Source organism: Paraburkholderia phytofirmans OLGA172, assembly GCF_001634365.1.
GTDB lineage: Bacteria > Pseudomonadota > Gammaproteobacteria > Burkholderiales > Burkholderiaceae > Paraburkholderia.
Genome location: NZ_CP014578.1, coordinates 1 through 115343, shown reverse-complemented (window position 1 = coordinate 115343; position 115343 = coordinate 1). Strand labels below are relative to the sequence as shown.

Sequence of the window (115343 nt, the reverse complement as noted above, 5' to 3'; positions counted from 1 at the left end):
TCAAATCGTTCGTCTACCGCAGTGACCGCCCGTTCGATCCGAACAAACTCGAGGACTTCCTTGGCGGCATTTTGCAGATCTATGGCGAGCGCCTGTTGCGCTATAAGGGCGTGCTGTATATGAAGGGCGTCGACCGCAAGGTGGTGTTCCAGGGCGTCCACCAGATGATGGGCAGCGACCTCGCCGCGAAATGGCAGCCGATCGAGAAGAAGACCAACAAGATGGTGTTCATCGGCATCGAACTGCCGCAAGACCTGATCACCGACGGCCTGGACGCCTGCCTGGCGTAAACGTCACACGTGTCGTGCCGCGCCGGTGGTGCGGCACGCGGCGTGCCAGCGCACCGGAGCGCCCCAGCGATGAGCGTACGCCCCGCAGGCGCCGGGTCAATCGTCTGCAGAATACGCAGGGGAGCGGCTGAAAGCCCGCTGAAATGTCGGTCGTGTGAAAAACACGTGAAAACCCTGCTGTATTCAACCGTGCACGACCATCGCTTTTTGATCGTGCGCGCGTTATATTTTCGGGATATCAATGCGCCGCCGGGGGATTTTCACTAGTTGCGGTGCTGGATTGTGATTCAGTTACAATACGTGCCCACTGGAGAATGATAACGAATTGCCCGGTCAGTGCGTATTCCGCGCCGGGCCTGAAACGGCGCCGGAAAATCTTATCCGGAAATCACGCCGACAATGCCGGCTGGCACAGCGCACAAGGCATGCTGCCGGCAAGCAATGCCTCAGGAACAATTGAGAATCGGTTTCCAGAGGAGTTCGGCCCCGCAATGGCGTAGGCGCGCCCGGCGCGTGGGCGCAAGGCGCTTCGGCGTCACCGACAGCCCATCGTCCGTGCCTGCTAGCGCTCAGCGTCCTCGTGGCGTCTTTGCGGGCAATACGAAATTGCGGGCACTATGTAAGAGTTTTGCCTCACATTGAAGAAGCAAGCCAGATGACGACGAAACGACTCTTGACTGAAGCCGAAATCCTGAAGATGAGCGACAAGGATTACATGAATGAGGATCAGCTCGCTTTCTTCAAGAACAAGCTCGAACAGCTGCAGGCGGACATTCTCCGCAACGCCGGCCAGACGACCGAGAACCTGCGCGAAACGGTAATCGTGCCGGATCCCGCCGACCGTGCAACGATCGAAGAAGAGCACGCGCTCGAACTGCGCACGCGCGACCGCGAGCGCAAGCTGCTGAAGAAGGTGCAGCAATCGATCGCGCGCATCGATTCGGGCGATTACGGCTGGTGTGAAGAAACCGGCGAGCCGATCGGCATTCCGCGTCTGCTCGCGCGGCCCACGGCCACCCTGTCGCTCGAAGCACAGGAACGCCGCGAACTGCGCCAGAAGCTGTTCGGCGACTGAACGCCTGCGGCGCGGCTTCGGCTCCGCGCCCTTTTTAGCTGCTTCGTCAGAGGCGCACGGTGATCTGTGCGCCTTTTTTCTTTTGTGCGCCCTTCCGCACAGTCCTCCGCTCTGAATCCCGTGTTTTTGTCTTATGCCATTTGCCGGCTCTTGATATGACCGCGCACGCCCTAAAATAAGTCGAACATGCGTTGTACGAGCGCACGCCAACCGGTTGATCGTTGCAGCGTTGCGCGCCGTCCGCTTTCAGGATTCATGCGGTGGTGCTGCACCACCGTGTCCTACCCGTTTTGCAAAGAGGAACGCATATGGAGCAATTTCACGGCACGACGATCGTTTCCGTGCGCCGCGGCGACAAGGTCGCGCTTGGCGGCGACGGTCAGGTGACGCTGGGCAACATCGTCATGAAAGGCGGTGCGAAGAAAGTCCGGCGCATCTATAACGGCAAGGTGATGGTCGGCTTTGCCGGCGGCACGGCCGACGCCTTCTCGCTGCTCGACCGCTTCGAAGCGAAGCTGGAAAAACATCAGGGTAATCTGACCCGCGCCGCCGTCGAACTCGCCAAAGACTGGCGCACCGACCGCATGCTGCGCCGCCTCGAAGCGATGCTGATCGCCGCGGATGCCACCACCACCCTCGTCATTACCGGTAACGGCGACGTGCTGGATCCGGAAGGCGGTATCTGCGCGATCGGTTCAGGCGGCGCATACGCGCAAGCCGCCGCGAAGGCGCTCGTTGACAATACCGAGCTGTCGCCGCGCGAGATCGTGGAGAAGTCGCTGGAGATTGCCGGCGACATGTGCATCTATACGAACCATAACCGCGTCATCGAGACGATCGAGTAAGGACCCACGATGAGCACCATGACCCCTGCCGAGATCGTCTCGGAACTCGACAAACACATCATCGGCCAAGGCCGCGCGAAGAAAGCGGTTGCCGTGGCGCTGCGCAACCGTTGGCGCCGTCAGCAGGTTGAAGACCCGCTGCGTCAGGAAATCACGCCGAAGAACATTTTGATGATCGGACCGACCGGCGTCGGCAAAACCGAAATCGCGCGGCGTCTGGCGAAACTGGCCGACGCGCCGTTCATCAAGATCGAAGCCACCAAATTCACCGAAGTCGGCTACGTCGGCCGCGACGTCGACAGCATTGTGCGCGATCTGATGGAGATCTCAATCAAGCAGACGCGCGAAACGGAAATGCGCAAAGTACGGACCAAGGCGGAAGATCAGGCCGAAGACCGTATCCTCGACATCCTGCTGCCGAGCGCCCGGCCGGTTGGTTTCGGCGCGAGTTCGAACGCCGTCGACACGGCGGACGAAGGGAGCACCACGCGTCAGACTTTCCGCAAGCGTCTGCGCGAAGGCCTGCTCGACGACAAGGAAATCGAACTTGACGTCGAACAGCCGCAAGTGGGCATGGACATCATGGGACCGCCGGGCATGGAAGACATGACTGAGCAGATCCGTTCGATGTTCGCGAACATCGGCGGCGGCAAGAAAACACGCCGCAAGCTGAAGGTGAAGGAAGCGCTCAAGGTCCTCACCGACGAAGAAGCCGGCAAGATGCTCAACGACGAAGAGGTGAAAGCCAAGGCGGTGCAGAACGTCGAGCAGAACGGTATTGTTTTCCTCGACGAAATCGACAAGATCGCGTCGCGTAGTGAAGCAGGCGGTGGTGAAGTGTCGCGTCAGGGCGTGCAGCGCGATCTGCTGCCGCTCGTCGAAGGCACCACGATCAACACCAAGTACGGCATGGTGAAGACCGACCACATTCTGTTCATCGCAAGTGGCGCGTTTCATCTGGCCAAGCCGAGCGATCTGATTCCGGAACTGCAAGGCCGCTTCCCGATTCGGGTCGAACTGGATTCGCTGTCGGTGGGCGATTTCGAATCGATCCTGGTGTCGACCGACGCGAGCCTCGTCAAGCAATACCAGGCACTGCTGGCTACTGAGGACGTGCACCTGGAATTCGCCGACGACGGCATTCGCCGTATGGCTGAAATCGCGTACTCGGTCAACGAGAAGACTGAAAACATCGGCGCGCGCCGTCTGTACACAGTGATCGAAAAACTGCTCGAAGACGTTTCGTTCGCAGCCGGCAATCACTCGGGCAAGACGGTGCAGATCGACGCGGCGTATGTCGATCGCGCGCTGAACGACGTGGCGGAAGACGAAGATCTGTCGCGTTACGTGCTGTGATGCCGGCGCCGACGCTGATATCGCCTTAAAGCCGCGCGCCTCGCATGCAGCCAATCATGCGTGAGGCGTAAAAAAACGGGCCGTCTTGTGAAAGACGGCCCGTTTTGCTTGACGGCTCACAAGCGCGCGCAAGCCCCAGCGCTTACTGCTTGACCGGCCGCTTCGCCAGCTTGCGTTGCAGCGTTCGACGATGCATGTTCAACGCGCGCGCAGTGGCCGAAATATTGCCGCCGTGCTCCGCGAGCACGCGTTGAATATGCTCCCACTCCAGACGCGCAACCGACAACGGCATGGGATGCTCAATCGCCTCTTCAGCTTGCAGCGAACTCGCTTCGCTTTGCAGCGCCGACAAAATCGTCTCGACATTGGCGGGCTTCGCCAGGTAGTTATCGGCGCCGTCTTTCACCGCCTGCACCGCCGTGGCGATGCTGGCATAACCGGTCAACACCAGCATGCGCGCGTCAGGCTGCAAATCACGCAAGGGGGCCACGAGCGTAAGACCGGAATCGTTGCCGAGATGCAGGTCCACCGTGATCTGGTTGAACTTCTGCTGGTTCGCCAACTTGATCGCCTCATCCGCATTGTGCGCTTCGGCCACCGTATAACCGCGCCGCGTCAAACCACGGGCGAGGATGCCGGAGAACACTTCATCGTCGTCGATCACCAGAAAATTCATATCGCTCATGCCTGTTTCTCCGTGTTGGATGGCGTAGTGCCTTGACGGCCCGCACCTGATGATTTGCGCGCTGCAAGCGGCAGCCTCAACACTGCACGCGTGCCACGCGGCTTGATCTCGCTGACATCGGCCAGCTCGATCGATCCCTTCAGACGTGCCGCCGCTGAAAATGCCAGATACAGTCCCACGCCGTGCCCCCCCTGTGTGCTGTCGACCGGCATCGCGCCGAGCGACCCGCGCAACGCGGCAGGAATGCCAGGGCCCGCGTCAGATACCTCGAATACGATCTGGTCGCCGCGGGCGGTGAGCGTGCACGACAGCGTGACGTGATCGCGGCTCGCACGCGCGGCGTTGTCGAGCAGAATCGTCAGAATCTGACTGACGGCAACCGTATCGTCAAGACTGACGCCTGCGGGCGGCACACCGATCCGCTCGAACTTCACATGCGGATGACGCAAGCGCCATTGCTCGCCAAACGACCCGAGCCATTCGCTGACCGTTTGCCGGTTGGTCGCGGTCGTTGCACGGCTGCGCAACCGCGCAAGCGCCGAAGTACACAGCGTCATTTGCCGTTCGAGCAGTTCCAGATCGGCGCTGTACGGCGCGAGCCCCTTATCGGTTCGCGCGGCGTCGCGCAATTCTTCGGACAACATTGCAATTGTAGACAGCGGCGTGCCGATTTCGTGCGCGACAGTGGCGGCCTGCACGCCGAGCGCGACGGCGCGTTCGTCGTGAAGCAAGCGCTGCTGCGCGTCTCCGAGCGCTGCGTCACGTAGTCGCAGAGCGCGTGACATGCGCGCGACGAACCACGCAATCAGGCCGACGCTGACCATGAAGTTCACCCACATGCCGGCGCGAAAGTAGTCGAACAGGTTCGCCGGGTTGTCGAGATTGAGCGGTACGGAATCGAAGCCGAGCACGGCGTAGCAGGCCACGGCGAAAGCGGCGAGCCACGCCATCAGATGCCATGGCAACACGGCGGCGGCAATCGCGAGCGATGGCAGGTACAGCGAAACGAATGGGTTGGTGGTGCCGCCGGAGAGGAACAGCAGCGCCGACAACGCGCCGAGATCAACCCAGATCTGGCCGAACAGCTCCAGATTGGACTCGGGCCGCTGCTGCGAGACACGCCACCACGTGAGTCCGTTGAAGATCACTTCGAGCGCGATCACGAGCAACATGGCGGGCAACGGCAGATGCACGCCGAAGAAGGTCTGCACGAACGCGATCGTCACCAGCTGGCCGATGATGGCGAGGCTGCGCAGCCAGAACAGATGACCGAGGTTGACCCGGCCGGTGTTGGTTATACGATGCATGACTTAAGTTTACCTGTTCGGACTAGTCCGACTGACCTCGCTAACTCGCGCCGGTAACATGGAATTTTTGCGATAGCGCGTTGCCTAGGCCGATCACGCATCACCGGTTCTTGCGCCGCCCAAAACCATCCATGCTGCCTATCTCTGATAGCGAGACGCTCGCCTCGTCAGCTTTCCTGACTTTTCTGCGGCATGCCGCCGCGCAACACCACCCACTCGACGACGAGTCGATCGAATCGCTCTTTGCCACGCTGCTCGAGCAACATCGTCACAACGACGCGATCGAACTCGCCGCCATTATTGCCCAACTCGATCCCCGTCGCGCTCTTGCACACTTCCGTGTCGGCTACGCGCTGCAGATGGCAAACCGGCATGGCGAGGCAATCGCACCCTATCGCCGCGCTCTCGCCATCGATCCGGCCTTGCCGCAGTTGCGCAACAATCTCGCTGGCGCCCTCACACTCACTGGCGGCGATCTCAACGAGCAACTCGCTCTACTGGAAAGTGCAGTTCACGACGAACCCCGCAACGGCGACGCATGGACCAATCTCACTCAAGCAAGCCGCGTCAATTTAGATCTGCCGCGCGCGCTCGAAGCCGGTGCAAGCGCTGTGCAATGCGCGCCGGATAGTCCGCTGGCGCATAACAACTATGCGCTGGCGCTGCGTGAAGCGCAACGCTGGGACGAAGCCGAGCACACCGCAAGAACTGCCTGTGCATTAGCACCCAACGACGCAACCATGCGCTCCAATCTCAGCATGCTGCAGCTCATGCATGGCGATTACGCGCACGGCTGGCAAACCCATGAAGCGCGCTGGGACGGCTCGTTTGAATTGGGCGGCAACCGCCCCGCCATGCCCGCGCCGACCTGGCAAGGCGAATCGCTCGCCGGCAAAACGCTGCTGGTGTGGGGGGAACAGGGCATGGGCGATGTCTTGCAGTTCAGCCGCTATGTCCCTCTGCTGGCCGCGCGTGTTCATCGCGAGGGCGGCCGACTCGTCTGGAATTCATTTCCGCAAATGGGCGCGCTGCTCGCGCGCAGCCTCAGCGATCATGTGGACGGCTATTCAGCCGGTGGCGGCGTCGAATCTTTGCCGCCGTTTGATTACGAAATTCCGTTACTCAGCCTGCCTTTGATATTCGACACGCGCGAAGAGACCATCCCCGCTGCGATTCCGTACCTGCATGCGGACGCCACAGCCAGCAAGTCGTGGCGAAAGAGGCTTAGCGGAGAAACGAGGCTCAAAGTGGGACTGACATGGACCGGCAGCCTGGGCCATCAGCGCAATCCATTCCGGCGGGTCGGTTGGGAGCGCTACGCGGAACATTTCGGCGGCATGCACGACATGGCGTTCTATTCGCTGCAACCCGGTGCGGAAGCGGACGTCGCTGCCGCCCGAGCGGCGGGTCTGCCGATGTCGGACTACACCGCCGAATTCGCCAATTTCGACGACACGGCGGCGTTTGTCAGCGCGCTCGATCTCGTCATCACTGTTTGCACGTCCGTGGCGCATCTGAGCGGCGCACTCGGCCGGCGCACATGGGTGCTGCTCGACGTCAATCCGCATTGGGTCTGGCTGCTCGACCGGCCCGACAGCCCATGGTATCCGAGCGCGACGCTCTACCGGCAGCCACAGTTCGGTCAATGGGATCCAGCACTGGAGGCCGTTGCCCGCGATCTGGGTATGCTTGCGGCCCGGCACCACGCGGCGTAGGCCGGCAAGGCGGCCGCCAGAGCCGCACCGCACCGCGCCGCGTTCAAGGCGAACCGGCTCCCTGCGCCGATTGCACGGCTCGCGCGATCTCTGCTGCGAGACATTCAGGACACAGACAGCGGCCCGATGGATCAAGCCTGTCTGCCGCCAAGGCCGGCATCTCGCGGCACCAGCAGTCGAACGGCACCCGGTGCATGGCGCAATCGAACGCCTGACCGCAGCGCGGACAAAGCGCGCTGCTTGCGGAGCGGGAAGTTGACGATTTCATGACGGGCCGGTGGTTTCACTTCAGCCTGGATCAGGAAATGATGCCACGACTGGCGCGCCGCCGTCGGTCGGCAATCGGCCGTTCGGCCAATTCTCGGGCAGTTCTGAACGGCGATAGGCTTGCTTGCCGGCCGTCGCTGCGAAAAGCCGCCCATTGCGCAGTGCGCAAAGCCGGCGCCGCCCGCCACCGGCGCCGCTATGGAAAACCCTGTTGCAGCGCGCCAGTCCTGTACAATTCGCCCTGTTTTAACTGTTCCGTGCCTGAGCCTGCCGCCATGTCCGAGATCCCTGACCTTTCGCAGATCGCGCCCACCCTGAAGGCTGAAATTCTGGCCGAGGCGCTGCCCTACATTCGCCAGTATCACGGTAAGACCGTGGTCATCAAATACGGCGGCAACGCCATGACCGAAGAGCGGCTGAAGCAAGGCTTCGCGCGCGACGTGATCCTGCTGAAGCTGGTCGGTATCAATCCGGTTATCGTGCACGGCGGCGGTCCGCAAATCGACCAGGCGCTGAAGAAAATCGGCAAGCAGGGCACATTCATTCAGGGCATGCGCGTCACCGACGAAGAGACGATGGAAGTCGTCGAATGGGTGCTCGGCGGCGAAGTGCAGCAGGACATCGTCACGCTGATCAACCATTTCGGCGGCCACGCGGTCGGTCTGACCGGCAAGGACGGCGGCCTGATCCACGCGCGCAAGATGCAGATGCCGGATCGCGACAATCCCGGCCAATACGTCGATATCGGTCAGGTGGGCGAAGTCGAGGCGATCAATCCCGCGGTCGTGAAAGCGCTGCAGGACGACGCGTTCATTCCGGTGATCTCGCCGATCGGCTTCGGCGAAGACGGCCTGTCGTACAACATTAACGCGGATCTGGTCGCGGGCAAACTGGCGGTCGTGCTGAACGCCGAAAAGCTCGTGATCATGACCAACATCCCGGGCGTGATGGATAAGGAAGGCAATCTTCTGACCGATCTGTCGGCACGCGAAATCGACGGCCTGTTCGCGGACGGCACGATCTCCGGCGGCATGCTGCCGAAAATCTCGTCGGCGCTGGATGCAGCGAAGAGCGGCGTGCGTTCGGTGCACATCATCGACGGCCGTATCGAGCACTCGGTGCTGCTCGAGATTCTCACCGAACAGCCGTTCGGCACGATGATCCGCTCGCATTGATTCCTGCCTCAAACCCGGCCCACGGGGTACGCCAGTACAGGCGTGCCAGGTGGGCCGTGCAGTTGCGCCGCCGCGGCGCTCAGTGGTACACAGCGTGCCGCGCTCCGGCGCGACAATACGCTCTCCTCTTCTACCGCCTTGCGCATCGCGAAGCGTCGTCAGCGTTCGCTGTGTGTAGCGGCTGCATGCGCCTGAACGGCGCCCTCCATCATGCGCACCCCCACTTCCCGACGCCGTCGTCCGCACATCGCAGGCGGCAGTCCGGTCTGGCTGTTCGATCTCGACAACACGCTGCACCACGCCTCGCACGCGATCTTCCCCGCGATCAATCAGGGCATGACGCAGTACATCATCGACGCATTGCAAGTCGACGTCGACGAAGCCAACCGTCTGCGCGCCGGCTACACGCAACGTTACGGCGCGGCGCTGCTCGGTCTGACCCGCCACCATCCGCTCGACCCGAACGACTTCCTGAAAGTCGTCCACACGTTCCCCGATCTCGGTTCGATGATCCGTCACGAACGCGGTGTCGCGCGGCTCGTCGCGTCGCTGCCCGGCCGCAAGATCGTGCTGACCAATGCACCCGAGGTCTATGCGCGCGCGGTGCTCGCGGAGTTGCGCATCGAGCGCCTGTTCGAACAGGTGATTGCCATCGAACATATGCGCGATCGCCGCACCTGGCGCGCCAAACCTGACCATTCGATGCTGCGCCGGGCGATGCGCGACGCACACGTCTCGCTCAAAGACGTGATCCTCGTAGAAGATACGCGTTCGCATCTGAAGCACTACCGGCGGCTCGGTATCCGCACCGTGTGGATCACCGGCCATCTGCCGCGCAAACCGCACGCGGACGGCGTACCGACGCGTCTGCCGGGCACCGGCCGGCCGCACTATGTGGATCGAAGCATTCGTTCGTTAAAATCGCTACGACTGGGCAGCCGCTCGGTTCGATTGAAGGGACAGCAGACGGGACGACAGCCATGCAGCCGATCGACAAGCCTGACGAAGCCGTAGCCGAACACGAACCCACCCCGTCGGCCGCCCCGCGTGCGCCGCGCCTGAAGCCGGGCGAGCGCCGCGTGCACATCCTGCAGACGCTTGCCGCGATGCTGGAGGCGCCGAAGAGCGAAAAGATCACCACAGCGGCACTCGCCGCCCGGCTCGGCGTCTCGGAAGCCGCGCTGTACCGCCATTTCGCCAGCAAGGCGCAAATGTTCGAAGGGCTCATCGAGTTCATCGAGCAGACCATCTTTGGCTTGATCAACCAGATCGCCGACAAAGAAAGCAACGGGGTGCTGCAAGCCCGCGCGATTGCGCTGATGCTGCTCAACTTCCCCGCGAAGAATCCCGGCATGACACGCGTGCTGACCTGCGAGGCGCTGGTCGGCGAGCATGAGCGGCTGACCGAGCGCGTCAATCAGATGCTGGAGCGAGTCGAAGCGTCGTTGAAGCAGTGTTTGCGGCTGGCTCAGATGGAGGCAAACGCAAGCGCGGGCGCGGGCGAAACCACAGGTCCGAGCGCAAATGCACACGCCGCCCCGCTGCCCGCCGGCTACGATCCCGCGATCCGCGCGAGCCTGCTGCTGAGCTACATCATCGGCCGCTGGCATCGGTATGTGCGCAGCGGCTTTGCGCGGCCGCCAGCCGAACACGCCGATGCGCAACTGCTGCTGATTCTTCAGTAGTCCGCGCCGCCCGCGCAACGGCAAGGCAGCGCCCACGACGCTGCCGCATGAAATTTTCCGCTATACTTTGCGCCTGACTTCGGCACCTCGATACTCCTGAGACCGCTGTCCAGAACACGCTGAACACCATCACGCGCCGATTTGCTGACTCGATTGCGGGCGCGCGAACTACCGGGAACATCCGATCCCGCAGTTCACTATAAATGCGGCTAAAGAGGTCGTCAGCCGCGCACACCGCTTCTCCTCCGTGCCTCGCCGACGCCAATCTAGCCGCCCTGTATTTGTTAAATGGCGGAATGAATGGAATCGATCGGTATCGTCGCTCCCCAAAAAATGCATTTCACCGAGCCGCTGCTCATGCAGAACGGCAGCTCGCTGGCCGGTTACGACCTGATGGTCGAGACCTACGGCACGCTCAACGCCACGCGCAGCAATGCCGTGCTGGTGTGCCACGCGCTCAACGCATCGCACCATGTGGCGGGCGTGTACGCCGACAATCCGAAGGACATCGGCTGGTGGGACAACATGGTCGGCCCGGGCAAGCCGCTCGACACCAACAAGTTCTTCGTGATCGGCGTGAACAACCTGGGTTCGTGCTTCGGCTCGACCGGGCCGATGAGCATCGATCCGGCGACCGGCAATCCGTACGGCGCGACCTTTCCAGTCGTCACGGTTGAAGATTGGGTGAACGCGCAGGCGCGCGTCGCCGACGAGTTCGGCATCACGCGCTTCGCGGCGGTGATGGGCGGCAGCCTCGGCGGCATGCAGGCGCTCGCGTGGAGCGTGATGTATCCGGAGCGCGTGGGCCATTGCATCGTCGTGGCGTCCACGCCGAAGCTGTCCGCGCAGAACATCGCGTTCAACGAAGTCGCGCGCTCGGCGATCCTGTCGGACCCGGATTTTCACGGCGGCAACTACTACGCGCACAACGTGAAGCCGAAGCGCGGCTTGCGCGTCGCGCGCATGATCGGCCACATCACGTACCTGTCGGACGACGACATGGCCGAGAAATTCGGCCGTTCGTTGCGCCGCGCGGAAGGCGCGGTGGACGCGTACAACTTCAACTTCGACGTGGAATTCGAAGTGGAGTCGTATCTGCGCTACCAGGGCGACAAATTCGCCGACTACTTCGACGCGAACACGTACCTGCTGATCACCCGCGCGCTCGACTATTTCGACCCAGCCAAAGCCTTCGACGGCGACCTGACCGCCGCCGTCGCGCACACCACGGCGAAATACCTGATCGCCAGCTTCTCGACCGACTGGCGCTTCGCACCGGCCCGCTCGCGCGAACTGGTGAAGGCGCTGCTCGACCACAAGCGCACGGTAACCTACGCGGAAATCGACGCGCCGCACGGCCACGACGCCTTCCTGCTCGACGACGCGCGCTATCACAACCTGATGCGCGCCTATTACGAACGTATTGCGAACGAGGTGAACGCATGAACCAGCGAGCACTCGATTATCTGGCGCTGCGCCCGGACTTCCGCGCGATTGCCCGCTGGGTCGAACCGCGCGCCACCGTGCTCGATCTGGGTTGCGGCGACGGCTCGTTGCTGTCGCTGTTGAAGGAAGAACTGGACGTGCAGGGCTACGGCATCGAAATCAACGACGCCGGGGTATTGGCGTCGACGCAGAACGGCGTCAACGTGATCCAGCAGAATCTGGAAGACGGTCTGCGTCTGTTCGAAGACAGCAGCTTCGATTTCGCGGTTTTGTCGCAGACGCTGCAAACCATCCATCAAACGGCCGCGATCCTGCGCGAGACGGTGCGGGTGGGCAAGGAATGCATCGTCTCGTTCCCGAATTTCGGCTACTGGGCGCACCGGCTTTCCGTGCTGCAAGGCCGCATGCCAGTGTCGAAATCGCTGCCTTATCAGTGGCACAACACGCCGAACGTGCGGGTGCTGACGATCAAGGATTTCGAGGCGCTGGCGCCGGAAGTCGGCATCGAGATTCTCGACCGCGTGGTGCTGCACGACGGCCAGGTGGTGCGATGGGGGGTGAACTGGCGTGGTAGTCTTGCGGTCTATCGCGTCAAGAAAAGCTAACGCCACTTATCCACATGTCGAACCCGCCGCACGAGGCGCCTGCACTTACCGCTCACGAAGAACATCCCGGCTGGCGCGCGTTCCTGAATACGCGCATGCTGATTTGCGTCTTTCTCGGCTTTACGTCGGGACTGCCGCTGTTCACGCTCGTCTATCTGGTGCAGGCCTGGCTACGCTCCGAAGGCGTCAATCTGAAGGAAATCGGCCTTTTCGCGCTGATTCAGTTCCCCTACACCTGGAAATTCGTCTGGGCGCCGCTGATGGACCGCTACGTGCCGCGTTTGCCGGGCTGGCGGCCGGGCAGACGGCGCGGCTGGATGCTGGTCACGCAGATTCTGGTCGCGGGCGCGATTGCCACGCTCGGTTTCGTGTCACCGAAGGATGCGATCTGGACGGTCGCGGCGTTAACGGCGCTGGTCGCCTTCTTCGGCGCGAGCCAGGACATCTCAATCGATGCATACCGGCGTGAGCTGCTAAGCGACACGCAGCAGGGCCTCGGCAATGCGGTGCACGTGAACGCTTACAAGATCGCCGCGCTGGTGCCGGGTTCGCTGGCGTTGATTCTGTCCGACCATTTGCCGTGGACCACCGTTTTCATCGCCACCGCCGCATTCATGCTGCCTGGCATGGTCATGACGCTGGTGGTGCGCGAACCCGAAGTGCACGGCACACCGCCGAAAAATTTGCGCGAAGCGATCGTCCAGCCGTTCAGTGAGTTCATTCAACGCGACGGCTGGCGCGGCGCGCTCTTCGTGCTCGGCTTCATCTTTCTTTACAAGCTCGGCGACACGATGGCGACTACGCTGTCCACGTCGTTCTTTCTCGACATCGGCTTTTCGCGCACGCAGATCGGCGTGATCGCCAAGACCACCGCGTTCGGCGCGAGTCTGGCGGGCGGGATCGTGGGCGGGATCTGGATGATGAAGGTCGGCATCGGCCGCGGGCTCTGGATCTTCGGCGTGCTGCAGATGGTGTCGACGCTCGGCTTCGCGTGGCTTGCGCATCTTGGCCCAACATCGCCTGGCCTTGCCGTGATTTATGACATCGCCGTCTGGCTGAGCCAGGGCACCTCGGAACTGCTCGCACTAGTCGGCGTCGACTGGGCGGTGCAGCTCGATCCGCGCTCAGTCGCGCTGGCCCTGGTCTACGGCCTGGAAACTTTCGCGACCGGTCTGACGATGGCGGCCTTCACCGCTTACATCGCCAGCACCACCGATCCGCGTTACACCGCGACGCAGTTCGCGCTCTTCACGAGCCTGGCTTCGGTGCCGCGCACGTTGGCGTCGGCGGCAAGCGGCTATGTGGTCGCGCAGATCGGCTGGTTCGACTACTTCATTGTGTGTACCGCGCTGGCGCTGCCCGGCATGCTGCTTCTGCTGCGCATCGCGCCCTGGAGAATCCGGTCGTGACGGTGCTTCAGCCAAAGCGCGTGGTGCGCCTGGAATCGGATGCCGCCAGGACTCCTTCGCCCAAGACCAGCCGTGCGGCGGTGCGTGCGGCGTTGGCGCTCGGTTGCGCAAGCCTGACGTTGACCGTGCCGCTGAGCGCCTACGCGACCGCTATGCCCGCGGTCAGCACCAGTCCAGCAGCGCCGGCCACCGGCACCACGCCGATGCCGGTGCCGGCGCCGGCGGCAAAGTCGGTGCCGAATACGGCGAACCCGGAAAACGCGACATCGGCGGCGGCTGGCGCAACCAGCGCGACGAACGCCGGCAGCGCGCCTGCGGCCGCCACGCCGCCCGCTTCAACACAGCCGCCACCAGTAACGGCCAAAACGCCCGCCGCTACCTCGGCGCCGGCAGCGGCCGCAAAAGCGCCTGCCGCAAATTCAGCGCCCGCTGCAGCCGCCAACACCCCCACACCCCCGACTTACAGTGCTCCGAACACACAGCTGCGCTATGGTGGCTACCTCGTGTTTCGCAACCTGATCCCATCGCCCATGCTCGAGGCACAGGCCGCCGAAGAGTTCAACCAGATCACGTACGGCGCAGAGCACGCGAACCGCCTGTACGGCGACACTGACGCTCATGTCACACGAGTTCGTTCGATCGTCGACAAGCTGATTCCTTACTCGCTGAAGTGGAACGAGCGCGCGAAGGGCTGGAAGTGGGACGTGGCGGTGGTGCGCTCGCCCGATATCCGCATGTACTGCCTGCCGGGCGGCAAGATCGTCGTCTATGGCGGCCTGCTCGATCGCGTACGTCTGAACGACAACGAACTCGGCATGCTGATCGGTCACGAGATCGCACATGCGTTGCGCGAGCATGCGCGCGAGCGGCTCGGCGAACTGCAGGCCAGTCAGCTCGACTCATCCGGCACGATCCCGCAGCTATTCGGGCTCGCCGATCTAGGCGCCGCGCCGCTCGGCATCGGTTCGCGGCTGCTGGAGATGAAGTACGAGAGCACCGACGAAACCGAGGCCGACGTGATCGGCAGCGATATCGCCTCGCGCGCCGGCTTCGATCCGCGTGCGGCAGTCACGCTATGGGACAAGCTCGCCACGGCGACGCGCAGCAATCGCGATCAGGGCTATATCTACGTGCACCCGTACACGCCGGCGCGGCGCAAGGACATCATCAAGCGTTTGCCGGATATGCTGCCGCTCTATGCGAAGGCAATCGGCAAGAGCGTCGATGCGCTGCCGGACTATGCCGGCATGGGTCGCCCGCGCCGCGCCGCCTTACGGGATTGATTCACAATAGCTGGCTTGGTCGCGAGTCCGCCCTGGATTCTGGCGCGCCCCCCCTCATCGCTATCCCGCATTCGCTATCAAGCTGACGTGGTTCAGCTTAATAAGATAGCCGATATTAAAACCGGCTTAAATTCCTGTCGACAAAGGTAGCGCGAAGAGCCCTCTCTCTTTGCGCACAGCGGATCCTTGCTGCCTGCACGGTTGCCACACCAGGCAAACGTATGGCGGACGTCCGCTTCGACTACAACAGGAACAGGCGGTATGAAACCCATCTCTCTCCGTTTGACAAGCCTCGCTGCGTGCACGCTGGTCACGCTCTCGGCATGTGCCGGGGCCTCCCACCTGCCGGATGATCCGTTTGCTTCCCGCGGAACCGCCATGGCGATGGTGCCCATCAATCATACGGACCGCTATGCATTTGATGTATTTGTCGACAAATACTGGGCGGGCGATGCGCCGCCACAGAACGATGGCGCAGCCGCAGCTTGCTGCCACCCTGGCCTCGCGGATTGGCACAAACCCACAACCGTCCGATGGAAGTGGGCTGAAGAAGATCCGAAAGGCGACACGCCAGCGCTGAACAGGGAAACGCGCTCAATGATGGTCCGCTTCCCCGGAGGCGGCCCGCACAGCGACCCCGATCCGAACAAGGACGACGCCTACGTCTGCGTGATCCTGCGCGACCTCAACACGGCCGAACTGGCGTTTTCTCCTTCCAGATCGGGTTGTGCCGATAGATAACTCACTCCCAGAGGACAACTGATGACTGTTCGCCAGGCCAGTGCGCCAACCACCGACAAAGAAATGGACAGGGCCGCCCTTCAGGGCGGAGAAAAGCGCCTCCGTGAGCTGTTTTCCTCGTCCAACAAGGATGGGCCGTACACGTCCATGGACGCCAAATGCCGCCTGTATCCCAAGCTGTCGTTCTTCTTTGATGGTACCAACAACAATCTGGAACGCGACCTACCGCTCAACAGACATTCGAATATTGCCAAGCTCTACCGTGCTGCCATCATTAACCGGCGAAGACTTGGGTCTTCACCAACCTACATCCCCGGCGTCGGCACGCCCTTCCTGATTCCCAAGGTAGCCGGTTATACCGACATGCTCGAAGACGAACCAGGAGGCGTGCGAGGGCTCGGACTGGGCGCAGGCGGCGACATGCGCATCAAGTTCGCGCTGGCCGAGTTTTCGCGCATTCTCGAACGCGAATGGGGCTCTGCTGCGTGGAAGTGCATGCAGTTCATCAACGTCGCCATCTTCGGCTTCTCGCGCGGCGCGACAGAAGCGCGAGCCTTCGTGCGCCGGTTGATCGACATGAAGAGCGAACGTACCGACAGCGGCCTGATTTGGCTCGCCCCGAACGGTGAACGCGTGCCACTACGCATCAATTTCATGGGTTTGTTCGATACGGTCGCTTCGGTCGGCGGCCCCACCCTGCATCTCGACTGGGCATCAGAACTGGCGATTCCGCCCGAAGTGGAGCGGTGCGTGCATTACGTTTCAGCGCACGAAGTACGTCAGGCATTCCCGCTCGATTCGGTGCGGGTAGGCCGCACGTACCCCGCCAACTGCGAGGAGGTGGTGTACCCGGGCGTGCATTCGGACGTTGGCGGTGGCTATGCGCCCGACGAACAGGGCCGCAGTAGCGACCTTGCGCGCATTCCGTTGCGTCATATGCTGGCCGATGCTCTGCGTGCCGGTGCGCCAATGCGGCTGCCACGGCAGTTACCAAAGCCGCTTCAAGAGGATTACACGCTTCCCGATGACAACCCGGTGTTTAGCCTATACCAAGACTACATGACCGCCTTGCCCGAAGCGACCGGCAACGATCTCGAAGCCTTGATTCACGCCCACCGCCGCCTGAATTTCCGCTGGCGCGGCATGCTTGCACGGCAGCGTTCCGATTTGCGCGTGCTTGGCCAGCTTTACGGAAAAGTCAGCCGGACCGTCTGCGCAAGCGTGCCGCCTGCTACGGATCAGGACCACCCGCCCTGCAAGCCCAACACGTGGGTCTACGACGTGCCTGCCAAACCCGAAGCGCAAGCAAAACAGTTGCTGGGTGAACAACGGCGACTCGTGCAGCGGATCGCATTTCTGCGCAATCCTGTCGAAGCTCGCAACGCCGATCGCGATTGGCCGCCACCGCCGCCACGCCAGTTGACCGATTACGAGAAACTGATCCTCTCGTCGTGGGACGATTCGAGCGCAATTCCTCCCGCAGCCGATAGTCTGCTGGCCGAGTACGTACACGACTCGGTCGCCACCTTCACCGCCTGGCCATGCGCACTGTACGACCCACGCGGCGTGTACTGCGATGGCGAGAAATATTATGCACACTCGCGGGACATTGATAGCGACACCCCCGAGATCGTGTAAAAGCCGGGGCGCGGAGACCATCGTCGGGGAAAGGCCACTATCGAGGTGTCACACGAACGCGGCATCGTATGCGAACGCCTGGCCGGTGAGACAAACCGATTTACAGCAAACTCACTTCGCCACCTTGTGGTCGTAATCAACCGTCAGCGGCGCATGGTCGCTGAACTTGATATCGCGGAATACGTCGGTGCGTTTCGCCTTGCCGGCAATGCCCTGCGTCGCGATCTGATAATCGATCCGCCACCCCACGTTCTTCGCATACGCCTGACCGCGATTACTCCACCACGTGTACTGTTCCGGGCGTTGATCCAAAGTGCGAAAGACGTCGACATAACCCACTTCGTCAAACAGCTTGGTGAGCCATTCGCGCTCTTCCGGCAGGCAGCCTGAATTCTTCTGGTTGCTCTTCCAGTTCTTGATGTCGATCTCTTTGTGGACAATGTTCACGTCGCCGCACACGATCACTTCCCGCTCCGCGGCCAGTTCCGCGAGATGCGGCATGAACTCGTCCATGAACCTGAACTTGGCCTGCTGGCGATCCTCACCGCTCGATCCCGACGGCACGTACACCGAGATCACCGACAGTTTGCCGAAGCGCAATTCGACATAGCGCCCTTCCGGATCGAATTCCTCGCTGCCGAACCCGATCACCACTTCATCGGGCTCATGTCGCGTGTACACGCCCGCGCCGCTATAGCCCTTCTTCACCGCATGCTGGAAATAGCCGGTGAAACCGTGCGGCGACATGAATTCCGGCGTCAGATCGTCCTGTGAGCATTTGATTTCCTGCACGCACAGCACGTCGGCCTTCTGTTCGCCGAACCAGTCAAAAAAACCCTTCTTCGCCGCTGAGCGGATGCCGTTCAGGTTGGCGGTAATCACACGCAACATGTCGTTCCTTTTATGTTCGATTCGTTGTTAGAGCAAAGGGCAAAAAGCATACGGTCACTCGATCTTGAGGCCCTTCAGCGATTCTTTGGCAGGCGGATATTCGAGCTTTAACGCTTCGAACGTGCGCAGCAGCAATTCGGCGACCATCACATTGCGATGCGTCTTCGAATCGGCCGGAACCATATACCACGGCGCGTAGTCGGTCGAAGTCGCGGCCAGCGCGTCGCGGTACGCCGCCTGATATTTGTCCCACTGCTTGCGGGCTTCGAGATCGGAAACGTCGAATTTCCAGTGCTTGCTCGGATCGTCAACGCGTGCCTGGAGACGCACACGCTGCTCATCTTTCGAAATGTGCAACATGCACTTGATGATGGTCGTACCGCTGTCGGCCAGCAGCTTTTCGAACTGGCGAATGTGGCAGCAGCGTCGTTCGAACGCTTCGGCATCCAGATTGCCGAGCACGGTCGGCACCAGCACATCTTCGTAGTGACTGCGATTGAAGATCGTCAGTTCGCCGGCAGCGGGCGCCTGCGCATGCACGCGCCATAGAAAATCGTGCGCCAGTTCAACGGGCGTCGGCGCCTTGAACGGCACGATGCGCAAACCGAGCGGATCGACTTCATGAAACACCGCGCGGATCGTGCCGTCCTTGCCGCTCGTGTCCATGCCCTGCAGCACGAGCAACACGCGACGCTTCTGCTGCGCGTGCAGGCGCTCCTGCAGTGTGTCGAGCTTCGCGCCGATCTCCGACAAACGCGCCCGGTCGGCATCTTTCGAACCGGTCGAAAAGGGCTTCGCGGCCGGGTCGAAAGCGTCGAGCGAGAATTTGCCGCTCTTCTTCCCGTCTTCGAAATACGGCACGCGGAAATCGTCGAGTTCGGGTTGCTTCGCCATTCACACACTCCAGGATCTGCGTTTAAACGGGCTCGCAAAATGAAACGGGCCGTTGCCCCACTTTCGTTTCCGGCAACAGCCCGCGGTGGCCAAAGCTCGCGCTTCAGCCGCTTTGTTTCAACTGAGCTTCAACCGAAGTTCAATTCGGCTTCAACTCAGGACAGCTTCTTCTTCAGCAGTTCGTTCACCTGTGCCGGATTGGCCTTGCCCTTGGTGGCTTTCATCGCTTGGCCGATCAGTGCGTTGAACGCCTTTTCCTTGCCGGCGCGGAATTCCTCAACCGACTTCTGGTTCGCGGCGAGCACTTCGTCGATGATCGCTTCCAGCGCGCCGGTGTCCGAAATCTGCTTCAAACCCTTGGCTTCGATGATGCGATCGGCAGCGGCTTCGTCGGTGGCCTGCTCTTCCCAGATCGCGAGGAAAATTTCCTTGGCGATCTTGTTCGAGATCGTGCCGTCGGCAATACGTTGCAGCAGTAGCGCGAGTTGCGCCGACGAAACCGGGCTCTCCGCGATGTCCAGGCCTTCACGGTTCAGTTGCGACGACACTTCGCCCATCAACCAGTTAGCCGCTACCTTGGCCTGAGCCGGACCGACCTTCACGACCACCGCTTCGTAATATGCGGCCATGGCCTTGCTCGACGTCAGCACGTTCGCGTCGTACGGCGTGAGACCATATTGCGACACGAAACGCTGCTGAATCGCGACCGGCAGTTCCGGCATTTCGCTTTTCACGCGCTCGACCCACGCCGCGTCGATCACCAGCGGCATCAGATCGGGATCGGGGAAATAACGGTAGTCGTGCGCGTCTTCCTTGCTGCGCATGGAGCGGGTTTCGCGCTTGTCGGGATCGTACAGACGCGTTTCCTGCACCACCGTGCCGCCGTCTTCGATCAATTCGATCTGGCGGCGCACTTCGTACTGGATCGCTTCTTCGAGGAAGCGGAACGAGTTCAGGTTCTTGATCTCGGCACGCGTGCCGAATTCCGCTTGACCGACCGGGCGCACCGACACGTTCGCGTCGCAACGGAACGAGCCTTCCTGCATGTTGCCGTCGCAGATGCCGAGCCAGGTGACCAGCGTGTGCAGCGTCTTCGCATATGCAACGGCTTCCGCCGCGCTGCGCATTTCCGGCTCGGTGACGATTTCCAGCAGCGGCGTGCCGGCGCGATTCAGGTCGATGCCGGTCATGCCCGCGAAGTCTTCGTGCAGCGACTTGCCCGCGTCTTCTTCGAGGTGAGCGCGCGTCAGGTTGACGACCTTCTCGTACGCTGGATTGCCCGCCTTTTCGTTAGCCGGGACCTGAATCGTCACCTGGCCGCCCTGCACGACGGGGATTTCGTACTGGCTGATCTGATAGCCCTTCGGCAGATCGGGGTAGAAATAATTCTTGCGCGCGAAGATGCTGCGCGGCGCGATCGTCGAGCCGATGGCGAGACCGAATTGAATCGCCCGCTCCACGGCGCCGCGGTTCATCACCGGCAGCGAGCCCGGCAAGGCCAGATCGACGGGGCAGGCCTGCGTGTTCGGCGCAGCGCCGAATTGCGTGGCGGCGCCCGAGAAAATCTTCGATTGGGTCGACAGTTGCGCGTGGGTCTCCAGACCGATCACGACTTCCCATTGCTTGGCCATGGTGCTCACACTCCTGCCGGTGCTTGACGGTGCCAGTCGGTCGCGCGCTGGAACGCGTCGGCCACTTGCAGCATCCGGGCTTCATTGAAATAGTTGCCGATGATCTGCAGACCCACCGGACGCTGCGCATTCGCACCCGCGCCAAAGCCGCACGGTACGCTCATGCCCGGCAAACCGGCGAGGCTCACTGACAACGTATAGATGTCGGCCAGATACATCTGCACCGGATCGTCGCCCTTCGCGCCGAGGTCCCACGCCACCGACGGCGCGACCGGCCCCATGATCACGTCGCACTGCTTGAACGCTTCCTGGAAGTCCTGCGCGATGATGCGGCGAATTTTTTGCGCCTGCAGGTAGTACGCGTCGTAATAGCCATGCGACAGCACGTACGCGCCCACCAGAATACGGCGCTTCACTTCCGGACCGAAGCCTTCGGCACGCGACTTCTTGTACATGTCGAGCAGATCGCGGTATTCCGCCGCGCGATGGCCGAAGCGCACGCCGTCGAAACGCGACAGGTTCGACGAGGCTTCCGCCGGTGCGATCACGTAGTACACCGGAATCGACAGCTCGGTTTTCGGCAGCGAGACTTCCACCAGCGTGGCGCCTAACGCTTCGTATTGCTTCAAGGCGGCGTCGATCGAGGTGCGCACGTCGTCGGCGAGGCCTGCGCCGAAATATTCTTTCGGCAGGCCGATGCGCAGGCCCGCGAGCGGTTTGTCCGCGCCGTCTTCCTTCCACGTCTTGCCGATGTAGCGCGTGAAGTCTTCGTCTTCGCGCGTGAGGCTGGTCGAATCGCGCTCGTCGAAACCGGCCATGGCGTTGAGCAGCGTGGCGCAATCCGCGGCGGTTTGGGCCATCGGACCGCCCTGATCCAGCGACGATGCGAACGCGATCATCCCGTAACGCGACACGCGGCCGTACGTCGGCTTGATGCCGGTGATGCCGGAGAACGACGCCGGCTGACGGATCGAGCCGCCCGTATCGGTGCCGGTGGCAGCGGGCGCGAGGCGCGCCGCGACCGCAGCCGCCGAGCCGCCCGATGAACCACCCGGCACAGCCTGACGATCCCACGGATTCTGCACGGGGCCAAAGTACGAATTCTCGTTGGACGAGCCCATCGCGAACTCGTCCATATTGGTCTTGCCCACGCACACCATGCCGGCGTTCTGTAGACGTGCGACCACCGTTGCGTCGAACGGACTTTCGTAGTTCGACAGCATCTTCGAGCCGGCCGTGGAGCGCCAGCCCTTGGTGACGAACACGTCCTTGTGGGCGATCGGCAGGCCGACTAGCGGGCCGGCGTGGCCGGTGTGAAGCAGCGCGTCGGCCGCTTTCGCCTGCGCCAGCGTCAGATCGGGGTCGACCTGAATGAAGGCGTTCAGGCTGTTGGCCGCGTCGATCCGCTTCAGATAGAGCTGCGCCAGTTCGACTGCGGAGCATTCCTTGGCCGCCAGTGCGGCGCGCAGTTCGGTCAAGCTTTTTTCATGCATTGCGTTTTATCCTGGGCTTGATTCGCGAGTCTTGGTCGATCACTTACTCGATCACTTTCGGCACGAGGTACAGGCCGTCTTGCACGGCCGGCGCCGGGCGCTGGAAAGCTTCACGGTCGACCGTTTCGGTCACCGCGTCGTCACGCAGACGCAGCGCGACGTCTTCGATCTGCTCGATCGGATGGGCAAGCGGGGCGATGCCGGTGGTATCGACCGCCTGCATTTGCTCGACTAAGCCGAAGAAATCGTTGAGCTGGGCAAGCGTGTGCTCAGCGTCGGCGTCAGCCAGTTCGAGCCGCGCGAGGTGCGCGATGCGTTTAACATCGGTCAGGGTCAGAGCCATGCAGTCACCGGAAAATGTGGTGGACCGCCGCAGCGCGGGAAAAACGGTGCTGCGACAGCGGGTTACGACACTGGAGGAAGACCTCGAAAAAGGGGCCAGCGGCGGCGAAAAGTGCCGTCCGTTTCCTTCAAAACATCCAAAATTATAAGGTATCATTACGCGTTCGACCCAAACCCGGACCGACTTACCAAGGCCTTTCTGAACAATTCCCAAAGATCGTTCGGATTTTTCTGACCTGGCCTTGCACCGGCCTCCGGTAGACTCCCTCGCAGCTTCAAGATCCTGTGGCGCCGCATCCGCCCGGTTGAAGCTGTTATTTTTTCCGCTGCCGCCCTGCGCATACGTTGCGAAGGGCTGGCCCCAAGCGAGACAGGATTTTGAATGTTCGGTTTTCTGCGCAGTTACTTCTCCAACGACCTGGCGATTGACCTTGGCACTGCCAACACGCTCATCTATATGCGTGGCAAAGGTATCGTTCTTGATGAACCGTCGGTGGTCTCGATTCGCCAGGAAGGCGGTCCCAACGGTAAGAAAACCATCCAGGCGGTCGGCAAGGAAGCCAAGCAGATGCTTGGCAAGGTGCCGGGCAACATCGAGGCGATCCGCCCAATGAAAGACGGCGTGATCGCCGACTTCACCGTCACCGAACAGATGATCAAGCAGTTCATCAAAACTGCTCACGAATCACGCATGTTCTCGCCGTCGCCGCGCATCATCATCTGCGTGCCGTGCGGTTCGACCCAGGTCGAGCGTCGCGCCATTAAAGAAGCCGCACACGGTGCGGGCGCTTCGCAGGTCTACCTCATCGAAGAACCCATGGCAGCGGCAATCGGCGCAGGCCTGCCGGTGTCGGAAGCCACCGGCTCGATGGTCGTCGACATCGGCGGCGGCACGACCGAAGTCGGCGTGATCTCGCTCGGCGGCATCGTGTACAAGGGTTCGGTGCGCGTAGGCGGCGACAAGTTCGACGAAGCTATCGTCAACTACATCCGTCGCAACTACGGCATGCTGATCGGCGAACAAACCGCCGAAGCCATCAAGAAAGAAATCGGCTCCGCGTTCCCGGGTTCCGAAGTCAAGGAAATGGAAGTGAAGGGCCGCAATCTGTCGGAAGGCATTCCGCGCAGCTTCACGATCTCCAGCAACGAAATCCTCGAAGCCCTCACCGATCCGCTGAACCAGATCGTGTCGTCGGTGAAGATCGCACTCGAACAAACGCCGCCGGAACTGGGCGCCGACATCGCCGAGCGCGGCATGATGCTCACGGGCGGCGGCGCACTGCTGCGCGATCTGGATCGCCTGCTCGCCGAAGAAACCGGCCTGCCGGTGCTCGTCGCCGAAGACCCGCTGACCTGTGTTGTGCGCGGCTCGGGCATGGCGCTCGAACGCATGGACAAGCTGGGCAGCATCTTCTCGTACGAGTAAGCGAGCCCCACCTCCATGTCAGTAGCGCGGATCAGGCAAACGGCCCCTTGCGGGCCGGTTTGCCGTTGGCTGGGCCTGCCAGCCTCCGCGCGCTGAACGCGCGTCCCTCGCGCGCCGCCGTCTCACCCAACCGCTCACGCCCCCGGCGCCGACCATGGAATACAGTCCGCCGCCCCTGTTCAAGCAAGGCCCGTCCGCCCTCGCACGGCTGGCGTTTTTCGTCGTGCTGGCGCTCGCCCTGCTGATCTCCGATGCACGCTTCAAAACGCTCGAAATCGTTCGTGGCGTGCTCGGCGCGGGTCTTTATCCGTTGCAACGCGCAGCCCTCGTGCCGCGCGACATCTTCATGGGCGCGGCCGACCTGGCCGTGACCAGCGCCACGCTGCGCCAGGAGAACGACAAGCTGCGCACCAAAGATCTTCAGCTCTCGCAGCAAGCCAATACAGCCGCCGAACTGGCGGCCGAAAACGCCCATTTGCGCGCGCTGCTGCAACTCTCGCAGCGCTCGACCACACAATCGCTGCCCGCTGAAATCCAGTACGACACGCGCGATCCGTTCACGCAGAAAGTCGTGATCGGCCGCGGTGCGCAGCAAGGCGTCCAGGACGGTTCGCCGGTCGTCAACGAAGACGGCGTGATCGGGCAGGTGACGCGGGTGTTCCCGCTGCAAGCCGAAGTGACGCTGCTCACCGACAAGGACCAGGCGGTGCCGGTGCAGATCGTGCGCACCGGCTTGCGCAGCGTGATTTACGGCACGCCGAAAGGCGATACGCTCGATCTGCGCTTCGTGCCGATCAGCGCCGACGTGCAAACCGGTGACGAACTCGTCACCAGCGGACTCGACGGCGTTTATCCGCCGGGGCTGCCGGTCGCCAAGGTCGTGCGGGTCGACAAACAGGCCGATACGGCCTTTGCACGCGTGATCTGCTTGCCGGTTGCGCCCGTGCGCGGCGCGCGTCAGTTGCTGGTGCTGCACTATCTGAACAATGTGCCGCCGCGTCCGGCGGAAGAGCCCGATGCGGTCGCGACTGCCAAGGACGCGAAAGCGAAGAAGGGCGGCAAGCCCGCGGACAGCAAAGCTGCGGCGGATAAATCCGCTGCGAAGCCTGCTGAAAAGCCGGCCGCTGCTGCCAAGCCCGCTGAAAAACCGCCGGCCAAAGCCACTGCCCCGGAGAAGAAGGCCGCTAGCGAGAAGAAACCGGCCGCTGACAAGAGCGCGAAGCCGCAAGCCACACCTGGGGCCCAGCCATGAACCGTCCGCAATACATCCTGCAGCCGGTCAATCCGTACTTCATCGCGTTCAGCCTCGCCGCAGCGTTCTTGCTGAACCTGATGCCGTGGGGGCGCCTCGCCGGCGTGCCGGATTTCGTGGCGCTCGTGCTGCTGTTCTGGAATGTGCACCAGCCGCGCAAGGTCGGCATGGGCATCGCGTTCTTTCTCGGCTTGCTGATGGACGTGCACAACGCCAGCCTGCTCGGCGAGCACGCGCTGGCGTATACGTTGTTGTCGTATGGCGCGATTACGATCCATCGCCGGGTGCTGTGGATGTCGCTCGGCGTGCAGACCTTCGCGGTGATGCCGCTGCTGGTCGTCGCGCAACTGGTGCCGTTCGTGATCCGTCTGCTGACAGGCGCGGCGTTTCCGGGCTGGGGCTACCTGATCGACGGCTTCGTCGAAGCCGCGCTGTGGCCGGTCGCCAGCGTGCTGCTGCTGATGCCGCAGCGCCGCCCGGCCGATCCGGACGATACGCGGCCGATTTAATCAAGCATCGAGCACGCCGGCCGCTCCGCTGGAACCCGGGTAGCCGGCCCGCTCGACGCGCATCGCTGTTCATGCCTCCCGGTTCCGGCCGGTTTGGGCGCACACTCATGATGGCTGTCACACGGCCTTTTGCAGAATCGCATGACCGAATTCAAGGACACTCAGCAACAGCTCTCGAAGTTCCGCCTGCGCGTCGCGGCGGCGGGCGTGTTCGTGTTCGTCTGCTTCGGGCTGATCGGTTTCCGTTTCCTGGTCCTGCAGGTCTGGCACTACAGCAAGTACTCGCTGCAAGCCGACGAAAACCGCATCTCGGTCGCACCGATCGTGCCGAACCGAGGCATCATCACCGACCGTAACGGCGTGGTGCTGGCCAAGAACTACTCGGCATATACGCTCGAAATCACGCCGTCGAAGCTGAACGACACGCTCGAAAACGTGATCGACAACTTGGCCAGCGTGGTCTCGATCGACGCACGCGACCGGCGCCGCTTCAAGAAGCTGCAGGAAGACTCGAAGAATTTCGAGAGCCTGCCGATCCGCACCCGCCTCACCGACGACGAAGTCGCGCGCTTCACCGCGCAACGCTTCCGCTTTCCGGGCGTGGAAGTGCGCGCGCGCCTGTTCCGCCAATATCCGCTCGGACCGACCGCGGCACACGTGATCGGCTACATCGGCCGGATTTCGCAGCGCGATCAGGACCGCATCGACGACGCCAGCGATCAGAACGACAGCGATCCGGATCACTACGATCCGCGCCTCGACGCGAACAACTACAAGGGCACCGACTACATCGGCAAGATCGGCGTCGAGCAGAGCTACGAGACGGAGCTGCACGGCCAGACCGGTTTTGAGGAAGTCGAAGTAACCGCCGGTGGCCGGCCCGTGCGCACGCTGTCGCGCACCCAGGCAACGCCCGGCAATAACCTCGAACTGTCGATCGATATCGGCCTGCAGCAGGTCGCCGAGCAGGCGTTTGCCGGCCGCCGCGGGGCGCTGGTCGCGATCGAGCCGGCAACCGGCGACGTGCTCGCGTTCGTGTCGGCGCCGAGCTTCGATCCGAATTCGTTTGTCGACGGCATCGATCAGCAGACCTGGGACGAGCTCAACAACTCGCCCGACCATCCGCTCCTGAACCGCCCGCTGCACGGCACCTACCCGCCAGGCTCGACCTACAAGCCGTTCATGGCGCTCGCCGCGCTGACGCTGCATAAGCGCACGCCAGGCTGGGGCTTTCAGGATCCGGGCTCGTACACGTTCGGCGGCCATACGTTCCGCAACGACGTGCGCTCCGGCCAGGGCTGGGTCGACATGAACCGCGCGATCGTGGTGTCGAACGACACGTATTTCTACATGCTCGCGCACGATCTCGGCGTCAACAACATTGCCAACTTCATGAAGCCGTGGGGCTTTGGCCAGATCACCGGGATCGACATTTCGGGCGAAGCGCGCGGCATCCTGCCGTCGACGGAATGGAAGCGCAAAGCGTACCGCAAGCCCGAACAGCAGCGCTGGTATGAAGGCGAAACGATCAGTCTCGGCATCGGCCAGGGCTATAACTCGTTCACCATCCTGCAACTTGCGCACGCCACGGCCACGCTCGCGAATAACGGCGTCGTGATGAAGCCGCACCTCGTGCGCGACATCGAAAATCCGATCACGAAGGAAACGCGCCCGGTCGTGCGCGATCCGAGCGACAAGATCGCCGTGAAGCAATCGGACATCGACATCATCAAGCGCGCAATGGAAGGCGTCGTGACCAACGGCACGGCGTCGAAGCTGTTCATCGGCGCACCGTATCAGGCGGCCGGCAAGACCGGTACGGCGCAGGTCTACTCGCTGCAAGGTGCGAACTACAAGGGCCACGCGATCGCCGAACATCTGCGCGACCACGCGCTCTTCATCGCCTTCGCACCTGCCGAGCAACCGAAGATCGCGCTCGCGCTGATCGTCGAAAACGGCGGCTGGGGCGCGGAAGCAGCGGGTCCGATCGCGCGCCGTGTGCTCGATTACTACCTGGTCGGCAAGGACAAGCCCGGCGCTCAAGCGGCGGCTGTCGCGGCAGCGGCCTCGGCGACCCAGGATGCCTCCGCGCCCGAGGTGGGTGACGCACCGGCGCCGCAGGACGCGCCGCAGCCCGTCAAGGTCGCCGCGGGCTTCACGGCACTGCCGATCCCGGGCGCCGCTTCGGCCGCGGCGGCTGCTTCCGCTGCGGCAGCTGCATCGACTTCGGCAGTTGCATCGACTTCGGCGGCTGCATCGACTTCGGCGGCTGCATCGACTTCGGCGGCTGCATCGACTTCGGCGGCTGCATCGGCGCCTGCGGCTGTGACATCGACGGCTGCGGCTGCTGCTGCTTCCGCATCCGGCGCTTCGGCGGCCGTCGCCGCATCCGCGTCCGCTGCCGCAAAGATCCCGGCGCCGCGTAAATCCGGCGTCCCGCACAAACCCCGCCCGAGCAGCGAGGCGGTGCCGACCGCCGCCGCTCCGCCGCGGGATGACAGCATTCAGCCTACGTCGCCACGCCAGCCGGTTTCCGGCGGCATCGACGAGTAAGGAGAAAGGCATGCAATTCGACAAGCGCGCCTGGCTCGACCGCATCAAGCGGATGTTCGTGGGCTTCGACCGGCCGCTCGCCCTGATCGTGTTTCTGCTGCTGTGCGTCGGCATCGTCACGCTATACAGCGCGACGCTGGACATGCCCGGCCGGGTGGAAGACCAACTGCGCAACATCATGCTGACGTTCGTGCTGATGTGGGCGCTGGCCAATGTGCCACCCACCACGCTGATGCGCTTCGCGGTCCCGCTCTATACGTTCGGGATCGCGTTACTGGTTGCGGTGGCGATGTTCGGCCTCACGCGCAAGGGTGCGAAGCGCTGGATCAACGTCGGCGTGGTGATCCAGCCGTCGGAGATTCTGAAGATCGCCACACCGCTGATGCTCGCCTGGTACTACCAGCGCCGCGAAGGCGTGATGCGCTGGTACGACTTTCTGGTCGGCTTCCTGATTCTGATTGTGCCGGTCGGTTTGATCGCCAAGCAGCCTGACCTTGGTACTGCCGTGCTGGTCTTTGCGGCCGGCCTCTTCGTGATTTACTTCGCGGGGCTGAGTTTCAAGCTGATCGTGCCGGTGCTGATTGCCGGTGTGATCGCGGTCGGCTCGATCGCCGCGTTCCAGGACAAGATCTGTCAGCCGGAAGTGCAGTGGCCGCTGATGCACGATTATCAGAAGCACCGTATCTGTACGCTGCTCGATCCGACGTCCGATCCGCTCGGCAAAGGTTTCCACACCATTCAGGCGGTGATTGCAATCGGCTCGGGCGGCCCGCTCGGCAAAGGCTGGCTCAAGGGTACCCAGGCGCATCTGGAGTTCATCCCCGAGAAGCACACCGACTTCATCTTCGCGGTGTTTTCCGAGGAGTTCGGGCTCGCGGGCGGGATCGTGCTGCTCACGCTTTATATGCTGCTGATCGCGCGCGGTTTGTATATCGCGGCCAATGGGGCGACGCTGTTTGGGCGGCTGCTGGCCGGATCGCTGACGATGGCGTTCTTCACTTACGCGTTCGTCAACATCGGCATGGTGAGCGGGATCTTGCCGGTGGTGGGCGTGCCGTTGCCGTTCATGAGTTACGGCGGCACCGCGCTGACCACGCTGGGGGTCGCGATCGGCCTCATCATGAACGTCGCGCGACAGAAGCGGTTGATGCAGAGTTAGAGCAGGGCGGAGTTCAGGGCGCAGGGCACAAGGCGCAGACCGCGGAGCCAAAGGCAGCAGAAGCGAACGATGCAAAGCCGAATGACACAAAGTCGAAGCAGACCACAACTGGCCCGATAAACAAAAGGGGCGCACCGTCAGGAGCGCCCCTTTTTCATTTACTGCGGTTTCATTTACTGCGGTTTCACTTCCTTCTGATCCCGCAATTGCGCGCTCAGTTGCTGATACTTGAGTTTCGCCGCCGGATCGCCCTGTGCCGCCGCTGCCGCGTAATACGCACGCGCTACGTTCAGGTTCTTGTCCACGCCGTCGCCACCGCGCTCGTAGAACGAGCCGGTCACGTACTGCGCAGTCATGTCGCCACCTTGCGCGGCCTTCTTGTACCAGATGAACGCCTGCTGGTTATCGCGAGCCGTGCCACGGCCATCGAGGAACTGGTTGGCCAGCGCGAGTTCCGCCTGCACGTGCCCCTGCTGCGCGGCCTTCAGAAACCAACGATGTGCCTCGACCGGATCACGCCCGACGAACTCGCCGTCGTCGTACATCTTGCCGTACACGTATTGCGCGTGCGACATGTTGGCGTCGGCGGCTTTGCGCAGCCACTTCTTGCCTTCGTCGACATTGGCGATGGTGCCTTCGCCGTTGAGCAGCATCATCGCGTAGTTGAACTCGGCAAGCCGGTTGCCGCGCTCCGCCGCTTTGCGGAATTCGGCAAGCGCCGCGCCCAGATTGCCGGCGTTGTAATCGGCGACCGCATTTTGCGTCTCCGGATCGTTCGACTTCGCGACGCGGTTGTCCTGCGCATACGCCGTCAAACTCGCCATCAATGCCGCTGTGACCGCCAAACGCACCGCGACGCACTGCACCTTCCCCATCATGTCCTCACCTCCTGCAACGCCTGGCGGGTCGCGCGCAACATCCACATGACGTCGGCGGCCAGAGCGATAAAACGAAAACCTGCATCGCGATGCTGCTTTGCGCTCGCGACATCCATGGCAAAAATTCCGGAGGCGATACCGGCCTTATCGGCGGCGCCGACAATGCGCGCCATTGCCGCCTGCACGTCGGCATGCTTCGAATCGCCGAGGTGGCCGAGGCTCGCGGCGAGATCAGCCGGTCCGACGAACAGGCAATCGACGCCGGGCGTCGCCGCGATCTTCTCAACTTCCTGCAAGCCGCGCGCCGACTCGATCTGCACGATGGTCGCGATCTGCGCGTTGGCGGTCTGCACGTAGTCGCGCCGCATGCCGTACGAAGCCGCCCGCACCGCGCCGGCGACGCCGCGCTGACCGTCGAGCGCCTCGGCGGTCGGATACTGCGTCAGACGCACTGCCCGTGCCGCCTCGTCCGCGCTTTCGATGTTTGGGAACATCAACGTCCGTGCGCCAGCGTCGAGTACGCGCTTGACGAGCCACGCCTCGCTGGCGGGCACGCGCACGACAGGCTCGCTTGGCAGATGCGCGGCGGCGATCGCGCGCAATTGCGACGTGACGTCGCCGCTATCGTTCGGCGCATGCTCCATGTCGATCAGCAGCCAGTCGAAACCGGCATGCGCAAGCGCCTCGGCTGCAGAATCGCTGCCGAGCGAAAGCCACAGGCCGAACAGCGGATCGGCTTCTTTCAGACGTTGCTTGAGGGGATTCGTGAAGGTGCTCATTGCCGCGCTCCCTGGCGACGGGATATATCGCCTGAAACACGGGTGAGGATTCTGGCGTGGCGGAATTGACCCGCGCCTGGGCTGTTCCGGCCTGAATGCCTGCTGAAACGTAATGCGGTGACCGGCATGTCTCGCTCCGTGTGGTTATCGGAGCGATCATACCGTGACAATAACGCGGAGGTTGAGCCGCGAGGTTGAGCCGCGCGGCCCCGGGTTTAATCGCGGACCACGTCGGCCCAGCAGTTCGGCGTCTCGAACAGACGCACCTTATGCAAACGCAGATTCACACCGTAATGCGCATCGTAGACATTCGCGAGAATATCGAACGCGACGGCCGCGAGATTTTCAACGGTGGGAATGCGATCGAGTACGACCGTCTTGTGCCCCGCCATGGTTTCCAGAAAACCGCGCACCTGCGTGTCGCCTTCGTAGACGAGGAACGCATGGTCCCACTTGTCGACCAGATGTTCGACCGCGAGCGACTTCACGTCGGCGAAGTCCATCACCATGCCGCGATCCGGCGCGCCTTCAGTGTCGACCAGGTCGCCTTGCAGCGTGATTTCGAGCACATAGCGATGGCCGTGCAGATTACGGCACTGGCTGCGGTGATCGGGGATGCGGTGACCCGCGTCGAATTCGAGTTTTCGTGTAATCGTCAGCACGGCAAATCAGGGAATGTTCAGATACTTGTGGGTCTGCATCGACAGGCGCCATTGCGGATGGCGTTTGCACCAGTCGATCGCGAGCTTGGTGTTGAGCTCGCGCGACGGGCCGTCCATCGGCTGGACGAGGAAATACTCGAAGTCGAGCTTCGCATACTCGGACAAACGCTGGTTGTCCTGCGGAATCACGACCTTCAGTTCGTTGCCCTTGGTGACGACCAGTGGTGCGTCGGCCTTCGGGCTCACGCAGATCCAGTCGATCGTCTCGAGCACCGGCAGCGAGCCGTTGGTTTCAATGGCGATTTCGAAGCCGGCGGCATGCAGCGCATCGACAAACGGCTGATCGATCTGCAACATCGGTTCACCGCCCGTGCAAACCACAAAGCGCTCGCCCTCGCCTTCCGGCCATTGCGACGCGATCATCTGCACCAGCTCTTCGGGCGTACGATACTTGCCGCCGTTCTCGCCGTCAGTCCCGACAAAGTCGGTATCGCAGAACTGGCAGACAGCTTCCGCGCGATCTTCTTCGCGGCCCGACCACAGATTGCAGCCGGCGAACCGGCAGAACACGGCCGGACGCCCGGCATTCGCGCCCTCGCCCTGCAATGTGTAGAAGATTTCCTTGACCGCGTAAGTCATGCTGCTTTCTGCCTTGTGTTCCTGAAGATAATTGCCTGTGCTGCGCCCGTTCGCACGGTGCCCCTGCGTAAAACTGTCGTGAGACCGTCAGACCGGCTCGGTCACCTTCTCGCCGGCCAGATACGCTTCATAACCCCGCTTGCGCAAGCGGCACGCCGGACATTCGCCGCAGCCGAAGCCCCATGCGTGCAGCTCGGCACGCTCGCCAACATAGCAAGTATGCGTCTCGACGCGCACCAGTTCCACGAGTTCGTCGCCGCCCAGCTCGTGCGCGAGACGCCATGTGTCAGCCTTGTCGAGCCACATCAGCGGCGTTTCGAGCAGGAAGCGCGTGTCCATGCCGAGGTTCAGCGCGACCTGCAATGCCTTCATCGTGTCATCGCGACAATCGGGGTAGCCCGAGAAGTCCGTCTCGCACATCCCGCCCACCAGCACCTGCAAACCACGCCGGTACGCGATGGCCGCAGCGATCGTCATGAACATCAGATTGCGGCCCGGCACGAACGTATTCGGCAAACCGTTCGCGGTGGCGTGAATCTCGATTTCGCGCGTCATCGCGGTATCGCTAATCGAGCCGAGCACCGACAAATCGATCATGTGATCTTCGCCGAGGCGGTCGGCCCAGGCAGGAAACGCCCGCGTCACCGCGTTACGAAACCCTTCGCGGCATTCGAGTTCGACTCGGTGCCGCTGGCCATAATCGAAGCCCAGCGTCTCGACCGTTTCATAACGTTCGAGCGCCCAGGCGAGGCATGTGGCGGAATCCTGGCCGCCGGAAAACAGCACCAGAGCGCTACGTTTAGCGTCTTTGCGGATCACCGTGAAACTCCGTGAATGATGAGTGCCACGTCGCGCTGCGCGAGGTGCGCCATGCAAGCAACGCGACGCGACGCGTGCCGGCACTGCTGCCGGCCCAAACCAGTATAGGCCGCGCCTTCCGCATGCAGAGTCGCTGGGCGCTTATACCGTTAATCGTCGGGCGAAGGGTTCGGCACCTGTCGCGGCCTTGCCGTGTTGCGGCAGAGTGCGCAAAAGGCCCAGCTTCAGGATGCGAAAAGACGTGTTTGGTGCGGTAGTGCGCCAATGGCGCGCTCGCATGCAAGTCCTTGAACTGGCGCGATTTTATCACGTGATGCCCAATGCCGCCGAGCACGCCCCACAGCAGCGGCAAGCAAGCCACGCCGCCACGGATGCCCGCCGGAAACGAGGCAAAAAAGGAAAAGCCCCAGGAATCTTGCGATTTCCTGGGGCTGAATCCTGGTGGCCTGGGACGGAATCGAACCATCGACACGCGGATTTTCAATCCGCTGCTCTACCAACTGAGCTACCGGGCCAACGAAGAACGAAATGATATCAAAGGGTCAGCAGCACGGCAAGCCCCTTCTCGAAAAAATCTGCCGGGCCCGAACCTGCACGCGTTGCACTGCCGTTCACTCTCCTTTGTTTTTACCGAGATCGACACCGAGCTGCTTGAGCTTGCGATACAAGTGTGTGCGCTCGAGGCCAGTCTTTTCCGCGACGCGCGTCATGCTGCCATTCTCGCGCGCAAGGTGATATTCGAAGTAAGCGCGCTCGAATGCATCGCGCGCGTCGCGTAACGGGATGTCGAACGAGATCGACGCCGTTTGCGCGGCCAGCGCGCCGCTGCCCATGCCATCCGACGACAGCATCGGCAACGCAGCCGCCGATGCCACCGCCGAAGCGCTGACCGGCAGCGCCGGCTTGGCGACCGCGCCGCCCGGCGCACCTGCCGCATTGCCGCGGGCAAGCCCTTGCTCGACCGCCTTCAGCAGCTTCTGCAACGCAATCGGCTTCTCGAGGAAATTGAGCGCGCCGATCTTGGTCGCTTCAACCGCCGTATCGATGGTTGCGTGACCGGACATCATGATCACCGGCATGGTCAACTGCCCTTGCGCGGCCCATTCCTTCAGCAAGGTCACACCGTCGGTATCGGGCATCCAGATGTCGAGCAGCACCAGGTCCGGCGCCTGGCGCAAGCGGAAATCGCGCGCTTCCTGCGCATTTTCCGCCGCCTCCACGACATGCCCCTCGTCGCTCAGGATCTCCGAGAGCAATTCCCGGATGCCCATTTCATCATCTACCACCAGGATGGTTGCCATTTACGCTGCCCTTGTCTGCACTGCTGCTTTTGTCATTCCCTGCGACGCATTGCCATGCGCCGGTCGCGGCCCTGTTCCAGGTGCCGTGGCATCGTCTGCCAGTTGGAGGAAGAGGATCGAAATCTGCGCACCTTCGATCACATCGCCCGCTTTCATGCGGTTGCGAATGTCGATGCGCGCACCGTGTTCGTCGACGATCTTCTTGACCATCGCAAGACCGAGACCCGTACCTTTGGCCTTGGTCGTCACGTAAGGTTCGAAGGCACGTGTGAGGATACGCGCGGGGAAGCCCGCTCCGTTATCCGACACTGTCAAACGCACCGCGACGTGTACCTTGCCTTCCGCGTCGGGGTCTCCGTATTCTACTGTCCTCGTCTCGAGCAACACACGCGGTTGTTCGACGTCGGCCACGGCATCCTGCGCATTCTGCAGCAGGTTGTGAATCACCTGTCGCAATTGTGTCGCGTCGCCGCGAATCGCCGGCAAATCCGCGAGCTCTACCTGAATCGCACCCTTGCCTTCTTCGATACCGTACAGCGTCAGCACTTCGCTGACCAGTTCGTTCAGTTGCAGATGCGCGAGCACCGCCGGCGGTGTGCGCGCATAGTCGCGGAAATTGTCGACCATCCGCTTCATCGCCGCGACCTGGTTGACGATCGTGGTTGCGCCGCGCTTCAGCACATCGGCGTCCGATGGCGAGAGCTTGTCGGCGAGCTTCATCTGCAAACGCTCGGCGGAGAGCTGGATCGGCGTGAGCGGATTCTTGATCTCGTGCGCGAGACGCCGCGCCACTTCGCCCCAGGCGATCGAACGCTGCGCGGAGATCACATCCGAAATATCGTCGAACACGACCACGTAGCCGGAGGTCTGCATGTCTTCCGCGTCGCGGTCAGTGGCGGACACAAGGCGCGCGCCGCGCACGAGCAAGGTGAGCGGCTCGGTTTCGCCCGCCACCTGCACCGAAAATTGCTGTTGCCAGTGGCCGCGGTCGTCGTGACCGTCGCCGCTCGCAGCTTCGCGATCGGCAAACGCCTTGCGCACCATCCCGCCGAATTCGCTCAACACGCCGATCTGCTCGAGCGCCGAACCCAGCACTTCCTGGAACTGCTGACGGAAAATCCGCTCAGCGCCGCGGTTCGCCGTGGTGAGGCGGAACTGCCGGTCGAACACGAACACGCCCGCGGTCAGGTTCGCGAGAATACTTTCCAGATAGGCCTTGGAATGCTCGAGCGCGATGCGGTTGTTCTCGACCGCCGCGCGCGCTTCGGACAGCTGCCGCGTCATCGCGTTGAACGACTGCGTGAGAAAGCCCAGTTCGTCGCGTGATTTGATTTCGCGCTTCGGCGTGTAATCGCCCTCGGTCACTTCCTTGGTGCCCTGTGCGAGCAGGAACAACGGCCGCGCAAGCTGATTGCCGAGTGCGAGCGCCAGCATCATTGCGATGAAGGTGGCGAGGAACAGCGCGAGCGTCAGCGTGCCGATGTACATCTTGCGCAAGCCGGTGCGGCCCAGCGCCTTTTCCTGATACTCGCGATAGGCGCGCTGCACCGCGTCGGCATTACGCGCGAGCGTCGGCGACACCGGCTGCGTGAGTTGCAGGAAGCGTTCGGTGGGCTGCAGCAACGATGCGTTCGCATCGGGAATGCGCTGCACGATGCGCAGTCGCAGCGCACCCTTGCTGCCATGCGCGTGCGGATCGCCGTCGAGTTCGCCTTCGATTGCTGCGTAACCGCGGCCGCGCGCCTGATCGATCATCAGCGGCGTGGGCAAGTCGTTCGGCAGGAGCGTCGCGTAATTGCCGGACGCCTGCGCGACCACGTGCATATCCGGCGTCGCGCCCGACATGCTGCGTGTCGGTTCGACGATCGTCGCGTCCTGCACGCCGAACTGGTCGCGCAAGCGCAGAAGCGTGAGCGTCGTGCCGGCGGCATCCGCGCTTGCGATCTGCTCGGACATCAAGCGGCCCTTGGTCTGCAGATCGGACAGCGAGGCGTCGAGCATGCCGCGGCCCAAATTCAGGCCCGAGGTCAACGCGGTTTCGACGTTCACGTCGAACCACGATTCGATACTGCGCGACACGAACTGGTACGAGACGACGTAAATGATGCCGCCCGGCACCACGCCGACCAGCGCCATGAAGAACGCGAGTTTCGCTAGCAGCCGCGTGCCGAACTTACCTTTTTTCAGCCGCGCGATGATGATGATGACGAGCGTCGCCACCACCAGCAAAAAGATCATCGCGACCACGAGGTTGGCCGCATACAGCCACTGGTAATAGCGGTCGAAGAATTCGGTATTCGCGCTCGCGGCTGCAAGCAGCACGAGCAGCAACACGGCCGTGACGGCGACCGTGGACACCAGCACGCGCACGACGATGCTGCTGACGCTGGTGGCGCGGCGCACTCTATTTAGCACGTTCGGTCACCGTGAAGGTAAAGCGCTTCCACTCTGACGATAGGCTCCAGTCGCGGTTGTTCACCGCATCGATCTGAAACGGCTTGGGCATCAGCGCGATGTCGAGTTGCATGCGCACCGACGCGTTGTACGTCTCCCCGGCATGCACCTGATTGCGATCGATCACATGCCACGACGTGATGTGCTTGATCACCGCGAGTGCTTCCTTCAGCGTCGTGCAGCCGAGCTGCAAGCCACCCGACGACACGCTCGACACACGGTACTCACGCGTGAGCGGCTGGAACGACAGGCGAATGCTCTGCGACACGCTGACCGGCTGCTCATCGAACCAGTACCAGCGTGGCCGGCTCAGTTCGAAGTCGGTCGTGAAGTACAGCGGAATGCCCTTGTTGACGGCATCTTCGAGATTGCTATTCAGGTCGAAGTCGAAACGCGCGTCGAGGTTCCAGCCGGTGTTGTCCGATTGCAGCGAGGCGCGCTGCACCGCGATCGAATCGGCGTGCGCCGCGCCCGGTACGGCGAGCCATACGGCCAGCACGATCCAGAGCACGGCAGCGAGCCGAAGCGGGAAAAAACGTTTGATGGTCACCGTTTCTGAAAGCGCGCGTAGAAAAATCCGTCGTGGTCTGAGTTCGAGCCGGTGCTATCTTCAGCGGCATGTCCGGCATGGGAACCGGCCGATGTGTCGGCGGGCGCGCGGGCAACTGAGGGTAAAAGTTGCCCCGGCGCGTCCAATCGTACCGCATCCTGATACTTGTTTCCAAACCACTGCGCTTGCAACTCGCCTTCTTCGGGGAAGATCGAACACGTAACGTAGAGCAACTCGCCGCCGGGCTTCACGAGCGGCCATAGCGCGTCGAGAATGCGGCGCTGCTCGGCGACCAGGGCGGGAATATCCGACGCGCGACGCAACCAGCGAATATCCGGATGACGCCGCACGATGCCCGAGGCCGAACACGGCACGTCCGCCAGAATGCGGTCGAACGGCTGGTCGATGTCGTCATGCCATTTTGCGGGCGCACCCGCGTCGCCAATACGCACTTCCGCTTCGAGCTTGAGGCGCTGCAGGTTTTCACCGATGCGGCGCGCGCGCGACGCGTCGCTTTCGAGCGCCACGAGCTGCAGGTTGGCGAGTTCGAGCAGGTGGCCGGTTTTGCCGCCAGGCGCCGCGCACGCGTCGAGCACGCGCATGCCGTCGCGCACGCCGAGCAGTTGCGCGGCGAGCTGCGCGCCGGCGTCCTGTACGGACACCACGCCGTCGTCGAAGCCGGGGATCCGGTCGACCGGCATCGGCGTGACGAGTTTGACGGCGTACTCGCCGGCTCGGCTCGCGGGGATGTGACGGTCTTGTAGCACCTGCAGATAGGCATCGACCGTCGAGCGGCGTGCGTTCACTCGCAGCGTCAGCGGACCTTGCGTATTGCCGGACGCGAGCACCGCTTGCCATGCGTCGGGCCACGCGCCTTTGACCGCATCGATCCACCACGCCGGGTAGTTCCAACGCGCGACTTCGTCGGCTTGCGCGGCGCTCAGCAGGGCCTCACGCTCGCGCAGGAAATTGCGCAGGACGGCATTGACGAGACCCTTTGCAAACGCGAATTCACGGCGCGCTGCGATTGCGCTCACCGCCTGATCGACGACCGTGAACGGCGCATAAGCGGCGTTCGCTTCGTCGTCGATGAGCAAGGCGAGCGCGCAGGCGAGCACATGACCGACGTGCGGCGGCGGGGCCTTCTTCACCAGCCTGGCGATCAGCCACTCGGCGGTCGCCAGACGCCGCATGGTGCGATACGCGATGTCCTGCACGGCACCGCGCGCAGCGGCGGCGCCGCCTTCAGGCGCGGATACGAATACGGATTGCAGCGCGGCCGGCAAGGCCGCACCGAGGCGCACGGCGCCGACGGCCTGGCCCGCGCAGTCGAGCGCAAAGCCGAGCGATTCGGGCGCGAGATGCAGCATCGACAGACGGGACTCGCGCGGACGCGCCGATGGAGTAGCAGAACGCGAAGAAGGCTTTGGAGTCATGAAAGAGGCAAAAGCAGGCCGCGCGGTGCGCGCGACGCAAACAGCACACATTGTAGCGTGGCGCGGGGCGAGAGCCGCCGAGGGCGGACCGGCGGTGGTGCTCGAACAAAAAAGGCGAGTCCGCAAACTCGCCTCTCGTCACGCTGGCTCAGTGCACCGCTACTCGAAGCGCCCCGTGCGCGCCATCTCCATCAAACGCGCAATGCGCTCCTCGGTGGCCGGGTGCGTCGAGAACAGATTCGCGATGCCGCCGCCCGACAGCGGATTCATCATCATCATCTGCGCGGTGGCCGGATGCTGCTCGGCGGCAGGGAACGGAATACCGCTCGCGTAGCGATGGATCTTGTCGAGCGCCGCGGCGAGCGCCTGCGGATCGCCGGAAATCTGCGCGCCGCCACGATCGGCTTCGAATTCACGGGCACGCGAGATCGCCATCTGAATCAGCGCACCGGCAATCGGCGCGAGCAACGCAACAGCGATGCCCGCGATCGGGTTCGTGGGACGGCCGTTTTCGTCGCGGCTGCCGAAGAACATCGCGAAGTTCGCCAGTGCGGAAATGGCGCCCGCCATGGTCGCCGAAACCGTGGAGATCAGGATGTCGCGGTGCTTCACGTGCGCCAGTTCGTGCGCCATCACGCCGCGCATTTCGCGCTCGGACAGCACGCGCAAGATGCCGGTGGTGGCGGCGACGGCCGCATGCTCCGGATTGCGGCCGGTAGCGAACGCGTTCGGCGCGTCTTCGTTGATCAGGTAGACGCGCGGCATCGGCAGATTGGCGCGGGTGGCGAGTTCGCGCACCATGCGGTAGAACTGCGGCGCACTGTTTTCGTCGACTTCCTGCGCGTTGTACATGCGCAGGACCATCTTGTCCGAGAACCAGTACGAAAAGAAATTCATCCCAAGCGCGATCACGAGCGCGATCGTCATGCCGCGCGACCCGCCGATCATCCCGCCGATCACGATGAAAAGGGCCGTGATCGCGGCCATCAACATCGCGGTTTTGACCCAATTGAACATGTCTGCAACTCCTTGCCCTAACGCGGGTTCATATCTGCGCCGCACGATCGCGGCGGCCGATTGTAAGCGAAATGTTAGATATGGGCGCGTGAGGAAAATTCAATCATCTTGATGCGGTGGCGAGCTTGATGCCCAAGCCGACAAACGCGCTGCCGACGCCGCGGTCCAGCCACTTCTTCACCGACGGCTTGCCGGAGAAACGGCGGGTCACGCTGCCGGCAATCCACGCGACAAAACTGTTCCAGATCATGCTCATCACGACGAACACCACGCCGAGCGTAAGGAACGCCAGCGCCTTATGGTCACTGCCCGTTGTGACGAATTGCGGAAAGAACGACACGAAGAACAGCACGACCTTGGGGTTCAGCACATTGGTCCAGAAGCCTTGCAGGAACAACTGACGCAACGATTTCGGCGCGCCGGCCGCGCGCGCTTCGCCCACCGCCTGGTCTACCTCCGGCTTGGCGAAAATCAGGCGCACGCCGAGATAGATCAGATAAATGGCGCCGACGAACTTGATGACCGTGAACGCAGCGGCCGAAGCGGCCAGCAGCGCCGTCAAGCCGAACGCGCAAGCAAGCGAATGAACGCAGCAACCGGCGGAGATGCCGAGCGCGGACATCAGGCCTGCGCCCCGGCCCTGAGCGACGCTGCGCCCGACGATGTAAGCCGTGTCGGGACCGGGCGTCACGTTCAGCAGAAAGACCGCGACGACAAAAAACTCGAAATGGGTGATGCCAAACATGGGGATCCTCTAAACGCGGGCCGTTGCATGGAGGATTCTAACGCGCCGCAGGCTTGCGGCGGGGCCCTTGAACACCGTCCGAACGGACGATGTTCAGGGTTGCGCAAGGCGGTTATTTGGCTTCGGGAAGCTGGAAACGCTGACCCGCGGCCAGCGCCGCGCCGGCCAGGAATTCGCGCACCGGCAAGCGCTTGCCGCCGGGTTTTTGCAGTTGAGTGAGACGCAAAGCGCCGTCACCACAGGCAACCACGACGCCTTCGGGGGAGACGTCGGCGACCGTGCCGGGCGTGCTGCTGCCTTGCGCCTCGACCGGGACCGCCGCCCAGATTTTGATCGACGTGCCGTCTTCCAGCGTGCCCACGCCACCGGGGAACGGGTCGAACGCGCGCACCTGGCGCGCCAGAACTGCGGCCGGCTTGCGCCAGTCAAGCGCAGCCTCGTGCTTGCCGATCTTTTCCGCGTAAGTCACGCCATCCGCCGGTTGCGGCGTTGCCGCCAGCTTGCCGCTGCGCTCGAGTTCGATCAGCGCTTCGACGATCAGCCTCGCACCGTCTAGTGCGAGACGGTCGTGGAGGGTGGCCGTGGTGTCGTCGGCGGAAATCGGTGTGCGTGCTTCGGAGATCATCGCGCCGGTGTCGAGGCCGACGTCCATCTGCATCAACGTGATGCCGGTTTCAGCGTCGCCCGCCTCGATCGCGCGGTGGATCGGCGCGGCGCCGCGCCAGCGCGGCAACAACGATGCGTGAATGTTGATGCAGCCCAGCCGCGGAATATCGAGCACCTCCTGCGGCAGGATCAGGCCGTAGGCAGCCACCACCATCACGTCGTGGGGCGTGGCGCGCAACTGGTCGATCGCAGCTACGGCTTCAGCAGGATATTTGCCGGTGCGGCGCAGCGAAGGCGGCTGCGCCACGGCAAGCTCATGCTCCTGTGCGTAGCGCTTTACCGGACTTGCCTGCAGTTTCATCCCGCGTCCCGCAGGCCGGTCGGGCTGGGTCAGCACGAGCGGCACCGGAAAACCGGCACTGTGGATCGCGGCCAGCGCGGCCGCGGCGAACTCCGGCGTACCGGCGAAGATGACGCGCAACGAATGACTCATGAAGGGGGGCGGTAGGCGAGGTGGACGCGCATTACATCGCGTGGGCGAGCTTCTTCATCTTGCTCTTGATGCGCGTCTGCTTCAGCGACGACAGGTACTCGACGAACACGCGGCCCATCAGGTGATCCATTTCGTGCTGAATGCACACGGCCAGCAACCCTTCGCAATCCAGCTCGAAGGTTTCGCCCTTCTCGTTCAGCGCCCGCACGCGCACTTTCTCGGCGCGCTCGACATTGTCGTAAATGCCCGGCACCGAGAGGCAGCCCTCTTCCGACACCTCCTTCTCGTCGCTCGACCAGATGATTTCCGGGTTGATGAAAGCGAGCAGTTCGTCGTGCGTTTCCGACACGTCGATCACGACCACGCGTTCATGCACGTCCACCTGGGTCGCCGCGAGGCCGACGCCGGGCGCGGCATACATCGTTTCGGCCATGTCGGCGACGAGCCGGCGGATACGGTCGTTGACCACTTCGACCGGCTTCGCAATCTTGTGCAGCCGCTTGTCCGGGTAATTGAGAATGTTCAGTAAAGCCATGATCTTGAGTGTGTTTTGTAGGCGCCGCTGACCGGTGGAAGGCTAGCGTTGGCCATTCGGCCAGGTTGTGGGCGCATCGCGTTACGCAGACGATAGAGGGTGTCGAACCGGTTCGATTCGACGCGCCACGTGCGCTAAACGACGAGCCCGCGCGGGTGGGCGCGGCGCTGTGGTTATTTCGGATGATGAAAATTTTAGCATGGCGCCCGCTTGCCCGCTGGCTCTATAGGAGGATCGACTTTCAATGCGTACCTTGCCCGCAACCGATATTGAACTCGCCGCATGGCTGCGGCTTTCGCTCGCGCCGGGGCTGAAACCCGCTGCGCTGCGTTTACTGCTGAGCGCTTTTGGACTGCCGGAAGCGATTTTCAATCAATCACCCGAGGCACTTGCCGAGATCGCGGGCGAGACTACGGCGCGCGCTGTGCTGGCACCGCCCAGCCCGGAATTCGACACGCAACTCGAGGCGGTAATCGCATGGCGCGAGCTGCCCGGCAACCACGTGGCGACACTCGACGACCCGGCCTACCCACCCGCGCTCCTGACCATGCCCGATCCGCCGCCGCTGCTATATATAAAGGGCCGGCTGGATCGACTGCACACGAGGGCGGTCGCCCTGGTGGGCAGCCGCAGCGCGACACCGCAAGGCGTTGAAGACACGGAGCGCTTCGCGCGCGAGCTTTCGCAGGCCGGCGTCACGATCGTGTCGGGGCTGGCGCTGGGTATCGACGGTGCCGCGCATCGGGGCGGGCTGGAAGGTGTCGGTGGCACGGTGGCGGTGATCGGCACCGGCGCGGACCTCGTGTATCCGGCCGCCCATCACGCGCTGGCGCGGCAAATTGCGGCGCAAGGTGCAATCCTTTCGGAATGGCCGCTGGGCACGCCGGCGCGCGCCGCCAATTTTCCGCAGCGTAACCGCTTGATCGCAGGCCTCGTCAGCGGAGTTGTGATCGTCGAGGCCGCCATGCGCTCGGGCTCGCTGATCACAGCTCGGCTCGCCAATGAAATGGGGCGCGATATCTTCGCATTGCCCGGCTCGATCCACGCGCCTCTGTCGCGCGGTTGTCATCGAATCATCAAGCAGGGCGCCAAGCTGGTGGAAACGCCCGATGAGGTGCTGGAGGAACTGGGCTTCGCCAAGCCGGCGGTAGCACCGCCTACTTCGCCCACAGCACCGCCGGCCATGAGCGCCGAAGCGCTGCAACTCCTCGACGCACTCGGCCATGCCCCCGCCACGCTTGAAATTCTTGCCACCCGTACCGAGATGGGGGGCGCGGCATTGCAAAACACGCTGCTGCAACTCGAACTCGCCGGCCAGGTGACCGCGCTGCCCGGCGGCCGCTTCACGCGAACGACCCACAGCTGACCCCGCATTGACCAGGGTTGATCACGATTCGGGATCGGCCATGCTACATTCGCGCCAAAGCACCTGACAAAAGTACGTAAGGAACCATCATGCCCGCGCTGAATCTCGACACCGACCACGACCGGATTGCCGAGCGCGTCAACGAACCCGACACGCTGTTCGTTGCCTGCCTGTGCGCGGAGTGGTGCGGGACCTGCCGTGAGTATCGGGATGCCTTCGACCGGCTGGCGGATAAGCATCCGGAGATCTGTTTCGCATGGATCGACATCGAAACCCATGCGGACCGCTTCGACGATCTGGATGTCGAAAATTTCCCGACCATCCTGATCGAAGACTCGGGAACGACACGTTTTTTTGGCACGGTTTTGCCGCAGGCGGCGATTGTGGAGCGGATGTTGTCCGATCTGACGGCCGTGCCCGGCGTCAGCGGCGCGCCCAAATTGCGGCCTGCGCTGGCCGCCGCGTGAACGTGGCCACCGGCCGCCGAACCTTGCGGAACGGGCGTTGCAAGCGGTACACGCCGCGTTTTCCGCAGCTTGCCCAGTTACTGAGCACGCAATTATCATGGCGCGCTTTTTATGGCACTTGACACGCCGCTCTCGCGCCGTGTGCTATAAAGCGGTCGTTATTGGGTCGCAAAGGTCGCAAACGAGGGTCGCGCTAATTAAGCGCACTCAAGGCCATCAACCCGCATCTACCAACCTCACATCGAGTCATGTCCAAAGCACTGATCATCGCCGAAAAGCCTTCCGTCGCGAACGACATCGCGCGCGCTTTGGGCGGTTTTACCAAGCATGACGAATACTACGAAAGCGACGACTACGTCCTTTCCTCGGCAGTCGGCCACTTGCTGGAAATCGCCGCGCCCGAAGACTATGAAGTCAAACGCGGCAAGTGGAGTTTCGCCAACTTGCCCGTCATTCCGCCGCATTTCGATCTGAATCCGATCGCCAAGAGCGAGTCGCGCCTGAAGGTGCTGACCAAGCTGCTCAAGCGTAAAGACATCGACCGCCTGATTAACGCATGTGACGCGGGGCGCGAGGGCGAGCTGATTTTCCGCCTGATCGCGCAGCACGCGAAAGCCAAGCAGCCAGTACAGCGCCTGTGGCTTCAGTCGATGACAGCCGGCTCGATCCGCGACGGCTTTGCCCGTCTGCGTAGCGACGAGGAAATGCAGCCGCTCGCCGATGCAGCGCGCTGCCGCTCGGAAGCGGACTGGCTGGTCGGCATCAACGGCACGCGAGCCATGACCGCGTTCAACAGCAAGGGCGGCGGCTTCTTCCTGACCACGGTCGGCCGGGTGCAGACGCCGACGCTGTCGATCGTCGTCGAGCGCGAAGAAAAGATTCGCCGCTTCGTGCCGCGCGATTATTGGGAAGTGAAGGCGGAGTTCGTCTGTGCGGCCGGTTTCTACGAGGGCCGCTGGTTCGATCCGAAATTTAAGCGCGACGAGTTCGATCCGGAAAAACGCGATTCGCGGCTGTGGGCGCTGCCCGCGGCTGAGACGATCGTCGCGGCCTGCCGTGGCCAGATCGGCACGGTGACCGAAGAATCGAAGCCGTCCACGCAACTGTCGCCGGCGCTGTTCGACCTGACCAGCTTGCAGCGTGAAGCCAACGGCCGCTTCGGCTTTTCGGCCAAGAACACACTCGGCCTCGCTCAGGCGCTGTACGAAAAGCACAAGGTGCTGACCTATCCCCGGACCGACGCACGCGCGTTGCCGGAAGACTATATGGATACGGTCAAGGAAACGCTGGGCATGCTCAAGGAGAGCAACAACTATCTCCCGTTTGCCAAGCAGGTATTGGACAAGGGCTGGGTGAAGCCGAACAAGCGCATCTTCGACAACTCGAAGATCAGCGACCACTTCGCAATCATCCCCACGCTGCAGGCGCCGAAGAATCTGTCCGAACCGGAACAGAAGCTCTACGACCTGGTGGTGAAGCGCTTCCTGTCGGTATTCTTCCCGGCCGCCGAATTTCGTGTGACGACGCGGATCACGGAAGTGGTCGGCCATCACTTCAAGACCGAAGGCAAGGTACTGGTCGAACCGGGCTGGTTGCAGATCTACGGCCGCGAAATCGGCGGTGAAGACGCGAACCTCGTGCCGGTGCAAAAAGACGAGAAGGTCAAGACGGACAAGATCGCCGCCCAGCAACTGGTGACGAAACCGCCCGCACGTTACAACGAAGCGACCTTGCTGTCGGCAATGGAAGGCGCAGGCAAGCTCGTCGAAGACGACGAATTGCGCGAAGCCATGGCTGCCAAGGGTCTCGGCACGCCGGCCACGCGCGCCGCCATTATCGAAGGGCTGCTCGGTGAAAAGTATCTGATCCGCGAAGGCCGCGATCTGATTCCGACCGCCAAGGCGTTCCAGTTGATGACACTGCTGCGCGGCCTCGGCGTCAAGGAATTGACCGCACCGGAATTGACCGGCGAGTGGGAATACAAGCTCTCGCAGATGGAACGTGGCAACCTGCCGCGCGACGCGTTCATGCAGGAAATCGCCCGCATGACGCAGACCATCGTCAAGCGCGCGAAAGAGTACGATTCCGACACGATCCCGGGCGATTACGCGACGTTGCAGACGCCGTGTCCGAATTGCGGCGGTCAGGTAAAGGAAAATTACCGACGCTTCGCGTGCTCGAAGTGCGAGTTCTCGATCTCCAAGATTCCGGGCGGACGTCAGTTCGAAATTCCGGAAGTTGAAGAGCTCCTGCAGAACAAGACGATCGGACCGCTGTCGGGTTTCCGCAGCAAGATGGGCCGCCCGTTCTCGGCGATCTTGAAGCTCTCGCTCGACGACGAGATCAAGAACTACAAGCTCGAATTCGACTTCGGTCAGGACTCGGGCGGCGAAGATGGCGAACCGCCTGACTTCTCCGACCAGCAGGCGGTCGGCGCGTGCCCGAAGTGCAAGGGCCGCGTGTTCGAACACGGCATGAGCTATGTCTGCGAGAACTCGGTTGCAAACCCGAAAACTTGCGACTTCCGCTCGGGCAAGGTGATTCTGCAGCAGGAAATCGCGCGTGAGCAGATGGCGAAATTGCTCGAGGAAGGGCGCACCGACCTGCTGACGAACTTCAAGTCGTCACGTACCGGCCGCAACTTCAAGGCGTTCCTCGTCAAGCAGAACGACGGCAAGATCGGCTTCGAATTCGAGAAGAAAGAGCCGTCAGCCAAGACGGCGGCCAAGACCGCGGCGGCTAAGGCGGCGGCCAAGGCAGCGCCGGAGTCGGATGACGAAGATGCACCGGTCGCCGTGAAGGCGGTGCCCGCCAAGAAGGTCGCGGCCAAGAAAGCACCCGCTACGAAGACTGCGGCTGCGAAGAAGACCGCTGCCGCCAAGAAGGCGCCGGCCAAGAAAACGGTCGCGCGCAAGACGGGCTCGTAAATCGGGCGCATGGGCCGGATGGGTATTCAGCTTCCGGCCAGCTTCGAACTTGCCTGAAAAAAGGCGCAGTCACTTTCGTGACTGCGCCTTTTTATTTGTCGGCCAGACTGCGCTGACCTCAAGCGCTGCCGGCACCCTCGCCCGGGTCGTTACAGCGGCGACAGCGCGGCGGGCCGTGGACGATTCGTCTTTGCCAAAGTCTTAGGCACCGGCGATAACTCGCTATCCAGCAGCCGTGACAGCGGCTCAGCGCCATCGAACGCTTCCGGTGGCATGGGATCCGCCGAATCGAGCGCCGTGGGCGTAGCAGGCCTGCCAAGGCCGTCCTTGATCCACTGCTCGCCGAGCAGACTATTCGGCGTCTGGCTGAAATGCTCGACCAGATGATCGATAAACGTACGCACCTTTGCCGGCAAGTGACGGCGGCTCGGATACGCGATGTTGATCTCGACCTGCGGCAAACGGAAATCGCCAAGCAAACGCACGAGCCTGCCGCGCGTCATGTCGCGGCCGATCAGATAGCTCGGCAAAATCGCGATGCCCATGCCGAGCAACGCGAACTGCCGCAGCATTTCCGTGTTGTTAGCCACGATCACGTTGGATGGACGCACGCGGACTTCGCCTTCCGAACCCGTGAACACACGCTCGTCGCCCCAATACTCGGACGGCAAGCTCAGGCACGGGTGCCTGAGCAAATGCTCGGGCCGCGTGGGCGTGCCGTGTTTTTCCAGATACGCGGGCGTCGCACACACCGTCATGCAACCGGTGGTCAACCGCCGCGTGACAATGCTCGCGCTGCGCATCTGCCGCGTGACCACCACGCCCACGTCGAAACCTTCTTCGACCAGATCGACTTGACGGTCGACCAGCGTGACATCGGGAATGACTTTCGGATAGCGCTCCGCGTACGTTTGCAGCACGGGCGCGAGATTATGCAACCCGAATACGACCGGTGCGACTATGCGCAACGTGCCGACGGGTTCGTGATTGCGCGCGACCACCATCTGCTCGACGTCTTCCAGTTCGTCGAGAATCTGGCGCGCACGCTCGAGATAAACCTGACCGGATTCGGTCAGGGACAAGCTGCGGGTTGTGCGATTGAGCAGCCGCGTACCAAGACGGCCTTCGAGATCGGCAACGTGACGGGTGGCGACTGCGTTGGAAATATCCATCGCGCTTGCAGCGCGGGCAAAACTGCCGAGATCCGCCACTTTGACGAAAACTCGCATCGACTGCAAATGATCCATAAGACAACTCCTGCCGTGTTACTGCTTCCTGACAATTAGTGAAAACCAGTGAAGCGAACTTCGAATTCTCCTACGACTCGCGAAATCGTGCAGAAGTTGCCCTCAAAAGCGGAAATATTGTCGATATTTGTGCCAGTGTGCTCCACAGTGTAGGGCGGGAGCCTCGATTGTTCCCACAAGAGTAACAATCTAGTGCGCCGCAGCTTGCACTGTCTTTTTTGTTCGAACAGATGCAACGGTCGCTTCAGCATTGCGAAATCAGAAAAGATCGCAATGCGGGGTCGGACCGGAAACGAAAAGCCGCCCGAAGGCGGCTTTCATGCGAAGTGAATACTCACCTAATCAGGCAGCGAGTTTCCCCTCAAGCGCGCGTTTTGCCTCAGTCAAAGCCGGCGGCAGGCCTTGCTGCAATGTGTCAAACAGCGCGGCGTGCAGCTTGAGTTCGTCGCGCCAGGCTGCGTCGTCGACAGAAATCACCTGCTGGAATTGCTCGCGGCTGAAATCGAGGCCGCTCCAGTCGATGTCTTCATAGTGCGGCGACACGCCGAACGCGTGTTCTTCACCTTGCGCGTTGCCCTCAATGCGCCCGACCATCCAGCCCAGCACACGCATGTTCTCGCCGAAGCCCGGCCAGACGAACTTGCCGTCCGCGCCCTTGCGGAACCAGTTGACGCAGAAGATTTTCGGCAGCTTCGCGCTCAGCTTCTCGAGACGCTCGCCGGTTTTCAGCCAGTGCCCGAAGTAGTCGCTCATGTTGTAACCGCAGAACGGCAGCATCGCGAACGGGTCGCGGCGCACCACGCCTTGCTGCCCCGCCGCCGCCGCGGTTGTTTCCGAGCCCATGGTCGCCGCCATGTAGACACCTTCGACCCAGTTGCGCGCTTCGGTGACGAGGGGCACGGTGGTGGAACGACGACCGCCAAAAATGAACGCGTCGATCGCGACGCCCGCCGGGTTCTCCCAGTCGGCGTCGATCGACGGACATTGCGAAGCCGGCGCCGTGAAACGCGCATTCGGATGCGCTGCCTTGCGGCCGCTCTCTTTCGCGCTTGCCGGCGTCCAATCTTTGCCCTGCCAATCGATCAGGTGAGCGGGCGGCTCGTCGGTCATGCCTTCCCACCAGACGTCGCCGTCGTCGGTCAGCGCGACGTTCGTGAAGATGACGTTTTCCTTCAGCGTGGCCATCGCGTTGAAGTTGGTCTTTTCGCTCGTGCCCGGTGCCACGCCGAAATAGCCCGCCTCCGGGTTGATCGCGTACAGACGGCCGTCCTTACCCGGCTTGATCCAGGCAATATCGTCGCCGATCGTGGAGATTTTCCAGCCGTTCAGGCCTGCCGGCGGAATCAGCATGGCGAAATTGGTCTTGCCGCAAGCCGACGGAAACGCCGCCGCGACATGATGTTTGTGCCCTTGCGGCGACGTCACGCCAAGAATCAGCATGTGTTCGGCGAGCCAGCCTTCGTCGCGGCCCATCGTCGACGCAATGCGCAGCGCGAAGCACTTCTTGCCAAGCAGCGCATTGCCGCCGTAGCCCGAGCCGTAGCTCCAGATTTCGCGCGATTCGGGGAAATGGACAATGTATTTGGTGTCGTTGCACGGCCACGATACGTCTTTCGCGCCCGCCGCGAGTGGCGCACCGACCGAATGCACGCACGGCACGAACTCGCCGTCTTCGCCCAGCACCTCGTACACCTTGCGGCCCATGCGCGTCATGATGCGCATGTTGGTGGCCACATAGGGGCTGTCGCTCAACTCGACGCCGATGTGCGCGATCGGCGAACCGAGCGGCCCCATCGAGAACGGCACCACGTACATGGTGCGGCCGCGCATGGCGCCGTCGAACAGACCGTCGAGCGTCGAGCGCATCTCAGCCGGTTCGATCCAGTTGTTGGTTGGCCCGGCATCTTCACGGCGCTTGGAGCAGATGAACGTGCGGTCTTCGACGCGCGCTACGTCCGACGGATCCGACCATGCGAGATAGGAATTGGGACGTTTGGCGGGATTGAGCTTCTTGAGGGTGCCAGCTTCGACCATCAGGGCACACAGGCGGTCGTACTCTTCCTGCGAACCGTCGCACCAGACAATTCGATCGGGTTTGGTCTTGGCGGCAACGCGCTGGACCCAGTCAATCAGTTTTCGGTGTTTGACCCACTCGGGTGCCCCTGCGGACGCCTCGATAGTGGGCTGTCCTTCGAATGAGGGATGATTCATCGACCTGTCTCCGTTTTGAAAGCCAATAGAAAAACGGTACAAGCCCAGCGACGCTGCATGCGAGAGGCGTTCAATTCATCGCGCCGGCATTTCTACATGCCGACGCGCAATTGTGCAGGTCATCATGGGCCACCCAGCATGTTGCGCGGAGGTGTCCGCCGACGGTCGTCTGCAACCGTCTGTAAAGCGACTTGCCTCAACACGCAACAAACTGTTAAAAACGATGTCAATCGGCCTTGCCGTGGGGCTGCCGTTCTTCGCGGCAGCTTCTACGTTAAGGTATCCAGCCAGACCGGCATGTGACCTAGGTCACATGGTGGGACAGTCAGCATAACACTCCGTTCCGCACCGCTACGGTGCGCTGCAAGACACATACCATGAAGATTGCCATCCTCGACGATTACCAGGACGCCGTCCGCAAGCTCGACTGCTTTCAACTGCTGGCCGACCATGAGGTCAAGGTCTTCAACAACACCGTCCGCGGTCTCGGCCAACTGGCGAGCCGTCTTTCCGAAGTCGACGCCTTGGTCCTGATTCGCGAACGCACCCGCATCAGCTCGCAACTACTCGACAAGTTGCCGCGTTTGCGCATGATCAGTCAGACTGGCAAAGTTTCCAGCCATATCGACCTGGCAGCCTGTACCGAGCGTGGCATTGCCGTGCTGGAAGGCAGCGGCTCGCCGATCGCGCCGGCCGAACTGACCTGGGCCCTCATCATGGCCGCTCAGCGGCGGATTCCGCAATACGTAGCAAACCTTAAGCAAGGGGCCTGGCAGCAATCCGGTTTGAAGACATCGGCGCTGCCGCCGAACTTCGGTTTGGGCCAGGTGTTACGCGGTCAGACCCTGGGGATTTGGGGTTACGGCAAAGTCGGCCGGTTGGTTGCCGGATACGGCAAGGCCTTCGGCATGAACGTGCTGATCTGGGGCCGCGAGCATTCGCGCGAAGCGGCGCGCGCGGACGGGTATGACGTGGCCGAGAGTCGTGAGGCGCTGTTCGAGCAGAGCGATGTGCTGTCATTGCACCTGCGTCTGCATGACGACACGCGCGGCATCGTCAAGCAGGAAGACCTGATGCGGATGAAGCCGACCGCGTTGCTCGTGAACACGAGCCGAGCCGAACTGCTCGACGAAAACGCGCTGGTGAACGCGCTGTCGCACAACCGACCGGGGATGGTCGCGATCGATGTCTACGAAAGCGAGCCGATTCTGCAGGGCTACAGCCTGTTGCGCATGGAAAATGTGATCTGCACGCCGCACATCGGCTACGTGGAACGCGAGAGCTACGAGTTGTATTTCACCGCGGCATTCCAGAACATTCTGGCTTTCGACGCCGGCGATACGGTCAGCGTGGCGAATCCGGAAGCGTTGCAGGGCGGGCGCCGACGTTAAGCGTCTGCGCTAGACTCCGACTGCAATTTTCGGTAAAGCACCCGCGCTGACCACTCGCGATTGCGTCAGGCTTCGATCTGCGCGCCACTTCCTTTGGCGCGAGGCCGCGAGCCACGCAACGCTTTTAGAAACCACGCCGCTGCCGCTCAACTCAGCGCGCTTCGTGCGCACCGGCTTCAAGCAGATCAGGCATGCGTTCCAGAAAGGCCTCGCCGTCGACGCGGCCGAGGTTATACGCGTGCACCATCTGCGACGGGCTGGTGTAATCCCAACTCGAAATTGGCACCTTGCGCGACGGCTGCACGTAGAGCCGTTGCTGCACGCCGTGCGGCACGACGAACATCTGCGGCCGTGGGTAAAGACGCGTGACCATCACCAGCACGTTGCCGGGCGCCTCGGCGTCGAGCGCGCCGACCGGCACGTTGTCGACCATCCCGCCATCCAGCACCGGTCTGCCGTTGCGCCGCAAAACCGGCGTGAACGGCGGCGTACTCGATGATTGCAGAATCAGATCGGCGAGATCCTCGACCGTCGCGCAATCCTGCGCGCGCACGAATTCCGGATGAAAGCCGAGCGTCTGACCCAGCGTCGGATGCAGCGTTTTGCGCACGTATTTCTCGATGTTGTACGCGATCAGGCCTGCGGCGACCGCGCTTCGCGCGCCAAGCCAGCGTGGCAGGTGCGACACTCCGATGCGGATTTCGGGCGCGTCGGCGAGCGTGGAGAATTTGTCGCTGTAGATGTCGAGCAGCGCCTGCCGGTAGATCCGGTAATGCGGAAAAACCGATTCGCCACGCAGCAGATTGCCCCAGTACGCATTGCGGGTGTTGTGGCGCAGCGCGTCCTGGTAATAGCGCATGACCCAGTCGGAATCGCGCGTGTAGAGCATGCACGCGGTGGCGGCGCCGGCCGAAATGCCAGCGATGACGCGCGGACGGATATCCAGCTCCGGCTGCACCACGTCCCAGAATCCCGCCTGCCACCAGCAGCGATTGCCGCCGCCGGCGAATACGACCTGATCGAACATCTTGGCTTTTTCCTCTAATGCAGCTTGCGGGCCTGTTTCGGGCCTCAGTCGAGCAGCGCGTAGGTGGTGGTGGCGTGGACGGCCATGTTGCCGGCATCGTCGAATAACTCGACTTCGCCGAACACGAGATTGCGGCCCATGCGCAGCACGCGCGCGGTAATCAACACATCGCCGTTGCGGACCGCGCGCATGAAACTGATGTTGAGCGAGACGGTGCTCATCGGCTTGAAACCGCCCAGCGCGGCAGCAATCGCGACGATCATGGCCGTGTCGGCGGCCGCCATGAAGACCTGGCCGCAGATCACGCCGCCCGAATGGCGCAGCCCGCCGGAAAACGGCAGGCGCAAAGTCGCACTTTCTTCGTCGACCTTGACCGGGGTCAGCGTGAGCGAGCGGACCCACGGGGCGAGAATGCGGTCGAGCAGCGCGGTAATCTCTTTGTCATCCATGGCGGTCCCCGGTCGAAAGCCGCGCGACGGTTCGTGCGGCAGATATCCGCGACATGATACCGGGACGATGAAGCGCGCGCCTTCCCTGTGCGGGGCCGCTAGCAGCGCTGATGCCGGGTCGTGGTCCTCAGATTTTTTAAGAAATCTGCTAAAGGGGCTTGGCAAGTTCGGAAAGTTACTGCATAATTTCGCTTCTGTTGGGGGCGTTAGCTCAGTTGGTAGAGCAGCGGACTCTTAATCCGTAGGTCGAGTGTTCGAGTCACTCACGCCCCACCACCGAATTTAGCAGTAGGAAATCAAGCACTTACGAGCGATCGTGGTGCTTTTTTTTCGCCTGTAGCCGGCGCGTGCAGGCGTCAAAAACTGGCCTTTGCCGGAAAACTGCCGGAACGGAAGAATCCAGACCAAGCGATCTAAATCCTTTCGCATGGGAGTCTGGAAATGGCATACATCAGTCAGCGCGGCGCGTACTGGCGCGCCGAGGTCCGCCGACGCGGTTACGAACCCGTCTATCGGTCGTTCGATACGAAGCAGCAAGCGCAGCAATGGGCGAGGCGGGTGGAGTCGGAAATGGACAGCGGGGCGTACGTCGATCGTACGGAAGCTGAGCGAACCACGCTCCGCCAGGCGTTGGAGCGGTACCGCCACCCTGGCTGATCGCAAATCCACCGCCCGTGCTCTCCTGATGCGCCGCGCTCGACATCGTGTCCTGCACGCTCGCGATGTTCAGAACACACGCACCCGACACGCCCGCCGTTGTCGATGCACGTTCACGCGCATCTGTTCCGGTCCGAGGTTCTTCTGCCAGCCACGGATACGCCATACGCGCTCCCCAAACGTGAACAGCAGTTCACCGCCTTCCGTCTGTTTCACGTCAAGCGCTTCCGCCGTCGCGATCGGAGCAGCCTCCTGCACACGGCAACGACTCAGCAGACGGAAATGAATGACACCTATAACAGCAAACCCGGCTGCGGCCGGGTTTGCTGTTATTCGCCTTTGTTCTTCTTTAGCTCACGCAACTCCTTGATGAGCTGATACGTGACGCCTCCAAACAGAATAAAAAACAGCGGCATCAGTATCAGAAGAGGCTTCAGGCCTGCACCGTGCCCAATCGAAATAGCAAGCGCAAAGACTACAATCCCTACCGCACCCGAGTAGGCTATTAAAGCTCGTTTCATGAGCGCGCGAAGCTTGGCTTGCGCATCTTTAGACCGTGTCATTTATGTTGCGTAATAGCATTCTGGAATGGGCCGCTTAAACCTTGGATCACGTTATTGAGTAAGTTACCCAGAGTGCCAGGGAACAGAACCTTCGTCGCCCCGCCCGCAGCAGCAGAACCAGCAGCAAATCCACCAGATGCATCGGGGCTAGCTTGGTGAGTAACCGCTGCCGAACCAAACGCACCAGTTCCTGCCACGATGGCATTGTAGCCATTGGCCGCAACCTTTCCGGCAGTTCCCATGCCGGCAATCGCCGTGTCTGCAATGGCAAATGGATAAAGAGCCCCATTTATCACGCCCGTAGTGTATGACTTCGTAAAGTCCGGCTTGTCTCTCGACAGGCCCATTGCGTAACTGACAGCATCGCCCCAATAATCAAATCCACCGGCCAGTGCAGCAGCCGCCACCGCTTGCGGTCCGATCAACGCCAGCACACCAACTGGTGCACCATACGCCGCCGCCGTCTGCATGTTCGCCGAGGCCGCATCTGCATTCGCACTCTGCGCCTGAATCGCGACCTGAATCACCGCCTCACTACACTGCGCGCCCGCACCGCACGCCTGCGACACCAGATCGATTCTGAACGCATCGGCTGTATCGCTCCGTTTGCCGATCGCATTGCTGTCATCGCAGTGAGCGCCGTTGCACGAAGTACTACGGTTGTACAGATCCTCGTTCGCCCCCGCAAATGCACCGGAATTTCCGCCTACGAGTGCGCCCGCGCTTCCGGCTAGCGCATTGGCCAGGATGTTGCCCAGCATGCGATTCGCGTCGGCGTCGCCAGTTGGGTTTGCATCGTGAACCGCATTGCTGATGCCGTTCAGGTTCCCCGCCAGTACCGCCGACGTCGCCGCACCCGCGGCGCCGCCCAACGCATTGCCGCCGCCGAGTCCGGCCACCAGCGCACCGCCTGCCGTGTGCATCGCCACGCGCGCGCTGCCACCCTCAGACCACGCCGCAATGCCCGCCTGATCGCCCGCATCCCGAGCCTCCTGCAGACGCCGGTCCGCATAGTTGCCGATCTGCGTCGCCACTGCCTGACCGGCCGCGCTCGCCGCACTCATCATGTCGGCCTGCCGCTCCAGCAGGTTGTTCAGGTCCGGCGCTTTCGCGACCGTGGCGTTCGTGTCCGACGTGTCGCGGTTCAGGCTCGCCACGTCCTGCGTCTGATGGTCAGTGTCCGTGATATTGATCGCACCGGTGCTCACGCCGCTACGTGTCGTCGCGCTGTCACTGCCGCTGTCGTGCTGGCCAAGAGACGGCGTGATACCGCCCGAGTCTGGCACCGAGGCCGGTCCAACCGCCTTGTCCGGCAAACCCATTGAAGCGCCGGCCGAGAATCCGCTGCTTTTCGCATCGTAGTTCGAACTGTTTTGCATGTCCGAGAAGGACAGTGTGCCAGTGCTGAGCGTGTTCCTCTCCGGCGTGGCGTCACTGGCTATGGTAGCGCCCTTGAGATCGGTGTTGCCGTGGACATCAATATCAAACCCACCCGTACCCGCGTGAATCCCGGCCTGCTCATTGACACCTGCATAGCTGCCGTTCGCGTTCGCATTCGTCTGGCTGAAGCTCGCGCTGCCGCCGCCCTGGCCGATTGCAAATCCACCGCCCGTGCTCTCCTGATGCGCCGCGCTCGGCATCGTGTCCTGCACGCTCGCGATGTTCAGGTTGCCGCCGACATCGGCGTTCACCTGGCGACCGTTGACGTTCGACCCGACGATGTTGGTGTCGCCACCCGAAATGATCGTCGCGGTGTTGGCCGCCGTCACATGCGTGTTGTTCTGCATGGCGGCATCGCTGTTGCCATTGCCGTGCGCCTTCGACATCGACGCATCGACACCGAAGCCCTGCCTGCCATAGGAGATACCCACGCTCGCGCTGCTGGACTCGTTGCTGCTGCGCGTCGAGTCGGTATCGGTCGTGTTCACGAGATTGACCTGGTTTCTTGCCCCCAGGATCACGTCATTCGCGTTCACGTTCGCACCTGCAATCGTCAGGTTGCCGCTTCCCGGCGTGCCGTCGCCGGTCGCAACGAACGCGGCTGTGCCGCCCGCCGTGACACTTGACCCGCGATTGGTCGTGCTGTCCTCGGTGTAGGTGCTCTTGCTGTGGCTGCTGCCGTAGCTGAGTTCAACCTTCGCTTCCGGCTTCTGGTTCTTGGCGAGCGCGCCCAATGCAGCGCCAGCCGCACCCACCGAATCGATTGCGCCACTCGCCGCCGCCATGCCGTGCAGTGCTGCCGCGCGATCATCCTGGCTATGGCTCGCCGCATGCGCCTGGTCTACCGTGTTGGACACCGCGTCAATCACCGGGGCCCTGATCGCGAGCGTAAAGCCGCTCTGTTTGACCTTGTGCGTCTCGTCGTGGTGCATCGTATCGACGGCAGAGTCGATCGTGACGTTCGCACCGGTGCCCGTGAGATTCTGCGCCGCAACCAGATCGCTACCCGTTACGTGCAAGTCCTTGCCTGCGGTGATGTTCAGACTGCCATCAAGCGAGCCGACCGTGCTGCCGGTGTTCGTTACCTGCGTGGTACTGGCCGTGTCGGTCTGCGTCTTGCTGCCCACCGAAATGCCGATCCCACCGCCTGTGCCGATGCCGGACTCGTGCTTCTGGTAGTAGCTCGATGTGCTCTGTGTGTCCTGCGAGGTCGTGATGTTCACGTTGCCTGCTGCCGCCAGATTCACGTCATTCGTGCCCGCGATGGTCGAGCCTTTGACGTTCAGGTCGCGGCCAGCGCTAACCGTTACCATATCGCCCGACACGGTACTGCCAACGCCGATGTTCGCCTGCGTGTTCTGCATCGTGTCAGTGGTCGAGCCATGCACAAAGCTGCCACGCTTTGATTCGGTCGCCGAGTACGAATCGTGTTCCTCACGGCCTTCATTGATGTTTACGTCGCCCGTGGCCGCAATGGTTGCCGCGCCACGGCCTGCTGCCAGCGACGAACCGGTGAGCGTGACGTTGCCCTTTGTCGGATCGGCGCTCAGGGCCGCGAGCGTCGCATTGCCGCCAGCAGAAATGGTCGAGCCCACTGCCTGTTCGTCGTAGCTGCGGTCTGCCTGCTTGCGCGTCCTGTCGTCGGTTGCGACATTGTTGGAGTTCGCGGTGTTGGTAACGGTCGTTGCCGTCAGGTTGCCGCCCGCGACAACCGCCATGTCGCTGCCCGCGGTGACCGTCGCCCCCTTGAGCGTCGTATCGTTGCCGCTTTGCATCGCGAGACTGCCGCCTGCCGTGATTGCACCGGTCTGGTTGATCGTGCTGGACGCTTCCCAATGATGGTCCGCATTCTTCGTGACCGACTGCGACGTGTCCGACTGCACCGTATCCACGGTAATGTCGTGCCCTGCCGCGATCTGCGCGTTGCCGCCCGCCGCGATGCTCGCACCATGAACCGTCAGGTCATTACCTGCCACCACAAGCAGATCACCCGTCGATGCAATCGTGCCCTGTGCGCCGAGCAGGCTCTGGCTGACCTTGCTGTTGCCGACCGCCGAACTGACACCAACGGTATCCACCAGCGTCGTGTTCACGATGTCACGACCCGCGAGCACGGCAACCCGGTTGCCGGTGATGCGTCCCGATGCATTGACCACATCATTCGTCGCCGAAACAACCGTCGTGCCGTTGTCCGTGCTGCTGCCCGAACCGCTACCGATGGAGCCGCCCCGGTTCAGGATATTGGTCGCAGCAACAACGGTCTGCGTACCGCCCTTGATGACGCCCGAGTTGGTCGCGCTGCCGGTGGCGTGAATCTCCACATCATCGGCGGCAATCAGTGCACCGGTCGGCTGCAGGTCGTTCGCGTGGGCGTGGGCCAGATACACGACCGGCGTCAGCACCGTTTGCGTCGTGCCGTCCGGCAGCGTGACAGTCTGGTTCACCAGCCACACGATATCGCTGGTGAGCGCATCCATCTGCGCGGCAGTCAGCGCCAGCCCCGGTTCGAGGTTGAATTCCTTCGCGACGTTCACACCGTTGCTCATCAGCGCGCGGTACTCGTCCTCTTTGCTCGTGTAGCCCTGCAGATAGACGCGGCCCGTGAGCTGCGTGATCTGGTTGCGCACCATCTGTTCCTCGTACACGCCATCGCCCAGCCGCTTGATGGTCTTCGACGGATCAAGGCCGAGTGCCCCCAGCATGTAGTCGCTCGAAATGAAACTCGTGTAGCTGGTCAGGCGCCGATCGGTGACGACCAGATAGGACGCGCCGGGTGCGGTGTTGAACGTATACAGGCCGCTCGACGGCAGCGTGATACCGAGCGCGCCACCCGGTCCGGCGATGGACTGTGGTGCGTTGATGGTCTGTGTCTGGCCGGTTGCCAGGTTGACCGTCTGCGCACCCGTGCCGGTAATGCCGCCCACCGTGCCATTCGCCCCGAGCGTGCCGCCTGTCGCGCCGGTCGCGGAGTTCGCCGCCGAAACGTTCGTGTTGTTGATGTCGGTCGCGCTGATCTGCACCGGGTTGTTCGCGATGATCGTTCCGCCCGTTCCGCCGATGGCAACGGGTGACAGGATAATCGACGGCTCGACCACCGTCCCCACATCGCGCGAAATGTTCTCGTTCCACGCGTAGGTCGAAACGATGTCCTGCTTCTGATACTGGTATAGCGTCTGGCCGATGTTGTTGACGAGGGTGCCCCCGTAGTTGCCGCTTGCCACATCGCCGTCTGCCTGTGCGCTGCCGATCTGGATGGATCCGCCCGCGCCGATCGCACTGTATTCATTGTTCAGCGTGCCGACGTTCGCAAGTAGCATGTTGCCGGCCGCCATGATCTGCGCCTGTTGGGCCTGCTGCCCGGTGACCTGGTCCTGCTGCGTCGTGGTCGTCGTGTCGCGTGCGATCTCGACCCGCTGATACCCCTTGTGGGCGTCGTTGCGCGATGCGTATTCGGTGCCGGGATCGTAGTTGACGTTCGGATCGTAGTCGTCCCAGTAAGTGGCGGTGATCGAGCCGTCAGCGTTGGTCGTCAGCGTGTTGTAGTAGATCGTCTGCGGCTGGCCGTTGACGTTCACTACCAGCACCTTGTCAGTCGCATTGGGGCCAGTGTTCTGTGACATGACATCCGCCCCTGACCACGTGGCGGTGATTGGCACGATATAGCCATCGTCCCACATGGCCTGCGTACAGTACCCCTTGTCGGCGTTTCCGGTCGTGCAGGCCATGTACCTGCTGCGCTTGGTCTGGTGAACCGTATCGACATCGGTGGTCACCGTCTCGACGGTGGGGGCGGGGCGTGTGTTGGTCAGCGTCTGCGTGGCGACCTCGACGTTGCCCTGCGCCTCGATGGTGGACTGGTCATTGGTGACGGAGTTGCTGCGGTTGGCGAGCAGTCCGTTCACATCGCGCGTGCCATCTGCAGCGATGTTGATGTCACCGAGACTGAAGATGTTCGCACCGCCCGTATTGGAGATGTCGCCCGATGCATACAGGTTGACCGCCGACGCCGCGGCAATGGCCGCAGCCGCGCCCATGTTGGCAATGGAACCGGCGTTCAGCGTGACCGTGTTGCCGACAATCGTTGCGGTGTTGGTCAGCGACGCGCTGTGCGTCGTCACCGAATCGCCTTCGATGCGGCCTGCGTTGGTGATGGCATTCGCCGCATTGACCGTCGTGTCTGACGAGTTGAGGTTCGCGCCGGTCTGGTTGTCCACGTTCGCCGCGTTCACAGTCAGTACGTTCACCGCGCCGAGCGTGCCCTGGTTCGTGAAGGTGCCTGCTGTCGTAAACGTCAGGTTGTGGTTGGCCTGAATCCGGTTGGTGCCGGTGAGCGTGTAATCGCTGTTGACCGTCACTGCACCGTCGTTCCCGGCAATGATCCTGCCGTCACCCGTAAGCTGGTTCGTCGTGATGCTCAGGTTCTGATCGCTGCCAATCACGCCGTTCTGGTTCGCCAGCGTGCCGGCACTGACGGATACCGAGCCGCCTCTGCCCGCACGCCCCGAAGGAAGTCCCCCTGGGGGATCGTTGCCGATCCGGCCCGACGTGTTGTCGAGCGAAGCCGCGTTCAGCGCAATCGCACCGTTGCCGTGGATCGACCCACCCGCATTGATGACACTTGCATTGGGGCCGTTCAGCGTGACGTTGCCTGCACCCGAAAGCGTTGCGTTCGTGTTGTCCGCGAGCTGCGTAATGTCCAGCATCAGGTCGTAGCCCGACACGAGCTGCGCGCCGTTCGTGTTCGACAGCGTGTCTGCGTTCACGGTCACGTCACCATTGCCGCCAATGGTGCCTGCGCCAGCGACGCCGCCCGTATTGCTGTTCGTGATGGTGGCAGCACTCACAGTCGTCGCACCCGATCCGGTGTTCGCGATGCGACCGTTCGCGTTGTCGAGCGATGCGCCCGTGACGACCAGCGTTGCCGCAGGCTTGTCTACCGTCGCATCCGCCTCGATCTGGCCGCCCGTATTGTCGATTGCGCCCTGCGCCGACGCCATCAGGTTGCCGCTACCCTGGATCAGCCCTGCACGGTTGTCGAGCACGCTGCCGGACTGCACCGCGGCCGCGCCGCCCGCTGTGACCGTGCCACCCGCATTGCCGATGCTGCCACCCGATACCGACACGTCGCCATTGCCACCAATCAGGCCGTCGGCCGTGTTCGTGACCACACCGCTGGCGACAACCGTCGTCTTACCGGTGCCGCCGTTCGCGATGGAACCGCCATCGTTGGCAACCGACTGCGCCGAGACGGAGAGCGTGTCGTCCGCCTGGATCGTGCCGCCTGCGTTGTTGAACGCGCCTGTGTCCGACACCGAAACGGTCTGAGCGCCGACATAGCCGCCCGCGCTGTTGTCCAGTGAGGCAACGTGGAGCGTCGCACCCGTCTGCGCGGCCAGCGTGCCGCCCCGGTTTGAAGCCACACCCGAGCGGACATCGAGTGCGCCATTCGTCGCAATCGTGCCGCCGTTGTTCGACAGTGTTCCGGTATCGACCGACAGCGTGCCGGTGCCGGAACTGGCAATCGTGCCGCCGTCGTTGATGAGCGCAGCGGGGCCGAGCGCCAGGCCGTCACTGTTGGTCTGCAGCGTGCCGCCCGAATTGTCGAGCGTGCCGGTTACATCGACGGTCATCGCGCCTGTGCCGGTCTGCGTGATGCTGCCGCCGTGGTTAACGAGGTTCGCCGCATGCAGCGCGAGCTGGTCCGCACCGAGGTTGCCGTGGCTGTTGTCGAATGTCGCCGCCGTCAGTGTTGCAAGATGACCCGCCGCGATGGTGTTCGCGTTCGTCAGCGTCGAACCTGCGGACAGCGTGACGTTGCCATTCGCCGCCAGCGTGCCACTGTTGAACAGCGTCTGCACGGCGCTGGCAATCAGTGACTGCACCGCCGTGATCGAACCCGCGTTTGCGATCTGTCCGGCCTGCACGGTTACGTTGCCATTGCCGCCGATGGTGCCGCCCACGCCATTGTTCAGCACGCCGACCGTCGCCAGCGTGAGGCTGTCCGCGCCCAGCGCCGCAACATGACCTCCCGTGTTGTCGAGCGAAGCGGCATTGACGGAAAGTACGCCTGACGACTGCAGCGTGCCGCCCTGGTTCGACAAGTCACTTGTTGCCGCGACGTTGAGCGTACTGCCCGAGACAATCTGCCCATTGCGGTTGGACAGTGCGCCCGCCGTGACGGTCTGCGGACCGCCTGACGACAGTACACCGCCGTCGTTCACCAGCGTCCCGGAGGCGCGCGTGTCCAGCGCGCCGCCCGCCGTCACCGTTGCGCCCGACAGGTTCAGGTCGCCGCTGCTGGCCGTGAGTGCCAGCGCACCGTTGGCCGAGGTACTGCTTCCGGCGAGATTGACCGCCGCGCCGTTCAGCGCCGCATTACCGCCGGCCGCGTTGCGACCGGTCGCGCTTAGTGTGCCGCCAGCCGTCACGGACAGGTCGCCGGACTGCGCAAGGCTGCCGTCGCCGTTCACACCCGCACCGAGCGTACCCGTCGATGCCACGCTGCCCGCATTGACGGTCGTGCTCTGCTGCGCCGCCACCACACCGCTATTCGTGAGCCCGCCCGACGTGCTCGCTGTGACATTCTGCTGCGCGTAGGTTGTCCCGCTGTTGTCGATGCCATCCCGTGCGGACAGCGCTAGGTTTCCGCTTGCATTGGTCTGTCCGGCGAGCGTCAACAGGCCATTGGTGCTCAGTACCAGATCGCCCGACTGCGCAGCCAGCACACCTTTGGTGGACACACCCACGCCCTGTTCAGTGCCGACCAGAACGATCCTGTTCGCGTACATGCCGCCAAGCTGGCTCACGTCGATGGAGACACCCGGCGCCGGACCATCGCCCGCGACAGGCGTTGCAGCGAGTCTGTCATGACTGATACTGTTCGCACCGGTCACGACGTTCAGGTTCTTCGCATAGATTGCGGCGTTTGCCTGGACGGCGCGGGAAAGCAGGTCAACCTGGTCGGTATCGCCTGCATTCAGCCCCGCGCCCTGGATGCTGATGTTGCCCCCGGTCACGTTAAAGCCCGAGAGTGAACCGTCCGGCGCAAAGTTCGGCGTGCCCGTGGTCAGGATGGCCCTGGACGTATTGATAAAACCGCCACCATTGACCGAAATACCAGAGCCGTTCGCGATGACAACTTCCGCGCGCTGGCCCGCGACTTCAAGATGTCCATTGATCTGGCTGGCCGCGCTGCTGTTAACCTGGTTGACGATGACACGCGCCGACTGGCCTGGTCCGAAATTCGGATTGCCGTTAATCATGCCCGCCTGCTGCGTCTGCACGATGGTGGGCGAATTGTTCAGGATCGCGCCTTTCGGCTGCACGTCGAACCGGCCATAGGTATTCATCGAGACGCCCGTGCCCGAGGGCCGGTTGATGTTCACCTGATCCAGGCCGTTCTGGGTCTGGACGACGGATGGGGCGTGCGCGCCGCCCGGAAAGATCTGTGCGCCCGACAGCGACGGCAGCGCGCCAATAAGTGCGAGTGCGGCGAACGCGATCTGCCGCAGTGTAAATAGCGCTGTGCGAACTGCCGGATTACCGCGACTGTGCACCGTGGTCTGTCTGTTCTCCTTTCCCGTTGCCGTGGCGGTTTCCTCGACGGCGACGAGCATCCCTCGCACCCGGCTGAATACCAGCCGGTAATTGTTCTTATTCATTTTGCCGGTTCGTTATACGAAACAATCAAGGTTCGTAAACTAGCGGCTGTTCACATTTAGCTTGTGCAAGTTGAGGTTACAAATTGTCATAACGTGCGCTGGCGCAACGAATACGACACATTCGGAGTTTTCTTATTGTCACGGTCCGATTTCATCCGACCTCTTGTGAACGAAAAAAACTGCGCGAGGCTGACAAAAATGGTTCGACCAATAATTTGTAAATGTGCAACTATGCGGACCGGCATAAGACCTTGCGCGGTCACGTCGGCACTGCGGGTTCTACGCGTTACTCATCGTGCTGCGGGTACCTGAATTGCCAAGCGCGCTCGCAACTTCCAGCGTCGATCGCACATCAGCCAACACATCATCGAACAGACCGAAAATAGAGACTTGAACAAACATTGAAAGACCCGTGAACTGCTCCGCTACTTCGTCAAGACTCAACGGCCCCGTCAATGCGCGCAATTGGTCAACACGGATGACGGCAGTACCGCGCCGCCGATCCGTGCAAGAAGGCGCGAACTCGCGACTGCCTCCGCGGCCGCCACGACCCCTGTCCTTGCGGCAGCGGCAAGAAATTCAAGAAGTGCTGCGGCGCTGCAGCGATGCTTCACTGAAAGCGATCTCCTTCGATACACCCGGCCCCGCTGCCTGACACCGTTGAGCGTCGCAAGTCCTGCGCACTCACGTATCGAGGCATCAGATGACCGTCTTACTCTTCGCGTTGGCCTCGTCGATTTCTCCCGGGCCGGTCCAACGTCGTCGCGCTCAGCGCCGGCGCACAATCGGCACGCGGCACGCGCCGCGCAAGGGCCGTAACACGGTCAATAAGTTACTTCGGCGAGATGTCGATATTGCCGAGATACTTCGCCGCCAGCGTCTTCACCGTACCGTCTGCCTGCACCTTCGCAATCGCCGCGTTCAGCTGATCACGCAGCGCGGTGTCGCCTTTGCGAATCCCATATGCGATGCCGCTGCCGAGGATCTTGTCATCGCGCACCGGTTGACCGACGAACGCGTAGTCCTTGCCGTCAGGCTTCGACAGAAAACCCGTCTGGCCGGCCGGCGCGAGAACGAGCGTCGCATCGAGTCGCCCCGCCACCAGATCCGCATACACCTGGTTCTGATCCTGATACGGCACGACGGTCACGCCAGCCGGTTCCCAATGTGTCTTCGCGAAGGTTTCCTGAATCGACGCCTGCAACACGCCGACGCGTTTGCCCTTCAACGATGCCAGCGTCGGCAGCAGACCGCTGTCGCGCTTCGCGATCAGTTGAGTCGGTACGCGATACACGACGGTGGTGAAATCGATCGCCTGACGGCGCTGCTCGGTAGCGTTCATCGCCGAATTGATCGCGTCGAACTTCCGGCCTTGCAGCGCGGGAATCAAACCGTCGAACGAGGTTTCGACCCATTTGCACGTCATATGCGCAGCGACGCAGACAGCATTGCCGACATCGATGTCGAGACCTTGCAGTTCACCGTTCGGCCCTTTCGATTCGAACGGCGGATACTGTGCCTCGAGTCCGAAACGCAGCGTCGATGTGTCGGCGGCGAGCGCGGCAGACGATGCGGCAATCGACGCGAATGCGCAGGCCAGCGCCAATAGAGGCTTGAGTGATTTCATATCCGGTCCCTTTCCCTTTGTTTCGTTGTAACAGCAACCGCGCGACGATCATACTGCGGCCAAAATGCCGCTGTCTCGTGCAGCCGGTCAATCAGATTTCGCACAAACGCCGCGCGCCTTCAATCAAGGTCGCGTCGTCCTTCGAGAAGCTCAAGCGGATCAAGCCGGAATCCGTGCCGTCGGTATAAAACGCCGACAGCGGAATCGTCGCGACACGCGCATCGCGAATCAGACGCAGCACGAAATCGCTATCGCTTTCCTCGGAGAAACCGCGAAAGCGCGCGAGCATGAAGAAGCTGCCCTCACTCGGCAACAACTCGAAGCGCGATTCGCGCAGCGCATGGGCGAGCAGATCGCGCTTCTTCTGATAGAACGCGGACAGGCCGAGATAGCTCTCGCGATTGGCCAGCGCATCGGCAAACGCGTACTGCATCGGTGTATCGGCAGAAAACACCATGAACTGATGGACTTTGCGAATCTCGTCCATCAACGCGGCAGGCGCGAAGCAATAGCCGACGCGCCAACCGGTCACGTGATACGACTTGCCGAACGACGACACGATCACGCTGCGCTCCGCGAGTTCGGTGTCGCAAGCCATGCTCTGATGTTTGGCGCCGTCGAACACCACGTGTTCGTAGACTTCGTCGGAAAGAATCACGATATCGGTATTGCGCGTCACGGCCTTCAGACGCGCGATGTCGGCCTCGCTGAACACGGTCGCAGTCGGGTTGTGCGGCGTGTTGATGATGATCATCCGCGTCTTCGGCGTAATCGCGGCGGCAACTTCGTCCCAGTTCACGCGAAAATCGGCGAGCGACAGTTTGATCGGGATCGGCGTCGCGCCTTGCAGGCGCACGATCGGGCCGTAACTATCGAATGACGGCTCGAAGTAAATCACTTCGTCGCCGGGATGCACCAACGCGCTGATCGTCGAATACAGGCCTTCGCTGGCGCTGGCAATCACGGTGACTTCGCTCGACGGGTCGTAGCGCACGCCATACAGCGTCTCGACCTTGTTGGCGAGCGCTTCGCGCAGAGCGGCGATGCCGGCCATCGGCGCGTACTGGTTATGACCGGCGCGCATGGCTTGCGCGACACCGTCGATCAGTTTCGCGTCGGGTGCGAAATTCGGCGCACCTTGCGACAGGTTCAGCGCATCGTGTTGTGCGGCCAGTTGGCCGATCACGGTAAAAATCGTCGTACCTACGTCAGGCAGTTTCGAGCGAGCTTGCATGGCGCTCTGCATAAGGCTTTCTCCCTTTCTTCATCCGGCAGCGGATTCGCGGACGCCGGCTGCGCGGCGGTCCCATCCGGTTTCATGAATTAGGCATCAGCCAAAGAACCGTCACAATCGAAACTTTGTCATGCGCGGCATGCGTTTACGTCATGGCTCGCGCAATGCCGCGCCGGGGCAGGCTAAGGCAATGAAATCGGGGGTTTAGCGGGAGAAATGGAGCCGCACGGGAAGCGCACAAAACAGCCGAGGTATGACGTAATGTGATGCAGGGCGGTGATGCGGAGTTGTAATGCGAAGCGGTGATGCAGGCCAACTCGGCTGCGACCAGGCGGTCGCAGCCGTCAAAAGTAAGCTAGCCGACGATCAGGCGTCGTCCATCATCCGGACTTTGACCTTCTTGCCCTTCACCTTGCCGGCGCTAAGCTTGCGCAACGCCTCACGCGCGACGCTGCGCTCCACGGCCACGTAGGTCGACATTTCGGTCACGTTGATCTTGCCGATCTGCGAACCGGCGAAACCCGCTTCGCCGGTCAGCGCGCCGAGCACATCGCCGGGACGGATCTTTTCCTTGCGGCCGCCAAGAATCTGCAGCGTTTCCATCGGCGGCAGCAGCCGCTCGTTGCTCGCGGGCTTGAGATCGGCCAGTTTGTGCCACTCGACTTCACGCTTCTGCGCCTGTTCCAGACTGCCCACGCGGCCCATCTCGTTCATGCTGGCGAGACTGAGCGCCCAGCCTTCCTGATCGGCGCGGCCCGTGCGGCCGATGCGGTGCACGTGCACTTCCGGATCCGGCGTCACATCGACGTTGATCACCGCTTCGAGCTCCGCGATGTCCAGACCGCGCGAGGCAACATCGGTGGCGACCAGCACCGAGCAACTGCGGTTCGCGAACTGGATCAGCACCTGATCGCGTTCACGCTGATCGAGCTCGCCGTGCAGCGCGAGCGCATGAAAACCCTGCGCGCGCAGCACGTCGAGCAGATCGCGGCATTGCTGCTTGGTGTTGCAGAACGCCAGCGTGCTCACCGGACGATAGTGGTTCAGCAGCAGACCGACAGCATGCAGACGCTGGTCTTCGGTCACTTCATAGAAACGCTGACGAATCTTGGTGTTGTCGTGCCGCTCGGCGAGCTTGACTTCCTTCGGATTACGCAGGAATTGCTGACTGAGCTTGACGATGCCTTCCGGGTACGTCGCGGAAAACAGCAGCGTTTGCCGCTCTTTCGGGCATTGCTTTACGACGGTCGCGATATCGTCGAAGAAACCCATGTCGAGCATGCGGTCGGCTTCGTCGAGCACCAGCGTGTTGAGCGACTGCAATGGCAGGCTGCCGCGCTCGAGGTGATCCATGATCCGCCCCGGCGTGCCGACCACGATGTGCGCACCGCGTTCGAGGCTGGCCGTTTGCGGCCGCATCGGCGTGCCGCCGCACAGCGTCAGCACTTTGATGTTTTCTTCGGCGCGCGCCAGACGGCGGATTTCCTGCGTGACCTGATCGGCAAGTTCGCGCGTCGGGCACAGCACCATCGCCTGTACGGCGAAGTTGCGCACGTCGAGGCGGTTGAGCAGCGCCAGCGAAAATGCCGCGGTCTTGCCGCTGCCGGTTTTCGCCTGGGCGATCAGATCGTTGCCAGCCAATGCGATCGGCAGGCTCGCGGCTTGAATCGGCGTCATCTCGAGATAGCCGAGCTGCGTCAGATTGGCGAGCGTCGCGGGCGGTAGCGGTAGCTGGCTAAACGGCGCGCCGGCTTGGGTGGGAGTGTTCATAGGGTGATGGCTCGCTATCGACTGAAGAAGGCTGAAGGCTAAGGACTATTCGGCCATGGGGCCGGTGGCGGGTCGACCTTCGATCTGCTCGTACAGCACCGAGCCATCTTCCCCGTCGAAACGTTCGACGTAATTGCGCGCGCCGCACATCGGGCAACGGAACAGGAGCCCCTGCCCTTCATTCTTGATGACGACGTCCGACATCTCCCACTGCTCGCCGCAGGGCTGGTTTCTACAAGTAAACACGTTGATTCTCCAACTGGATTCGATTGTTTATTGGGCGGGCCGGATGAATGGCCCAGCCGTGAATGCTGTCACTGCGATGGCCGGCGCCGCCGTTAGTACGGGCGGAACGCTTCAACCCAGATGCGTATGCCGCGCCCGCGTTGCGCTCACGTCCATGTCGGTGAGGCCCTGAACGATGCCGCAGTCTTCAACGGCCTGTTCGCCGTGGCATTGCTCGCGCAGCGTGGTCAGCTGCGCTTTCAGTTGCTTCAATTCGTCGATGCGCGTGTCGACGTGCGCAATGTGCTCGTCGATCAGGTCATTGATGCCGCCGCAGCCGTCCGCCGGTGCGTCTGTCAGACGCAGCAGCGCACGGATTTCGTCGTGGGTCATATCGAGCGCACGGCAATTGCGGATGAAGCGCAGGCGTTCGACGTGCCTCGCCGTATAGCTGCGGTAATTGGCCTCGGTGCGCTCCGCTTCGGGCAACAGGCCCTCTTTTTCGTAGAAACGGATGGTTTCGGTCGTGCAATGGGCGATTTTCGCCAGTTCGCCAATTTTCATGGACCCTCCCGGATTGCGGCCTTGACCTTGTAGTGGCTTCAAGGTGTTTACTAGACCACAAATCGAACCAGGAAGCCACCCATGCCTCACGCCGACCTCGCCGAAGCGGACCGCCCGGAACAAGCCAAAGCCTGTGCCCACGGGCACGAAGGGCATGCGCACGAGCATGCCGATGATGACGCTCACGTTCATGGGCACGGCGAAAACTGCGGTCACGGCCACCAAGCGCGTGCTCATGAGCCGGATCATGCACACGGCGAAAGCTGCGGCCATGACCACAAAGCGCACGGCCATAGTCAAGCACACGCCCACAGCCACGCCGAGGCAGCCTGCTGCGGAACGGCGCACGCCGCAGCCGCGCCGGTCAAGCTCCCGCAATCGGAAGCCGTCGGCAGCGACCTGCGCACCGCGATCCGCATCATGCAGATGGACTGTCCGACCGAAGAAGCGCTGATCCGCAAGAAATTCAGCCGCATGCCGTCCGTGCGCAGCATTGACTTCAACCTGATGCAGCGCGTGTTGACCGTCGTCCACGCGCCGGACGCCCTCGACTCGATCCTCGCCGCGATCCGTTCGCTCGACTTCACGCCCGAACTGGCAGACGCAAACCCGGACGCGGCAGTCGCCCCCCAAGCGCCGCCCAAGCCTTGGTGGCCGCTGGCGCTCGCAGGCATTGCTGCGGTGAGCTCAGAGGCCGCCGGCTGGCTTGGCGCCCCTGTCTGGCTGGCGGCGGGTCTGGCGCTCCTCGCGATCGCCTCCTGCGGCCTCACGACATACCGAAAGGGCTGGCTTGCGATCCGCAACGGCAACCTGAACATCAACGCGCTGATGAGCATTGCGGTGACCGGTGCGCTGATCCTGCAGCAGTGGCCAGAAGCCGCGATGGTGATGGTGCTCTTCACGATTGCCGAACTCATCGAGGCGAAGTCGCTCGACCGCGCCCGCAATGCGATCCAGGGGCTGATGCAACTTACGCCCGAACAGGCCATCGTGCAGCAAGCCGACGGCAGCTGGCAGCCAACGGACCTCAAGTCGATCGCGCTCGGCGCGGTCGTGCGAGTAAAACCCGGTGAGCGGATTGCGCTCGACGGCGAAATCGTCGCGGGCCGCTCGAGCGTCGATCAGGCGCCGATCACCGGCGAAAGCCTGCCAGTCGACAAAACCGTGGGCGATGCGGTATTCGCCGGCACGATCAACCAGGCCGGGTCGTTCGACTATCGTGTCACGGCCGCAGCCAGCAACACAACGCTCGCGCGCATCATTCACGCGGTCGAAGAAGCGCAAGGCACCAAAGCGCCGACCCAGCGTTTCGTCGATCAGTTCGCGCGCGTCTATACGCCGATCGTGTTCGCTGCCGCACTCGCCGTGGCGGTGCTGCCGCCGCTGCTGTTCGGTGGACAGTGGCACGAATGGGTCTACAAGGCGCTGGTGATGCTGGTAATCGCCTGTCCGTGCGCGCTGGTGATCTCGACGCCAGTGACGATCGTCAGCGGCCTCGCTGCTGCCGCGCGCAAGGGCATCCTGATCAAAGGCGGTGCCTACCTTGAACAAGGCCGCAAGCTGAGCTGGCTCGCGCTCGACAAAACCGGCACGATCACGCACGGCAAGCCGGTGCAAACCGAGTTCGAGATGCGCGCCGATGTCGATGTGGTTCGTAGCAGGACACTCGCGGCGAGCCTTGCGGGCCGCTCGGATCATCCCGTGTCGATGGCGATCGCGGCAGCGGCGAAAAGCGAAGGCATCGCAAGCGCCAGCGTCACGGTGGAGGCCTTCGAGGCACTACCAGGCCGCGGCGTGCGCGGCGAAATCGACGGCGTGCCGTATTGGCTCGGCAATCATCGGCTGGTCGAAGAGCTCGGACGCTGCTCGGCTTCGCTCGAAGCGCGGCTGGACGCGCTCGAGGGCCAAGGCAAAACCGTCGTGATGCTGGTGGATGCCGAACGCGTGCTCGCGCTGTTTGCCGTCGCCGATACGGTGAAGAACACCAGCCGCTCCGCCATCGCCGATTTGCACCGCCTCGGCGTGCGTGCCGCCATGCTCACCGGCGACAACCCGCATACGGCTGCCGCGATCGCCCAGCAAGTCGGCATCGACGAAGCACGCGGCAATCAGTTGCCCGAAGACAAGCTGAACGCGGTGGCGCAGTGGTCGCAGGAAGGCGCGACGGTCGGCATGGTCGGCGACGGCATCAACGACGCCCCCGCATTGGCGCGCGCCGACATCGGCTTTGCGATGGGCGCGATGGGCACCGACACCGCGATCGAAACCGCCGACGTCGCCTTGATGGACGACGATCTGCGCAAGATTCCGCAGTTCATCCGTCTGTCGAAGGCGACGCATTCGGTGCTGGTGCAGAACATCACGCTGGCGTTGGGCATCAAAAGCGTCTTCCTCGTGCTGACGATGATGGGTCTGGGCACGATGTGGATGGCCGTGTTCGCGGATGTCGGCGCAAGCCTGCTGGTGGTGGCGAATGGCTTGCGGCTGTTGCGCAAATAACGTCCCGGCGCCCCTGCGCTCAGTGCGCGAACAAATACGCGCGTTCGTCGAGGCGTCCGTTGGCAGCTTTCAAGGTCTCCGACGGGCGGATGCCGAAAAGCTTCCGGTAGTCGGTCGCAAACTGGCTCAAATGCCAGAAGCCCCATGCCGCGGCGATATCCTGGACTGAGCGTGATTCGTGCGACGCATTGCAAAGATCGCGTCGCGCGCCGTTCAGGCGAATCGTGCGCAGATACGTGGCGGGCGCCATCCCGAGCACGTCCTGAAAGCAGTATTGCAACGTGCGCCGGCTCACATGCAAGCGCTCGCACAACTCCGGCACGTTGATCGCGCGGTCGCGATTGGCCAGCACATACTTGCGCGCTTCCGACACGATCGATTGACGGCGCCCACGCGTAGGCATTTCAACCTGTCCATCGGCCGGTAACGCGCCGACGTCGAACAACGAGGCCAGCACCGACGCTTGCAAATTGTTGCGTGCGAACGAGGACAGCGGCGCGCCGCTGGCCGCGCCGTCGTCGAGAAGCTGCCGCAGAGAGGTGCACAGCCGCGCCTTACGAGCCGTGCCGATCGACACGACTTCCGTGTTCGGCAAATGGTCGGCCAGGCCGACGCGCTCTACCTCGGCCGCGTACCGGCGCAGCACGTCACCCTTCACCACCACGCCGAAAATCTCGTAGCCCGCCGAGGTCAGCAATTCGAATTCGATCCCGCCCTGACGAAATGCGAGCGCATCACCCGCGATGACCTGTGCGTCAATACGACCGGAGCCCTCCGGGCAAGTCGGAATACCGAACCAGTAGGCGTCTTCCTGCACTTCGCAGGTTTGGCGCAGCGTATGGCTGGTTGTTTCGACGAACACCTGCATGTGATCGAGACACAACTCCGTCAACCCGCCGACGAAGCGGCCCGCGGTCAGTTGGTCGTAGGTCTGGTTCCAGCCGTGGAGATTACGCGCTTGCTCATCTGCATCGTAAGCGACGCAGGTCTGCACGCAAAAGCTCGGCTGTTGCGCGTACGTCGGTGCTGTCAGGCTGTCGTTTCGGAATTCAATCGTCATACCAGATCTGCGAAAACGGAATATCGAGGAGAAACAGAAGGCAATTCCCATGCCGAACGGATTCGCCGCTTACTTCGCTTCGCTTTGACCGGCAGGGTGCTCACGCCCTGTTCAATTCCTGAACAGCGCCGCGCACACTGGTCAGAAACGAAGCGCTCATTCCTCGGCACAGTGAGCCATGTCATGCGCCATGCCTCGCATGAGTGCCTGCTGCGCCTACACGGCTCACCAGCGCGGTGCATTGGCACGGTTCTGGCTCTAGCCTCTCGCGGCCAAGCGAAATATCGCGCCGAATATAGCCCATTCAAACATGTGAGGAGCACACAGATGAATCACGCAGAGATGCAGTTTCTGACGACCGAATTCCCGTACAAAAAGCAGTATGCGAATTTTATCGGCGGCGAATGGGTCAAGCCTGTGGGTGGTGAGTACTTCGACAACGTATCGCCGATCACTGGCGAGCCGTTCACCTCGATCCCGCGTTCGCGCGAAGCCGATATCGAACTCGCACTCGACGCCGCGCATCGTGCGAAGGCAGCGTGGGGCAAGACCTCGACCACCGATCGCGCGAACATTCTGAACCGTATCGCCGACCGGATGGAAGCGAATCTGCAACGCATCGCCGTGGCTGAAACGATCGACAACGGCAAGCCGCTACGCGAAACGATGGCTGCGGATATCCCGCTCGCCATCGATCATTTCCGCTATTTCGCCGGCGCCGTGCGTGCGCAGGAAGGCTCGATCTCCGAGATCGACCACGACACAGTCGCGTATCACTTTCACGAGCCGCTCGGCGTGGTCGGCCAGATCATTCCGTGGAATTTCCCGATCCTGATGGCGGTATGGAAGCTCGCGCCTGCGTTGGCTGCCGGCAATTGCGTCGTGCTGAAGCCAGCTGAGCAAACGCCTGCGTCGATTCTCGTGCTGCTCGAACTGATCCACGATTTGCTGCCGCCGGGCGTGCTGAACGTAGTGAACGGTTTCGGCCTCGAAGCCGGCAAACCGCTCGCGTCGAGCAAGCGCATCGCAAAGATCGCTTTCACGGGCGAGACAACAACCGGCCGCCTGATCATGCAGTACGCGAGCCAGAACATCATTCCGGTGACGCTCGAACTCGGCGGCAAGAGCCCGAACATTTTCTTTGCCGACGTGATGAACAAGGACGACAGCTATTTCGACAAGGCGCTGGAAGGCTTCACGATGTTCGCGCTGAATCAGGGCGAAGTGTGCACGTGTCCGTCGCGTGTGCTGATCGATGAAAAGATTTACGACCGCTTCATGGAGCGCGCATTGAAGCGTGTGGCTGCGATTACGCAAGGCCATCCGCTCGATACGAAGACGATGATCGGCGCGCAGGCCTCGCAGGAACAGCTGGAAAAAATCCTCTCGTACGTCGACCTCGGCAAGCAGGAGGGTGCTGAGTGTCTGATCGGCGGCGAGCGCAATAAACTCGACGGCGAACTGAGCAAGGGCTACTACGTGAAGCCGACCGTATTCCGCGGCCACAACAAGATGCGCATCTTCCAGGAAGAAATCTTCGGGCCGGTCGTTTCCGTGACGACCTTCAAGAACGAAGATGAAGCGCTCGAGATCGCCAACGATACGCTCTACGGTCTGGGCGCCGGTGTGTGGACGCGCGACGGCACGCGCGCCTATCGCTTCGGCCGGGAAATCCAGGCGGGCCGCGTGTGGACCAACTGCTATCACGCGTATCCGGCACATGCTGCGTTCGGCGGCTACAAGCAATCGGGCATCGGCCGGGAAAATCACAAGATGATGCTCGACCACTATCAGCAGACCAAGAACATGCTCGTCAGCTATAGCGATAAGCCGCTCGGCTTCTTCTAAGCGTAACGACCCTGTCCGAGCGGGCCGCATTGCGCGGCTCGCTCTTTTTCAGCGAGGGCATGTGATGGCTGATGAGAAGGAAGTGGCCCGCGTGATCGCCACGCCTGCTGCGGTCGATTTGATCGAAAAGCTATGCGCCGAACACGGGGCCGTGTTGTTTCACCAATCCGGTGGATGCTGCGACGGCAGCGCGCCGATGATGTTTCCCCAGAGTGAGTTCATGGTCGGCTCGTCCGATGTGAAACTCGGCGCGATTGCCGGCGTGCCGTTCTACATGAGCGAATCGCAGTTCGAATACTGGCAGCACACGCAGTTGATCATCGACGTGGTGCCGGGCAATGGCGGAATGTTTTCTTTGGAACGGCCGAGCGGGTTGCGGTTCTTGACGCGTTCGCGACTGTTCGAGGATAACGAGAATGCGTGGCTCGAAACGCATCCGGTGGAACGGGTGGATGATTAGCGTTTTAATGTCACGCTTGAGTTCGGATTGTCATTGACTGCGGGAGTGCTCGTTAGCAGTGCGTCGCTAATTTGAATCGTCGCCGACTGCGGGCACTGTCGGCGTACTCGCCAGCAGTGCGTCGCTATCGTCCTTCAGACCGACACCCGTGAGACCGAGGCGCCTTGCATGCGTCAGAAGGTAATGCAACTTGTGCGCGGCCAATGGATAGTCCAGACCTTCAGGCCGCACGTTCGAAATGCAGTTGCGTTGCGCATCGCTGCAGCCCACCTTAGGCGCGTAAGTCAGATAGACGCCGAGGCTATCCGGCGAACTCAAACCTGGACGCTCCCCGATCAGCATCACCACCAGCCTGGCATTGAGCAACTCGCCGATCTCGTCACCGAGCGCGACGCGTGCCTGACGCGCGACGACGACGGGACCGATCTTCCAATCGGCCAGACGCGGAATGACAGCTTGCAGCAGCGGGATCGATTGCTTCGACGCAGCGAATGCAGAGAGGCCGTCGGCGATCACGAAGACCACTTCGGGTGAATCGACCTTGAGTTGTCCAAGCGCTGTGCGGCTTTCGTCGCTTAAACGCCTCCCGAGATCAGGGCGCCGCAAATAATGCTCGCGATCGGGCGCGGCACTGTGCACATCCAGTGTGCTGAAATTTTGCGCGCGCAGCTGTGCGTGCAGCACGTCCGTATCGAGTGGATGATGTACCGCGTCGCGCGCCTGCGCATGCGAAAGGTTGAACGCCAGCAACGGCGCAGTCGGCAAACTATTGCCAGCGCGGCCCAGCGCGATCCGCGCGTTGGTGAACTGCCGCAACGCGTTCCATGGATTCTTTTCGAGGAAGTCGCTCATGCGATACCCAGCCAGTCATTCGCGCCTTCCAGCAGCGGTTGCTGTGACGATGCACTCAGCAAAGCACCACGAGCGTCGGTGATCTGCATCGACTCCAGCCATTCTTCGAATTCCGGTGCACGGCGCAGGCCGAGCACGTCGCGCACGTAGAGGGCGTCGTGGAATGACGTGCTTTGATAGTTGAGCATCACATCGTCCGCGCCGGGAATGCCCATGATGAAGTTGATGCCCGCCACGCCCAGTAGCGTGAGCAGGTTATCCATGTCGTCCTGATCGGCTTCGGCGTGATTCGTATAGCAGATGTCGCAACCCATCGGCACGCCAAGCAGCTTGCCGCAGAAGTGGTCTTCGAGACCCGCGCGCGTGATCTGCTTGCCGTCGTACAGATATTCCGGTCCGATGAAACCGACCACCGTGTTCACCAGAAACGGATTGAACTTGCGCGCGACGGCATAGGCGCGTACTTCGCACGTTTGCTGATCGACGCCAAAATGCGCATCGGCCGACAAGGCACTCCCCTGCCCGGTTTCGAAATACATCAGGTTATTGCCGACGGTGCCACGCTTCAACGACAACCCTGCTTCATACGCTTCCTGCAACAGCGCAAGCGAAATACCGAAACCCGCATTCGCTTTCTCCGTGCCGGCAACCGACTGAAACACGAGATCGACCGGCGCGCCTTTTTCGATCGCCGCGATCGTGTTGGTGACGTGGGTCAGCACACACGATTGCGTCGGCACCTGATAGCGCTGGCGGAAGTCGTCGATCATCAGTAACAGCTTGGTGATCGCGGCGAGATTGTCGCTGGCTGGGTTGATGCCGATCATCGCGTCTCCGCAGCCGTACATCAGGCCGTCGAGCATCGATGCGGCGATGCCTTTGACATCATCGGTCGGATGATTCGGTTGCAGACGCACCGACATATGACCCGGCAAGCCGACCGTATTGCGAAAGCGCGTGATCACCGGACGTTTACGCGCCGCCGCGATCAGATCCTGGTTGCGCATCAGCTTCGAGACCGCCGCCACCATTTCCGGCGTGAGGCCGGCGGTGATGCGCGTCAGCGCGTCCGCATCGGTCGTGCCGCTCAACAGCCAGTTGCGGAAATCGCCGACCGTCAGATGCGAGATCTCAGCGAACGCTTGCGGCGAGTGATCGTCGATCACGAGGCGCGTGACCTCGTCGCTTTCGTACGGGATCAACGCTTCATTGAGAAACGTGCGCAGCGGCACCTGCGCGAGTGTCATTTTGGCCGCGACGCGCTCTTCTTCGCTCGCCGCTGCGACGCCCGCGAGCTGGTCGCCTGAACGCAGCGGACTGGCTTTCGCCATCAACGTTTTCAGGTCGGCGAAACGATACGTGCGGCTGCCAATTGTCTCGGTGTAGCTCATCTTCACAACTCCATCGCCGCTGCTTGCGCAGCGGCTCGATCCGTCACTCTTCGAGCAAAACGTCTGCAGGCGCTGCTTCGCGTTGATGGCGCGTCAACAGGAAGTAGACGTAGCCGAGCGCGAGGAAGATCGCGAACACAATGGCCACCAGAAAATTGAAGTAGACCATCGTGCCCAGACAAATCACCGCGGCCACCAGTGCGAACGCCGGAAAGAACGGAAACAGCGGCGCGCGGAACGGGCGCTCCATGTTCGGGTCCGAGCGGCGCAGCTTGAACAGCGACAACATGCTGATGATATACATCACGATAGCGCCAAATACCGACATCGTCACGATGTTCGCCGTCAGCGTCTGACCGCCGAACTGGATCAGCTCGTCGCTATAGATCGCGGCGATGCCGACTACACCACCCGCAATGATCGCGCGATGCGGCGTCTTGAAGCGCGGATGCACTTTCGAGAGCCACTCCGGCAGATAACCCGCGCGGGCCAGCGCGAAGATCTGCCGCGAATAGCCGAGGATGATGCCGTGAAACGACGCGACGAGCCCGAACAGACCGAGCCACACCAGCATATGCATCCAGCCGCTATGTTCGCCGACGATGAATTTCATGGCTTGCGGCAACGGATCGTTGATGTTCGACAGCTTGGTCCAATCGCCGGCAGCGCCTGCGAACACCATCACGCCGATTGCGAGCAGCACCAGCGTCAGAATGCCGGCGACGTAGGCGATCGGAATCGAACGCTTGGGATTCATGGCTTCTTCGGCGGCCATCGCGACACCTTCGATCGCGAGGAAAAACCAGATGGCGAAGGGAATGGCCGCGAACATGCCGTGGAACGAGCCCATGCTGAAGGTATCCGCGCCGGACCAGCCGCCTTTCGTGAAGTTCGACCACTGAAAGCCGGGCGACACGACGCCCATGAACACCAGCAATTCGAAGATCGCGAGTAGCGTCACGCACAACTCGAAGGCCGCGGCGATCTGCACGCCGACGATATTCAACGCCATGAAGACGAGATACGCGCCCATCGCCGCGTGTTTCGGTTCGAGACCCGGAAACTGCACGTGCAGATAGGCGCCGATCGCGAGTGCAATCGCGGGGGGTGCGAACACGAATTCGACTAAGGTCGCCGCACCAGCCAGATAACCGCCGGTTGGGCCAAAAGCATGACGCGCGTAGGCGAACGGGCCACCCGCCTGCGGAATCGACGTGGTGAGTTCGGTGAAACTAAAAATGAAAGTGGTGTACATCGCCGCGATAAAAACCGCCGTGATGACGAAGCCAAGCGTGCCGGCGCTCGCCCAGCCATAGCTCCAGCCGAAATACTCGCCGGAAATGACCAGACCGACCGCGATTCCCCACAGTTGCCACGTGCCGAGCGTCTGCTTCAACTCGTGATGCGTGACTTTACCGACGTGCTGACTTTTGGATTCTGATTTCATCGGGCGCTCCTGATGTTGCCGCTTGCTCGACGCCGCAAGACTTTGCGGTGCATAGGCGGACAGGCTTCAACCGATGGTAGTGAGCCATTATTCGAGGTGTTATCGAAATTCGGCAAAGTTCGGGCGCGTTTGTGTGAGTGGGTGCTTAACTCCGTTTACGTGCGGTAGGTGAGATTCGCAGGATTTGGTAAATTGGGACGCAGTACTTTGGTTCGCATCTGCTCGGCAGTCTTCTTTCGGTTAGTTAACGGAGATCTGTTTGCCGTTTGTTTGAAGGCTTTGCAGGGCCTGTGCTGCCTTTGTGCATGTTTACGCAGCGTGCTTTCCGGATGCCTCTCTGGTTTTTATAGTCTTTGTATATGTATACGTAGTAATAGTTAAGGAAGCTCTGCACAACTAGCTTTGAAGCGTTACCTTTCACATCGAGCGCAACCTCGGCGTTCAGATCTTTGTTGGTGAGCTGATTGCGAGGGGTTTTCCGCGCTCCGGAGCGCTCCAACCAGACATATGGCCTTCATCGGCCCGGTGTTTCAAGCTTTGCGCAAAGCTCTGCGAGCCATCCATAAATTGCCCAAAGCAAACAGCGTGGTGATCTGGGCGATGTTCTTCGGCAAACCACGATAGCGCGTCTTCATGTAACCGAACTGCCGCTTGAGGATGCGAAACGGGTGTTCGACCTTGGCCCGAATACCCGCCTTCAGGCGTTCGATCTGATCGTATATCGCGTCCAACGAATCACTCAGATCCAGTTTCCTGCGCTTTGCCGGTCGCATTGCAACATGCCAACGCACCGCCTCAGGCTCACAACGCTTTTCGATACCCTGATATCCGGCGTCCGCGTACACATCCGTTTCTTCACCATGCAGCAACGTCTGGGCTACGGTAATGTCGTGAACATTGGCCGCCGTTCCAATGACCGTATGGACCAGGCCCGAATCGGCGTCCACGCCGATATGCATTTTCATCCCGAAGTACCAGTTGCCACCTTTCTGCGTTGATTGCATTTCAGGATCGCGCGTGCCGGAGCCATTCTTTGTCGAACTGGGCGCGGCGATCAGGGTGGCGTCGACTGCCGACCCAGCCTTAAGCATCAGGCCTTTCTCCGTCAGGATTTCATTGACCAGCGCCAGCATTTGCACCGCCAGACCGTGCGTTTCCAGCAGATGGCGGAACCGGAGAATCGTGCTTTCATCCGGCAAGCGGACCATCCCGCCGTCGAGACCCGCGAACTCGCGATACAGCGGCACGTCATAGAGTGCCTCTTCCATGGCAGGGTCTGACAGACCGAACCATTGCTGCATGAAATGAATCTGCAGCATCGTCGCAATCGGGAACGGCGGCCGACCGGTTTTGCCCGTGGGATAGTGCGGCTCGATCAGCGCAATCAGCTTCAACCAGGGCACAACGCGTCGCATCTCATCGAGAAATTCCCGCTTGCGCGTGCGCTTCGTTGACAGATCCAGACCAAGACCAAGTTGCGTCATTACACTGCTCCCCACCTAATTGGCTCTGCTTCCAGGATAGCTCAGCAGCAACGCAATGCCAGGACTTTTGCAGACCTTCCTTAACAAGCATCCCACCTGGCTGTGGATAACTTGATTCTTCGTTTACGGATCAAGGGGCTGCGGAATCGATAACCCTGCGGAGCGTAGGCGAACAGGGGCAAGGAGCCAGGGAGAACTTTTGACTGAGCCGGCGGGGTCGCGGATTTATCAAAGTTTCGCCCACAACGTGTCAGGTGGCTTGTACAAAAGTTGTCCAGAGGGGGCTGTGGATAAGTGGAGTGACTTATCCAGCGCTCAGTCCGCTAACTCATACGACGTGCTGCGGCCCCCTGCTGCTGATTTTTTCAACACGCCGAATGCGACGAGTTCGCTGATGTCGCGCAACGCGGTATCCGGTGAACACTTCGCAATGGCTGCCCACTTGCTGCTGGTTAACTTGCCGTCAAAACCGTCAAGCAGCCGACTCAGCAGTTTGACTTGCCGCTCATTGAAAGGCGTGCTCGCCCAGCGTTGCCAGAAGCGTGCTTTGAACAGCACGACGCTCAGCGTGAGTTGTGCATGATCGACTGCGCGATGCAAAGCACCGAGGAACCACGCCAGCCATTCGGTGATGTCGAGTGTGTCCTTTTGTGTGCGCTCGAGAATGTCGTAATAGTCTTTTCGCTCACGTTGAATCTGTGCCGACAAACTGTAGAAGCGCTCTGGGCTGCCATCAGCGCGCGCCAGAAGCAGATCGCCAATGGCCCGTGCGATGCGGCCGTTGCCGTCGTCGAAAGGATGCAGCGTAACGAACCAGAGGTGAGCGAGCCCCGCTTTGAGCACCGGTTGATCGGCCGAATCGGTGTTCAGCCAGGCTAGAAATCGGCCCACCTCCGTTTCCAGCCGTGCCGCGGGCGGTGCCTCGAAGTGGACTTTCTGACGCCCGATCGGGCCGGAAACAACTTGCATGGGCCCTTTGGAATCGTCGCGCCAGTTGGCAACGCTGATCCGGGACATGCCGCTGAACCCGGTCGGAAAAAGCGCCGCGTGCCATCCAAACAGGCGCTCTTTCGACACCTCCGCCGAGCAATTCAGGGTGGCGTCGAGCACCATCTCTACGACGCCTTCAACGTGACGGTCGACCGGCGCGAGCGCGCCAATCTCGACGCCGAGCTTGCGTGCTATCGACGAACGCACCGATGCAACATTGAGCTGTTCGCCCTCTATCTCGCTGGTTTTAACGACGTCTTCGGTCAGCGCGACAAGACTGGCCTCGCCGCGCAACGTCAGGCCCACATCGGCAAGACGCCCGAACAATAGCCCTTGGGCTCGGGACACTTCCGCGAGCGGGGCCGTAAGGCGTGACAAGTCATAGCGCCATGCGGGCCATTCGGGGGATTCCCAGATGTATATCCAATCTCCGCGATTCATGCGGAGATTATGGCCTATTTTCTCCGCGGGTACAAATTATTCTCCGCATTTAATGCGGAGAATAACGAGGCTATTCGCCGCTCGGGGTCGTCAGCGCCTCGCGTGCGAATGGTCTTTCAAGCGGATTGGGTGAATAGCTGCGGCAACGTCAAATCAGAATTCGCTGTCACACTTGGCCGCTAGCCGAGTCCTACGAGCCCTCGTCGGCCAACGACGTGAACTATCATCGATAGTTTCGGATATTGCGGTCGCTTCAGCCTTTCCAACGCCCTGCCCCATGAACTTCGACTATTCCACGTTGGACCTGTTGCGCCAGAACCATCCCGCATGGCGCCTGCTACGCTCGGATCACGCACCGCTCGTCGCGAGCTTCCTGCAGCGAACGTTCACGGCGCCCAACGTGCGCGTCATCGCGCAAGCGGATCTGGCCGAAGCCCTCGAAGACGAACTGTTTGCATTGCGCGAGCAACTCGGCCCTTCCGCCTTTCCCAAAGCGGCTTCCGACTATCTGAACGACTGGGCGGCGAACGATAAAGGCTGGCTGCGCAAGTTCTATGGCCCGAACTCGGACGAACCGCATTTCGATCTGACGCCCGCTACGGAGAAAGCCATCGCATGGCTTGGCACATTGACTGAACGCAGTTTCGTCGGCACGGAATCGCGGCTGCTCACGCTGTTCGAATTGCTCAAGCAAATGAGCGAAGGCAGCGAACGGGACCCCGAGGCGCGCCTTGCCGAACTTCATAAGCGCCGTGCGGAGATCGACGCGGAAATCGCGCGTGCAGAGGCAGGCGACATTGCCATCATGGACAACACCGCGCTGAAAGACCGCTTCCAGCAATTCACCGCCATTGCGCGTGAACTACTGACCGACTTCCGCGAGGTGGAGCACAATTTCCGCGGCCTCGACCGTCGCGTGCGCGAACGCATTGCGCTATGGGACGGTGCAAAGGGCGAACTGCTGGAAGAAATCATGGGCGAACGCGATACGATCGCCGACTCGGATCAGGGCCGCAGCTTCCGCGCGTTCTGGGACTTTCTGATGTCGAGCCGTCGTCAGGAAGAACTGACCGCCTTGCTCGACCGCGTGCTCGCGCTTCCGCCCGTGGCCGAACTCAAACCCGATGCGCGCACCCGGCGAGTCCACTATGACTGGCTCGAAGCCGGCGAGCACACGCAGCGCACGGTCGCGTTTTTGTCACAGCAGCTGCGGCGCTTTCTCGACGACCAGGCGTGGCTCGAGAACCGCCGGATCATGGACATCCTGCGCGGTGTCGAGGCGAAAGCGCTGGCATTGCGGGACACGCCGCCGTCCGGTGAAATAATGACGATCGCCGATACGGCCGCCGACATCGAATTGCCGATGGAACGCCCCCTCTATTCACCGGCGCTGAAACCGCGCATCGCGTCGATTTCGATCGAGGCGGGCGACGCCGATATCGATGCAGCGGCGTTGTATGCACAAGTCGTTGTCGACAAAGCCAGACTGACCTGGCACATCCGTCATGTCCTGCAGGATCGCTCGCAAGTGACGCTGCGCGAACTGTGCGAGATGCAGCCGCTGCAGCAGGGTTTGGCCGAACTGGTCGCCTACCTGCAACTTGCCGGCGACACCTTCAGCAGCGTGGTGGACGAACAGTCCAGTGAGACGATCGTGTGGCGCAGCGTGAAAGAAGGCGGCGAACACCAGACCCGGCAGGCGAGCCTGCCGCGCGTCATTTTCGTGAGATGAACATGCTGGAACCCGAACAAGACGCCACGGCGTCGATGCACGATCTGTCGAGCCTTCTGATTCCCTTGCTCAAAGGGGTCATTTACCGGGACGCGGATACGGCACTGTGGGGCGCGTTGCTCGACCTGCAAGCCCGCGTCCGCGACTACGTCACGGTCCTGAACCTAGAGCTGGTACTCGACGAAGCCGAAGGCTACGCGTTTCTACGCTCACGCCCCGAGAACGGCGACGATTCCCCCGCTCTGCCGAGGCTCGTGGCAAGACGCCCGTTATCGTTTCCCGTGAGCCTGTTGCTGGCGTTGCTGCGCAAGAAGCTCGCCGAGTCCGATGCCAGCGGCGGAGAGACGCGCCTCATTCTCGTGCGGGAGCAGATCGTCGACATGGTCCGGGTGTTCCTGCCTACCGGCAGTAATGAGGCCAAACTGACCGATCAGATCGATACCCACATCAACAAGATCATCGAACTCGGCTTTTTGCGCAAACTCAAGCCGGTCGCCGGCAAGCGCGACGGGCAAGCGACCGCGTTCGAAGTGCAGCGCATCCTCAAAGCGTTTGTCGATGCGCAGTGGCTGGCCGATTTCGATGCACGGCTCGCCGGCTATCAGGCGCAACTCGGGGCCGCGGCAGGGAGCGCCGATGACTGACATGCAACTGCCCGGACTCGATTTCGTCGCCGACGACGCCCTGTCCGGTTTTCGCCTGCATCAGCTGGAAGTCTTCAATTGGGGGACATTCGACGGCCGGGTGTGGACACTGAAACCCGACGGCAAAAATGCGCTGCTGACAGGCGATATCGGCTCCGGAAAGTCGACACTCGTCGATGCCGTGACGACGCTGCTGGTGCCCGCGCATCGCATTGCGTACAACAAGGCGGCGGGTGCCGACAGCAAGGAACGCACACTGCGGTCGTACGTGCTCGGTCATTACAAATCGGAGCGCAATGAGTCCAGCGGGACAGCCAAGCCCGTCGCGCTGCGAGATCACAACAACTATTCGGTGATTCTCGGCCGGTTCCACAATGCCGGCTACGACCAGACCATCACCCTTGCGCAGGTGTTCTGGATGAAGGATCCGCACGGGCAGCCCGCGCGGCTGTTCGTCGGCGCGGAACGGGCGTTGTCGATTGCTGCCGACTTCGCCGGGTTTGGCCCCGACATCGCCGGCCTGCGCAAGAAGCTGCGCGTGGCCGGTGCGGAGGTATTCGACAGTTTCCCGCCCTACGGTGCGTGGTTCCGGCGCCGCTTCGGCATCGAGAACGATCAGGCACTGGAGTTGTTTCATCAAACGGTGTCGATGAAGTCAGTGGGCAATCTGACGGATTTTGTCCGCAGTCACATGCTCGAACCATTTGATGTTGCGCCACGCATGACCGCGCTGATCGGTCACTTCGACGACCTGAACCGCGCGCATGAGGCGGTGTTAAAGGCCAAGCGGCAGATGGAGCGGCTCCATCCGCTCGTCGACGATTGCGAGCGGCACGCGCTGCTCGTGTCGCAAGTCGACGATCTGCGTGCCTGTCGGGAAGCGCTCCGCTCCTATGCCGCCGATCTCAAACTCGATTTGCTCAACAAACGCATTGAGAATCTCGCTGCGGAATGGGAGCGACAGGACGCTCATGTGAAGCGGCTCGACGCGGCACGCTCCGCTCAACGAATCCAGGAGAGCGAACTGCGCCGCCATATTGCCGACAACGGAGGCGATCGGCTGGAGCGGCTCGAGGCCAAGATTCGCTCGAAGGATCAGGAATGCGCGGGACGTAAGCAAAAGGCACAGCGCTACGGTGAGCTCGCGCAGATTATCGGCGAGCCGCTTGCGCAAGACGAACCCGGCTTTCTCGCGCTTCGGCGGCGCCTGCCGGAACTTATCGAAAGCGCGCGATCGGACGATGACCGCTTGCAGAACGACCTGACCGAACACGGCGTCAGTTTCCGCACCGGCAAACAGGAGCATGACGTGCTGCTGGCCGAGATCGAAAGTCTGAAGAGCCGGCGCAGCAACATCCCGGCCGAACAGATCGCCATGCGCGCAGCGTTGTGCGACGCCCTTGCGCTGCCCGAAGCCGATCTGAGCTTTGCCGGCGAATTGCTGCAAGTCCGCGAGGACGAACGCGACTGGGAGGGCGCCGCCGAGCGTCTGTTGCGCAATTTTGGCCTGTCCCTGCTGGTCTCCGACGAGCACTATGCCGCCGTCACCGAATGGGTCGATGGAACCCATCTGAAGGGGCGGCTGGTCTATTTTCGCATCCGCCAATCCGCGCGACGGGAACGCCCCGAATTGCACCGTGACTCGCTGGCACGAAAGCTTTCCGTCAAACCCGACTCGCCGTTTTACGACTGGCTCGAGTACGAAGTGGCGCAGCGCTTCAATGTGGTGTGCTGCGACACGCAGGAACAATTCCGCCGCGAGACGCGCGCCATTACACGGGCCGGTCAGATCAAGGCGCCGGGCGAGCGGCACGAAAAGGACGATCGTCATCGACTGGACGACCGTCGCCGTTACGTATTGGGTTGGACCAACACCGCAAAAATTCAGGCGCTTGAAGCGCAATCCGCTCAGTTGAGCGCGCAACTGCGAGATCTCGGCGCGCAGATCGGCAGGATTCAGGAGCAGCAGAGCGCGTTGAAGACGCGCCTGAACGCATTGTCGTTGCTCTCTGAACATGCCGACTATCGCGAGCTCGACTGGGGCACGCTCGCGACGGAAGTCGCCGAGTTGCGCGACGAGAAAGCACGTTTGGAATCCGCATCCGACTTGTTGCAACAGTTGACGGAACGTCTGAATCAGGTCACCGCCGCGCTTGCCGATATCGAGGCGCAACTCGATGGACATAAAGCGGAGCGCACACGTACTGAAGAGCGACAGCGCATCGCTGACGATCTGCACGCGCAAACCCGAACGATTCTGGATGATCAGGCTTATGCCGGTCATGTCGCTTACTTTGCCCGGCTCGCGGAGTTGTGGCCCGAGGTGCTGGGTAAGCACCAGTTGACCGTCGAGTCTTGCGACAATCGCGAGAGCGATATGCGCAAGTGGTTGCAAGAAAATATCGATGCCGAAGAAAAAAAGGTCTCGCGCCAGCGCGACAAGATCATCGATGCCATGCGAGCCTACTGCGTGGCGTTCCCACTGGAGACCCAGGAAGTGGATGTCGCGATCGAGGCGGCGGCAGAATATCGCACCATGCTCGACACGTTGAAAGCCGACGATTTGCCGCGTTTCGAGGCTCGCTTCAAAGACCTGCTCAACGAAAATACCATCCGCGAGGTAGCCAACTTTCAGTCGCAACTGGCTCGCGAGCGCGAGACGATCCGCGAGCGGATCGAACTGATCAACGAGTCGCTTACGCAGATCGACTACAACGCCGGGCGCTATATCGTTCTCGAAGCGCAGTTGAGTCAGGATGCCGAGATTCGCGACTTTCAGAGCGACTTACGGTCGTGTACGGAAGGCACGCTCACCGGCTCGGAAGACGTGCAGTATTCCGAGGCGAAGTTTCTCCAGGTCAAGCAGATCATCGAACGCTTTCGCGGCCGTGAAGGATTGACTGAGCAGGATCGCCGCTGGTCGGCCAAGGTCACCGACGTGCGCAACTGGTTTGGGTTCGCGGCCAGTGAACGTTGGCGTGAGGACGGCAGTGAGCACGAGCACTATTCCGACTCGGGCGGCAAATCAGGCGGGCAGAAAGAGAAGCTCGCCTATACGATTCTGGCGGCCAGCCTCGCGTATCAATTCGGTCTTGAATGGGGCGCGGTGCGTTCGCGCTCGTTCCGCTTTGTGGTGATCGACGAGGCCTTCGGACGCGGTTCGGATGAGTCCGCGCAATACGGTTTGCGGCTGTTCGCGCAGTTGAACCTGCAATTGCTGATCGTCACCCCGTTGCAGAAGATTTATATCATTGAGCCGTTTGTTGCCAGCGTCGGTTTTGTCGATAACAAGGAAGGACGGGAGTCGCGGCTGCGTAATCTGTCGATTGAGGCGTACCGCGAGGAAAAAGCCAGGAGCGAAATGTGAGTTGGACGACTCCGGCGGATTTGCGCGCACAGGTGAACAGGCTTTGGGAACGCGGCGAACTGCTTGCCAATGTGGCGGTGGATGCGGCTTCGTTCCCGAAGCGTCTCGTCCTTAAAGGTCCTACGTCTGCCGAGATAGCGGAGCGCTTCGAAGATATCCGTCAGTGGAGCAGCGCGCTCAGAGCCATGCCGCATTGCAGACTGCAAATGCGTGAGTTTCGACATCGCGTGTTTGGCGCGAATGCCTTGCCGAATGAGGCGTGGATCGACTCGTTCGAGGAAGCGGTTGCGTTGATCGGAAAGCAGCGCGATGCGGCGCGGTTTAGATCGTTGTTGAACGTCACGCGGATGCGCGAACCGCGCCTCGTGCCGTGGCTTGCTAAAAGACCGTTGCGGGCACTTGAGCTTGCTGAGGTGTGGGAGCGTTTGCTGGATGTGTGTGTTTGGCTCGAGCGGCATCCGCGCCCTGGTGTGTATCTGCGGCAGATCGATATCGTGGACGTGCACACTAAATTTATCGAAGGCCATCGCGGTGTGCTTGCCGAGTTGCTGGACTATGTTCTGCCAATTGAAGCGGTCGACGCGGCATGCTCAGGTCTCAGCCAGTTTTCACTACGCTATGGGTTTCGCGACAAGCCGCTGCGGATCCGCTTTCGCATGCTGGATGCGAAGAAGGCGCTATTTCAGCCCGCCACGACCGAGCAGGATGTCACGCTGGACGCCGCCAGTTTTGCGCAGCTCGATCCTGGGGTTAGCCGGGTTTTCATCACCGAGAACGAGATTAATTTTCTGGCCTTTCCGCCTGTTGACGACAGTATGGTTGTCTTCGGCGCCGGCTATGGTTTTGACATGCTGGCAGATGCCACGTGGCTGGCGAATCGCAGGGTGCTCTACTGGGGCGATATCGACACGCATGGATTTGCGATCCTCGATCAGTTGCGCTGCCTGTTCGGCCATGTCGAGTCGTTTTTGATGGACCGCGAAACGCTGCTGACTTTCACGTCGCAATGGGATCGGGAAGATAAGCAGACAACGCGTGATTTGCCGCGGCTTAGTCAGGATGAACAGGCGCTATACGATGACTTGCGTGATAACCGGTTGCGCAAGAATTTGCGGTTGGAGCAGGAGAAGATTGGGTTTGGGTGGGTGGAGGCGGCGCTTGGGAAGCTGCGGCGGGAGACGTGAGCAAATAAATAACGCACGCATCAGCCCGCCCGGTCTTATATCATCACCTCACATTGAGATAAGGACCGACGTGGCCCATCCGAGCAGGGACGCCTCCAGTGCCCTATTTCACCCCGCCAGACCGATGCGATTAGTTATCCCCAGCCGTCTGGGGGAGCCATCACCCGAAGAGGTTTTAAGATGCAAAGTGACCTTGCTAGCTTGCGCGACCTCGTTCGTCAGTTTGCGGATGAGCGCGACTGGGACAAATTTCACACGCCAAAGAATCTCGCGACGGCTTTAAGCGTCGAGGCAAGTGAGCTCCTGGAGCCGTTTCAGTGGCTGAGCTCGGGAGACAAGAGCGAACTGGACGACGGCAAGCAAACCGCTATTCGTCACGAAATGGCGGACGTATGTGATGGTCTAATTTCCTCGGACAGGTCGATAGGAGGACAATCCGGAATCGACGAGGAAACAGAGCAAGATGACAAGAAGGCGCCGACAATTTGACGCCAGCTTCAAGCTGGAAGTGGTACGGATGGTACGAGACCAGGGTTTATCGGTCAGCGAAGTCAGCCGGTCGATGGACCTGGTTGAGACAGCCGTACGGCGCTGGGTGGCGCAGTACGATGCGGAACGCTCTGGCGGCGCCGGCGAAGGTAAGCCGCTGACGGCGGAACAGCAGCGCATCCGGCAACTTGAAGCTGAGAACCGGCAATTGCGGGAGGACAATGCGCTACTAAAAAAAGCGTCGGCCTTCTTTGCCCGGGAACTGAAGTGACTTACCGAGTGGTAACGCACTTGCAACAGGAGGCCGTATCGGTCAGTAACGCCTGCCGGGTTTTGCAGGTGAGCCGCTCTGGCTACTATGCACACCGGCGAGCAAAGCCGAGTGCAAAGAGTCTGCAGGAGCGCAGCCACGTCAAGGCAGCATTCGCCGCCAGCGGCGCGAGCTATGGCAGCCGGCGTGTGATGCATGCGCTGCGGGAACAGGGGCTACGTATCGGTCGTTACCGGGTGCGTACGCTAATGCGCGAAGCGGGCCTGCGCACGAGCTGGCGGCGCAAGTTCGTCTCGACGACCGACAGCAGGCATACGCTACCTGTAGCCGCGAACCTGCTCGACCGGCAGTTTGAGGTGGCCGAACCCAATCGCGCGTGGGTTTCGGACATCACGTATATCCGCACGGCGCAGGGCTGGCTGTATCTGGCGGTCGTGCTGGACCTGTACTCACGCAAGGTGGTTGGCTGGTCCATGGCGCCCACCATGCCGGCCGGACTGGTCATGTCGGCATTGACCATGGCGCTGCAGCAGCGTCGGCCTGAGCCAGGACTGGTCCTGCATTCGGACCGTGGAAGCCAGTACGCGAGCGATGAATACCAGGCGTTGCTGAAGCAGCATCACGTGGTTTGCAGCATGAGCCGCAAGGGAAATTGTTGGGACAATTCGGTGATGGAGCGGTTCTTCCTGAACCTGAAAATGGAGCGCGTGTGGCAGCGTCGATACGCCAACCACGACGAGGCACGGCGCGACATCAACCAGTACATCGTCGGTTTCTACAACGCTGTACGCTTACATTCGACTTTAGGCTATCTGTCGCCCGTCGCCTACGAGGCGAAACCGACAGTGAAAGAGCCTATCGGCCTGTCCGAAATAACTTGACCACTACAGTATTGCTATACCTCGTCCGACTTGCAGACAAGCTTGATGTCGACCTCTATCAAGCCTGTTTGGAAAAAATGGATGTCAATCGGACGAAGTATCCCGCCGAAAAAGTCCGGGGAGATTCGCGTAAGTACTCCGAATACCAAGACTAAGAATCAAACCAAAACTAAAACGAAAATCAAAGATCAATGTGCTGCGCGATCAGCACTTGCTCAAGGCTCGACTGGGCTGAGCCCCAGTGCCGGCGGAAGGCGCGATTGGCTTGCGTCCTGGACTGGGAGGCTGAACCGGCTATTTTTTGCCGACCGGTGGCACCGTACCCGTGGCGCCCGGGGCTGACCGATCGTTAGGCTTAACATCGACAAACTCCACGCTGCGTAAGATTCTCAGTGCAGTCGGGAGAAAGTTTGCCTTTTGATCGGATAAGTTCATAACTTGCCCCTCTCCGCAAATCGCCTTCGCATCGTGAAACAGACAGTATGACAATGCACGCGCGCGCTGACGGGGATCCCCGATCACGTCATCGGTCGTCCGTGCGAATCCGCTAGCATTGGAAGTGTGAATCGCGTAGATGTGTGTTGCAGGGGCGAGACTGTCCTTGTCCTGTTCATCAAGAAAGTATGCAACCCACGTCTTTTTTTCTGGATCAAAGTATCCACCGTGTTCTTTAGCCACATCATTTCTATCTGCAATTCGGTCAACACATCCTATCGAGAACCCGAAACGTTGGCTGATTCCGTTGGAATCAAGGGTTTCGCTATATCCTGCAAACTTATAATTATTCTCCTCCCTCGGCTTCATAATTTCCCCGCGCGCACTCGGCGTGATGGAAATTTTGCAAGTTTGAAGTTCTATTTCACCTCTTTCGCTCGCGGCCTTGAGCTTCGCATTAGCATAACCGCTCAAAGGCACAACAAATAGGATCAAAGCAACCGCAACGGTGTTTTTCGATTTCATATTCACGTTCTCCGCGGCGTGCGGCCCTCTGGAAATAGCAGCATTCCGCCTGACGCGTCGGGGAAAAGAATATCCGCTAATACCGCTAGGGCTTGGGCGTAGGCCACGCAGCGAGCGATGTAGCCATTGAAATTCATGTTGGGGTTGCTGACTGCACTCGGCAAATTAACAGTGGCCGATGCATCGCGAAATGCCATACAGTGATAAAAGATTTTCTGCACGGGAGGGTTCGGCATATTTGGGTGATGGGGATCAGGCGGACGCCTTGCCCTGATTGTTCTTCTTTGAAGATTGACGTCTTTATCCGCATGGCGTGCCATGCCCATCATAGACCAATAGAACCCAGCGCTATCCGTAGGAGACAGTAGGTCTCTGGTGACGTTCGCGTTATCGCCAACGTCCTCGCGCCATCGAATCATCGGCGACGTTACGCCGCTCACCGCGTCAGCGATATAATCCTGCGCGTGAGGGCGATTGGCATTCGCCTGGTTTTTCGCCATCGCCATAGCATCCCGTGTCGCTTGAGAAATTTGCGATTTTTTTCCTCGAAAATCCCAATATTTGATGTAATTATCCGAATGGGTAAGTTGCAAAAATCCGCGACCGTCCCACGGGTAGTACCACATGCCGGAATTGTTTTCGTGCAGCTTGCTGAGCCATTGCGTCTCTTGCAATGCGTTTCCCAAGAGGGCGGACATGCGACTCGGCGAAACGATATTGTATTTTCGAAGCGCTTTATTTAAAGGAATCCGGTGATTTTTCGCGATCGGGCCGGCAGCATAAGAATTGGGAATCGCCTCGTAATACATGGTTTGACCTGAGGCTTCGCGCAACACTTCTGTGGGCAGAAGTTGTTTGAATTCGTCGGTGCTCAGCCATCCGCATTTTCTGAAATGGCGAATAAATTGTAGCGGATGGAAAAACCAAAACTTTCCCTCTGGCAAGCCGGTTTTGTCCCAGAACTGGAATTTTTTCAGCCGACTAAGGAAATCGCGGTACCCGTTTGGGTTGGTTTGTTTCTGCTTGCCATAAAAACCGTCCGGTTCATCCAGCGCTGCGTACCGCATATCGTTATGCGCGCTGTTCCATTCGGTTGGCGCCTCGCAGATGAAGCCCTTCAATTTCCCTCGGACTGCGTCATTGCCTTTGACCCAATTGCTCAGTGCGTCCTCGTCCTCGTACTCTTTGGCATCGGGCGATGTAGCCGCAACTTCTCCGATGAGCTTCTTGAGGTCATTGATGTCGCACAGTCCGTCGTCACCGTAGGGCGTGTTTCCCTCGCTGATCTTCGTCCAACCCATTGAGTACGGGAAGTCAGCATCAGACAACTGGACGATGCGGTTGTTGGCCGCATCGATATAGCCTTCTCGCCCTTGCGCATACGTGACCCGCATCCAGGTTATGCAAGGGTTCGTCTGCTCGGTCGGATGAGGATTGCCGGCTATTCTGGGCGCTACGCCGGGCGGCGTATTCATTGCGCCGTCTTGCAAGATGGGATGTTCCGTCAGAATCCTGCCAAAGCGCAGCAGCTCAAATCCATCGCTCGGGCAGTCCGGGTAGAGCTTTGTGGCACGGGCGTATAGATCGTATTCATAGCCAGACTCCTTCACCGGCTGAGGCGTTAGCAGCGTACGTGTACCGTCTTGTCCCACGCTCCACGCGTTCGTGTACTTGTTGCCGTGATGGAAGTACGTTTCCACGTGCAACGCATAACCCGCGTTCGTACCGCCTTGGAGCACATCGAATTCGACATCTTTGAGCTTGTTGTTCGCATCCGCTCCCGGCGGTCTAGGAAAAAACGTTTGATCTGCGGGAATAACGTAATAGCTATGCCCCCAGTAGTCTTTGCTGATCGGAGTCGTGGGCTGCCTATTGTCGAGTCGGGTATCGTGACGCTCAGGCAACTACTCGGTGTGGATACGCTTTTCCCAGATATCCCAAGCACGGACGAGGTCCAAGAGCTGCCTTGCAGTCTTTTCTCGCCCGTTCAACGAGGCTTGCTCGATCGCGAATGCGGCGCAGCGAGAAGGCGGCGTTTATCCGAGATGTCCAAATATTACCTATCCGGAGTCCGGACGCAAAAAAGCCCGGTCACACGACCGGGCTGCGTATCAGGAATTTTATTGGTGTATTCTGGCTTGAACGACTGAACTACGGATCACTGCATTTCCATAAATTCCGTTTAGAAACGATGACTGTAGCGAGACTCAAAACGTGAGATTTTTGGGCCCGTCAGACAACACGCTGCGGACTGTGGGACGCATCGGATGAGATTTGGGGAAGCATCGCGTGAGATTTTTTTGCACGCAACTGAACCGGCATGACAGCGGGGTACCTTCCTGGCGAAGCTCTCCCATCGCCATCGCCCATAGGGCCGTCGTGAGCGACCCATCTCGATGCACGCCGGCGGTCAAGAAATGTCCAAGTTTTTGAGACTGGCCTACTCACGCGCCAAGCAGACAGCGATGGCTGTTTAACGAAGCAACTACCGAGTTAAACCCCTCTCTATTTCGTCTCAGGTCAGCCGTTTCAGTGACTGGTCGAGGCGTCGGCGTCTGCCCGTCGCAACCCGACCTCGAGGGCACTCATGAAATCCCCCCGCCTCTGTCTCGCCTGTGGCAACGCGTTCGTGCCGCTGCTGCATGTTCCTCGCCAGCGCTACTGCTCATCGGAAGCTTGCCAGCGCGCCCGTCGACGCGACTGGCAGAACCACCGGCTCCGTATCGACCGCGACTATCGCGACAACCAGGCCCGTGCTCAGGCGAGATGGCGCGCAGGCCACGCCGACTATTGGCGCGAATATCGAGCTGCACATCCGGCGTATCGAGAGCGCAACAGCAGCATGCAGCGGATGCGCAATGCACGACGGAGTTTCAAGCCGATTGCAAAGATGGATGTCATCGAACTCCCTCGGCCGCTGGGCTCTGGCTTCTACGTACTGCGTCATGCGGATGATGCCGGCGCTGCAAAAATGGACGTGTGGACCGTCCACATAGCCGTGCTGTCTGCGCCGACAGCACCGCCCATATGATTGCAAAGAGATGACGTGATACACATTGGCGTCGGGCCTGCTACCTTTGCCTTGTCACCGTTCGCTTTCAAACGCCACCGCCTGATGTGAAGCCGCGGCGTTCGCATTTGGGGCTCCCCTTGCGCCCGGTGCCTGCCGCGTGTCTGTATCTGAGTTGCGGAGCGGAGAATGTCATTCAATAACGCGGGTGCAGCAGTCGTAGCCGGCTCCCTGGCAGGACGGGCAGCTGAGTACGTCCGCATGTCGACCGAACACCAACAGTATTCGACGGAGAATCAGCGCGACCGGATTCGAGACTACGCAACCCGCCGCGGATTCGAAATCGTCCGCACATATGCCGATGAGGGTAAAAGCGGTCTTCGAATCGACGGTCGCCATGCACTTCAAACTCTCATCTCCGATGTCGCCAATGGCAAGGCCGATTTCTGCGTAATCCTCGTCTATGACGTGAGTCGCTGGGGGCGATTCCAGGATGCCGACGAGAGCGCGTATTACGAGTACATCTGCCGCCGTGCTGGCATCCAGGTTGCGTACTGCGCCGAGCAGTTCGAGAACGACGGGTCGCCTGTCTCGACCATCGTGAAAGGGGTAAAGCGGGCAATGGCTGGCGAGTACAGCCGCGAATTGTCGGCGAAGGTTTTCGCGGGCCAGTGCCGTTTAATTGAGATGGGCTTCCGACAAGGAGGCCCAGCCGGTTATGGGCTTCGCCGGGTATTGGTCGATGAGCACGGACTCATGAAAGCGGAGCTGTGTCGGGGCGAACATAAAAGCCTGCAGACGGACCGGGTAATTCTCATGCCGGGGCCGGAAAGCGAGGTGCGAATTGTCAATCTAATCTATAACTGGTTTATCGACGAGTCACTCGACGAATACGAAATCGCGGCTCGCCTGAATGGCATGCACGTGCGGACCGACCTTGACCGGGAGTGGACACGAGCCACGGTACGGGAAGTATTGACCAACGAGAAATACATCGGCAACAACGTATACAACCGGGTGTCGTTCAAGCTGAAAAAAATGAGGGTGGCCAACACGCCCGACATGTGGATTCGAAAGGAGGCGGCATTTCACGCAATCGTGCCAAGCGAAACGTTCTACACCGCTCAGGGCATCATGAGAGCGAGAGCGCGTCACTACTCAAATGAGGAGCTAATCGAGCGACTGCGCAACCTGTTCCGCAGTCGCGGTTTTCTGTCCGGCGTAGTGATTGATGAAACAGATGGCATGCCTTCTACGTCGGTCTATGTGTACCGATTCGGCAGTTTAATTCGTGCGTATCAGGCAGTCGGTTTTACCCCCGGCCGAGATTATCGATACATTGAGGCCAACCGCCTCCTGCGACAACTGCATCCGGAAATCATTGCGCAGACGGAGAGCAAAATCGCGGATTTGGGCGGCACGGTGATACGCGACCCTGCAACCGACCTGCTCACGGTCAACGACGAGTTCACGGCCTGCATCGTGCTCGCGCGCTGCCAGGCGCATGACAATGGCCGCAATCATTGGAAGGTGCGCTTCGATACGAGCCTCCTGCCGGATATCACAGTCGCAGTGCGGCTCGACCAGACGAATGCTTCGGCGCTGGACTACTACCTGTTACCACGTCTGGATTTTGGACAACCGCGTATTCATCTCGCCGACCAGAATCCAATCGAATTTGAGAGTTATCGCTTCGATACATTGGACTACCTCTATGGCATGGCCGAGCGCGCCCGTCTCAGGAGAGTAGCGTGAACTCGCGACAGCAGCCCGGAGAAATCCGGATGGTCCCCGTCAATCAGATTGAAGTCATCAATCCGCGAGAACGTAACGCTCGGGTTTTCCATGAAATCGTCGACAACATCAAGACCATCGGTCTCAAGAAACCTATCGTGGTCACGCCGCGAGCAACGGCCAGCGGCATAGAAAAGTACCTCCTTGTTTGCGGCGAGGGGCGATTGAAGGCGTTCCGCTCGCTTGGGGAAGCGACTATTCCCGCGCTCGTGGTAAGCGTCAGCGACGAGGACGCGTTCGTGATGAGTCTGACGGAAAACATAGCGCGTCGGCAGTGTCGCCCACTCGAACGGCTTGCCGGCATTCGGCAATTGCAGGAGCAGGGATACGCGCCGAAGGTCATTGCCGAAAAGACAGGACTTACGCCGACTTACGTTCACGGCATCCTCACGCTGCTGCGCCAGGGAGAAGAGAGACTTGTCGTTGCGGTGGAGAAAGGCCTCGTCCCTCTGAATGCGGCCCTTATGATTGTTGGCGCCGGCGACGACGATACTGAAATGCAAGCAGCACTCCAGGAGGCCTATGAGTCGGGCAAATTGCGGGGCAAGCAACTGATGAACGCTCGCCGTGTCATCGAGCGCAGAAAAGCACTCGGGCGAAGCACTGCGCACAATATGACGAGCAAGTCTGCCGCCGTCACGACATCGAGTCTCGTGCGGACGTACGAGCGCGAGGTAGAACGTCAGAAATCCATGGTCAGAAAAGCCGAATTCACACAACAGCGGTTGCTGTTTGTCGTCGGTGGATTGAGGCAACTGCTCGCCGATGAGAACTTCATCAACCTCTTGCGCGCGGAGGGACTGGCCAGTCTGCCGAAGTATCTTGCCGAACGCGTTTGGCCAACCGGGAGTGCCACATGACTGGCGTAACCCTTGGATTCATCCCCGAGCCGTTGTCGGTACCGGTCTCCAGCATCTTGCCATCGCGCAGAATCCCGTCATCCGTGGTCGAATCGCGTAAATTCAAGCAGATACGAACCTCCATTGAGGAAGTCGGCCTGATAGAACCGCTCTCTGTAACGCCTGCGGACCAGTCTTCCGGCCAGCATGTTCTGCTGGATGGGCATCTACGCTTACTTGCCATCCAGGACTTGGGGCACGAGCGGGCTGCCTGCCTTGTCGCGACCGATGACGAGAGCTACACCTATAACAACCGGGTCAATCGCCTCTCGACAATCCAGGAGCACTATATGATTCGGCGTGTAATTGACAGAGGCGTATCGCCCGAACGATTGGCGAAAGCTCTTTCCGTGGATGTATCCCAGATTATAAAGAAGATGTCTCTGCTCGACGGCGTGTGCCCAGAGGCGGCTGAACTTCTCGGAGACCGGCAGTTCTCGCCGGAGCTTGTTCGCGCTATTCGCAAAATGAAGCCCACGCGGCAGGTCGAATGCGTTGAGCTGATGGTGGCTGCGAACAATGTTTCAGTGTCCTACGCCGAGGCATTGCTGGTGGCAACGCCCGCAGCGCGGCTTGTGGAGGGCAAGAAGCCGCGCAAACTGACCGGAGTTAGCCCTGAGCAGATGGCGAAAATGGAGCGGGAAATGAGCAATCTGCAGGGGCAGTACAAGCTCGTGGAACAGACTTACGGTCAGGACGTGTTAAATCTAGTGCTTGCGAAAGGGTTTCTCGCGAAGCTCGTCGAAAACGAATCTGTCCGGCAATACGTTACCCAACGCCATCCGGATTTGATGGCGGAATTCGAGTCCATCATTGCAACCATTTCTCTCGACCAGCAGCAATTCAGCGCGGTTCTCTAGGCCGGCCTGAACGTGAGCAGTTGATGCGGCATCATCACTCTGCACGGCTGCCCACGCAGCGAAATCAGTTGCGAATCCAGCAGGCCCCGGTCAATCCAGTGCGAGACGCTTTCCCCCTTCCAGCCACTGACTTTCGATAACTGCTGAATCGACATTCCCGCCTCAAGCAGAGGCGTTCCAAAACACGAGGCGACCTCCACACGGCGAAAAAGTCGGCGCCCGCGAACCACGGCCTTCTTCGCTCAAAAGCGACCCTCGTGCGGCTCGACAGCGGCCTTCCAGGTTGAGCAATTGAGTCGAAGCGGCAGACCAGAAATTGACGCAAAGCGCTGCCGCCCTTCAGTTTGTCGAATCTCTGCCGATAATGCGGTCGGCGAACCAGCCTGGATGGGTTCCTTACTCGTGGCGCAAGTTGCTATAGCAGGAAGGTCCCGTATAACTATGAGAAGAAATGCTAAAGCTTACCTTTTATCAGAATTCGGAAGGCGCAATCGTCGGAAACTTGGACAGTGGTGACCGGCGTCTGCTGGCCACGACGCATCCCGCAACGATTGCTGCGGCAATATTTGCGCTGGACGAGTACGAACTGGAGGTCGCGACTGTCACAGGTTCCATACGGGTTTCGATTCCCATCGAGACTGAGGTACTTGACCCACTAGGGAAACGCTGATTTATTCAACTCGGCGGTCATCGATGACGTAGCCGAGGACGTTGTAGAAAGAAGTTCAAGGAGCAGACCCACGACGATGAAGCGGCAGATCGGTTTTGCGGAAGCGGAAAGTGCGGGCAAGAAGCGCGTGACCAAGCGTCAACGCTTTCTGGCCGAGATGGAGAAGGTCGTCCCTTGGTCGCGACTGTTGTCGGTCATTGAGCCGCACTATCCGAAGGGCGAGCGAGGCCGGCCGCCGATTGGCCCGGAGCGGATGCTGCGAATCTACTTCCTGCAGCAGTGGTACGGGTTGTCGGACGAAGGTCTGGAAGACGCGCTGTACGACAGCATTGCGATGCGAGCCTTCGCCGGCATTGATCTGGCGGTCGAGAACGTGCCGGATGCGACCACACTGTTGAAGTTTCGGCGTCTGCTGATCGAGCATGAGCTTACGCGGAAGTTGTTCGACGAGATCGGCATCTCGCTGTGTGAGCGTGGGCTGATGATGAAAGAAGGCACGCTGGTCGACGCGACGATCATCGAAGCGCCGCCGTCGACCAAGAACGCCGCAAAGAGCCGCGACCCGGAGATGCATCAGACGAAGAAGGGAAACGAATGGCACTTCGGTATGAAGGCGCACGTTGGTGTCGACGCCGATTCGGGGCTGGTGCATAGCGTGGTGGGCACGGCGGCCAACGTGTCGGATGTGTCGCAGGCCCATGCCCTGCTGCACGGGCATGAGGAGGAAGCGTTTGGCGATGCGGGCTACATCGGCGTGGACAAACGCGACGAGATGAAGGGCAAACCGGTGAAATGGCGCGTGGCGGCCAAGCGCGGCAAGATCAAGGCGATGCAGGAAGGTCCGCTGAAGGACCTGGTGATCGCGGTCGAGCGAACCAAGGCGCAGATCCGCGCGCGGGTCGAGCATCCGTTTCATGTCGTGAAGAACCTGTTCCGTCATCGCAAGGTTCGCTACAAGGGGCTGGCCAAGAACACGGCACAGCTGTTCAGCCTGTTCGCGCTGGCGAATCTGGTGATCGCGAAAAATCAGCTGCTGTCGGCTCATGGGAGCAATCCGTCATGTGTCTGAAAAACGGGAGAAGTGAGGCTTGTTCCCGAGCTAATTTCACCGAAATCGATGCTCATTCACTTCGTCATCCAGAAAATTCCACGCCATCTCGCCTACGACCTGGGCGATTGGTCTATTGATCAGTGTTTCCCTAGAGGCAATCATGGCGAGTTCCGATATGGGCAAGTTTATGAGCGGCTTCGCGACGTTTTCCCGTTTGGATTTCGCCAATCCATCGCAATTCGATACGTCGGCGGATGTGCATTTCCGCACCGCCGTTCACCATCTTCCGAATGAGTTAGTGAAGCTTCGGCCTGCAGAGCCTGCACCGAAAGGTTTTTCGGCCGAACTGATAAACCGCAACCAATACATCTATTTCCCTGACTGTTGATTCTGAAACCGCGTCGTCCGACGCTTTCAGACGCGCCGCAGTTCAAGCCCAGCGAGACGGACAATTACGGCATGGAACACAGCGGGTTCGTATGACGCGCCATGGCGGCCGTCGGCTCCGGTCGACGGCTTTCACAAGTTCGACGTCGGGCGCGTGAGCGAATGTCCCAGCAAATCGGACTCAAACAACGCAGTGAGGTATCGTCGCTTGCAACAATATGGCTCATATGGCGACGGAGTTGTGTCCACGGGGGCTGACGCATTCCACAAGCACACCTCAGGTGAGTGCATGCCGCGCCAACAAAACCGAACTAGTTGCTCGGTTCGTCAACGCGCTGCTACGAAGACGGCTCGCGTTGGTCGCTAAACTCAAACTTCGAGTTTTTAACGTATTGACGCAGTTCTCCGGATTGCCGATACCCCAAACGACCCACGTGTTGCTACGTATAAGTGCGGCCCAACCATGTTTCCACCGGCGCATAAATCGCCTGCCGGGACACGCACGCGGTTCGGAGTATCGCTCATCCGGATTTGATGGTGGAGTTCGAGTCCATCATTGCAACCATTTCTCTCGACTAGCAGCAATTCAGTGCGGTCCTCTAGTCGAACCCTGACATAGCGGCGGTCCACATCCCGTGCGACGCGCTGCGAGATGAGCGCGGTCGCTTAGAGGCGAAGACTGATGAAGAGAAATCAGTCAGTTGCGAACTCAATCAGATAGCCAAGGGGCCATGACGCGACTTTCAACCAGAGTTGCGAGCAAGCATCGCGCGACATCGTTCCAACTCCTTTGCGAGAAAATTTATTTCGGCTTGCATACCGGCTGCCCGGCGTAGAAGCTGACCAACTGCGTACCAGTATCCGTACCCTAAATCACCGTCCGCCATGGACAGTTCGTGAATCTTCTGAAGCGCAATCTCAAGGTCCAGATTATTTTCCGAAAGCATATTTCCCTCCTCCGTCGTGACGGGTTGGTTGCACGGTCAGGCGGCCGGACATCGTTGGTTGGCCTGCCTATTCGCAAAGAGATTTTGGGAAGCCGTCGACGCCCATGTCGTTCGCTGACATAGCTCATCTGCGCAGCGGCATGACAATGACAGCGACGGTAAATGTCGCTGCAAGCACCGAGACGCCGCCACCGAACCACATCGCGACGCGGTCGATGTTCTTCTGTGATGAAGGGAAGTGCAGTAGCCATTCAGAAAAGCGATTGAGCCGCTTCACGTTTTACCTCCTCTGATTCCGGAATCTTCCGGGACATTTCGGCGCCAGGACCCTTCGCTGGTCGTCCAACGCCGATACGGCGGTAGCGGATGTGAACATCGGCCTACCCGCCAGCGCGAAGATTTCTGACGCCCGTAAAGTCAATCGCTCGCATTCCCGCTTCCTTCGCCATTCGCTGCAGCCAGCAGTAGCTCACGCGTGCGCTTCATCAGCCAGGCCATCTCGCCGCGCGAAAAATCCCACTTGCCGGCACCGACTTTCGCTTTCAGACCTTTCTCGACCCGCGCCAATGCGTCGTCCAGCGACAGGCCAGACGCAGACATCTTTCGCGACGCGTACTCCGTGAGCTGACCGGCAAGGTCCTCGCACGCGTCATAACGTGTCCACAGCTCTTCGTCTGTAAGACCGGTGTGATATCGCCCGTCTATCTCGCGCACGAGAAGCTTGGGCTGCGCGCCGGGCAAAGCTCCAGGCGCCGGCTCTTTCGGGAAATCGTCAGGAACCAGATGCCGTCCGGTCATCATCTTCTCCTTGATTGCTTATATCGTCAGAATCGAGCCGGCCGGGGGAGCCTCTTTGACATTCTGGGGCTGCTGTTGAGCCCACCCGCCGGTGTTTCGGTGCGGCCCAGATTCCGGGTAATGCTGCGGCCGACACATCGAGGTCGATGTCGAGCGGGTAGTGCCTGAGCAGGCCTAGCGCCACCGACTGGACAAGGCCGTCGATGGTTATCTCTTCGGCAGACGCGAGCATCTGCAACAGCTCGCGCGTATCAGTCACGGCTTTCGTGCGCTCATGTGGGGTCGTCATCATCAGCTCCGTCAAGCAGACGTTCGGCGACGTCGGTGTACGACGTGACCTCGTACAGTTCGCACCACCGCATCCAGACGTAGTCAACCTTCGATGACGAGCCTTTCCTGCCGACCAGCTCATAAATACGCCTTGTCTGAGTCGTACCCTGCAAAGTGACCGGGTCGAACGTCACTATCGGGGAGCTGACGCGCCCCGACGAGTCAAACATATCGACGCCAACGAAATGCCGGCTCCCGTCCTCCGTCTCGAATAGGCGCCATCGAGACAACGGAATCCTCGGCAATTCGGAAGCGGGGCGTGGTCTCCAGATAGGCATCGCAGTCTCCTGGTGGTGGAAAGTCATACCTTTCGGTTCTGTCGTGGACGTGGCGGCACTACATGCGAGCCCAACCACGTGCCGACCGGCGCACACATTGCCGGTCGGCACACGGAGGTGGTTCGACGTATCGCTCGCCGGCTCATGGCGTCAACGATGCGGGCACAAAGAGGTCGCGCCCAGCTCTCGCACCGATAACCGCCAGCCGGCCGAGGTCGGCGATACGAATCAGCGCGCCCCGCATGGCGCCATCAGGAAGCTGTTTCGCACCGACCAGTTCGACGTCGGGCAGCAAGCGCGACAGCGCTGACGACCTCGTACCCATGCCACGAGCGAGGTCTGCCAGCGGAACATAGGCTTGCCGGAACTCCAGCAACTGATGCGGCAGCACGACGCGGCAAAGCTGGCCACGGCGCTGAATCCGCTCCGACGCCAGCAGCCCCTCGTCCACCCAGTGCTGGATGGACTCCCACTTCCAACCGGTCGCTTTGGCCAGTTGTTGAATCGACATGCCGGCCTCGAGCAGCGGCGTGCCGAAATACTGCGATACATCCGACCTCAGGACGGACATTTCGCCCAGCGTCCGACCACGTACGACGGCTTTCACCTTGCCGCCTGCGATGGCCTGCATCAGTTGCTCGATAGCCCGTCGGTCCCCCATACGCCGGCTTGTCAGCTCCGCCCATGTGAGCGTCGAATCGTCGGCCACCGCAGCGGGTTGAGCCCAACTTTCCACACGCTCAAATAAATCCGTGATGGATTGGCGCTCAACCGGACCGCCCTTCATCAGGTCTTCGCGCCAGCGGACGTCTGACCGGATAACACCGGCTGCTTTCATGCGCTCGAGCACGACGGGTGGAACACCCAACAATTCGCAGGCATTGATGTCGGCAATCCAGCCGGCGCGTTGCCGCTGGATGCGTTCAACCTCAGCGCAAGGAATTTCGAACAACTGGCCACGTGTGCCAGTGCGCCGTGCGCGGTGCTCGCACTCGCCAGCGACAATGGAGTCATGCAGACGTGAAACGCTGACGCCGATGGCCTTCGCGGCATCCGGCGCGCGCGTGTATCCGGTTGCATCCTCGGCCATTTCTTTGGCCGAATCCAGGCCCAGGACACAATCGGACTTCCGGGCAGCGACGTCGATGATGATTTGGAGCAGAGGCTCGAGCGTCGTGCCCTGGCAAAGCTTGCGCAGACTGATGTACCAGTCACCGAGCAACGTGTTCAGCGTGCGGGCATCCTTGCGACCGGCGGCAATGCGCTGCTCGACGTGATTGCGGAAACCCGTCGGCCAGTCGGCCAGCAAGCCTTCGAGCGGCGAGAGAAATTCGACCGCTTCGGTGACGAGTTTCGGCAATGCCGCGCCGCGCGGCAACCCTGGGCGCGCCGGGTGCGCATATTGGCAGAGCGTGCGAATCACCTTCACCAGCACATTGATGTCCACGCCGTGCAGAAGCGGCTTCACGCTCCCAGACTGCTGCCCGTTGCTCCCAATCAGCGTCGACAGCCACTGCTGGCCCCGGGTCGCCGGCACACGCGGGAGCCTGCTCAGGTCATGACCGCACGCGCACAGCCCAACGTAGAGCCGCTCCGGCGACAGGTGCGTCCCGCAGGCGTTGCACTGGTCGACCAGCAGGATTCGATGCCGCGGACATGCCGTGACATAGGCGTGTTCCCAGTGGTGTCGCAGGTAAGGCGATTCAGCCAGACACGCAGGACACACGGTGTCAGATTGCGCACGGTGCAGACGTCCCCAACCCCGGCAGAGGTTTTCCTGCTGTCGGGCAAATTCGGTCCATGCTGGTTCCAGGCCGAGGTTACGGGCTACGTCGTCCGTGCGCGTCAACAAGGCTCGACGATTCCGCTCGACACCCGCTGTAGTTGCCAGGTCGCGCCAATTGAAAAGTGCATTGTCTGCGGCGAGGCGTCGGTAGTAACCCATTCCGGACTCGTCGTCCCGGGGTGCATAGGCGAGAACCAGGCTCATTGTTTATCCCCTGATTTTTTACGAACTGGTACGGACGCCGCGTTACTGGTCAGCACATGAACGTATGCCTGTTTCAGCGCCGCCGGCTCCACGCCTTTGTCGTCGACGCCAGAATCCTGGAAAGCCAGTCTGTGTGGGGACCCCGCGTGGCTGACGTCTTCAAGCGCCTTCTGACAGTCTGCGTAAGTAATGGCGCGCGGCGCTTCGTGTGCCATAAAACTCGCCAGTTCACGCATGAAGTCAGCGAGCACACCAATCAGACCGCCGGTGAGCAGATAGCTTTGTTGCGTCAGCACGCGGGAGCGCACGTCAATCGGATAGCCCGCCGCAGCGAACAGTCGCGCATAATTTGTGACGCACGAGATGTATGCCGCCATCTCCTCCGCATTGGTAGCGTCGTACGGCAAGAAATTGCGCGCAGGACAAGACCGGCCGCGCAGCTGTTCATTAGCTGAAAAAAGTCGTTCGAGTCGCGGAATGCCGAAGAGAATCAGCGTCATGTCGAGTGTGTCGGTCAGAGTCTTAAGCCAGTCGCTGGCTGCGCGCGGAGGCACCCGCGACCCTTCATCAACAAGGTGCGATATCTCGTCAAAAATCACGACACGTGTGCGGGCCAAGCGCAGCTGCGTCACCATCAGGTCGAACATCGCGCCCGCCGTCATGCTGCCGGGAACCTGAATGCCCAACGCACGCAGCACACTCTTGGGAAGCAGTTTGGCGGTTGCGGATTGGGGCACCTTAACAACCAGTACGGGCACATGGCGCCGGCCGTCGATGCGGTCGTTTTCAGGGTAGTCACGCGACAATTTCGCGATGAGCGAAGATTTGCCCACACGGCTTGGACCCGGAACGCGAACGACTTTGGGCGCAAATCCCGCGAGCGCGTCATCGATGCGCCGTTTGAGCGCAGTGAGATGCTCCACGAACATTGGATGCGGAAGCTCGCAGGTCTCGATGTCCCTGCGTAATTGTTGGGCTGGCGTCACAGCAGTTTTTCTCCAGTGTTTCTGTTCACGATATTCATCAAAGGCGCGTCGTCGTACGAGATGACATCGGGCTGAAGCTCTTTTGCCGGCAACGACGGATTGTTCGAAGGTGGAAGCCCAAACGGCGCTGCCGCTGAAAGCGGCCGGTCCATGGCTCGCTGGACGGCTGAGCTTTCCCTTGAGCGGCGCACGGTTTCCCTGTTTTCCTCGCGTTTGCCGCGAGTCCTAGGCTTACCGGCTTTCGCGTTTCCGGTGACCGCCTCGTCCATTTCCCGCTCGAATTGGACCTTTTCGTCCGGGGTCGTCCAGTTTTCCATGCCCGAATCGAATCGGGCTTTGGCTTCCACAAAGGTCCATGCCGGCGTGTCCGGGCGAACGTGTTCGTGCGTCAGCGTCACGAGCTCAAGGTCATCTCCCTCGTACACGTACACCTGACGGAAATCGTCGGGGTTGTAGAGAATGTGGAGCTGCTCATGGTCACCGTACTTGGCCAGCAGGTACGACATGGCCGCCTCGCCTTTGTACCTGAATCCATGCTCAAGCGTGATGCCCGTTTTCGCACTCAACACGCACGGCTTGTGTTCGTAAAGCGCAGCCATCCATTCACGACGCGGCGGCGGCAGGGTGATGGGCTGTCCCAATTCGTCGGTCTGGTAAGTCAGCCGCTCAAGCGGCGTCTTTCCCTTCACCGAATCGACGAGCAGTTCGTCCCAGCGCAGCCGGTCGAGCGGGCTGTTGACCCAGTCCTCATAGAGCCACCTGACAATCCACTTCTCGAGTGCTTCAATGTTCATCAACTCTTCGCCCAGCGCGACGGGGTCGCGCTTGCCATCTTTTCCTTCGAAGCGCGTGCAGCCGGGGAGACGTTGAAGTCCCTCCTTGAGCGACCGGTTCAGGCGCTCGATGAACGGCTTGCCTTGCGCGTGCTTTGCTTTGCAGTGCTTGACATCCATTCCCAGCTGCTCTAGGCGGACGAGTCGCGCACCTTTTGTTTCCGGGCCATTATCAAAAATGACCTGTGCAGGTGTGCCATACACGTTCAGCGCGTGAGCGATGCCAAGCGCCGCGAAGCGGTCTGCCTTGGCGGGCGTCAGATACATCTCAAGGCACAACAGCGAATCCGTCTCTCGCGGCGAACCGATGACGAGATGCCACCCCACCGGATATCCGGTGCAGACATCAATCGCCAGCACCAGATAGATGGTCCGGGCGATGCCATGGGGGGTGCGCACCACGAATGGCAGGTGCAGAGCGTCCTGTTCAATTCGAGCGAATGGGAACGCCGCCCGGATACGCTTCTTCGCGGACGATTTGCCGGCGACCCGATTGTGCGGGTCCATCCGGTCGTATTCTGCGTCGACGGTCGAGTCGCCAATCCTTGCGCACACGAACTTTCGGCTGATAGCGTGCGTGGCAACATGCAGGCCACGGCGACGGGCCTCACGGTCGATGTATCTCGTGAGGTCGAGGACGGTCCACTTGGATTCCGGAACCAGGAATTCGTTCTCGATTACCTCTTTGACGAATTCGACAAGGTTTTTCGAATACCTGGCCGTTGCATTGCCTTTATTCTTGTCACCCTTGAGAACCGGCAGGCCGAGCAGTTGATTTTTGTGCGCCCGGTACAGGGTTGCGCGCGACGGAAAGGGGTTGACAATTGGCTTGTCTCCGTTTTCCATCAGATAGGCATCACAGGCCAGAGATATCGCTGCGTTAAACGACAGGCCCCGTTGGTCCCTGATGGCATCAATGCGTCGCAATGTATCGTTCAGCAGGCGCACCTTACTGTGCAATTCCGGATTGTCGTACTGGGCGGCAATGCTGACACGCGGCATTCCCTTTCGATGCAGGACCAAACTGCCTTCCGAAATCCGCGCGCGGATGTCGTCGTACTCGACATACTGGTCCGCACGTTTCTCGGCATCGAAGAGCTGGATGGTGCCAGCGTGCAGACGACTGTCCCGCACCTCGAAATAGTTTTCCGGTTTGCCTGGGGGCGCCAGCTTGTCGCCAGTGCGCAGGTCGGCCATCATGACCGCAGCTCCTCAATCAGACAGAGGTGGCTCAGGTCGCCATACGCGGCCGACAGTTCCAGTGTGGCGCAGATATGGTGATGCGCGAGGTCGGCCTGCAGAACGCCATTGGCGAGCAGCGGAGGAATCAGGCCCGCCGGAATCTGGAGGTCAGCGCACAGCGTGCGCTGCAGCACCGGGCCCGATTCGCAATAGCTTTCGACCCGGTCGATGATGTCCGGGGTCAGGTATTCGTGGGCGCGCGCTATTGCCGATTTCAACAGTTGCACGTTGACGACGACCGGGTGCCGTTCATCCGCAGGCACGACCACCGTGGATAGCGGATAGCAGTACGCCGACATTATTTCCCGGGCCCGCTCGACCTTGGCCCAGTACTGGCCATCGCCCTCGAAGCCCTGCAGCTTGACCTCGTATGCGCGCTGCAGGCCGTCGGCCTGAACGGTCGCAAAGTCTGGCGTGTACTCCGTCTGGCCATTACGACCACCACGAATCCTGCGCGCTTCGGACAGCTCCTCGCGCGTGAACAGCAGCCGCTCTCCAATCAGGTCGACGGTGAACGGTTGTTGCCTGAAGGAGCGCACGCGCGGGTCAACGCACAGCATGTGCGCTACCAGGCGTTCAGCGTCGGATTCGACGGTGATGTGGCCGCCGGCTTTTTCGGCATAGGTGCCGATGCGGGCCTTGCCATACGTCCGGGCCGTGAGCCGGACGCCAGCGTTCGCAGCACTCCGGCGGCTACGGACGCCATAGGACGGTGCGCTTCTCATTTCGCGCCTTCGTCCGCAGCCAGTAGGCGACTGCCGGTCTGCGTGCTCGTCCGGGATGCAACTGCGGCGCGTCGGGTCGGTGAATTGCTCTGTAAAGTTTTTGTCAGCATTCTGTCCTCGAAAAAATGGCTTGCTTAGGACGTGTAGAGCCTACTTTTGGGTGTCGGTCGTATACGACCGAAAATAGCCGTGAGAGAATTCCGGCACCAGAAAAAGAGAGGCTCAAGCAAGGTCGAGGGGAGTTGAACAAATGCCGCACAAGCGTGACGAGCTGCCGGCGCAGCCATATGAGCATTGGGAAGAACAGGCGAAGGGTCTGATAGAGGAACAGATGGTGCGGCGCGGCATCAGCTACAAGCAGCTTTCGCAGATGCTGGAACGCTTGAAAATCTATGAGCCGGCCGGCCAGATAAACCGCAAAATCAATCGCAGGCGGTTCTCGGCAGCCTTCTTGTTTGCCTGTCTGCGTGCCATGGAGGTGGAGAACATCAGGGTCCCCCAGTCCAAAGAGGGACAGAACGGTGAGGAATAGGCGACTGGCTGCCCACGCCGCCGGATTCGCCCCCAGCCAGACCATCTTCATCGCCTGCTCCCGTCATACCCTCTCATTAATAGAGGGGCCTGACCGAGCAGGCGGTCAAGCGGACGAATGCAAGCTCATTTCTGGCTCTGCGTGCCGGCGTTGCACCGGCTTGGGTTTACCAACGTAGGCAATAGTTGGGAGATTTTCAAGCTGGATGGTTACTGTGGCTCGCAAACTACCTGTGACATCGATAACTTTGTCCCAGACATCAAATACGCCCTTTCTCGCACAATGCGCCGGTTGGCTCATGTACTTTGAGCCAATGATATATACGTGCCCGCGATGTGGTGCAGCATCCGCGAGCGCTGCACGACCCCATCAGTGAGCGACGGAATAGCCGCTGCGCTTTCGGACCCCTGCCTCCCTGTTCAAGCAAGTTGTCTGAGTATTTTTCGCTACAGATTAAGGTCGAGCGTTATCGAGAGCGGCGGGTTTCCCTGCCTTTGAGGCGTTTCCGAGGTGCCACGCCCCAGTTCTATTAGTTTCCCTTAAGCCCCGTCCCGCCTTGGTTTGCGGGCGGTCCGAAGACTTTAAGGAAAACTTTTGCAGTGAGCTTTAAGTAAAACTATTAGAACTTGCCAACAGGTCCCTGACAACCGCTTTACACAGTCCACCATCACCGACTTCGCCAGATTCCACCTTTTGGCGACATCGGACTGAAAGATGCACCACCCCCCGCTTGGCAATCTTTTCGAGACGGTGGACGTTGATGAGTTGTCAGTTAATTCGAGCTATCAAGGAAAAAGACCCATAAGTTTCTCAACTTATGGGTCCCAGATTCTCAGGTTATGCGTTCAGCTACAATGACCCTCAAACGTCAATATTCCCCGCCCGCAACGCATTCGACTCAATAAACGCCCGCCGCGGCTCCACATCATCCCCCATGAGCGTAGTAAAGATCCCATCAGCCGCAATAGCATCCTCAATCTGCACACGAAGCAAGCGACGCACAGTCGGATCCATCGTCGTCTCCCAAAGCTGCCCAGGGTTCATCTCACCGAGACCCTTATAGCGCTGCTTCGAGATATTGCGTTCAGCATCAGCCAGCAACCACTTCATAGCGCTCTTGAAGTCGGTAACAGCCATACTCCGCTCGCCACGTTTAATGACAGCACCAGTCCCAATCAACCCCTTAAACGTATTAGCGGTATTAATCAGCTGCTGGTAATCAGCAGTCAGCTGGAAATCCTGATCCAGCACAGAAATCTTCTGATTACCGTGATGAGTCCGCGCGACGCGCAGCGAGCGCAGCTCACGCACCGGGTCATACATCGTCGTGACCTTAACCTCAGGCTTCAACGCATCATCACGCAACTTGGCCTCAAGCGCCGCCGCCGACACTGCAGCCGCTTCCTCGCTAGACAGGTCGATAACAACCCCATCCATCACAGCCTCAAGCGCCCCAGCGTCATACAACCGGCTCAGTCGGTTCACAACAGCTTGAGCCAACAAATAAGCCCGAGCCAACTCCCCAAGCGCATCCCCAGTGATAGGCGTAGCACCTTCCGAAGCCAACAACTCCGACCCCTGCAAAGCCAGCTTCAGGATGTGAGCATTAACCTCAGCCTCATCCTTCAAATACCGCTCATCCTTACCCGCCTTGATCTTGAACAGCGGCGGCTGCGCGATATAGATATACCCACGCTCGATCATGTCCGGCATCTGACGATAGAAGAACGTCAGCAGCAGGGTGCGGATGTGCGCGCCGTCCACGTCAGCATCGGTCATGATGATGATGCGGTGATAACGCAGCTTGTCGAGGTTGTAGTCTTCCTTGCCGATCCCGCAACCCAGCGCCGTAATCAGCGTCACAATCTGCTCCGAAGAAAGCAGCTTGTCATAGCGCGCCTTCTCCACGTTGAGCACCTTGCCGCGCAGCGGCAAGATCGCCTGAAACTTCCGGTCACGCCCCTGCTTCGCCGAGCCACCTGCCGAGTCACCCTCGACGATATAAATCTCAGACTTCGCCGGGTCCTTCTCCTGGCAATCCGCCAGCTTCCCAGGCAAACCAACGCCATCCAGAACGCCCTTACGACGCGTCATTTCACGCGCCTTCCGAGCCGCATCCCGCGCCCGCGCCGCATCAACAATCTTGCCGCAAATGATCTTCGCGTCGTTCGGCGTTTCCAGCAGGAATTCTTCGAGCGCCTTCGCGACCACATCCTCCACCGGCGCGCGCACTTCCGACGACACCAGCTTGTCCTTGGTCTGCGCGCTGAACTTCGGCTCCGGCACCTTCACCGACAGCACGCACGAGAGCCCTTCGCGCATGTCGTCGCCGGCCGTTTCGACCTTCGCTTTCTTCGCGACTTCGTGATCGGTGATGTACTTGTTCAATACGCGCGTCATCGCCGCACGCAACCCGGTCAGGTGGGTGCCGCCGTCGCGCTGCGGAATGTTGTTCGTGAAGCACAGCACGTTTTCGTTGTAGCTGTCGTTCCACTGCATCGCCACTTCCACGCCCACGCCGTCTTTCTCGCCGCTGATGTGGAAAATGTTCGGGTGCAGCACGGCCTTGTTCTTGTTGATGTACTCAACAAAACCCTTCACGCCGCCCACGAACGCGAAATCTTCTTCCTTGCCCGTGCGCTGGTCGGTCAGCTTGATCCGCACGCCGTTATTCAGGAACGACAGTTCGCGAATCCGCTTGGCCAGAATGTCGTAGTGATATTCGACATTGCCGAAGATCGTCTCGTCAGCCAGGAAGTGCACTTCGGTGCCGCGGTTTTCGGTGTCGCCAATCAGCTGAATCGGCGAGACAGCCACGCCGTCGATCTCTTCGATCACGCGGTTCTGCGGCACGCCACGGTGGAATTCCATGAAGTGCTTCTTGCCGTCGCGGCGAATGGTCAGGCGCAGCCACGCCGAGAGCGCGTTCACGCACGAGACGCCCACGCCGTGCAGGCCGCCGGACACCTTGTAGCTGTTCTGGTCGAACTTGCCGCCGGCGTGCAGTTCGGTCATCACGATTTCAGCGGCGCTGCGCTTCGGATCGTGCTTGTCGTCCATCTTCAGGCCGGTCGGCACACCGCGGCCGTTGTCGGTGATCGAGATCGAGTTGTCCGCGTGAATGATCACCTGGATATCGTTGCAATGCCCCGCCAACGCTTCGTCGATGGAGTTGTCCAGCACTTCGAATACGAGGTGATGCAAACCGGTCCCGTCTGACGTATCCCCGATGTACATCCCCGGCCGCTTGCGTACCGCCTCCAGACCTTCGAGGATCTGAATCGAGGAGGCGCCGTAGCTGTTATCGGGTTGCGAATTGTTCGTTTCAGTCATGGATTTTTTCCGGTTCTGCGTTGCTGCTTGGTTGCTGCTCGGGACTTTTCAAAACACCATAAAAACGCCAAAGGGGCGCTGCGCCCCTTGGTGTGTTCTTGGTTTTTTTGGACGCGTTAGATGCGCATCGGCATCACGACGTATTTGAATTCGTCGTTCTCGGGAATCGTGATCAACGCGCTGGAGCTGGCGTCGCCAAGGCTCACTTGCAACATGTCGACCTTCAGGTTCGCGAGCACGTCGAGCAGATACGTGACGTTGAACCCGATATCGACGCTGTCGCCGTCGTACGCGATTTCCAGTTCTTCCTGCGCCTCTTCCTGATCGGCGTTGGTCGACATGATCTTCAACTGGCCCGGCTCGATAATGCAGCGCACGCCCTTGAATTTGTCCGACGTCAGAATCGCGGCGCGTTGCAGCGAGCGCTGCAGTTCTTCACGGCCGATCACGAACTGATTCTTGTGCGACTTCGGAATCACGCGCTGGAAGTCGGGAAATTTGCCTTCCACCAGCTTCGACACCAGTTCGACCTGGCCGAACGTGAACTTCACCTGCGTCGGCGCGATGTCGATCTTCAGCGTGTCGTCGATGTCTTCCAGCAGACGCTGCAGTTCGAGAATCGTCTTGCGCGGAATGATTACTTCCTGACGCGCGAACGAGCCTTCGATCTTCATCGACGAGAACGCGAGACGGTGGCCGTCTGTTGCGACCGCCATCAGTTGGTCACCATCTACCACCAGCAGCATGCCGTTCAGGTAGTAGCGGATGTCCTGCTGGGCCATCGAAAAATGGACCATGCCGAGCAACTGGCGGAACGTTTTCTGGGGAACCACCAGGTTCGCGCCGTAGTCTTTAGCCTGAGCGACGGTCGGGAACTCGTCGGCCGCCAGAGTTTGCAGCGCAAAGCGGCTCTTGCCGGATTGCACGGTCAAACGCTTGTCGTTCAGCGTGAGCGTGACCTGCCCGTCGGGCATGGCGCGCAGAATGTCGAGGAGCTTTCTTGCTGCCACCGTGGTCGCGACCGAATCGCCGCCCACGCCAAAATCGGCACGCGTGGTGATCTGCAACTCGAGGTCCGTCGACAGGAACGACACTTCAGGGCCGTTCTTGGTAATCAGCAAATTGGCGAGGATCGGCAACGTATGGCGGCGTTCGACGATGCCGCTCACGGTTTGCAGCGGCCTGAGGAGGTTATCGCGTTCGGTCTTGACCAGTTGCATAGAGTTCCTTCGTTGATATGACGGCCTGCGCGCCTGACTTGCCAGCCTTACAGCGCGCAACCGCGGCTCCCCGCCGGCGCCACGCAGCGCCTGTCACGGCGTGAATTCCGCCCGCGGCCGCCGGGCGGTTAAACCTGTATTGTGCCTGAAAACGGAACCGCTCCCCTAAAATGGGGGCGAGTTTGGAAATAAACAGGTCGATTTTTCCATCCGACCTGCTTAACCTTTCAGTGTTTGCTCCAGCACGTGCAGTTCGTGATTCAGCTGCGCGTCCGTGCCGCGCTCGGCGGCAATCTTGCGCACCGCGTGCAGCACGGTGGTGTGATCGCGCCCGCCAAACAACTCGCCGATTTCCGGCAAGCTTTTCTGCGTCAGCTCCTTCGCCAGATACATCGCGATCTGCCGAGGCCGTGCAATGTTCGCCGGACGCTTCTTCGAATACATGTCCGCGACCTTGATGCTGTAGAAGTCAGCCGTGGTCTTCTGGATGTTCTCCACCGAAATCTGCCGGTTTTGCACCGTCAACAGGTCTTTCAGCGCTTCTTTCGTCACTTCAATCGTGATTTCGCGGCCGTGGAACTTCGAATACGCGAGGATCTTGCGCAGCGCGCCTTCCAGTTCACGGACGTTCGAGCGCAGATGCTTGGCGACGAAGAACGCGACGTCTTCATTCAGGCTCACGAACTCCGATTGCGCCTTGCGCATCAGAATCGCGACGCGCATTTCCAACTCCGGCGGCTCGATAGCGACCGTCAGGCCGGAGTCGAAGCGCGAGATCAGGCGATCGTCGATGCCGGAGATTTCCTTCGGATACGTGTCGCTGGTGATGATCACCTGCGCCTTGTTCGCGACCAGCGCCTCGAACGCGTAGAAGAATTCCTCTTGTGTGCGGGACTTGCCGGAAAAGAACTGAATATCGTCGATCAGCAGCAGGTCGAGCGAGTGGTAGTAGCGCTTGAAGTCGTCGAACGCCTTGCGCTGGTAGGCCTTCACCACGTCGGACACATATTGTTCCGCGTGGATGTAGCGAATCCGCGCGCCGGCCTTGTCCATTAGAAGCTGGTTGCCGATCGCGTGGATCAGGTGGGTCTTGCCCAGGCCCACGCCGCCGTACAGAAACAGCGGGTTGTACGAGATGCCGGGATTGTCCGCGACTTGAATCGCCGCGGCGCGCGCCAACTGGTTGGCTTTACCGGTCACGAAGTTGTCGAAGGTCAGCACGGGGTTGAGCTTCGAACGCTCGTACATCGAGTCGTTCTCGCCGTTGCCGTTCGAGCTCGCGCTTTGGCCCGGCCGCCACGTGCGGCGTGCGGATGCGGCTTCGTTCGCGTCGAGGCTGGGGAGATCGAGGTCGGCGGCATCTTCAGCGACCGCGCGTGCGTTCGCGTTGTGGTCAGCCGCGGCGCGTGCATTCGCGTTGAGCATCGCCATCGCGCTGTTCGCATCATTGGCGCGCGCAGCTTGCGACGCTTGTACGGCGCCGACGGCTGCGTCCACGGCGGCACTGCCGCCGTTTGAGCCAGACGAATGGCCACCGCCCATCGAGCCAAGCCCAGAAGACGGACGCGACGGCGCCGACGACGCTGCCGCGGGGGCGCGCATGCCGGCTTTCGGGTCCAACACAAATTGCACATCGACCGGGGCGTGCCAGAAATCGCGGGCCATATCCGCGATCCGGCCGGAGAACTGGCTCTTGACCCAGTCGAGCTTGAAGCGGTTCGGCGCGGCGATGCTAAGCGTGTTCGCAGCGGCGTCGAAGGCGACCGGGGCCAACGGTTTGATCCACGTCACGTACTGCTGGGGCGTAAGCTCACGCTCCAGCAATGCGGAACAGTGTTGCCAGAAATCGTTCATCGAGTTGCTGTCGTTATGGTGTGCACGGCGGTTCGCCGCTGCCCCTGTCGCGCATGCGCAACAAGGCCCTCAGCAGCTAGACCGAACCAGGCGTAATGGCTCCAGGCGCTTGTGCCACAAGGGTTTGCGGGGCAAGCGAGCCGGAGCGGCGTGCAGGATTTTTGGGAAGTAAGGCGAGATTCTACCGCCAAA

95 protein-coding genes, 2 tRNA genes and 2 pseudogenes (1 of these 99 running past the window's edge) are annotated in these 115343 nt (G+C 61.0%); 45 read left to right on the top strand and 54 right to left on the bottom strand.

Annotation, left to right across the window (positions count from 1 at the left end):
* The 4 genes from AYM40_RS00480 to hslU form a co-directional block, all read left to right on the top strand.
* On the top strand, positions 1–290 hold the final stretch of the coding sequence (locus AYM40_RS00480; RefSeq protein WP_063494488.1) for a CobW family GTP-binding protein. 814 nt of this gene lie to the left of the window's left edge; the window shows 290 of its 1104 coding nt (coding positions 815–1104); the start codon falls outside the window, past its left edge; the stop codon is at positions 288–290.
* Between the two features lie 655 nt (positions 291–945).
* Positions 946–1365, top strand: coding sequence for an RNA polymerase-binding protein DksA (gene dksA / locus AYM40_RS00475; protein ID WP_012431412.1), 420 nt, complete (start codon positions 946–948; stop codon positions 1363–1365).
* Positions 1366–1673: 308 nt separating this feature from the next.
* A complete protein-coding gene (hslV, locus tag AYM40_RS00470) occupies positions 1674–2210 on the top strand; it encodes an ATP-dependent protease subunit HslV (protein ID WP_028197737.1) in 537 nt (178 codons plus the stop codon).
* 9 nt (positions 2211–2219) lie between these two features.
* Entirely contained in the window at positions 2220–3566 is a 1347-nt protein-coding gene (hslU, locus tag AYM40_RS00465; RefSeq protein ID WP_063494487.1) for an ATP-dependent protease ATPase subunit HslU, read from the top strand.
* Between the two features lie 142 nt (positions 3567–3708).
* Here hslU and AYM40_RS00460 read toward each other — a convergent pair whose 3' ends face one another.
* Together AYM40_RS00460 and AYM40_RS00455 are read right to left on the bottom strand one after the other, a co-directional pair.
* A complete protein-coding gene (locus AYM40_RS00460) occupies positions 3709–4251 on the bottom strand; it encodes a response regulator transcription factor (protein ID WP_063494486.1) in 543 nt (180 codons plus the stop codon).
* Positions 4248–5558: an ATP-binding protein gene (locus AYM40_RS00455; protein WP_063494485.1), complete on the bottom strand. Its 1311-nt coding sequence runs from the start codon at positions 5556–5558 to the stop codon at positions 4248–4250. The genes AYM40_RS00460 and AYM40_RS00455 overlap by 4 nt, the downstream gene beginning before the upstream one ends.
* Positions 5559–5689: 131 nt before the next feature.
* Between AYM40_RS00455 and AYM40_RS00450 the strand changes: the two genes are divergently transcribed.
* Positions 5690–7273 carry a tetratricopeptide repeat protein gene (locus AYM40_RS00450; RefSeq protein ID WP_063494484.1) on the top strand — a complete coding sequence of 528 codons (1584 nt, stop codon included), beginning with the start codon at positions 5690–5692 and terminating at the stop codon, positions 7271–7273.
* 43 nt (positions 7274–7316) lie between these two features.
* Here AYM40_RS00450 and AYM40_RS37840 read toward each other — a convergent pair whose 3' ends face one another.
* Positions 7317–7541, bottom strand: a complete 225-nt coding sequence (locus AYM40_RS37840) for a cysteine-rich CWC family protein (RefSeq protein WP_082854895.1) — start codon at positions 7539–7541, stop codon at positions 7317–7319.
* A gap of 274 nt (positions 7542–7815) precedes the next feature.
* On the opposite strand from AYM40_RS37840, the gene argB reads away from it, so the two are divergent.
* From argB to AYM40_RS00400, 9 genes are all read left to right on the top strand, one after another.
* On the top strand, positions 7816–8715 hold the full coding sequence (gene argB / locus AYM40_RS00440) for an acetylglutamate kinase (RefSeq protein WP_063494482.1): 900 nt from the start codon (positions 7816–7818) through the stop codon (positions 8713–8715).
* Between the two features lie 210 nt (positions 8716–8925).
* Positions 8926–9729, top strand: coding sequence for a pyrimidine 5'-nucleotidase (locus tag AYM40_RS00435; RefSeq protein ID WP_063494481.1), 804 nt, complete (start codon positions 8926–8928; stop codon positions 9727–9729).
* Complete coding sequence (gene slmA / locus AYM40_RS00430; RefSeq protein ID WP_063494480.1) at positions 9696–10400, top strand: nucleoid occlusion factor SlmA; 705 nt, start codon at positions 9696–9698, stop codon at positions 10398–10400. Before AYM40_RS00435 ends, slmA begins: the two co-directional genes overlap by 34 nt.
* Before the next feature lie 300 nt (positions 10401–10700).
* On the top strand, positions 10701–11846 hold the full coding sequence (gene metX / locus AYM40_RS00425) for a homoserine O-succinyltransferase MetX (RefSeq protein ID WP_063494479.1): 1146 nt from the start codon (positions 10701–10703) through the stop codon (positions 11844–11846).
* Positions 11843–12451, top strand: coding sequence for a methionine biosynthesis protein MetW (gene metW / locus AYM40_RS00420; protein WP_063494478.1), 609 nt, complete (start codon positions 11843–11845; stop codon positions 12449–12451). Before metX ends, metW begins: the two co-directional genes overlap by 4 nt.
* A 14-nt stretch (positions 12452–12465) precedes the next feature.
* The gene (locus AYM40_RS00415; RefSeq protein WP_063494477.1) at positions 12466–13860 is read left to right on the top strand and encodes an AmpG family muropeptide MFS transporter; all 1395 of its coding nucleotides are present in this window, start codon (positions 12466–12468) and stop codon (positions 13858–13860) included.
* A 29-nt stretch (positions 13861–13889) separates the two neighbouring features.
* The gene (locus AYM40_RS39815; protein ID WP_420488484.1) at positions 13890–15143 is read left to right on the top strand and encodes a M48 family metallopeptidase; all 1254 of its coding nucleotides are present in this window, start codon (positions 13890–13892) and stop codon (positions 15141–15143) included.
* Positions 15144–15404: 261 nt separating this feature from the next.
* Positions 15405–15884 carry a DUF3304 domain-containing protein gene (locus AYM40_RS00405; protein WP_063494476.1) on the top strand — a complete coding sequence of 160 codons (480 nt, stop codon included), beginning with the start codon at positions 15405–15407 and terminating at the stop codon, positions 15882–15884.
* Between the two features lie 21 nt (positions 15885–15905).
* Positions 15906–17522 carry a T6SS phospholipase effector Tle1-like catalytic domain-containing protein gene (locus tag AYM40_RS00400; RefSeq protein WP_063494475.1) on the top strand — a complete coding sequence of 539 codons (1617 nt, stop codon included), beginning with the start codon at positions 15906–15908 and terminating at the stop codon, positions 17520–17522.
* A gap of 111 nt (positions 17523–17633) precedes the next feature.
* Here AYM40_RS00400 and AYM40_RS00395 read toward each other — a convergent pair whose 3' ends face one another.
* The 5 genes from AYM40_RS00395 to gatC form a co-directional block, all read right to left on the bottom strand.
* A complete protein-coding gene (locus tag AYM40_RS00395) occupies positions 17634–18413 on the bottom strand; it encodes an exodeoxyribonuclease III (RefSeq protein WP_063494474.1) in 780 nt (259 codons plus the stop codon).
* Between the two features lie 54 nt (positions 18414–18467).
* Complete coding sequence (locus AYM40_RS00390) at positions 18468–19307, bottom strand: PPK2 family polyphosphate kinase (protein ID WP_063494473.1); 840 nt, start codon at positions 19305–19307, stop codon at positions 18468–18470.
* 155 nt (positions 19308–19462) lie between these two features.
* Positions 19463–20938, bottom strand: coding sequence for an Asp-tRNA(Asn)/Glu-tRNA(Gln) amidotransferase subunit GatB (gatB, locus tag AYM40_RS00385; protein ID WP_063494472.1), 1476 nt, complete (start codon positions 20936–20938; stop codon positions 19463–19465).
* Between the two features lie 5 nt (positions 20939–20943).
* Positions 20944–22431: an Asp-tRNA(Asn)/Glu-tRNA(Gln) amidotransferase subunit GatA gene (gatA, locus tag AYM40_RS00380; RefSeq protein ID WP_063494471.1), complete on the bottom strand. Its 1488-nt coding sequence runs from the start codon at positions 22429–22431 to the stop codon at positions 20944–20946.
* Positions 22432–22474: 43 nt separating this feature from the next.
* Positions 22475–22774, bottom strand: a complete 300-nt coding sequence (gene gatC / locus AYM40_RS00375; RefSeq protein ID WP_063494470.1) for an Asp-tRNA(Asn)/Glu-tRNA(Gln) amidotransferase subunit GatC — start codon at positions 22772–22774, stop codon at positions 22475–22477.
* On the opposite strand from gatC, the gene AYM40_RS41185 reads away from it, so the two are divergent.
* The 6 genes from AYM40_RS41185 to rodA all read left to right on the top strand — a co-directional run bounded on the left by AYM40_RS41185 (position 22773) and on the right by rodA (position 29672).
* Entirely contained in the window at positions 22773–22922 is a 150-nt protein-coding gene (locus AYM40_RS41185; RefSeq protein ID WP_158515221.1) for a hypothetical protein, read from the top strand. The genes gatC and AYM40_RS41185 overlap by 2 nt on opposite strands.
* Positions 22923–23155: 233 nt before the next feature.
* Positions 23156–24199, top strand: a complete 1044-nt coding sequence (locus AYM40_RS00370) for a rod shape-determining protein (RefSeq protein ID WP_004189550.1) — start codon at positions 23156–23158, stop codon at positions 24197–24199.
* A 154-nt stretch (positions 24200–24353) separates the two neighbouring features.
* Entirely contained in the window at positions 24354–25451 is a 1098-nt protein-coding gene (gene mreC / locus AYM40_RS00365) for a rod shape-determining protein MreC (protein ID WP_063494469.1), read from the top strand.
* Positions 25448–25960, top strand: coding sequence for a rod shape-determining protein MreD (mreD, locus tag AYM40_RS00360; protein WP_063494468.1), 513 nt, complete (start codon positions 25448–25450; stop codon positions 25958–25960). The genes mreC and mreD overlap by 4 nt, the downstream gene beginning before the upstream one ends.
* A 141-nt stretch (positions 25961–26101) precedes the next feature.
* A complete protein-coding gene (gene mrdA, locus AYM40_RS00355) occupies positions 26102–28513 on the top strand; it encodes a penicillin-binding protein 2 (protein WP_063494467.1) in 2412 nt (803 codons plus the stop codon).
* Between the two features lie 10 nt (positions 28514–28523).
* A complete protein-coding gene (rodA, locus tag AYM40_RS00350) occupies positions 28524–29672 on the top strand; it encodes a rod shape-determining protein RodA (RefSeq protein ID WP_063494466.1) in 1149 nt (382 codons plus the stop codon).
* Between the two features lie 173 nt (positions 29673–29845).
* Here the strand turns inward: rodA and AYM40_RS00345 are convergent, their stop codons facing one another.
* From AYM40_RS00345 to def, 14 genes are all read right to left on the bottom strand, one after another.
* Positions 29846–30550 (bottom strand): tetratricopeptide repeat protein, encoded by a 705-nt coding sequence (locus AYM40_RS00345; RefSeq protein WP_063494465.1) that lies wholly within the window; start codon positions 30548–30550, stop codon positions 29846–29848.
* Positions 30547–31329, bottom strand: coding sequence for an HpcH/HpaI aldolase family protein (locus tag AYM40_RS00340; protein ID WP_063494464.1), 783 nt, complete (start codon positions 31327–31329; stop codon positions 30547–30549). Before AYM40_RS00340 ends, AYM40_RS00345 begins: the two co-directional genes overlap by 4 nt.
* Positions 31330–31544: 215 nt before the next feature.
* Positions 31545–31988 carry a 6-carboxytetrahydropterin synthase QueD gene (gene queD / locus AYM40_RS00335; protein ID WP_093634683.1) on the bottom strand — a complete coding sequence of 148 codons (444 nt, stop codon included), beginning with the start codon at positions 31986–31988 and terminating at the stop codon, positions 31545–31547.
* A 9-nt stretch (positions 31989–31997) separates the two neighbouring features.
* On the bottom strand, positions 31998–32630 hold the full coding sequence (queE, locus tag AYM40_RS00330) for a 7-carboxy-7-deazaguanine synthase (protein WP_063494463.1): 633 nt from the start codon (positions 32628–32630) through the stop codon (positions 31998–32000).
* Positions 32631–32717: 87 nt separating this feature from the next.
* Positions 32718–33449, bottom strand: a complete 732-nt coding sequence (gene queC / locus AYM40_RS00325; RefSeq protein ID WP_063494462.1) for a 7-cyano-7-deazaguanine synthase QueC — start codon at positions 33447–33449, stop codon at positions 32718–32720.
* A 439-nt stretch (positions 33450–33888) separates the two neighbouring features.
* Positions 33889–33964: transfer RNA gene (locus AYM40_RS00320), tRNA-Phe, on the bottom strand.
* Positions 33965–34060: 96 nt separating this feature from the next.
* Positions 34061–34750, bottom strand: a complete 690-nt coding sequence (esaR, locus tag AYM40_RS00315) for a response regulator transcription factor EsaR (RefSeq protein WP_063494461.1) — start codon at positions 34748–34750, stop codon at positions 34061–34063.
* Positions 34751–37165 (bottom strand): sensor histidine kinase, encoded by a 2415-nt coding sequence (locus AYM40_RS00310; protein WP_063494460.1) that lies wholly within the window; start codon positions 37163–37165, stop codon positions 34751–34753.
* The gene (locus AYM40_RS00305) at positions 37155–37754 is read right to left on the bottom strand and encodes a DUF4390 domain-containing protein (RefSeq protein ID WP_063497777.1); all 600 of its coding nucleotides are present in this window, start codon (positions 37752–37754) and stop codon (positions 37155–37157) included. Before AYM40_RS00305 ends, AYM40_RS00310 begins: the two co-directional genes overlap by 11 nt.
* Positions 37751–39190: a 16S rRNA (cytosine(967)-C(5))-methyltransferase RsmB gene (rsmB, locus tag AYM40_RS00300; RefSeq protein ID WP_063494459.1), complete on the bottom strand. Its 1440-nt coding sequence runs from the start codon at positions 39188–39190 to the stop codon at positions 37751–37753. The genes AYM40_RS00305 and rsmB overlap by 4 nt, the downstream gene beginning before the upstream one ends.
* A gap of 159 nt (positions 39191–39349) precedes the next feature.
* Positions 39350–40207 carry a zinc metalloprotease HtpX gene (gene htpX, locus AYM40_RS00295; RefSeq protein WP_063494458.1) on the bottom strand — a complete coding sequence of 286 codons (858 nt, stop codon included), beginning with the start codon at positions 40205–40207 and terminating at the stop codon, positions 39350–39352.
* A 103-nt stretch (positions 40208–40310) separates the two neighbouring features.
* Positions 40311–40952, bottom strand: coding sequence for a LysE family translocator (locus AYM40_RS00290; RefSeq protein WP_063494457.1), 642 nt, complete (start codon positions 40950–40952; stop codon positions 40311–40313).
* 112 nt (positions 40953–41064) lie between these two features.
* On the bottom strand, positions 41065–42051 hold the full coding sequence (gene fmt / locus AYM40_RS00285) for a methionyl-tRNA formyltransferase (protein ID WP_063494456.1): 987 nt from the start codon (positions 42049–42051) through the stop codon (positions 41065–41067).
* A gap of 31 nt (positions 42052–42082) precedes the next feature.
* Positions 42083–42586, bottom strand: a complete 504-nt coding sequence (gene def / locus AYM40_RS00280) for a peptide deformylase (protein WP_063494455.1) — start codon at positions 42584–42586, stop codon at positions 42083–42085.
* A 244-nt stretch (positions 42587–42830) separates the two neighbouring features.
* Between def and dprA the strand changes: the two genes are divergently transcribed.
* From dprA to AYM40_RS00265, 3 genes are all read left to right on the top strand, one after another.
* Positions 42831–43952 carry a DNA-processing protein DprA gene (gene dprA, locus AYM40_RS00275; protein ID WP_063494454.1) on the top strand — a complete coding sequence of 374 codons (1122 nt, stop codon included), beginning with the start codon at positions 42831–42833 and terminating at the stop codon, positions 43950–43952.
* 89 nt (positions 43953–44041) lie between these two features.
* Complete coding sequence (locus AYM40_RS00270; protein WP_063494453.1) at positions 44042–44419, top strand: thioredoxin family protein; 378 nt, start codon at positions 44042–44044, stop codon at positions 44417–44419.
* Positions 44420–44667: 248 nt separating this feature from the next.
* The gene (locus AYM40_RS00265) at positions 44668–47346 is read left to right on the top strand and encodes a DNA topoisomerase III (RefSeq protein WP_063494452.1); all 2679 of its coding nucleotides are present in this window, start codon (positions 44668–44670) and stop codon (positions 47344–47346) included.
* A 149-nt stretch (positions 47347–47495) separates the two neighbouring features.
* On the opposite strand, the gene AYM40_RS00260 is transcribed toward AYM40_RS00265, so the two are convergent.
* Complete coding sequence (locus tag AYM40_RS00260) at positions 47496–48593, bottom strand: LysR family transcriptional regulator (protein WP_063494451.1); 1098 nt, start codon at positions 48591–48593, stop codon at positions 47496–47498.
* Between the two features lie 342 nt (positions 48594–48935).
* The gene (locus tag AYM40_RS00255) at positions 48936–50804 is read right to left on the bottom strand and encodes a phosphoenolpyruvate carboxykinase (GTP) (RefSeq protein WP_063494450.1); all 1869 of its coding nucleotides are present in this window, start codon (positions 50802–50804) and stop codon (positions 48936–48938) included.
* A gap of 377 nt (positions 50805–51181) precedes the next feature.
* Between AYM40_RS00255 and AYM40_RS00250 the strand changes: the two genes are divergently transcribed.
* The gene (locus AYM40_RS00250) at positions 51182–52195 is read left to right on the top strand and encodes a D-2-hydroxyacid dehydrogenase family protein (RefSeq protein WP_063494449.1); all 1014 of its coding nucleotides are present in this window, start codon (positions 51182–51184) and stop codon (positions 52193–52195) included.
* Positions 52196–52346: 151 nt separating this feature from the next.
* On the opposite strand, the gene AYM40_RS00245 is transcribed toward AYM40_RS00250, so the two are convergent.
* Together AYM40_RS00245 and AYM40_RS00240 are read right to left on the bottom strand one after the other, a co-directional pair.
* Entirely contained in the window at positions 52347–53222 is an 876-nt protein-coding gene (locus tag AYM40_RS00245) for a patatin-like phospholipase family protein (protein WP_063494448.1), read from the bottom strand.
* A 44-nt stretch (positions 53223–53266) separates the two neighbouring features.
* Positions 53267–53671 (bottom strand): PaaI family thioesterase, encoded by a 405-nt coding sequence (locus AYM40_RS00240; RefSeq protein ID WP_063494447.1) that lies wholly within the window; start codon positions 53669–53671, stop codon positions 53267–53269.
* Positions 53672–53871: 200 nt separating this feature from the next.
* Here AYM40_RS00240 and AYM40_RS00235 point away from each other — a divergent pair.
* Positions 53872–53947, top strand: a tRNA-Lys gene (locus tag AYM40_RS00235).
* A gap of 165 nt (positions 53948–54112) precedes the next feature.
* Positions 54113–54328: a hypothetical protein gene (locus tag AYM40_RS00230; protein WP_063494446.1), complete on the top strand. Its 216-nt coding sequence runs from the start codon at positions 54113–54115 to the stop codon at positions 54326–54328.
* A 69-nt stretch (positions 54329–54397) separates the two neighbouring features.
* Here AYM40_RS00230 and AYM40_RS41180 read toward each other — a convergent pair whose 3' ends face one another.
* The 4 genes from AYM40_RS41180 to AYM40_RS37835 all read right to left on the bottom strand — a co-directional run bounded on the left by AYM40_RS41180 (position 54398) and on the right by AYM40_RS37835 (position 64436).
* A complete protein-coding gene (locus tag AYM40_RS41180; RefSeq protein WP_158515220.1) occupies positions 54398–54544 on the bottom strand; it encodes a hypothetical protein in 147 nt (48 codons plus the stop codon).
* Positions 54545–54657: 113 nt separating this feature from the next.
* Positions 54658–54891: a hypothetical protein gene (locus AYM40_RS00220; protein WP_082854894.1), complete on the bottom strand. Its 234-nt coding sequence runs from the start codon at positions 54889–54891 to the stop codon at positions 54658–54660.
* Entirely contained in the window at positions 54888–63992 is a 9105-nt protein-coding gene (locus AYM40_RS00215) for a hemagglutinin repeat-containing protein (protein ID WP_082854893.1), read from the bottom strand. The genes AYM40_RS00220 and AYM40_RS00215 overlap by 4 nt, the downstream gene beginning before the upstream one ends.
* A 279-nt stretch (positions 63993–64271) precedes the next feature.
* Complete coding sequence (locus AYM40_RS37835) at positions 64272–64436, bottom strand: hypothetical protein (RefSeq protein ID WP_236720875.1); 165 nt, start codon at positions 64434–64436, stop codon at positions 64272–64274.
* 125 nt (positions 64437–64561) lie between these two features.
* On the opposite strand from AYM40_RS37835, the pseudogene AYM40_RS42160 reads away from it, so the two are divergent.
* Positions 64562–64609: pseudogene (locus AYM40_RS42160) on the top strand (hypothetical protein); the annotation flags it as partial.
* 215 nt (positions 64610–64824) lie between these two features.
* On the opposite strand, the gene AYM40_RS00210 reads toward AYM40_RS42160, so the two are convergent.
* The 5 genes from AYM40_RS00210 to cadR form a co-directional block, all read right to left on the bottom strand.
* Positions 64825–65619 (bottom strand): ABC transporter substrate-binding protein, encoded by a 795-nt coding sequence (locus AYM40_RS00210; protein ID WP_063494444.1) that lies wholly within the window; start codon positions 65617–65619, stop codon positions 64825–64827.
* A gap of 91 nt (positions 65620–65710) precedes the next feature.
* Positions 65711–66865, bottom strand: coding sequence for a pyridoxal phosphate-dependent aminotransferase (locus tag AYM40_RS00205; protein WP_063494443.1), 1155 nt, complete (start codon positions 66863–66865; stop codon positions 65711–65713).
* 354 nt (positions 66866–67219) lie between these two features.
* Positions 67220–68623 carry an ATP-dependent RNA helicase DbpA gene (gene dbpA, locus AYM40_RS00200; RefSeq protein ID WP_063494442.1) on the bottom strand — a complete coding sequence of 468 codons (1404 nt, stop codon included), beginning with the start codon at positions 68621–68623 and terminating at the stop codon, positions 67220–67222.
* A 45-nt stretch (positions 68624–68668) separates the two neighbouring features.
* Positions 68669–68869 (bottom strand): hypothetical protein, encoded by a 201-nt coding sequence (locus tag AYM40_RS00195; RefSeq protein ID WP_028197690.1) that lies wholly within the window; start codon positions 68867–68869, stop codon positions 68669–68671.
* Positions 68870–68980: 111 nt separating this feature from the next.
* Positions 68981–69412 (bottom strand): Cd(II)/Pb(II)-responsive transcriptional regulator, encoded by a 432-nt coding sequence (gene cadR, locus AYM40_RS00190; RefSeq protein WP_063494441.1) that lies wholly within the window; start codon positions 69410–69412, stop codon positions 68981–68983.
* A gap of 81 nt (positions 69413–69493) precedes the next feature.
* Here cadR and AYM40_RS00185 point away from each other — a divergent pair, with 81 nt between their 5' ends.
* Positions 69494–71911, top strand: coding sequence for a heavy metal translocating P-type ATPase (locus AYM40_RS00185; RefSeq protein ID WP_063494440.1), 2418 nt, complete (start codon positions 69494–69496; stop codon positions 71909–71911).
* A gap of 19 nt (positions 71912–71930) precedes the next feature.
* Here AYM40_RS00185 and AYM40_RS00180 read toward each other — a convergent pair whose 3' ends face one another.
* Entirely contained in the window at positions 71931–72971 is a 1041-nt protein-coding gene (locus AYM40_RS00180) for a helix-turn-helix domain-containing protein (RefSeq protein WP_063494439.1), read from the bottom strand.
* Positions 72972–73298: 327 nt separating this feature from the next.
* On the opposite strand from AYM40_RS00180, the gene adh reads away from it, so the two are divergent.
* Together adh and AYM40_RS00170 are read left to right on the top strand one after the other, a co-directional pair.
* Positions 73299–74819, top strand: coding sequence for an aldehyde dehydrogenase (gene adh / locus AYM40_RS00175; RefSeq protein ID WP_063494438.1), 1521 nt, complete (start codon positions 73299–73301; stop codon positions 74817–74819).
* A gap of 64 nt (positions 74820–74883) precedes the next feature.
* The gene (locus tag AYM40_RS00170; protein ID WP_063494437.1) at positions 74884–75279 is read left to right on the top strand and encodes a DUF779 domain-containing protein; all 396 of its coding nucleotides are present in this window, start codon (positions 74884–74886) and stop codon (positions 75277–75279) included.
* A gap of 66 nt (positions 75280–75345) precedes the next feature.
* Here the strand turns inward: AYM40_RS00170 and eutC are convergent, their stop codons facing one another.
* From eutC to AYM40_RS00145, 5 genes are all read right to left on the bottom strand, one after another.
* Positions 75346–76131, bottom strand: coding sequence for an ethanolamine ammonia-lyase subunit EutC (eutC, locus tag AYM40_RS00165; protein WP_063494436.1), 786 nt, complete (start codon positions 76129–76131; stop codon positions 75346–75348).
* Positions 76128–77522 (bottom strand): ethanolamine ammonia-lyase subunit EutB, encoded by a 1395-nt coding sequence (locus AYM40_RS00160; RefSeq protein ID WP_063494435.1) that lies wholly within the window; start codon positions 77520–77522, stop codon positions 76128–76130. The genes eutC and AYM40_RS00160 overlap by 4 nt, the downstream gene beginning before the upstream one ends.
* A 43-nt stretch (positions 77523–77565) precedes the next feature.
* Positions 77566–78969, bottom strand: a complete 1404-nt coding sequence (eat, locus tag AYM40_RS00155; protein ID WP_063494434.1) for an ethanolamine permease — start codon at positions 78967–78969, stop codon at positions 77566–77568.
* A gap of 530 nt (positions 78970–79499) precedes the next feature.
* Positions 79500–80453, bottom strand: coding sequence for an IS5 family transposase (locus tag AYM40_RS00150; protein ID WP_063494433.1), 954 nt, complete (start codon positions 80451–80453; stop codon positions 79500–79502).
* A 315-nt stretch (positions 80454–80768) separates the two neighbouring features.
* Positions 80769–81884, bottom strand: a complete 1116-nt coding sequence (locus AYM40_RS00145) for a Fic family protein (protein ID WP_063494432.1) — start codon at positions 81882–81884, stop codon at positions 80769–80771.
* Between the two features lie 277 nt (positions 81885–82161).
* On the opposite strand from AYM40_RS00145, the gene AYM40_RS00140 reads away from it, so the two are divergent.
* The 7 genes and pseudogenes from AYM40_RS00140 to AYM40_RS42155 form a co-directional block, all read left to right on the top strand.
* The gene (locus AYM40_RS00140) at positions 82162–83616 is read left to right on the top strand and encodes a DUF3375 domain-containing protein (RefSeq protein WP_063494431.1); all 1455 of its coding nucleotides are present in this window, start codon (positions 82162–82164) and stop codon (positions 83614–83616) included.
* A 2-nt stretch (positions 83617–83618) separates the two neighbouring features.
* On the top strand, positions 83619–84260 hold the full coding sequence (locus tag AYM40_RS00135; protein WP_063497775.1) for a DUF4194 domain-containing protein: 642 nt from the start codon (positions 83619–83621) through the stop codon (positions 84258–84260).
* Entirely contained in the window at positions 84253–87627 is a 3375-nt protein-coding gene (locus tag AYM40_RS00130; protein WP_063494430.1) for an ATP-binding protein, read from the top strand. The genes AYM40_RS00135 and AYM40_RS00130 overlap by 8 nt, the downstream gene beginning before the upstream one ends.
* On the top strand, positions 87624–88811 hold the full coding sequence (locus AYM40_RS00125; RefSeq protein ID WP_063494429.1) for a Wadjet anti-phage system protein JetD domain-containing protein: 1188 nt from the start codon (positions 87624–87626) through the stop codon (positions 88809–88811). Before AYM40_RS00130 ends, AYM40_RS00125 begins: the two co-directional genes overlap by 4 nt.
* Positions 88812–88991: 180 nt before the next feature.
* Positions 88992–89300 carry a nucleotide pyrophosphohydrolase gene (locus AYM40_RS00120; RefSeq protein WP_063494428.1) on the top strand — a complete coding sequence of 103 codons (309 nt, stop codon included), beginning with the start codon at positions 88992–88994 and terminating at the stop codon, positions 89298–89300.
* Positions 89275–90452 (top strand): IS3 family transposase gene (locus AYM40_RS00110; protein ID WP_201788151.1). Its coding sequence is split into 2 segments (ribosomal slippage): positions 89275–89542 and positions 89542–90452, totalling 1179 coding nucleotides; the frame shifts between segments, so codons are not numbered across the junction. The genes AYM40_RS00120 and AYM40_RS00110 overlap by 26 nt, the downstream gene beginning before the upstream one ends.
* An 8-nt stretch (positions 90453–90460) precedes the next feature.
* Positions 90461–90607 (top strand): annotated as a pseudogene (locus AYM40_RS42155) (nucleotide pyrophosphohydrolase); the annotation flags it as partial.
* A 139-nt stretch (positions 90608–90746) separates the two neighbouring features.
* Here the strand turns inward: AYM40_RS42155 and AYM40_RS00105 are convergent.
* Both AYM40_RS00105 and AYM40_RS00100 read right to left on the bottom strand, forming a co-directional pair.
* A complete protein-coding gene (locus AYM40_RS00105) occupies positions 90747–91412 on the bottom strand; it encodes a hypothetical protein (RefSeq protein ID WP_063494425.1) in 666 nt (221 codons plus the stop codon).
* Between the two features lie 2 nt (positions 91413–91414).
* Positions 91415–93316 carry a hypothetical protein gene (locus AYM40_RS00100; RefSeq protein WP_063494424.1) on the bottom strand — a complete coding sequence of 634 codons (1902 nt, stop codon included), beginning with the start codon at positions 93314–93316 and terminating at the stop codon, positions 91415–91417.
* A gap of 683 nt (positions 93317–93999) precedes the next feature.
* On the opposite strand from AYM40_RS00100, the gene AYM40_RS00095 reads away from it, so the two are divergent.
* The 7 genes from AYM40_RS00095 (at position 94000) to AYM40_RS00065 (ending at position 100084) form a co-directional block, all read left to right on the top strand.
* The gene (locus tag AYM40_RS00095) at positions 94000–94443 is read left to right on the top strand and encodes a hypothetical protein (protein ID WP_063494423.1); all 444 of its coding nucleotides are present in this window, start codon (positions 94000–94002) and stop codon (positions 94441–94443) included.
* 168 nt (positions 94444–94611) lie between these two features.
* Entirely contained in the window at positions 94612–96177 is a 1566-nt protein-coding gene (locus AYM40_RS00090) for a recombinase family protein (protein WP_063494422.1), read from the top strand.
* Positions 96174–97076: a ParB/RepB/Spo0J family partition protein gene (locus AYM40_RS00085; protein WP_063494421.1), complete on the top strand. Its 903-nt coding sequence runs from the start codon at positions 96174–96176 to the stop codon at positions 97074–97076. Before AYM40_RS00090 ends, AYM40_RS00085 begins: the two co-directional genes overlap by 4 nt.
* Positions 97073–97975 carry a plasmid partitioning protein RepB C-terminal domain-containing protein gene (locus AYM40_RS00080; RefSeq protein WP_063494420.1) on the top strand — a complete coding sequence of 301 codons (903 nt, stop codon included), beginning with the start codon at positions 97073–97075 and terminating at the stop codon, positions 97973–97975. The genes AYM40_RS00085 and AYM40_RS00080 overlap by 4 nt, the downstream gene beginning before the upstream one ends.
* 451 nt (positions 97976–98426) lie before the next feature.
* Complete coding sequence (locus tag AYM40_RS41175) at positions 98427–98645, top strand: hypothetical protein (protein WP_063494419.1); 219 nt, start codon at positions 98427–98429, stop codon at positions 98643–98645.
* A gap of 76 nt (positions 98646–98721) precedes the next feature.
* Positions 98722–99714, top strand: a complete 993-nt coding sequence (locus AYM40_RS00070; RefSeq protein WP_063494418.1) for an IS5 family transposase — start codon at positions 98722–98724, stop codon at positions 99712–99714.
* Positions 99715–99856: 142 nt separating this feature from the next.
* Positions 99857–100084 (top strand): hypothetical protein, encoded by a 228-nt coding sequence (locus AYM40_RS00065; protein WP_148662070.1) that lies wholly within the window; start codon positions 99857–99859, stop codon positions 100082–100084.
* Between the two features lie 742 nt (positions 100085–100826).
* On the opposite strand, the gene AYM40_RS00060 is transcribed toward AYM40_RS00065, so the two are convergent.
* The 8 genes from AYM40_RS00060 to AYM40_RS00025 form a co-directional block, all read right to left on the bottom strand.
* Entirely contained in the window at positions 100827–101030 is a 204-nt protein-coding gene (locus tag AYM40_RS00060) for a hypothetical protein (protein ID WP_063494416.1), read from the bottom strand.
* A gap of 124 nt (positions 101031–101154) precedes the next feature.
* The gene (locus AYM40_RS41170; protein WP_158515219.1) at positions 101155–101307 is read right to left on the bottom strand and encodes a hypothetical protein; all 153 of its coding nucleotides are present in this window, start codon (positions 101305–101307) and stop codon (positions 101155–101157) included.
* A gap of 140 nt (positions 101308–101447) precedes the next feature.
* Complete coding sequence (locus tag AYM40_RS00055) at positions 101448–101831, bottom strand: hypothetical protein (protein WP_335341180.1); 384 nt, start codon at positions 101829–101831, stop codon at positions 101448–101450.
* Positions 101803–102132, bottom strand: a complete 330-nt coding sequence (locus tag AYM40_RS00050) for a BPSL0761 family protein (RefSeq protein WP_236720874.1) — start codon at positions 102130–102132, stop codon at positions 101803–101805. Before AYM40_RS00050 ends, AYM40_RS00055 begins: the two co-directional genes overlap by 29 nt.
* Positions 102133–102578: 446 nt before the next feature.
* Positions 102579–104426 (bottom strand): TniQ family protein, encoded by a 1848-nt coding sequence (locus AYM40_RS00040; protein ID WP_063494413.1) that lies wholly within the window; start codon positions 104424–104426, stop codon positions 102579–102581.
* The gene (locus tag AYM40_RS00035) at positions 104423–105412 is read right to left on the bottom strand and encodes a TniB family NTP-binding protein (RefSeq protein WP_236720873.1); all 990 of its coding nucleotides are present in this window, start codon (positions 105410–105412) and stop codon (positions 104423–104425) included. Before AYM40_RS00035 ends, AYM40_RS00040 begins: the two co-directional genes overlap by 4 nt.
* The gene (locus AYM40_RS00030; RefSeq protein WP_063494411.1) at positions 105409–107445 is read right to left on the bottom strand and encodes an integrase catalytic domain-containing protein; all 2037 of its coding nucleotides are present in this window, start codon (positions 107443–107445) and stop codon (positions 105409–105411) included. The genes AYM40_RS00035 and AYM40_RS00030 overlap by 4 nt, the downstream gene beginning before the upstream one ends.
* Positions 107442–108212 carry a hypothetical protein gene (locus tag AYM40_RS00025; RefSeq protein ID WP_063494410.1) on the bottom strand — a complete coding sequence of 257 codons (771 nt, stop codon included), beginning with the start codon at positions 108210–108212 and terminating at the stop codon, positions 107442–107444. Before AYM40_RS00025 ends, AYM40_RS00030 begins: the two co-directional genes overlap by 4 nt.
* Positions 108213–108462: 250 nt before the next feature.
* Between AYM40_RS00025 and AYM40_RS00020 the strand changes: the two genes are divergently transcribed.
* Entirely contained in the window at positions 108463–108744 is a 282-nt protein-coding gene (locus AYM40_RS00020; protein WP_063494409.1) for a DUF6471 domain-containing protein, read from the top strand.
* A gap of 861 nt (positions 108745–109605) precedes the next feature.
* Here AYM40_RS00020 and gyrB read toward each other — a convergent pair.
* From gyrB to dnaA, 3 genes are all read right to left on the bottom strand, one after another.
* On the bottom strand, positions 109606–112077 hold the full coding sequence (gyrB, locus tag AYM40_RS00015) for a DNA topoisomerase (ATP-hydrolyzing) subunit B (RefSeq protein ID WP_054037059.1): 2472 nt from the start codon (positions 112075–112077) through the stop codon (positions 109606–109608).
* Between the two features lie 116 nt (positions 112078–112193).
* The gene (dnaN, locus tag AYM40_RS00010) at positions 112194–113297 is read right to left on the bottom strand and encodes a DNA polymerase III subunit beta (RefSeq protein WP_054037057.1); all 1104 of its coding nucleotides are present in this window, start codon (positions 113295–113297) and stop codon (positions 112194–112196) included.
* A 219-nt stretch (positions 113298–113516) separates the two neighbouring features.
* Positions 113517–115151 carry a chromosomal replication initiator protein DnaA gene (gene dnaA, locus AYM40_RS00005; RefSeq protein WP_063494408.1) on the bottom strand — a complete coding sequence of 545 codons (1635 nt, stop codon included), beginning with the start codon at positions 115149–115151 and terminating at the stop codon, positions 113517–113519.
* Positions 115152–115343 lie beyond the last annotated feature (192 nt).

What these genes read in the sequence shown, in the direction of transcription:
- AYM40_RS00400 (WP_063494475.1), top strand. Translation starts at nt 15,906, where the DNA reads ATGACTGTTCGCCAGGCCAGTGCGCCAACCACCGACAAAGAAATGGAC.
- eat (WP_063494434.1), bottom strand. Translation starts at nt 78,969, where the DNA reads ATGAAATCAGAATCCAAAAGTCAGCACGTCGGTAAAGTCACGCATCAC.
- rodA (WP_063494466.1), top strand. Translation starts at nt 28,524, where the DNA reads ATGCAATTCGACAAGCGCGCCTGGCTCGACCGCATCAAGCGGATGTTC.
- rsmB (WP_063494459.1), bottom strand. Translation starts at nt 39,190, where the DNA reads ATGACTCCAAAGCCTTCTTCGCGTTCTGCTACTCCATCGGCGCGTCCG.
- gatA (WP_063494471.1), bottom strand. Translation starts at nt 22,431, where the DNA reads ATGCATGAAAAAAGCTTGACCGAACTGCGCGCCGCACTGGCGGCCAAG.
- AYM40_RS00160 (WP_063494435.1), bottom strand. Translation starts at nt 77,522, where the DNA reads ATGAGCTACACCGAGACAATTGGCAGCCGCACGTATCGTTTCGCCGAC.
- queE (WP_063494463.1), bottom strand. Translation starts at nt 32,630, where the DNA reads ATGACTTACGCGGTCAAGGAAATCTTCTACACATTGCAGGGCGAGGGC.
- AYM40_RS00060 (WP_063494416.1), bottom strand. Translation starts at nt 101,030, where the DNA reads ATGCTTTCGGAAAATAATCTGGACCTTGAGATTGCGCTTCAGAAGATT.
- AYM40_RS00415 (WP_063494477.1), top strand. Translation starts at nt 12,466, where the DNA reads ATGTCGAACCCGCCGCACGAGGCGCCTGCACTTACCGCTCACGAAGAA.
- AYM40_RS00250 (WP_063494449.1), top strand. Translation starts at nt 51,182, where the DNA reads ATGAAGATTGCCATCCTCGACGATTACCAGGACGCCGTCCGCAAGCTC.
- AYM40_RS00265 (WP_063494452.1), top strand. Translation starts at nt 44,668, where the DNA reads ATGTCCAAAGCACTGATCATCGCCGAAAAGCCTTCCGTCGCGAACGAC.
- AYM40_RS00455 (WP_063494485.1), bottom strand. Translation starts at nt 5,558, where the DNA reads ATGCATCGTATAACCAACACCGGCCGGGTCAACCTCGGTCATCTGTTC.
- dbpA (WP_063494442.1), bottom strand. Translation starts at nt 68,623, where the DNA reads ATGAACACTCCCACCCAAGCCGGCGCGCCGTTTAGCCAGCTACCGCTA.
- argB (WP_063494482.1), top strand. Translation starts at nt 7,816, where the DNA reads ATGTCCGAGATCCCTGACCTTTCGCAGATCGCGCCCACCCTGAAGGCT.
- AYM40_RS00080 (WP_063494420.1), top strand. Translation starts at nt 97,073, where the DNA reads ATGACTGGCGTAACCCTTGGATTCATCCCCGAGCCGTTGTCGGTACCG.
- AYM40_RS00370 (WP_004189550.1), top strand. Translation starts at nt 23,156, where the DNA reads ATGTTCGGTTTTCTGCGCAGTTACTTCTCCAACGACCTGGCGATTGAC.
- def (WP_063494455.1), bottom strand. Translation starts at nt 42,586, where the DNA reads ATGGCTTTACTGAACATTCTCAATTACCCGGACAAGCGGCTGCACAAG.
- AYM40_RS00130 (WP_063494430.1), top strand. Translation starts at nt 84,253, where the DNA reads ATGACTGACATGCAACTGCCCGGACTCGATTTCGTCGCCGACGACGCC.
- metW (WP_063494478.1), top strand. Translation starts at nt 11,843, where the DNA reads ATGAACCAGCGAGCACTCGATTATCTGGCGCTGCGCCCGGACTTCCGC.
- AYM40_RS00290 (WP_063494457.1), bottom strand. Translation starts at nt 40,952, where the DNA reads ATGTTTGGCATCACCCATTTCGAGTTTTTTGTCGTCGCGGTCTTTCTG.
- AYM40_RS41175 (WP_063494419.1), top strand. Translation starts at nt 98,427, where the DNA reads ATGCTAAAGCTTACCTTTTATCAGAATTCGGAAGGCGCAATCGTCGGA.
- AYM40_RS37840 (WP_082854895.1), bottom strand. Translation starts at nt 7,541, where the DNA reads ATGAAATCGTCAACTTCCCGCTCCGCAAGCAGCGCGCTTTGTCCGCGC.
- mrdA (WP_063494467.1), top strand. Translation starts at nt 26,102, where the DNA reads ATGACCGAATTCAAGGACACTCAGCAACAGCTCTCGAAGTTCCGCCTG.
- hslV (WP_028197737.1), top strand. Translation starts at nt 1,674, where the DNA reads ATGGAGCAATTTCACGGCACGACGATCGTTTCCGTGCGCCGCGGCGAC.
- AYM40_RS00020 (WP_063494409.1), top strand. Translation starts at nt 108,463, where the DNA reads ATGCCGCACAAGCGTGACGAGCTGCCGGCGCAGCCATATGAGCATTGG.
- dnaN (WP_054037057.1), bottom strand. Translation starts at nt 113,297, where the DNA reads ATGCAACTGGTCAAGACCGAACGCGATAACCTCCTCAGGCCGCTGCAA.
- AYM40_RS00065 (WP_148662070.1), top strand. Translation starts at nt 99,857, where the DNA reads ATGGCGAGTTCCGATATGGGCAAGTTTATGAGCGGCTTCGCGACGTTT.
- AYM40_RS00270 (WP_063494453.1), top strand. Translation starts at nt 44,042, where the DNA reads ATGCCCGCGCTGAATCTCGACACCGACCACGACCGGATTGCCGAGCGC.
- AYM40_RS00460 (WP_063494486.1), bottom strand. Translation starts at nt 4,251, where the DNA reads ATGAGCGATATGAATTTTCTGGTGATCGACGACGATGAAGTGTTCTCC.
- AYM40_RS00450 (WP_063494484.1), top strand. Translation starts at nt 5,690, where the DNA reads ATGCTGCCTATCTCTGATAGCGAGACGCTCGCCTCGTCAGCTTTCCTG.
- metX (WP_063494479.1), top strand. Translation starts at nt 10,701, where the DNA reads ATGGAATCGATCGGTATCGTCGCTCCCCAAAAAATGCATTTCACCGAG.
- AYM40_RS00395 (WP_063494474.1), bottom strand. Translation starts at nt 18,413, where the DNA reads ATGTTGCGTGTGATTACCGCCAACCTGAACGGCATCCGCTCAGCGGCG.
- AYM40_RS00030 (WP_063494411.1), bottom strand. Translation starts at nt 107,445, where the DNA reads ATGATGGCCGACCTGCGCACTGGCGACAAGCTGGCGCCCCCAGGCAAA.
- AYM40_RS00180 (WP_063494439.1), bottom strand. Translation starts at nt 72,971, where the DNA reads ATGACGATTGAATTCCGAAACGACAGCCTGACAGCACCGACGTACGCG.
- AYM40_RS00040 (WP_063494413.1), bottom strand. Translation starts at nt 104,426, where the DNA reads ATGAGCCTGGTTCTCGCCTATGCACCCCGGGACGACGAGTCCGGAATG.
- AYM40_RS00345 (WP_063494465.1), bottom strand. Translation starts at nt 30,550, where the DNA reads ATGATGGGGAAGGTGCAGTGCGTCGCGGTGCGTTTGGCGGTCACAGCG.
- AYM40_RS00025 (WP_063494410.1), bottom strand. Translation starts at nt 108,212, where the DNA reads ATGAGAAGCGCACCGTCCTATGGCGTCCGTAGCCGCCGGAGTGCTGCG.
- AYM40_RS00095 (WP_063494423.1), top strand. Translation starts at nt 94,000, where the DNA reads ATGAAATCCCCCCGCCTCTGTCTCGCCTGTGGCAACGCGTTCGTGCCG.
- AYM40_RS00220 (WP_082854894.1), bottom strand. Translation starts at nt 54,891, where the DNA reads ATGACACGGTCTAAAGATGCGCAAGCCAAGCTTCGCGCGCTCATGAAA.
- dnaA (WP_063494408.1), bottom strand. Translation starts at nt 115,151, where the DNA reads ATGAACGATTTCTGGCAACACTGTTCCGCATTGCTGGAGCGTGAGCTT.
- cadR (WP_063494441.1), bottom strand. Translation starts at nt 69,412, where the DNA reads ATGAAAATTGGCGAACTGGCGAAAATCGCCCATTGCACGACCGAAACC.
- hslU (WP_063494487.1), top strand. Translation starts at nt 2,220, where the DNA reads ATGAGCACCATGACCCCTGCCGAGATCGTCTCGGAACTCGACAAACAC.
- AYM40_RS00120 (WP_063494428.1), top strand. Translation starts at nt 88,992, where the DNA reads ATGCAAAGTGACCTTGCTAGCTTGCGCGACCTCGTTCGTCAGTTTGCG.
- gatB (WP_063494472.1), bottom strand. Translation starts at nt 20,938, where the DNA reads ATGGCCAAGCAATGGGAAGTCGTGATCGGTCTGGAGACCCACGCGCAA.
- eutC (WP_063494436.1), bottom strand. Translation starts at nt 76,131, where the DNA reads ATGAGCGACTTCCTCGAAAAGAATCCATGGAACGCGTTGCGGCAGTTC.
- AYM40_RS00105 (WP_063494425.1), bottom strand. Translation starts at nt 91,412, where the DNA reads ATGAAATCGAAAAACACCGTTGCGGTTGCTTTGATCCTATTTGTTGTG.
- gyrB (WP_054037059.1), bottom strand. Translation starts at nt 112,077, where the DNA reads ATGACTGAAACGAACAATTCGCAACCCGATAACAGCTACGGCGCCTCC.
- AYM40_RS00255 (WP_063494450.1), bottom strand. Translation starts at nt 50,804, where the DNA reads ATGAATCATCCCTCATTCGAAGGACAGCCCACTATCGAGGCGTCCGCA.
- AYM40_RS41185 (WP_158515221.1), top strand. Translation starts at nt 22,773, where the DNA reads ATGCAGTCACCGGAAAATGTGGTGGACCGCCGCAGCGCGGGAAAAACG.
- AYM40_RS00210 (WP_063494444.1), bottom strand. Translation starts at nt 65,619, where the DNA reads ATGAAATCACTCAAGCCTCTATTGGCGCTGGCCTGCGCATTCGCGTCG.
- AYM40_RS00170 (WP_063494437.1), top strand. Translation starts at nt 74,884, where the DNA reads ATGGCTGATGAGAAGGAAGTGGCCCGCGTGATCGCCACGCCTGCTGCG.
- AYM40_RS00390 (WP_063494473.1), bottom strand. Translation starts at nt 19,307, where the DNA reads ATGGCGAAGCAACCCGAACTCGACGATTTCCGCGTGCCGTATTTCGAA.
- AYM40_RS00185 (WP_063494440.1), top strand. Translation starts at nt 69,494, where the DNA reads ATGCCTCACGCCGACCTCGCCGAAGCGGACCGCCCGGAACAAGCCAAA.
- AYM40_RS00135 (WP_063497775.1), top strand. Translation starts at nt 83,619, where the DNA reads ATGCTGGAACCCGAACAAGACGCCACGGCGTCGATGCACGATCTGTCG.
- AYM40_RS00055 (WP_335341180.1), bottom strand. Translation starts at nt 101,831, where the DNA reads ATGATGACCGGACGGCATCTGGTTCCTGACGATTTCCCGAAAGAGCCG.
- AYM40_RS00215 (WP_082854893.1), bottom strand. Translation starts at nt 63,992, where the DNA reads ATGAATAAGAACAATTACCGGCTGGTATTCAGCCGGGTGCGAGGGATG.
- AYM40_RS00070 (WP_063494418.1), top strand. Translation starts at nt 98,722, where the DNA reads ATGAAGCGGCAGATCGGTTTTGCGGAAGCGGAAAGTGCGGGCAAGAAG.
- htpX (WP_063494458.1), bottom strand. Translation starts at nt 40,207, where the DNA reads ATGTTCAATTGGGTCAAAACCGCGATGTTGATGGCCGCGATCACGGCC.
- AYM40_RS00240 (WP_063494447.1), bottom strand. Translation starts at nt 53,671, where the DNA reads ATGGATGACAAAGAGATTACCGCGCTGCTCGACCGCATTCTCGCCCCG.
- AYM40_RS00405 (WP_063494476.1), top strand. Translation starts at nt 15,405, where the DNA reads ATGAAACCCATCTCTCTCCGTTTGACAAGCCTCGCTGCGTGCACGCTG.
- AYM40_RS00205 (WP_063494443.1), bottom strand. Translation starts at nt 66,865, where the DNA reads ATGCAGAGCGCCATGCAAGCTCGCTCGAAACTGCCTGACGTAGGTACG.
- slmA (WP_063494480.1), top strand. Translation starts at nt 9,696, where the DNA reads ATGCAGCCGATCGACAAGCCTGACGAAGCCGTAGCCGAACACGAACCC.
- fmt (WP_063494456.1), bottom strand. Translation starts at nt 42,051, where the DNA reads ATGAGTCATTCGTTGCGCGTCATCTTCGCCGGTACGCCGGAGTTCGCC.
- AYM40_RS00435 (WP_063494481.1), top strand. Translation starts at nt 8,926, where the DNA reads ATGCGCACCCCCACTTCCCGACGCCGTCGTCCGCACATCGCAGGCGGC.
- AYM40_RS00145 (WP_063494432.1), bottom strand. Translation starts at nt 81,884, where the DNA reads ATGAATCGCGGAGATTGGATATACATCTGGGAATCCCCCGAATGGCCC.
- AYM40_RS00245 (WP_063494448.1), bottom strand. Translation starts at nt 53,222, where the DNA reads ATGTTCGATCAGGTCGTATTCGCCGGCGGCGGCAATCGCTGCTGGTGG.
- dprA (WP_063494454.1), top strand. Translation starts at nt 42,831, where the DNA reads ATGCGTACCTTGCCCGCAACCGATATTGAACTCGCCGCATGGCTGCGG.
- AYM40_RS00140 (WP_063494431.1), top strand. Translation starts at nt 82,162, where the DNA reads ATGAACTTCGACTATTCCACGTTGGACCTGTTGCGCCAGAACCATCCC.
- AYM40_RS00340 (WP_063494464.1), bottom strand. Translation starts at nt 31,329, where the DNA reads ATGAGCACCTTCACGAATCCCCTCAAGCAACGTCTGAAAGAAGCCGAT.
- dksA (WP_012431412.1), top strand. Translation starts at nt 946, where the DNA reads ATGACGACGAAACGACTCTTGACTGAAGCCGAAATCCTGAAGATGAGC.
- AYM40_RS00090 (WP_063494422.1), top strand. Translation starts at nt 94,612, where the DNA reads ATGTCATTCAATAACGCGGGTGCAGCAGTCGTAGCCGGCTCCCTGGCA.
- esaR (WP_063494461.1), bottom strand. Translation starts at nt 34,750, where the DNA reads ATGGCAACCATCCTGGTGGTAGATGATGAAATGGGCATCCGGGAATTG.
- gatC (WP_063494470.1), bottom strand. Translation starts at nt 22,774, where the DNA reads ATGGCTCTGACCCTGACCGATGTTAAACGCATCGCGCACCTCGCGCGG.
- AYM40_RS00230 (WP_063494446.1), top strand. Translation starts at nt 54,113, where the DNA reads ATGGCATACATCAGTCAGCGCGGCGCGTACTGGCGCGCCGAGGTCCGC.
- adh (WP_063494438.1), top strand. Translation starts at nt 73,299, where the DNA reads ATGAATCACGCAGAGATGCAGTTTCTGACGACCGAATTCCCGTACAAA.
- AYM40_RS00260 (WP_063494451.1), bottom strand. Translation starts at nt 48,593, where the DNA reads ATGGATCATTTGCAGTCGATGCGAGTTTTCGTCAAAGTGGCGGATCTC.
- AYM40_RS00150 (WP_063494433.1), bottom strand. Translation starts at nt 80,453, where the DNA reads ATGACGCAACTTGGTCTTGGTCTGGATCTGTCAACGAAGCGCACGCGC.
- mreD (WP_063494468.1), top strand. Translation starts at nt 25,448, where the DNA reads ATGAACCGTCCGCAATACATCCTGCAGCCGGTCAATCCGTACTTCATC.
- mreC (WP_063494469.1), top strand. Translation starts at nt 24,354, where the DNA reads ATGGAATACAGTCCGCCGCCCCTGTTCAAGCAAGGCCCGTCCGCCCTC.